The sequence below is a fragment of the Microbacterium sp. LjRoot45 genome (assembly GCF_964253325.1).
In the GTDB taxonomy this organism is placed as follows: Bacteria; Actinomycetota; Actinomycetes; order Actinomycetales; family Microbacteriaceae; genus Microbacterium.
In genome coordinates this window covers 2,154,439-2,266,282 of the sequence record NZ_CAXUQM020000001.1, presented here as the reverse complement: position 1 = coordinate 2,266,282, position 111,844 = coordinate 2,154,439, and the positions used below count along the sequence as shown (strand labels likewise).

Genomic DNA, 111,844 nt, shown 5'->3' with positions numbered 1-111,844 from the left:
AGGCGGCGGGCGCAGCCGACCTCGCCGACGACCACGACCGCACCGAACCGGAGCGCGCGACCACCTTCACGACGCGCGCGCTGCGCCTGGCGACCTACGCGGACGAGCTCTCCGCGGCGGCCGCGCTGTGGCGCCGCGACTCGCTCACCTGAGCGGCCTCGCTGAGTTCGCCCCCCCTGGGGGAGTTCCTGCCCGCCCGGGCGACGTTCCCACCTGGTTGAGATCACGACGGGCTGAGGCGCCGCCGCGGCGGGTCTTCCTACGCCCGGGTACGAAAGTGCCGGGCCGCAGAACGCCTCTCGGCGCGGTGCCGCTCGAAGCGGCAAAAGTTGGAGCCCGGGGTTACTGCGGCCCGGCTGTACCAGTGTAACCGGACTCCGTCGGCGGCTATTCCCGTGCCGCCTACAGGGCGAATCGACACTTACTTGGCCTCCAGCGGTGGAAGGCACCGGTTTTGCCTGTATCCGGCACCGCAGCGGCGGAGAGCGGGCCGCGTCTGCCTGTGGGCGAGGGCCGCCGCGGGCGAGGCCGCATCTCTGTGGTCGGCGGTTGCGCCCCCCGGCCCAGCCGGCCTCTGTGCCCGATATCCACTCTCCCCGTGCCGCATACAGGGCGGACTGGCGATGTCGTGCCCGGTGGCAGTGGCGGGAGCCGCTTTTCCCTGTATCCGTCACCGCCCACACCGCTCACGCCGCTCGCTGCGCACCGCCGGGCGGCTGCCGCGGCGGACCCGCATCGCGGCCGTAGGCTCTCCCCATGGCCTGGCGTTACGCACTCCTGATCACTCCCGTCGCGGCGGACGACCCGGCGACCGACTTCGCCGGCACCTTCACCGACATCGACCCGGCGGCCCCCGCGCTGCCGGTGGGGGAGCTGAGCGCGCAGCGCGGCGACGGCGTCTTCGAGTCGATCGGTGTCGTCGACGGTCACCCCCAGGAGGTCGAGGCGCACCTGCAGCGGCTCGCCCACTCCGCACGCCTCGCGGACCTTCCGGAGCCGCACGCCGCTCAGTGGCGTCAAGCCGTCGCTCGGGCCGCGGGTCACTGCGGCGAAGGCGAGGCGGTCATCAAACTCATCCTCAGTCGCGGGGTGGAGCACGGTCCTGCCCCGACGGCGTGGGTGACGGTCGCCGACGCCTCCGACTTCGCCGCGTCGCGGACCGACGGCATCCGGGTCGCCACGCTCGACCGCGGCTACGCCCTCGACGTGCCGGCCCGTGCGCCGTGGCTGCTGCTCGGGGCGAAGACCCTGTCGTACGCCGTCAACATGGCCGCGATCCGGGAGGCGAAGCGCCGCGGAGCCGACGACGCCGTCTTCGTCTCGAGCGATGGGTTCGTGCTGGAGGCGCCGACGGCATCCCTCGTTCTCCGTCGCGGCGACACGTTCGTGACGCCCGCTCCGGCCGTCGGCATCCTGCACGGCACGACGCAGCTCAGCCTGTTCGCGCACCTGGAGGCGCAGGGCCACCGCACCGCGTACGAGACGATTCCCGTGGCCGACCTCGCGACGGCGGATGCCGCGTGGCTCGTCTCCAGCGTGCGACTGGCCGCGCCCATCGTCGCCGTCGACGGCGATGCGCTGCCGCTCGATGCGGAGCTGACGGCATCCCTCAACGACTACCTGCTGAGCCCTCGCGACTGACAGGGCACGTTGCGCGGGGGAGCGGAGGCCCGCCCCGCCGGTTCACCCGAAGCGGCCGGAGACGTAGTCCTCGGTGGCCTGCACCGACGGCGTGGTGAAGATCGTGCCGGTCTCGTCGTACTCGATGAGCTTGCCGGGCTTGCCGGTGCCGGCGATGTTGAAGAACGCCGTCTTGTCGCTCACGCGCGACGCCTGCTGCATGTTGTGGGTGACGATGACGATCGTGTAGTCCTTCTTGAGCTCCTGGATGAGCTCCTCGATCGCGAAGGTCGAGATGGGGTCGAGCGCCGAGCAGGGCTCGTCCATGAGGAGCACGTCGGGGGAGACGGCGATGGCGCGGGCGATGCACAGTCGCTGCTGCTGACCGCCCGAGAGGCCCGAGCCGGGCTTGTCGAGCCGGTCCTTGACCTCGTTCCACAGGTTGGCGCCCTGCAGCGACTGCTCCACGAGCGCGTCGGAGTCGCTCTTGGAGAGCTTCTTGTTGTTGAGCTTGACGCCCGCGAGGACGTTCTCCTTGATGCTCATCGTGGGGAACGGGTTGGGGCGCTGGAAGACCATACCCACCTGGCGTCGCACGAGCACCGGGTCGACGCCCGGGCCGTAGAGGTCGTCGCCGTCGAGCAGCACCTCGCCCTCGACGCGCGCGCCGGGGATGACCTCGTGCATGCGGTTGAGGGTGCGCAGGAACGTGGACTTGCCGCAGCCCGAGGGGCCGATGAAGGCGGTCACGCTGCGGGGCTGGATCTCGAGGGAGACGCCCTCCACGGCGAGGAAATCGCCGTAGTAGACGTTGAGGTCGTTGACTTCGATGCTCTTGGACACGTCGGGTTCTTTCTGGAGAAGCGGATGCCGGTCAGCGGCCGAACTTGGGGGCGAAGACCTTCGCGACGATCCGCGCGATGAGGTTCAGCACCATGACGATGAGGATGAGGGTGAGCGCGGCCGCCCAAGCACGGTCGACGTACGCCTCGGGCGGGATGCCCTTGTACGCGTACTGCGAGTAGATGAAGACCGGGAGGGTCTGCATGCGGCCGTCGGCGAGGTTGTAGTTCATGGCGTCGGTGAAGCCCGCCGTGATGAGCAGCGGTGCCGTCTCGCCGATCACGCGCGCGATCGCGAGCATGACGCCCGTCGTGATGCCGGCGATCGAGGTAGGCAGGACGACCTTGACGACCGTGAGCCACTTCGGCACGCCGAGCGCGTAGGAGGCTTCGCGCAGCTCGTTGGGCACGAGGCGCAGCATCTCTTCGCTGGAGCGGACGACGACGGGGATCATGAGCACCGACAGGGCGATCGCGCCGGCGAAGCCCATCCGCACGCCAGGGCCGAAGATGAGCGCGAACAGGGCGTAGGCGAACAGACCCGCGACGATCGAGGGGATGCCGGTCATGACGTCGACGAGGAAGGTGATGGCGCGGGCGAGCCGCTTCCCCTGGCCGTACTCGATCAGGTAGATCGCCGTCATGAGGCCGATGGGCACCGAGATGATCGTGGCCGTCAGGGTGATGGAGACGGTGCCGATGATGGCGTGGAGGGCGCCGCCGCCCTCGCCGAGCACGCCGCGCATCGTCCAGCTGAAGAACTCGGCGTCGAAGCGGGCGATGCCGTTGCTGACGACCGTCCAGGCGACGGAGACCAGCGGGACCATCGCGATGGCGAACGCGCACGTCACGATGCCGGTGATGAGGCGGTCGAGGGCGCGGCGTGCACCCTCGACGACGCGAGAGATGACGTAGATGAGCAGGAGGTAGGCGAGGACGGCCGTCACGATCCACGCGGCGACGTTGAACCCGTCGGGCGAGGCGAGACCGAGCACGCCGAAGATGGCGCCGGAGAGGGCCAGGGTGCCGACGAGGAGCGCCCACGGCGACCACGAGGGGAGGTGTCCCGCCGTGAGGCGCTGCGGAGCGCGGACGACGGGGGCGCGGGTGGGCGCCGGAGCGGGTGCGGTGGTCATCTCAGTTTGCTCCCGAGAATTCCTTGCGCCGGCTGACGATCCAGCGGGCAAGGGCGTTGACGGCGAAGGTGACGACGAACAGGACCAGACCCGTCGCGATCAGGACGTTGATGTTGAGCCGGTAGGCCTCGGGGAACGTGAGGGCGATGTTGGCAGCGATCGTCGAGGGGTTCTGGGAGGTGAGCAGCTGCAGCGTCACCACGTTGGTCGCCGACAGCACCATCGCGACGGCCATCGTCTCTCCGAGGGCGCGGCCGAGGCCGAGCATGGATGCCGAGACGATTCCCGAGCGGCCGAACGGCAGCACGGCCATGCGGATCATCTCCCACCGGGTCGCGCCGAGCGCGAGCGCCGCCTCTTCGTGGAGTCGGGGCGTCTGCAGGAAGATCTCGCGGCAGATGGCGGTGATGATCGGGACGACCATGACGGCGAGCACGAGGGATGCCGTGAGGATCGTGCGGCCGCTGTTGAGGACCTGTCCGGAGAAGAGCGGAATCCAGCCGAGGTTCTCGTTGAGCCACTTGTACGTGGGGACGACCGAGGGGGCGAACACGAGGATGCCCCAGAGGCCGAAGACGACCGACGGCACGGCGGCCAGCAGGTCGACGATGTAGCCGAGGCCCTGGGCGAGACGCCGCGGGGCGTAGTGCGTGATGAACAGCGCGATCCCCAGCGACAGCGGCACCGCCACCAGGAGCGCCAGGAAGGCCGCCCAGATGGTGCCGAACAGGAGGGGGAGGACGTAGTCCCAGAAGTTGGTGCGCAGCAGCGAGGCGTCGTCGGCGGTGAGACCGAACGCCGGCAGTGACTGGACGATCAGGAAGATCGCCACCGCTGCGAGGGTGACGACGATCATCGAGCCGGCGAACACGGCGGTGCCGGAGAACCAGATGTCTCCGGGGCGCTTCTTCGCGGCGATCCGCTGTGCGGGAGCGGCGCTGGTTGCTGTCATCATCGTCTTTCTCGTGAGGACCGGCCGAAGGCGGCTCCCCGGGCTGTGCGCCCGGGGAGCCGCCCCGTGCCTTACTTGATGAGCTCGATCGCGGCGAGCGACTTCTCGCGGAGGTCGTCCGAGATCGGGGCGCTGCCGGCGTTGGTCGCAGCCGACTCCTGGCCCTCGGCGCTGACCGCCGTGGAGAAGAAGGCCTTCGTCAGTGCGGCGACCTCGGCATCCTCGTACTGCTCGCAGCCGATGAGGTAGCTGACGAGGAGGACGGGGTAGGCGCCCTCGGCGGTGGTGGTGCGGTCGATCGAGTAGGCGAGGTCGCCGGCGGAGCGGCCCTCTTCGATCGCCGAGGCGTCGAGCGTGATCGAGGCGCCCTCGGCGCTGTGACCGACGAACGCGTCGCCGACCTTGACGTTGACCGACGAGATGCCGCCGGCCTGCGAGGAGTCCGCGTAGCCGATCGATCCCTCACCGGCCTTGACGGCCTCCACGACGCCCGAGGTCTTCTCCGCGGCTTCGCCGACGACGCCGGCGGGCCACTCCTCGACCGAACCCCAGGTCCAGACGTCCTGCGCGTTGGCGGCGAGGTAGTCGGTGAAGTTGCCCGTGGTGCCCGACTTGTCGGAGCGGTGGACGGGGTTGATCGCCGTGTCGGGCAGGGTCACGCCGTCGTTGGTGGCGGCGATGGCCGGGTCGTTCCACGTGGTGATCGTGCCGGCGAAGATGCCCGCGATGGTCGCCGCGTCGAGGTCGAGCGAGTCGACGCCAGGGACGTTGAAGATGATCGCGATCGGCGAGATGTAGGCCGGGATCTCGACGAGGCCGGAGTCGGGCGCGCACGCGCCGAATCCGCCCGCGGCGATCTCGTCGGTCGTGAACGCGCGGTCCGAGCCGGCGAAGCTGACGGCGCCGGCGAGGAAGGACTCGCGACCGGTTCCGGAGCCGGCCGGGTCGTACTCCACGACCGCGTCGGGGTTGGTGGCGTTGAAGGCCGTCGTCCACGCCTGGATCGCGACCTGCTGCGACGAGGCGCCCTGGCCGACGAGGTTGCCCGTGAGACCGCCGGCCTCGGAGGCGGACGGGTTGCCCGACGCGCCGTTGCCCGAAGGCTCGTTGGCGGCGCAGCCGGTGAGGGCGAGAGCCGCGATGGCGGCGACAGCGCCCAGCTGGGCGATGCGGTTGAGCTTCACTGTGAATCCTTCACATGTCAGGTAGTAGCCCGGTGCAGGGCTCGCCCGTGACGGTAGACATCGACTCTTAAGAGAGTGCGCTGTGTCGGTAAACGGAAGGTGAACAGTGCCGGTGTGACGCGGAGAAACGCCCAGAAACCCGCAGATCTCGCGCAGATCCCGCGCGCGGATCCGTCAGAGCTTGGTCTCGTGGGTCTCGATGGCGACGATGCCGGAGCCGGGGTTGGTGCGGGACAGGTGCACGACGGAGAAGGCGCCGACCTCGAGCGCCGACGCGCTGCCGAGGTACGAACCGCGCAGGGTCCCCGTCGCGAGGGCGAGTTCGCTGAGGATGTCGGGGAGCACGGGGCCGTGGCTGCACAGCACGGCCGGCTTGCGCGACCGGACGCGCTTGCCGACGACGCTGCGGACGTCCGACGTGCCCTCTTCCCAGGCGTCCTGGCCGAGGAGCGCGGTGCGTTCGATCTCCTTGCCGAGTGACGCCGCGAGCGGGGTCACCGTCGTGACGCAGCGGACGGCGTCGCTGGAGACGATCTTGCGCACGCCGAACACCCGCAGCGGCGACACGAGCGCGTTCGCCTGCTTGGCGCCGCGCGCGGTGAGCGGCCGAGCGGCATCCGCACCGGTCCAGTCCTCGCGGGCGGTCGCCTTCGCGTGGCGGAGCACGACGATCGGGAAAGTCGACAGGATGCCGTCGTCGACGAACTTCAGGAAGTTCTCGAGGATCTCGACGTCGACGGGGTAGCTGAGGTGCTTGAGCGCACGCTTCGGGCCCACCCATTCGATGGCTGCGATCTCCTTGTTGGGGACGAAGGCGGAGGCGCGAATGGCATCCTCGGTCGCCTCCGCGGCCCAGTAGTGCACGATCTTCTGCCGCTTGTTGGGCATGCGGTAGCGCGAGACGCCCACCGGGATGCCGAGGGCGACGCGGATGCCGGTCTCCTCGAAGATCTCGCGGGCCGCCGTCTCGGCGAGCATCTCGCCCGGATCGACCTTGCCCTTGGGGAGGGTGACGTCGGCGTAGGCGGTGCGGTGGATCACGAGCACCTTGAGTTTGCCGTCGACGACGCGCCAGACGACCCCTCCCGCCGCGTAGACCGCGGTGTCCGTCATCGCACCGTCCTCGCGCGCCGACGGCGCTGCACCTGCGACATCGTCTTCTCCTGCAGATCGACGAGCGGGGCGCCGTCGTCGTCGGTGCTGTGCCGCGTCCACTCCCCGCCTTCACCCAGGTGCCACGAGCTCGTGCCGTCGGACATCGCGAGGTCGAACAGGTCGACGAGCTCCTTCACGTGCGCCGGGGCGACGACCCGCACGAGGGCTTCGACGCGGCGGTCGAGGTTGCGGTGCATCATGTCGGCGCTGCCGATGAACACCTGCGGGTCGCCGTCGTTGGCGAACGCGAAGATGCGCGAGTGCTCCAGGTAGCGACCGAGGATCGAGCGGACCGTGATGTTGTCGCTGACGCCGTCGAGATCGGTGCGGAGGGAGCAGATGCCGCGCACCCAGACATCCACCCGCACGCCGGCTTGGCTTGCCCGGTACAGCGCGTCGATGATCTGCTCGTCGACCATCGAGTTGACCTTGATGCGGATGTGCGCGGGCTTGCCCGCCTGCGCGTTCCGGCGTTCCTTGTCGATCTGCCGGAGGAGCCCCTTGCGCAGGTGCAGGGGCGCGACGAGGAGACGCTTGAACTTCTTCTCGATCGCGTACCCCGACAGCTCGTTGAACAGGCGCGTGAGGTCGCGACCGACCTGCTCGTCCGACGTGAAGAGGCCGAAATCCTCGTAGAGCCGGCTGGTCTTGGGGTTGTAGTTGCCCGTGCCGATGTGGCTGTAGCTGCGCAGCATGCCGTCTTCCTCGCGGATGACGTGCAGCAGCTTGCAGTGGGTCTTGAGTCCCACGAGGCCGTACACGACGTGCACGCCGGCCTTCTCGAGCTTGCGCGCCCAGACGATGTTCGCCGCTTCGTCGAAGCGCGCCTTCACCTCGACGAGAGCGAGCACCTGCTTGCCGTTCTCGGCCGCGTCGATGAGCGCTTCGACGATGGGGCTGTCGCCCGACGTGCGGTACAGCGTCTGCTTGATGGCCAGCACGTGCGGGTCGCGCGCGGCCTGTTCGAGGAAGGCGACGACGCTCGTGTTGAACGACTCGTACGGGTGGTGCACGAGCACGTCGCCCTTGCGGATGGCGGCGAACAGGTCGGCGCGGCCGTTCTGCTCCGCCGGCTGGAAGGCGGGCGCGGTCGTCGGGACGTGCGCGGGGTAGCGCAGTTCGGGACGGTCGATGCGGCCGAGGTCGAAGAGCCCGCGCAGGTCGAGCGGACCGGGGAGGCGGTAGACCTCCTGCTCGGTGATGTCGAGCTCGTTGACCAGCAGGTCGAGCGTGACGTCGTCCATCGAGTCGGTCACCTCGAGCCGGATGGGCGGACCGAACCGGCGGCGGAGGAGCTCGGCCTCCAGCGCCTGGATGAGGTTCTCGGTCTCGTCCTCCTCGATGACCACGTCTTCGTTGCGGGTGAGGCGGAAGGTGTGGTGCTCCAGCACCTCCATGCCCGGGAAGAGGTCGCCGAGGTTGTTCGAGATGAGCTCTTCGAGCGGCAGGTACCTCGCGGGCGCGTCGGTGCGGGAGCCGGCATCCTCGCGGGGGACCTCGACGAACCGGGGGAGCATGGGCGGCACTTTGAGGCGCGCGAACTCCTGACGCCCGGTGCGGGCGTTGCGGATGCGGATGGCGAGGTTGAGCGAGAGCCCCGAGATGTAGGGGAACGGGTGGGCCGGGTCGACGGCGAGCGGCATGAGCACCGGGAAGACCTGGTTCTGGAAGTAGCCGTAAAGGCTCTCCCGCTCCTGCTCGGTCAGCGCCTCCCACATGACGACTTCGATGCCGCCGTCGGCCAGGGCCGGTCGCACGAGCTCTTCCCACGCCGCCGCGTGACGCAGCTGCAGCGCATGGGCGTCGGCGGAGATGTCGGCGAGCACCTCCTGCGGGGAGCGACCCACGTTGGTGGGGATGGCCAGCCCCGTCATGATGCGGCGTTTGAGTCCGGCCACCCGCACCATGAAGAACTCGTCGAGGTTGCTCGCGAAGATCGCGAGGAAGTTGGCGCGCTCCAGCACGGGAAGCGTGGCATCCTCCGCGAGCTCGAGCACCCGCTGGTTGAAGGCGAGCCAGCTCACCTCGCGGTCGAGGTAGCGGTGGTCGGGCAGAAGCGAATCCGCGACCTCGACGGCGTCGAAGTCGTCGTCGTCGGCGTCACCCAGGCCGGAGTCGGTAACCGCGGTGTCGATCATCCCCTCATCATTGCAGGGCGAGGTGGCCGACGCGTTAACCGGTCACGCGTCGGAGCGCTCCCGCGGAGAGGCGACCTGGTCTTCCTCGTACACGTTGAAGCGGTAGCCGACGTTGCGCACCGTGCCGATGAGCTGCTCCATGTCGCCGAGCTTGGCGCGCAGCCGGCGCACGTGCACGTCGACCGTGCGGGTTCCGCCGAAGTAGTCGTAGCCCCACACTTCGCTCAGCAGCTGCTCGCGCGTGAACACCCGCGACGGGTGCGTGGCGAAGAAGTGCAGGAGCTGGAACTCCTTGTACGTGAGGTCGAGGGGCTTGCCGTGGACCTTCGCGGAGTATGACGACTCGTCGATCGTGACGCCCGAGGTCTGGATGCGCGTCGAGACGGGATCCTTCGTCATGCGGCCGATCGCGAGGCGGATGCGCGCGTCGACCTCGGCGGGGCCGGCGCCGACGAGGATCACGTCGTCGACGCCCCAGTCGGTCGACACGGCGGTCAGGCCGCCCTCGGTCACGACGAGCACGAGCGGCGCGTCGAGCCCCGTCGTGTTGAGGATCTTGCACAGCGACTTCGCGCCGACGAGGTCGATGCGGGCATCGACGAAGATGACGTCGGCGCTCGGCGCGTTGACCAGTTGAGCGGGCTCGGCGGGAATCTGACGCACTCGGTGGCTGAGAAGCTCGAGCGCGGGAAGAACCGCTCCGCCTCCTGGTGTGGATGTGGGGGCGGAGCTCAAGACGAGGAGCTGAGCCAAGGGGGTCCTTCCCGGTCCGGATGCCGGAAACCGTGCCTTCATCTTAGGACCTCCGCGCGGAGGTCGACGCCGCGAGCGCCCCGGGCCACAATGGAGGGGTGAGTGTGCCCGAGATCGCCCCCCGCCGTTCGATGGCCGGAGTGCTCGTCGTGTGGGCCGCCGCGGCCGTGATCGCGGTGCTCGTCGGCATCCTCGCGCCCGACGACTGGCGCGCCGCGTGGATGGGCGTGGGCATGGGGCTCGTCGTGCCGATCGCCTTCGCGGTTCACCTCTGGTCGGCTCGCTCGCAGGGGTTCGTCCAACGCGTCGCGCTGAGCGTGCTGGGGGGTCTGCTGGTGATGGGATTCATCGGCGTCGGCCTCGGTCTCGCGACGCTGTTTTCGGCGTGACGGGCCGATACTCGGCGTAGAGTAGGGCTCATGGACCTCGTCGCTCTCGAACTGTTCTTCGTCGGACTGCTCGGCCTCGCGTCGCTGGCGATCGTGTTCGTCTCGGCCGTAGTGCTCAAGAACCTGTACCGCGGCCAGCGCTGATCCCGTGATCGATCTCCCCACCGATCTCCCGGCGGACATCGTTCCGCTCTCGTGGCTGCTCGGAGTCTGGGAGGGCACGGGCGTCATCGACTACACGTCGGGAGACCGTCACTTCTCGGGCGAGTTCGCGCATCGCGTGAGCTTCAGCCACGACGGCGGCGACTACGTGAACTACGCCGCCAGCGGTTGGTTCCTCGCCGACGACGGCGCGCGGCATCCGCTCGTCGCCGAGCAGGGTTACTGGCGCCTGGGGCGTCCGGCGGGCGACGCCGATGCCGGCCCCGCCCTCCTGCCCGCGCTCGAGGTGCGCGACACGCCTCGCACCGCCGACGACGTGGAGTCGCTCCGCAACGCCGCGGGCGGCTTCGACCTCGAGGTCGCGATCGTCCACTCCGACGGCACGAGCGAGCTCTACGTCGGCCAGGTTCAGGGGCCGCGGATCGATCTGGCCACCGACGCGGTGGTGCGTCCCGCGAGCGCGAAGGACTACGCGGCCGCGACGCGCATGTACGGCTACGTCGACGGACACCTCCTGTGGGCGTGGGACATCGCCGCCCTCGGCGGCTCCCTCGCCTCCCACGCGTCGGCTCGGCTGGCGCGGGCCGACTGATGGTCTCCCCGTTCGCCGCCGTGCCGGCGGCCGTCGTCGACGACGCGGTGCTCCTGCACGTGGGCAACCCGTTGCGAGAGCAGCGCGCCCTGGAAGGCGGGGAGGCCGTCGTCCCCCGCGCCGACCGATCGGTGCTCACCGTGGCGGGCGAGGACCGGCTCACGTGGCTCGACTCGCTCACCTCGCAGGCGCTCGCCGCTCTCGCCCCCGGCGTGAGCACGGAGCTCCTCGTGCTCGATCCGAACGGCCACGTCGAGCACGCGGCCGGTGTCGTCGACGACGGCGAGCGCACGTGGCTCGTCGTCGACCGGGAGGATGCCGAGGGGCTGCTGGCCTGGCTCACGCGGATGCGCTTCCGGCTGCGCGTCGACCCGCAGGACGTTTCCGCCGACTTCGGTGTCGTCGGCGGAACGGCATCCGCTGTCGCCACCCTGGGCGACGGGGTCGTCGCCGTCTGGCGCGACCCGTGGCCCGACGTCGCGATCGGCGGGTGGGGGTATGCCGCCGTCGATCCGCACCCCGCCGCAGCGCGCGACTGGTCGGAGGCGATCGTGACGACCTCGACGCTCGACCGGCTCGCGAGCGAGGCCGAGCGCGGCGAGCGTCGTCTCGCCGGTGTGCTCGCCGCGGAAGCGCTCCGGGTCGCGGCCTGGCGTCCGCGGGTCGCCGCCGAAGCCGACGGGCGCACCCTTCCCCACGAGGTCGACTGGCTGCGCACCGCGGTGCACCTCTCCAAGGGCTGCTACCGGGGGCAGGAGACGGTCGCCAAGGTCCACAACCTGGGCCATCCGCCACGCCGCCTGGTCGCGCTGCAGCTCGACGGCAGCGACGCGATGCTGCCGGAGCCGGGTGCGGAGGTGCGCGCCGGCGGGGAGCCCGTGGGGGCGATCACCTCGGTGGCCCGTCATCACGAGGAAGGGCCCATCGCGCTCGCCCTCGTGAAGCGCACGACCGCCGTCGACGCCCCGCTGACCGTCGCGGTCGACGGCGGCGAAGTGACGGCCGCGCAGGAGCAGATCGTGCCGCCCGAGGCAGGTCGCACGGCGGCGGTGCCGCGCCTGCCCCGGCTGTCCCGTCGCCGGTGAGGCCGTGAGCGACCCCCAGACAGCTCCCGTCTCGACGGGAGGCAAGGCGCGCGCCGACCTGCGCGCGGGCGTGGAGCGGCTGCGCGACTCGGCCCCCGCGATCGTGCAGATCGTGGTGGCCGCCACCGGCGCGTACGCGTTCTCCCACTTCGTGCTCGGGCACACCGCGCCGCTCCTCGCGGCGACCGTCACCATCTCCAGCCTCGGGCTCGTGCGCGATGCGCGGCCCCGACGGGTGCTCGAGACGGTGATCGGGATGGTGCTCGGCATCCTCATCGCCGAAGCGATCCTGCTGGTCGCGGGGATCGGCTGGTGGCAGCTCGGGCTGACCCTGGCCGCGAGCCTCGCCGTCGCGCGGTTCTTGTCGCCGCAGCCGGGTTTCGCGATCGCCGCCGCCATCCAATCGGCGATCGTCATGGTGATCCCCGCCAGCGTGCCGTTCCTCCGCCTCGTCGACGGGGTCGTCGGCGGGATCGCCGCGCTCCTGGTGACCGCTCTCGTGCCCCGCAATCCGGTGCGCGCCGTGACGCGTGACGGGCACGAACTCCTCACCGCGTTCGACGCCGCCGTGCTGACCCTCGTGCAGGCGCTGCGCCGCGGCGATCGCGTGCGCGCCGAGCGCGGCCTGCAGAAGGCGCGCGCCCTCCAGCCGCACGTCGATCGGTGGCAGTCGTCACTGGAGTCGGGCCTCGCGATCGCTCGCATCTCGCCGTTCCTGCGCCGGCAGCGCTTCGAGCTGCAACGGCAGGAGCGCGTGCGTGCCCAGCTCGACCTCGCGGTGCGCAACCTGCGCGTGATCGCGCGTCGCGTCGTGTACGTGTGCGACGACGCGCGTCCCCGCCCGATCGCCGCCGATCTGCTGACGGAACTCGCCGCCGGTGCGCGCCTCATCGGCGAGTCGCTCGACGACATCTCGTTCGAGCCGCCCGCCCGCGAGGCCGTGCGCGTGGTCGCCGCACGCCTCGACCCCGTCGCGCTCGCCGCGGGGAGGCAGAGCCTCGATCAGAACCTCGTGGGCGCGCTGCGTCCGCTCGCGGTCGACCTCATGACGGCGGCGGGGATGCCGGCAGCCGACGCCCGCGCCGCGCTCCCGCGCGTCTAGCCGACCGTCGTGTCGCGGGGTCGCGTGGCCGCGTGGTCGCCTTCTCGCGTGGTCGCGCGATCAGCGCGACGCTGTCGCGGGTGCCACGGCATCCCACGGGACCGTCACCTCGCCCAGTCGCCAGCGCGACCTTCCGCCGACGGGCCAGCCGGCATCCGCCATCGCCGTGAGCGCGGTGCGCCACCGCTGGACGGGACCGAACGCGGACGCGGCGACCGCCCGCGTCCACTCCGCGTCGAGGGCGTGCAGCAGCGCATGCACGCGCTCCCCGGGGACGTTGCGGTGGATGAGCGCCTTCGGGAGCCGCTCGGCCGCGATCGCGGGGGAGTCGAGGCCGTTCAGTCGGAGTGAGACGGTGAGAGAGCGCGGTGCGGCGTCAGCGCCGACCTCCACCCACGTGCTGATGCGACCGAGCTCGTCGCACGTCCCCTCGACGATGATGCCGTCCGGCTGCAGGCGCGCGCACATGCGCGACCAGGCCGCTTCCACGTCGGCCTCGTCGTACTGCCGCAGCACGTTGAACGCGCGGATCACCGCGGGGGAGCGCCCCCCGGGCACGGGAACCTCGAAACCACCCCGCGCGAACGACACCCGCGCATCGGGGGCGAACGGCGTGCGCCCCGCCCGCACGTCGGCGAGCTGCCCGCGCGCCCGCTCGACGCGTGCCGGTTCGATCTCGAGCCCGAGCACCTCGACGTCGGGTCGCACCGGCCGCAGCCGCGCCTCCAGCTCGAACGCCGTGACCCCGCTCGCCCCGTAGCCGAGATCGACCACGAGCGGATCGGCGGTGCGGCGCAGTACCGGATGCCGGGCGATCCACCGGTCGACGCGGCGCAGCCGGTTCGTGTTGGTGGTGCCCCGGGTGACCTGGCCGACGACGGTTCCCGACGCCGTACGGAGACCCGTCGCGGGTACTTTCTCCGGCGTCATACCACCCATGATGGCAGTGCCCCGGCCGATAGACTGGCGCCATGACCGCGCCGTACACGCTGATCCTCCTCCGCCACGGGCAGAGCGAGTGGAACAAGACGAACCAGTTCACCGGATGGGTGGACGTCCGCCTCACCGACCAGGGCAAGGCCGAGGCCCAGCGCGGCGGCGAGCTGCTCAAGGAGTCCGGCCTGCTGCCCGACGTGCTGCACACCTCGCTGCTGTCCCGCGCCATCCAGACCGCCAACATCGCCCTCGACGCGGCCGACCGGCTGTGGATCCCCGTGCAGCGGTCGTGGCGCCTGAACGAGCGCCACTACGGTGCGCTCCAGGGCAAGGACAAGGCCGAGACGCTCGAAGAGTTCGGAAACGAGCAGTTCATGCTGTGGCGCCGCTCGTTCGACGTGCCGCCGCCGGACCTCGCCGACGACAGCCCGTACAGCCAGGTCGACGACCCGCGCTACGCCGGGATCGACGGCGACGTGCCCCGCACCGAGTCGCTCAAGATCGTCATCGACCGCCTGCTGCCGTACTGGGACAGCGCCATCGTCCCCGACCTCCGGGCCGGCAAGACCGTGCTGGTCACGGCCCACGGCAACTCGCTGCGCGGGCTCGTGAAGCACCTCGACGGCATCAGCGACGCCGACATCGCCGAGCTCAACATCCCCACCGGCATCCCGCTCGTCTACCGCCTCGGCGATGACCTGCGCCCGCTCGGGCCGGGCGAGTACCTCGACCCCGAAGCCGCTGCCGCGGGTGCCGCGGCCGTCGCCAACCAGGGCAAGAAGTAGCGAGAGTTCCGCTCGGCGTTTCGTCTCGTCGCTGCGCTCCTCGCTCAACGACCGGTGTGTGGTTTTCCCTCGGTCGTTGAGCGAGCGCAGGGAGACGAAACGTCGCTGCGTCTGAGGCCGTTCGCAACGACCGGTTTGTGGTGTTCCCGTCGTTGAGCGAGCGCAGCGAGACGAAACGTCGCTGCGTCTGAGACGTCAGTCGCCGGCGGCGACGATCGAGATCGCGTTGGTGTCGGGGGTCCAGTCGCCGGTCGCGAGGTAGGCGACCTTCTTGGCGACCGACACGGCGTGGTCGGCGAAGCGCTCGTGGTAGCGGCTCGCGAGGGTCGCGTCGACCGTCGCGGCCGCCTCGCCCTTCCACGTCTCACCGAGCACCTTCTCGAAGATCGCGAGGTGCAGATCGTCGAGCTCCTCCTCGAGGGCGCGCAGCTTCTCGACCAGCGCGAGGTCCTCCGTGCGCAGCACCTCGGTGAGGGTGCGTGCGGCCTCCACGTCGAGCTCGCCCATCTTGATGAACGTGCTCTTCAGACCCTTGGGGATGGCGCGCTCGGGGAAGCGCATGCGCGTGAGCTGCGCGATGTGCTCGGCGATGTCGCCCATGCGCTCCAGCGACGCGCTCACCCGGAGCGCCGCGACGACGATCCGCAGGTCGCGGGCCACCGGCTGCTGGCGCGCGAGGATCTCGATGGCCAGCTCGTCGAGCTCGATCGCCTTGTCGTCGATCACCTGATCGTCCTCGATGACCTCCTCGGCCAGGGCGACGTCGCTCGTCCCGAACGCGCGGGTGGCTTTGTCGACGGCGATCGTCACGAGCTCGGAGATCTCGACCAGACGTGCCTGGACGTCTTCGAGCGACTGGTGGAACACTTCGCGCATCAGCGGGAACCTCTCTCTTCGCGGGCGCGGCAGGATGCCGAACCGGCGACGCGGCGATCATCCCCTCCGAAGGTTAACGAACGGTGCCGCGTCGGTGAACACTGCGCGAGGCCGCCCCGCCTTTTGCGGCAGGAGGCATTTCGCGTCGTCGCAGCGACTCTACGCTGGGCTCATGGACTCGACGCAGCTGGCGCTGATCGCGCTCGGCGTGGGTGCCCTCCTGGGGTGCGCCCTGGCGGGCCTCCTGCTGCTCGCCCTGCGTGCGCGGGATGCCGCTCGGCTTCAGGCGTCCACCGACCTGCCCGACGGCACGCGTTCCGTGCTCCAGGGGATGGATGAGGTGGCCGTCGTCGTCGACTCGTCGCTGCACATCGTCGCCGCCTCGTCGCCGGCCGAGCTGTTCGGGATGAGCGAGGGCGAATTGCTGGCGGCGGAGGAGCTGCGCTCCCTCGTGCGCGCCAGCCGCACCACCGACCGCCCCGAGGTGGAGACGCTGCGCCTCCGTCGCGGCGTGGAGTTGCGTTCGGTCGTGGCGCGCGCGAGCGGGATCACCCCGAGGCTCACGCTCCTCGTCATCCGCGATATCACCGAGCGGGAGCGCGTCGAGGAGATGCGACGCGACTTCGTCGCCAACACGAGCCACGAACTGAAGACGCCCGTGGGTGCCGTGACGCTCCTCGCGGAGGCGATCGAGTCGGCCGCCGACGATCCCGACCAGGTGCGTCACTTCGCGAGTCGCCTGGGCGCCGAAGCCGCGCGCCTCGGGCAGCTGACCTCCCGGATCATGAACCTGTCGCGACTGCAGGCCGCCGACGACCTCACCGAGCTGCGCGACGTCTCCGTCGACGAGGTGCTCACGGCCGCCGTCGAGTCGCAGGCCGTCGCCGCAGAGGCGAACCAGATCACGATCGTCCGCGGGGGTGAGCGAGGTGCGTACGTGCGCGGCGACGTGCAGGTGCTGACGGAGGCGATCGCCAACCTCATCGCCAACGCCATCGCTTACTCGCCGGCGGGTTCGCAGGTCGGGGTGGGAGTCAAAGTCGTCGACGCTGCGGTCGAGATCGCCGTCACAGACCGCGGTATCGGCATCCCCGAGGGGGAGCAGGCGCGCGTGTTCGAGCGCTTCTACCGCGCCGATCAGGCACGCTCGCGCCGCACGGGGGGCACCGGCCTCGGGCTCTCGATCGTCAAGCACGCCGTGCAGCGCCACGGCGGCGAGGTCGAGCTGTGGTCGCGTCCCGGCCGGGGGTCGACGTTCACCGTCCGCCTCGCGGCCGTCGCCGCCCCCGAGCAGGCGCCGCGCCGCAAGAAGCGGTCGGCGAAGAAGAACAAGAAGAAGTCCACCCGCGACACCACGCGGGTGAAGGGAGAGAAGAAATGACCCGCGTCCTGATCGTCGAGGACGAGCCCGACCTGGCCGACCCGCTCGCCTACCTCCTGCGACGGGAAGGGTTCGAGGTGGAGATCGCCGAGGACGGCCCCACGGCGCTCGACGCCTTCACCGCACGCGGTGCCGACATCGTGCTCCTCGACCTCATGCTCCCCGGGATGCCGGGCACGGAGGTGTGCCGGGTGATCCGCACGACCTCGGCGGTGCCGATCATCATGCTCACCGCGAAGGACTCCGAAGTCGACATCGTCGTGGGTCTCGAACTCGGTGCCGACGACTACGTGACGAAGCCGTACTCGTCGCGCGAGCTGCTGGCCCGCATGCGGGCCGTCCTCCGCCGTGCGGAGGGTCCGGAGCTCGACGTCGACGACCGGATCGTCGAGGGAGGGCGCGTCCGCATCGACATCGACCGTCACACCGTCGCCGTCGGCGGCGCGGAGATTCCGATGCCGCTCAAGGAGTTCGAGCTGCTCGAGGTGCTCATGCGCAACGCCGGTCGCGTGCTCACGCGCGGCCAGCTCATCGATCGCGTGTGGGGGAGCGACTACTTCGGCGACACGAAGACGCTCGACGTGCACATCAAGCGCATCCGCTCGCGCATCGAGGAGAACCCGAGCGAGCCCGTCATGCTCCTGACGGTGCGCGGCCTCGGCTACCGCTTCGAGGGCTGACCGCGCCGTCGCCGCCTCGGCATCCGGCGGCGTTCTTCGTCCGCGTCATTGTGCGAGTGCGCGCGGTGCACACCCGCAGATTGGCGCGGGCGAGCGCGGCGAAGAGGCCAGGGGTCGCCGGCGCCGGCGAAGCGCGGGTGGTCAGCCGATGACGGGAGCGGCGACCGGGACGAACTCGGCGTACTGCGGGAGCGTGCCGTCGAGCACGGGCACCGCGATCTCGACCCCCGCGCCGTCGCCCGACTGGAACGCCATGTCGACGGTCTCGCCGGGCTTGACGCCGAGCGCGTCGATGAGGAGCGGGTCTTCGTCGACGCCGAGGCTGACCGCGGTGCGCGCGGGGACCTGCACGGTCGCGACGCGGCCGCCGACGCCCACGTTGAGGGTCTGCGGCTCGTCGGTGTCGTTGACGATCGCGGCCACGAGGTTGCCCAGCGTGCCGTCTTCGTTGGCGATGACCATCGCGTTGCGGATCTTGAGCGGCCCGGATGCCGGGACGTTCACGCCGTCGGAGGCGGAGTATTCGATCGTCGTCGCCTGCGGGGAGATCATGGAGCAACCGGTCGCGCCGAGCACGACGGCGACTCCGAGGGCGAGGGGCGCGAGGCGGCGCGAGATCACGGGTCCTCCAGGACTGGATGCGACAGGCTGACGAGTCCATCCTAGATCCGGTTTCGTGCAGACTGAAGCCGTGCGGGAGGCGCCGGGCGGGGTGTCGCCGAGGTCAGGCGGCGAACCTTACCCTATCTGCGCTGTGGTATCCTTGAGGTTGCCGAAAGGACATAACTGCATGCTTTTTGAGGTTGGCGAGACGGTCGTCTATCCGCACCACGGCGCCGCGACGATCATCGAGGTCAAAGACCGGATCATCAAGGGCGAGACCAAGAAATACCTGAAGCTCAACGTCACGCAGGGAGACCTCATCATCGAGGTCCCGGCGGAGAACGTCGATCTGGTCGGTGTTCGCGACGTGATCGGCAAGGACGGTCTGGAGAAGGTGTTCGACGTGCTGCGCGCACCGTTCACCGAGGAGCCCACGAACTGGTCGCGCCGGTACAAGGCGAACCTCGAGAAGCTCGCGTCCGGCGATGTCATCAAGGTGAGCGAGGTCGTTCGCGACCTGTGGCGCCGTGACCAGGACCGCGGTCTGTCTGCCGGTGAGAAGCGCATGCTCGCGAAGGCGCGTCAGATCCTCGTGTCCGAGATCGCTCTCGCGCTGAAGACGGAGGAGGAGAAGGCGTCGAGCGTGCTCGACGACGTCCTCGCCAGCTGACGGTCTCCTGCCGCGGCACCGCGCATTCGCGGTGATTCCGTCGCGCGCCCGCCATGATGGTGCGATGAGCACTCCCGCATCACCGGCGACGCGGCCCGACCTGTCCGATCGTGACCTGACGCTCGATCTCGCACGCGTCCTCTGCGTCGTATTCGTGATCGTCGTCCACCTCCTGATGGTGGGGATCGGTCCGGGGCCCGACGGCCAGTTGGTCACGTCGCGGCCGGCGGAGCAGGAGCCGTGGTTCGACGCGGCGACGTGGGTGGGCCAGATCATGCCGCTCTTCTTCGTCGTCGGCGGCTTCGCCTCGGCGGCGGGCTGGGCGTCGTGGACGCGAAAAGGCGGGGATGCCGTCGGGTTCATCCGCACGCGCACCCTGCGCCTCGCGCAACCGGCGCTGCCCGTGTTCGCGTTCTTCGCGCTCGTGCTGGGCGCGACGACGCTGGCGGGCATCGCGCCCGACCTCGTCGCCGCGGCGGCGGTCGGCGCGGGATCGCCCCTGTGGTTCCTCGCCGCCTACCTCATCTGCCAGGCGCTCGTGCCGCTCATGGTGCGCCTCCACGAGCGCGCACCGGGCGGCACGGTCGCCGTCCTGGCGGCGGGCGTCGTCGCGGTCGATGCCGCGCGGTTCGCGACCGGTGTCACCGAGATCGGGCTGCTGAACCTGCTGTTCGTGTGGCCGCTGATCCAGCAGCTCGGGTTCTGGTACCGCGACGGCTGGTTCGACCGCCGTCCCACCGGCATCCTGCTGCTGATCGCGGCGGCCTGCGGTCTCGCGCTGTGGCCCTTGGTGGCCTGGGGTCCGTACTCGCCGTCGATGCTCGGCAACCTCAATCCGCCCACTCTGCCGCTCGTGCTGCTGGGCCTCGCCCAGGCATGCCTGCTGAGGGTGCTGCGCCCCGCCCTCACCCGGCTCACGCGCGTACGCGCCGTGCAGGGATTCCTGTTCCTGCTGGGCACGCGGCTCATGACCGTGTACCTGTGGCATTTGCCCGTGATCCTCGCGGTCACCGGTCTCACGCTGCTCATTCCCGGCGCGGCACCGACGCCCTCCTCGGCGGCGTGGTGGTGGTCGCGGCCGCTGATGTTCGTCGTCGTGCTGGCGGCCGTGCTCGCGCTCTCGCTCCTCATCGCCCGGTGGGAGGCGCTGGGCACGCTCGGTGCGACGCCGAGCCCGGTGGTCGTGGGCATCGCGTGGCTGTGCGCCGTCGCGCCGCCCTTCGCGGTGATGCAGTGGTTCCTCGACCTCCCGCTCGCCGTCGGCGGCACCGTGCTGCTGACGGTGTCGGTCGTGCTGCTGCGGCATCCGCTCCTCGCCGCGCGGACGCGCGCCGCCTCGGTAGTGTCGAGGGCATGAGCAGCGCGCCGATCGCCCGTCCCCGCACCGCGATCGTCGTCGTCGCCGCCGGCTCGGGCACGCGCCTGGGCGCCGACGCCCCGAAGGCGTTCGTGGGAATCGACGCGCACACGATCCTCCGACACGCGCTGCGCGGGGTGCTGGCCGCCTCACCCGCGCAGATCGTCATCGTCGTGCCGGGCGACCGGGTGGGCGATGCGCGCACCGAGGTGGACGAGGCGGTGACGGAGTCGGCGACGGCCGACGGCGCGTCGCGGCGCGACCTCGTGTCGGTCGTCGCCGGCGGTGACACCCGGCAGCAGTCCGTCGCCGCGGGACTGGACGCCGTCTGGCCCGACGTGGAGTTCGTGCTCGTGCACGACGCCGCGCGCGCCCTCACCCCGCCCGAGGTGTTCGCCCGCGTGCAGTCCGCGCTCGAGGCGGGACGCGATGCGGTGCTGCCGGTGCTCCCCGTCGTCGACACCGTCAAACGTGTCGCGGGCGAGGAGGTCATCGCGCCTGTCGACCGCTCCGAACTCGCCGCCGCCCAGACTCCGCAGGGCTTCCGGCGCGACGTCCTCTTCGCGGCGATGGCCGAAGCCGACGGCGATCACACCGACGACGCCGCCCTCGTGCAGGCCGCCGGACATGCCGTCGTCACCGTGCCCGGCGACGAACGCGGCTTCAAGATCACGACGCCCGCCGACCTCGAGCGCGCCCGCGGCATCCTGCGGGGGGATCACGCGCCCGCGAGCGCCGCCGGCCCCCGGCGCGCCGGTGCATCGGCCGGCGTGGCGGTGCCGCGCGTCGGCATCGGGACCGACGTTCACGCGTTCGGCGGCGAGGGCGACCTGTGGCTCGCGGGGCTGCACTGGCCGGGCGAGACGGCGCTGCACGGACACTCCGACGGGGATGCCGTGGCGCACGCGATCGTCGATGCGCTGCTGGCCGCGGCGGGTCTCGGCGACATCGGTCTGCACTTCGGCACCGATCAGCCCCAGTACGCGGGGGCGCACGCGGCGGCGTTCCTCGAACGCACGCGGGTGCTCGTGGCCGAGGCGGGATTCGCGATCAGCAACGTGTCGGTGCAGGTGCAGGCGCGGCGTCCCCGGTTCGCCGACCGCCGGGTCGAGGCGGAGCGGGTACTCTCGCAGGCGCTCGGGGCTCCCGTCTCCGTGTCGGCGACGACGACCGACGGGCTGGGCTTCACGGGCACCGGCGAGGGTGTCGCCGCGTTCGCCGTGGCCGTCGTGATTCCGGCCGCCGTCAGAGGACGCGCGTCATGAACACCGACAGCGGGTCGGGCCGGTAGTCGGCGAACGGGCCGCAGAGCGAGAAGCCCTCGCTCTCGTAGAGCCGCCGCGCAGGGAGGAACCCCTCGTCGGCGCCGGTCTCGAGCCAGAGCGAGCGGATGCCGCGCTGCCGCGCCGCATCGACGATGTGGCGCAGGAGCGCGCGACCCGCCCCCGTCCCGCGGAAGCGGTCGTCGACCCGCATCGACTTCAGCTCGCCCCGCTGCGCATCGAGCTGCTTCAGCGCTCCGATGCCGACGAGCTGCTCGCCGTGCCAGGCCGACCAGACCGTCACCGCCGGGTCGGCCAGCGCTCCCGCGTCGAGCGCGTGCACGCTCTCGGCCGGGGTGAGGTCGTGCATGCCCGCGAGGTGCGCGGCGATGAGGCGGAGGGTCGCGTCGCCGGTGAGGTCGTCGACGACGATGCGGAGAGTCACGGTCGTCAGGATGCCAGGGGCAGGTTTCGCCCGCGTTACCCGTCAGCCCTCGTCAGCCCTCGACGGCGAACGGCGCGGGGTCGCGCCGGCGTGCGCCCCACGCGAGGAGCACGAGGCCCGCGGCGAGGATGACGAGACCGCCGATCGCCAGCGAGCTCAGACGTTCGCCGAGCACCGCGATGCCGAGGATGCTGGCCGTCAGCGGTTCGGCGAGGGTGAGCGTCGCCGCCGTGGCGGCGGTGAGGCGCTCGAGGCCCCAGGTGAAGAGCGTGTACGCGACGGCGATCGTGGCGAGACCCAGCCACAGTGTCAAGGCGAGACCGCGCGGGTCGGCCACCCAGCCGACGTCGATGAACGGCAGCGCGAGCAGCGCGAATCCCGCCGACCACGCGCCCATCGCGCCGGCGACCGTGAACGGGTCCCAGCCGGCATCCATGAGGCGGCGCTGCGCATTGGCGAACACGGCGAACGAGGCGCCCGCGCCGACCGAGCCCAGGATGCCGAGCAGATCGGCGCCGCCCGTGCCCCCTCCCGCGGCGCCTGCCGTGCCGCCGACGCCGAGCACGACGACGCCCACGGTGGCCAGGAGAGTGGCCCCCAGCCAGGTGGCCGAGGGGAGACGGCGCGTGAGCACCCACTCCAGGAGACCCGCGAGCACCGGCGCCGACCCGAGTGCGATGACCGTGCCGACGGCGACCCCGCCGCGCGCGGTGCCCAGGAAGAAGAGCGGTTGGTAGGCGGCCAGGCACAGCCCCGTCAGCGCCATCAAGGCCATGGCGCGCCACGTGGGGAGCGGGTTGCGCCGCTCCCGCGTGCGCCGACGTGCGAGGGCGAAGCCCACCGCCGCGAGGGCGGTGCCGCCCACGACGAGGCGCATCACGCCGATCGACAGCGGGGTCGTGTCGCCCGGGCCCAGCGCCTGCGACGTGCCCGTCGTGCCGAACAGGACGGCAGCGGCGAGGACGGCGAGAACGGCGAGCACCCTACAGTTCTACCGGGTGCGCGCCGGTAGGCTGGTGCGGTGACGGTCCGGCTCTACGACTCCCAGGCTCAGGCGTTGCGCGACTTCGCGCCGCTCGACCCGACGAACGTCACCGTCTACGTCTGCGGACCCACCGTGCAATCCGGCCCGCACATCGGGCACGTCCGCGCCGCGCTGAGCTTCGACATCCTCCGCCGCTGGCTCGCCCACCGGTTCGGGCGCGTGACGTTCGTGCGCAACGTCACCGACATCGACGACAAGGTGCTGACGAACGCCTCGGCCGAGGAGCCGTGGTGGGCGCTGGCCTACCGCATGGAGCAGGAGTTCACGCGCGCGTATGCCGCCGTCGGCATCCTTCCTCCCACCTACGAGCCGCGGGCGACGGCATCCGTGCCGCAGATGATCGAACTCATCGAGCGACTTATCGCTGCCGGGCACGCCTATCCCGCGTCGACATCTGAGGCGGGCGGCGACGTGTACTTCGACGTGCGGTCGTGGCCTTCGTACGGTTCGCTCACGCGTCAGTCGATCGACGCGATGGAGTCGGCGGCCGATGCCGACCCTCGCGGAAAGCGCGACCCCCGCGACTTCGCCCTCTGGAAGGGCGCCAAGGCCGACGAGCCAGCGTCGGCCGTGTGGGCCTCGCCCTGGGGGCCGGGGCGTCCCGGGTGGCACATCGAGTGCTCGGCGATGAGCCGCCGCTACCTCGGTCCCGAGTTCGACATCCACGGCGGCGGTCTCGACCTCCGCTTCCCCCACCACGAGAACGAGCTGGCCCAGTCGTCGGCCGCCGGCGACCCGTTCGCCCGCTACTGGGTGCACAACGGCCTGGTCACCGTCGGCGACCAGAAGATGTCGAAATCGCTCGGCAACTTCCTGCTCGCCGACGACGTTCTCCGCGATCACGATCCGCTCGTCGTGCGCTACGCGCTCGCCGCCGCCCACTACCGCTCGAGCCTCGACATCACGTCCTCGTCGTTCGACGAGGCCGAGGCCGCCCTCGACCGCATCCGCACGTTCCAGCAGCGTGCGGCCCGCGTGCTCGGCACGCCGCACCCCCTCACCGCGGCCGACGTGCCGGCGGAGTTCGCCGCGGCGCTCGACGACGACCTGGGCGTGCCGCAGGCGCTCGCCGTCGTCCACGAGCGGGTGCGCGCGGGCAACAGCGCCTTGGATGCCGGTGACCGCGCCGGTGCGGCGACCGCACTCGTGCAGGTGGGCCGCATGACCGGGCTGCTCGGGCTGAATCCGGTCGATCCGCAGTGGCGCACCGACACCGACGACGACCAGGCGGCGGCGCTCGACGCCCTGGTGCAGACGATGATCACCCAGCGTGCCCAGGCGCGCGAGAACAAGGACTGGGCGACGGCCGACCGCATCCGCGACGCGATCGCGGCGGCTGGCATCGCCCTCGAAGACGGTCCCGACGGGACCCATTGGAGTCTGAACGATGGCTAAGCCGGGAAACCCGTCCGCGGGCAAGGGTAAGAAGAAGGGCCCCACGAAGGGCACCGGCGGGAAGAACCGCCGCTCGCTGGAGGGGCGCGGACCGACCCCGAGGGCCGAGGACCGCGCCTGGCATCCGGCCGGGAAGCGGAAGGCCGCTGCGGAGCGGTATGCCGCTGCCGGAGGCAAGGGCAAGCCCGGCAGCACGACCCGCTCCTCTGCGCCGCGCGCCAAGAAGGAGGACGACACCGAGTTCGTGACGGGGCGCAACTCCGTGCTCGAGGCGCTGCGCGCCCGCATCCCGGCGACGGCGTTCTACATCGCCCAGCGGGTGGAGATGGACGACCGCGTCAAGGAGATGCTCTCCACCGTCACCCAGCGCGGCATCCCCGTGCTGGAGGTCACCCGCCCCGAGCTCGACCGGATGGCCGGGTTCGACGGCGTGCACCAGGGTGTCGCCCTCAAGGTGCCGCCCTACGAGTACGCCCACCCGCAAGACCTGCTGGAGGAGATCATCGACCGCGGCGACCTGCCGCTCCTCGTGGCGCTCGACGGCATCACCGACCCCCGCAACCTCGGTGCGATCATCCGCTCCACCGCCGCCTTCGGCGGTCAGGGGCTCATCGTGCCGCAGCGTCGATCGGCGAGCGTCAACTCGGCGGCCTGGAAGACCAGTGCCGGTGCCGCCGCGCGGGTGCCCGTCGCCGTCGCCGCCAACCTGACGGCGACCCTCAAGGACTTCAAGAAGCAGGGCGTCTTCGTGCTGGGCCTCGCCGGCAACGGCGACGTGTCGCTTCCCGCGCTCGAACTCGCCGACCGTCCGGTCGTCATCGTCGTGGGCTCCGAGGGCAAGGGGCTGTCGCGGCTCGTCACCGAGACGTGCGACCAGATCGTCTCCATCCCGATCTCCCGGTCGACGGAGTCGCTGAACGCGGGCATCGCGGCATCCGTCGCGCTGTACCAGGTCTCGACGCTGCGCGCCTCGGCCGAGTAGCGGGGCCGCGGACGGCAGGAACCGATCAGACGGCGGCGACGGCGTCGATCTCGATCTCCGCGCCGCCCACGAGCGAGTACACGCCGATGAGCGTGCTCGCGGGGAGGTCGCTTCCGCCCATGATCCGGTCGCGCACCGACCGCCAGACCCGCAGCCGCTCCTCGTCGAGCCGCGCGATGTAGACGCCGACGCGGACGATGTCCTCCGGGGCGGCGCCTCCCGCGCTCAGCGCGCGTCGCAGCTGTGCGTAGGCGAGCTCGACGGCCCGCTCGAACGACGCCGGCGCAGAGCCGTCGTCTTCCAGGCCGACGACGCCCGAGAGGTAGAGCAGGTCTCCCGTGCGCACCCGGACGCTGTCCGAGATGCCCGGGTAGACGGGGGCCGGATGCCGCGAGATCCGTGCCGCGTCGCCGCCGGCCTGCATCCCGCTCCCGTCTCGTTCGGGCGCGGTCACTTCTTGTACTGGTAGGGGTTGTAGAGCACCTCGGACTCGGGGATGTCGGGGTGCTGCCCGGCGATCCAGTCGTCGCCGACCTCGCGCTCGAGGTAGGCGACCGTGTCGTCGAGCTTGGCGCGGACGCCGCGGAGGTCGCCCGCGGTGACCTTGCCCTCCCACTTGACCACCTCGCCGCCGACGAGCACGGTGTGCACATCGCCGCGCTGCGCCTGGTACACGACCTGACCCCACGGATTGATGAGGGGCGCCCAGGTGGGGGAGTCCTCGTTCTTGAGCAGCACGACGTCGCCGAGCTTGCCGACCTCCAGCGAGCCGATCTCGCCGTCCTTGCCGAGCGCCTGGGCGCCGCCACGGGTCGCCATGTGCACGGCGTCTTCGGCCCGCAGCTTCACGTGCGTGACCGTCTCGGCCGGCTCGAGCCGGTGCGCGAGGTAGTGCTCGAGCGCCCGGTCGGCGTTGACGGTGGCCCGCATCGCCGAGAACAGGTCGGCGCTGAACCACACGCTCGTGTCGACGGAGAGGGACGTGGGGATGCCGTACTTCCGCAGCTGGTGGATGGGGGGATACCCCTGCCCGCACGTGTCCTCCGATTCGGTGGCGAGCGAGACGTTGCCTCCTGTCGCAGCGATCTTCTGGTACGACTCCGCGCTCAGCGATGCGGCGTGGACGTACGTGAAGCCCTCCTCCATGACGCCCGCGTCGTAGGCGTTGCGGATGCCCCAGTCGTTGGTGGCGCCCCACACACCGGCGTGAGTGGTCACGCGCAGCCCGAGTTCCTTGGCCACGCGGTAGGCCGCGAGTTCCGGGAACTGCTCGTCCTGATTCGGCACGTCGAAGGCGATCTGGGTGCCGAACATGCGCGAGTCGTCGCGCGAGGCGATGAGCAGCCGCTGGACGGCGGGATCGGCGGTCCACTCCCACGGCGACTGGTGGATGTTCCCGTAGGCGAACACGAAGCGCCCGGGGGAGGTCGCCAGCGCCTCGTACGCGGCTTCGCCGTGTTCGACGGTGCGCAGCCCGTGCGACCAGTCGACGCTCGTCGTGACGCCCGACTCGATGGCGTCGAGGGCCGAGATGAGGTTGCCGGCGGCGTAGTCCTGGGGACGGAACTTGGCCCCGTGCTGCAGGTAGTACCAGACGAAGTACTGCGTGAGGGTCCAGTCGGCGCCGTAGGCGCGCATGGCCGTCTGCCACATGTGCCGGTGGGTGTCGACCATGCCGGGCATGACGATGCCGCCGGTCGCGTCGATGACGAGCGCGTCGTCGGGGGCTTCGACGTCGACCCCCACCTCGGCGATGACGCCGTCTTTGACGAGGACATCACCGCCCGGGATGACGGTGTGCGCGTCGTCCATCGTGAGGACGATGCCGCCGCGGAGCAGGATCGGCTGGCCGGCGCGGGGGGTGGGTGTGTTCGACATGCTTATCTCCTTTGATCAGCAGCGCCCAGGTGGTGGTTCAGAAGAGGGTGTGTTCAGGTGTCGCTCCGCGTTTGTACAGTCGGGTCAAACGCGGTTGTGGCCCTCAGCATGACGCATTCACGCGAATATGGGAAGAGGTCGCTCCGGGCCGCTTGACAAGGCGACGGACCTACCGTTTACATTGAGTTTAGTGAGACTGAACACTCGGCATCCGAGGAGTCTCCCGCCATCGCGAAGACGCGATGGCCGGTCACACGCTCGAGGAGGCAGCGCATGGCGAGATTCGTGGTCCGTCGTGCCGCAGACGCGGACTATCTCGACCCGGGGCATCTCGCGCCCGGTGCCGTCGGCATGACCCGCTGGCGCGGCGTCGGTGAAGACGACGGCGCCGCCCACACCGACTTCGGCATCACCCGGCTGGCCCCGGGCGGACGCACCGACACCCACGTGCACTCCTTCGAGGAGAGTTTCCACGTGATCGAGGGCGAGGTCGTCCTCACGACGCCCGAAGCCACCGTCCACCTCGTGGCGGGCGACTACGGCGTGCTCCCCATCGGCGTGCCGCACGCGTGGCGGGCCGTGGGGGAGACGGATGCCGCGTGGGCCGACCTGTTCACTCCGCCGGCCCGGGCGCGCTACGGCTCCGACACCTACCGTGTACCGGAGCTGCCCGAGCGCGAGCCGATCCGAGTCGACACGCGCGACCCGCGCACGCGCTCCTTCGGCAACATCACGACCGAGCACATGAATCCGGGGCGGCAGTCGCAGGAACTGCTGGCCGTCTCGGCGAGCATGCGCACCGCGCTCCTGGTCTACAGCGGCATCACGCTGAAGATGATGGTCGACTCCGACCTCGGCGCGACCCTCGGCACGCAGTTCATGGTCCGCTACGAGCCCGACGGCAAGGCCGGCCCTCACGACCACCCGCTCGAAGAGGCGTACCTCATCACCGAGGGCGAGGTGCGCGCGAGCTTCGACGGCGAGGAGTTCCTCCTCACGGCGGGCGACATCGCGTGGGCCGGCGTCGGCTGCGTCCACTCGTTCGAGGCCACCGGTGCCGAAGTGCAGTGGCTGGAGACGCAGTCTCCGCAGATGCCCCCCCGACACGCGTACCGATTCGTGCGCGACTGGCAGTACCTGGAAGAACGTCTCGAGGAGGAGATGTGAGCGGACGGACCATACTCGTCGCCGGAGGATCATCCGGCATCGGGCTCGAACTCGCGAAAGACCTCGTCGCCGGCGGCGACAGCGTCGTCGTGACGAGCCGCAGTCGAGAAACGGCGGAGGAGGTGGCATCCTCGCTCGGCTCGGCGGCGACCGGCATCGCACTCGACGTCTCCGAACCGGAGGGCATCGCCGCCCAGCTTGCCGAGGTCGGGCGCCTCGACGGCCTCGTGCTGGCGGCGATCGAGCGCGACGCCAACACGCTGCGGGAGTACGACATCGCCCGAGCCCGGCGGCTGGTCACCCTCAAACTCATCGGGTACACCGAAACGATCCACACGCTGCTCGACCGTCTGGAGCCCTCCGTCGACACCGGCATCGTGCTCTTCGGCGGCCGCGCGAAAGACGCGCCCTACCCCGGATCGACGACGGTCTCCACGATCAACGGCGGCGTCGACGGGCTCATGAACACGCTCGCGCACGAGCTCGCCCCCATCCGGGTGAACGCGCTCCACCCCGGCATCATCGGCGACAGCCCGTTCTGGGCGGCCAAGCCCGAGGGCGTGCTCGCGGGCTACGAGAGCCGCACGCCCGGCGGTGCGCTGGCCACCATGGCCGACATCGTCGATGCCGTGCGGTTCCTGCTCTTCAACCGCGGCGTCTCGGCCCACAGCCTCAACGTCGACCGCGGCTGGCGCATCAGCTGACCGCCATCGTCCACGTCTCGATCCACGCAGGGAGAACACCATGAGCATTGCCACACGCGGAACGATGGGTGTCGACTGGGAGGCGCGCGTGAACTTCGAGCGCCTCCGCGACGAACGTCTCGCCCGGCTCCACGCCGAACTGGAACGGTCGTCGCTCGGCGCCGTGCTCGCCTTCGACTTCTCCAACATCCGCTACGCGTCGGCGACGCACATCGGCACGTGGGCGATGGACAAGCTCATCCGTTTCTGCCTCGTGACGCGCAAGACCGACCCCATCGTGTGGGACTTCGGGTCGGCGGCGAAGCACCATGCCCTGCTGAACCCGTGGCTGCACGAGACCCACATGGAGGCGGATGCCGATCCGCACGCGCCGCATCACGGTGCCACGCGACCGCGGCTGGAGTCCGGCGCCCGCGCCGGCATCTCGACGCTGCGCGGCGCGTTCCCGCCCGATGCGGGCATCGCCGAAGAGGTAGCGCGCAAGATCAAGCGGGAGCTGGAGAGGTTCGGACTCGCGAACGAACCGCTCGGGGTGGATGTCGTCGAGCTGCCGATCCTGTTCGCGCTCCAGCGCGAGGGCATCGACGTCGTCGACGGCCAGCAGGTGTTCATGGAGGCGCGGCGCATCAAGACGGCCGACGAGATCACGCTGCTGACGACCGCGGCATCCATGGTGGACGCCGCCTACGACGAGCTCTACGAGTTCCTGCGTCCCGGCGTTCGTGAGAACCAGTGCGTCGGACTCGTCGCCAAGTCTCTGTACGACCAGGGATCGGAGTACGTCGAAGGCGTCAACGCGATCTCTGGCGAGCGGTGCGCACCGCATCCGCACGTCTACTCCGATCGCGCCGTGCGTCCGGGTGATCCGGCCTTCTTCGACATCCTGCACTCGTACAACGGCTACCGGACGTGCTACTACCGCACCTTCGCGGTGGGCTCGGCGAGCCCGGCCCAGCGGGATGCCTATACCCGCTGCCGCGAGTACATGGACCGGGCGATCGCCGCCGTGAAGCCCGGCGCGACCACGGCGGACATCGTGGAGCTGTGGCCGAAGGCGGAGGAGTTCGGCTTCCCCGACGAGGAGGCCGCCTTCGCGCTGCAGTACGGCCACGGCGTCGGCCTCTCCATCTGGGAGAAGCCGATCTTCTCCCGCCTGACGTCGCTCGATCACCCCGAGGTGCTGGAGGAGGGCATGGTCTTCGCGCTGGAGACGTACTGGCCCGCCGCCGACGGCTGGGGTGCCGCCCGCATCGAGGAAGAGGTCGTCGTGACGGCCGACGGCTGCGAGGTCATCACGAAGTTCCCCGCGGAGGAGCTTCTCGTCGCCGGTGGCGGCCGCTACTTCACGGTGAACGGTCCGCTGTCCGGCATCCGTGATTCGCAGTCGCACCTCAACACGCCCGCGGGGCGCGGCGAGTCCGCCTGACGGCTGCTCACACCGGCGTCTGCGCCGCGCGTGCGGCCTCGTGAGGAGGTCGCGGCGCGGTGCTCGGCGCGCCCGCCTGCCGGATCTCGTTCGGTGCTCCCACGACGTGTGCACTGTTACTTGACCGTTGTGCAGTACCACTTGACATAGTGTTCACAGCTTGCTTCACTGGGTCGCACCCAGGCAACTCCCCGACGATGTGGAAGGTCTGACAGATCGCGTGTTCGAACCCGTATTCCTCGCCCAACAGGTCCTCAACGGCCTGAGCTTCGGCGCCCTGCTGTTCCTCCTGGCCAGCGGCCTCACCCTCGTCTTCGGACTCATGCGCATCGTGAACATGGCGCACGGAGCGTTCTACATGCTCGGCGGCTACATCGGCGTCGTCATCGCCACGCTCACCGGCAACCTCCTGGTCGCCGTGATCGCCTCGATCGCCGCTGTCGCCATCACCGCGTTCCTCGTCGAGGTCGTCCTCCTGCGCTTCGTGCGCGGGCAGGAGATGCCCGAGGTGCTGCTCACGATCGGCGTCTCCTTCGTGATCGCCGATCTCTGCCTGGCCTTCTTCGGCGGAGACCCGCAGAACCTCCCCAACTCGGTCCGCATCCCCGGGGCGCTCATGATCGGCGACTTCGCCTATCCCTGGTACCGCATCTTCGTCATCGGGCTGGCGATCGCGATCGGCGTCGCCCTCGCCCTCGTGCAGACCCGCACCCGCGTCGGCGCTGTCGTGCGGGCCGGCGTCGACGACCGCGAGATCATCAGCGCGATGGGCATCAACATCCGCTGGGTGTTCACTGGGATGTTCGTCGTCGGCGCGGCCCTCGCCGCCATCGGCGGCACGATCGGGGCCGGCATGCAGAGCATCCTCCCCGGTGTGCAGAACGAAGTGCTCCTGTACGCGCTCGTCGTCATCATCATCGGCGGGCTCGGGAGCGTCGCGGGCGCCGCCGTCGGCAGCGTGCTCATCGGCCTCATCGACGCGTTCGCGAAAGCGTGGATCCCCGAACTCGCCTACTTCACGATCTTCCTGCCGATGGCCCTCGTTCTCGTCTTCCGCCCGACGGGCCTGTTCGGAAAGGCTGCCTGATGAGCAACCGCATCGTCGAAACCCGCACCGTCCGCACCTTCGGAGCCCCCCGGCGCGACCGGGTCCAGCTCATGAACCTGGGGCTCCTCGGCGCCCTGCTCGTCGTCGCCGTCGTGCTGCCCTACCTGGGAGTCACGGGCTTTGTCATCTCGCTCGTCTCGACCATCCTCATCGCGGCGACCCTCGCCGCGAGCGTCAACTTCCTCGCCGGCAACGGCGGCATGGTCTCCCTCGGTCACGCCGGTATCGCGGCGGCCTCCGCCTACGGCGCCGGCTGGGCGTCGCGCGAGGGATTCGACCCCGGCATGCAGGTGGTCTTCGCGCTGGGGATGACGCTCGCGGCCTCGCTCGTCTACGGCCTGCTGTCGATGCGCACCAGCGGCATCTACTTCCTGATGGTGACTCTCGCCGTCGGCATGCTCATCTACGGCCTCGCCTTCCGACTGTCGTCGGTGACCGGTGGGGAGAACGGCATCTCGGGCATCGAGCGCCCGGAGTGGATGGGGTCCTACTGGATCTACTACTACGTCGTGCTGGCCGCGTTCGTGGCCGCCACCGCGATCCTCTACGTGGTCGGGAACTCGCCGTTCGGCGCGAGTCTGCGCGGCATCCGCGATAGTGAGAGCCGCATGCGCAGCCTCGGTTACAGCGTGCGCTCGTACAAGCTCGGCGCGTTCATGATCTCCGGCACCATCGCCGGCCTCGCCGGACTCCTCGCCGTCTGGCACACCCACTTCGTGAGCCCCTCCTCGGCCGGAGTCGACCGCTCCGTGCACCTCATCGTCATGGTCATCCTCGGCGGCGTCGGCACGCTGCTCGGTCCGCTCATCGGCGCGGCCATCGTCGTGCTCGTGGAGAACGTCCTCTCCAGCCATGTCGACCGCTGGCCCACGATTCTGGGCCTCATCTTCATCCTCGTGATTCTCTTCGCCCGCGCCGGGATCGCCGGAAGCACGAGGAAGCTCTTCCGTCGCCTGCGCGCGCGACGCGAGTCCGCCGTCTCACCGCCGTCCCCGCCACCGCCGGGCCGGTCGGACACCTCCGTCACACCCGAGAACAACACCGCTGAACAGCACCAAGGAAAGGACCTGCAATGACGTCAATGAAGACACGCGGTCGTCGATCGGCGCTCGTCGCCGCCGGCATCGCGGCGGTCACCGCACTCGCCCTCACCGCCTGCGCCCCTCCCGGGGCAGCCGAGCCCGATCCGACCTCCGGATCGAGCGGCGAAGCCGGCGGGAGCCTCAAGGTCGGCTACATCTCTCCCACGACCGGCAACTTCGCCGTCGCAGGCCAGGAGATGGTCGACGGCTGGAACCTGTACTGGGAGCTCAACGGCGCCGAGGTGAACGGAATCACGATCGAGACGATCGTCGAGGACGACGCGGGCAACCCCGAGACCTCGCTCACCAAGGCCCGCAAGCTGGTCGAACAGGACGAGGTCGACTTCATCGTCGGCCCGCTCATCGCCAACACGGCACTCGCCGTCGCGGAGTACACCTCCAGCGTCGGCATCCCGAACCTCCACCCCGTCGCCGCCTCCGATGACCTCACGCAGCGCAACGCGAACGACCTCACGGTGCGCACCGGGTCGATGGGCGGTTCGCAGGCGAACTACCCCGGTGGCGAGTGGGCGGCGACCGAAGGCGGCTTCGACACCGCCGTGACCCTCTGCGCCGACTACGCGTTCGGCTGGGAGTCGTGCGCCGGGTTCGTCCAGGGCTTCACGCAGAACGGCGGCGAGGTCGTCGAGCAGATCTGGTTCCCGAACACCACGACCGACTTCTCGACGTACGTCTCCCAGATCCAGGCGGCGGGAGCCGACGTGGTCTACGTCGCGACCGCCGGCGGTGCCCCGGGGCCGAACTTCCTCAACGCCTACCAGGGCCTGGGGCTGGACCCCGGCAAGCTCCTCATGAACTGCTGCTCGCTCGACCAGGGCACGCTGCGCGCGATGGGCGACCAGGTCGTCGGCGTCAAGTCGGTCAGCTACTGGGCGGAGGGTCGTGACAGCGACGCCGTCGCCGAGTTCATCGAGGCCTACAAGGAGTTCTCCGACGGGAAGGTCCCCGGCGCCTACGTCGCCGGCGGCTACATGACCGCGTCGCTCGTGGCATCCGTTCTGGCGGAGAAGGGCCTCGTCACCGGGGAGGAGCTCGTGAGCGCCATCACCGAGTACACGTTCGAGGACAGCATCTTCGGCCGCGTCTCGTGGGACGACTACAACAACATGGTCGGCCCGGTGTACGTGCGCGAAGTGACCGCCGGAGACGACGGCAACTTCTACAACACCCCCATCGCCACGTTCGAGGACGTCGATCAGTGGCTGGGCCGCACGCCCGAAGAGGCGCTGGCACAGCCGACGTACTCGCAGACCTTCCAGGGGCTCGAGTGACCGTATCGGCAACGGCGGAGGCTCCGGACCCCCAGGGGTCCGGGGCCCCCGCCCCCGCACTCACCGTCACCGGCCTGGGAAAGCGCTACGGCGGCGTCCAGGCCGTGGACGACATCTCGCTGACGCTCGCGGCGGGCGAGCGGATGGGCGTGATCGGCCCGAACGGCGCCGGGAAGACGACGCTGTTCAAGATGATCGCCGGCGACGTGTCGCCGACGGTCGGAGCGATCGAGCTCTTCGGCCGCGACGTCACCCGTCTGGAGACGGCGCGTCGCGCGCGGCTGGGCGTCGGGCGCACCTTCCAGGTGTCCAACCTCTTCCGCGACATGACGGTGCTCGACAACGTCCGCGTCGCCGCGCGCGGTGGCTCGGGGCAGGCCCGGGTCTTCTGGCGCACGCAGGGACTGCGGGACGACGTGACCACTCGGGCGCTCGAGATGCTCGACTCGGTCGACCTCGTGGGTCGCCGTGACGACACGGTCGCCGACCTCTCGCACGGCGAGCAGCGGCAGCTCGAGATCGCGATGGCGCTCGTGACCGATCCGCGCATCCTGCTGCTGGACGAGCCGGCGGCCGGCCTGTCCGCGGTGGAGCGCACGACCCTGCGCGACCTCATCGAGGCGTTGCCCCGCACCCTCCCGATCCTCCTCATCGAGCACGACATGACGCTCGCGCTCGGTCTCACCGATCGGGTGATGTGCATGGAGAACGGGCGGCACGTCGTCACCGGCACACCGGCGGAGGTGCGCGAGCACCCCACCGTCAAGGAGATCTACCTCGGAAGGCGGGACAAGAAGTGAGTCTGCAGGTCACCGGTCTCCGCGTCGGCTATGCGACGGCGGGCGTGCTCCACGGCGTCGACTTCGAGATCGGCGACGCGCAGAGCGTCGCCCTCCTCGGCCGCAACGGCATGGGCAAGACGACGCTCGTGCGCGCCATCTGCGGACTGCGCCCGCCGACGGTGACGGCCGGCTCGATCGTCTTCAACGGCACCGAGCTCACCAAGCTCCCCGTGCACCGCATCGCGCGGGCCGGGATCGCCCTCGTCCCGCAGGGACGGCGGGTGTTCGGATCGCTCACGACGCTCGAGAATCTGACGGTCGTGCCGCGACGACGCCGCGCCGACGCGGCGGACCCGTGGAGCGTGGAGCGCGTCTTCGACTTCTTCCCGCGTCTGGCGGAGCGGTCCGGATCGATGGCCCGCTCCCTCTCGGGCGGGGAGCAGCAGATGCTCGCCATCGGCCGTGCCCTCATGACGAACCCGTCACTGCTCATCATGGACGAGCCCAGCGAGGGTCTGGCGCCGAGCGTGCTCGACGTCATCCAGGACCGTCTGGAGGGGCTTCGCGCCTCGGGTCTGTCGATCCTCATCGCCGAGCAGAACGTGGATCTCGCGCTGGACATCGCCGAGCGCGTCATCGTGATCGACGACTCGGGCACGATTGCCTGGTCGGGAACGCCCGCCGAACTGCGCGCGGACGACGTCCTGCTCGAGCGGCACCTGAGCATCTGAGTGCCCGACATGCCCACCGCCCCGCGCGCCCTTCCTCTCGTCGACCTCGTCCTCCGCGGGGGACGCATCACGACGTTCGCCGACCCTGATCAGGCCCCCGCCGAAGCCGAAGCGCTCGCCATCGCCGGCGGTCGCATCGTCGCGGTCGGCACCGATCAGCAGCTCGCACCCTACGCCGAGCTGGCCGCGGAAGTGATCGAACTCGGCGGGCGCCGCGTGCTCCCGGGACTCAACGACGCGCACATCCACGCGGTGCGCGGGGGCAACTCCTGGAGCGTGTCGCTCCATTGGGAAGGCATCCGTTCGATCGCCGAGGCGCTGGACACGGTCCGCGGCGCCGCCGAGCGGCTCCCCGCCGGTTCGTGGATCGCGGCCGTCGGCGGATGGCACCGGTCGCAGTTCGCCGAAGGGCGCATCCCCACGCGGGACGAGGTGGATGCCGTCGCGCCCGACCATCCCGTCTACCTCCAGGAGCTGTACGACCTGGGTGTGCTCAACAGCGCGGGCCTGGCCGCCTGCGGCTACACCGCCGAGTCGCCCGAACCTCCGCGGGGCTCGATCGAACGCGACGCCGAGGGGCGCCCGACGGGCCGCCTGCGCGGTGTCGGTGCGTTCGCCGCTCCGCTCGCGCGAGCCCTCGCCGCCGATTCCGCCGAGGCGCAGGAGGGTCTGCGGCAGATGGCCGCGGAGTTCGCCCGGCACGGTTTGACGGGGGTCGTCGACGGCGGCGGACTGCTGATGACGCCGCGCGACTATGACGCGATCCGCGCTGTGCATCGGGCCGGTGACCTCGGCATCCGTGCGCGGCTGTTCGTCTCTGCCTGGAACCGCGGCGGTGAGGTCGCCGACATCGAGGCGCTCACGTCGCTCGTGCCGGCCGACGCCGGCGACGGCATGCTGCGCATCGTCGGGGTGGGGGAGATCCCGCACCTCGGATGCCACGACATGGAGGGTCTCGACCCGTTCACGGTGCCCGACGCCGCCTTCGATGAGCTCGTGGAGATCGTGCGGCTGTGCGCCGTGCGCCGCTGGCGGATGAGCGTGCACGCGGTGCTCGACGCGACGCTCGGGCGCATCCTCGACGCGTGGGAGCAGGTGGAGCAGGAGACCGGACTGGTCGCCGGACGCGGGTGGTCCATCGTCCACGCCGACGAGGCGAGCCGCGACAACCTCGCCCGGATCGCCGCTCTGGGCGCCGGCGTGCTCGTGCAGAACCGTCTCGTGCTCAAGGGGGGCGACTACGTCGACACGTGGGGTGCCGCGGCGACCGCGCAGGCGCCGCCGTTGGCGACGATGCGCGAGCTCGGCATCGTGATCGGCGGGGGCACCGACGCCACGCGTGCGAACGACTTCTCGCCCTGGGCCTCGATCTGGTGGCTCGTCACGGGCGGCACGCTCGACGGCCGAGGCCGCCGAGACGCCGCCCACCTGCTGGACCGCGCCGCGGCGCTCGCGTCGTATACGAGGGATGCCGCGTGGTTCACGGGAGAGCAGGACCACCGCGGGCGCCTCGCCCCGGGCTACGACGCCGACCTGTGCGTGCCGACGCTCGACCCTTTCACGTGCGCGGACGACGAACTCGCCGGCATCCGCAGCGTTCTGACCGTCCTGGGCGGTCGCATCACCCACCGAGCCACCACCGACGTCCCGCGACGGGAGTCAGGAACAGGAGAACCAGATGAGTGAGATCCCCCCGCCGCGCCGTGTCGGCAATGCCGACGTCATTCACCACGAGGGTTTCGACGCCGGCATCGTGAGCCCGTTCGTGCCCGCGATCCGCGTCGTCTCGCCGTCGCGGCTCGTCTTCATCAGCGGTGTGACCGGGGCGCCCGTCTACCACGACCACCCTCACGTTCCCGAGGTGTTCGACGCCATGCCCGCCGACGCGAAGGGGCAGGTCGAGAACGCCTTCGACCATCTCGACCAGGCGCTCGCAGCCGCGGGCTGCGGCCGCGAGGACGTCGTGAACATGATCCGGTTCTTCACCGACGTGGAGGCGGACCAGGACGTCGTGAACGCTCATCAGGCGGCGTGGTTCGGCGGTCACATCCCGACGAGCACGACCGTGCAGGTGGTGCGGCTGGCCACCGACCCGAGGCTCCGGTTCGAGTTCCACGTCGTCGCGGCGGCGCCCGCCGAGGACCCGGCATGAGCGGTCACCACGGTCACGCTCACTCGTCGCGGCGGTTCGAGCGCCCCGTCGATCGTCCCGCCGGCGTGCGCCCCCTGGGGTCGCCCGGCATCATGGGCGTCGATTACGAGCACCGGGTCGACTTCGACCGGCTGCGCCGCTATCGGCTCGAGCGCGCGAAGGCGGCGCTGGAGGCGAGCGAGTGCGGGGCGTTCCTGCTGTTCGACTTCTACAACATCCGGTATACGACGCAGACGTGGATCGGCGGTGCGCTCGGCGACAAGATGATCCGCTACGCCCTGCTGATGCGTGGACACGAGCCGATCCTGTGGGACTTCGGATCGGCCGTGCGTCATCACAAGCTGTACTCGGACTGGGTGCCCGACGAGAACTACCGGGCCGGCTTCCTCGGCTTCAAGGGCGCGGTCGCGCCCGACGGCGGGGCCGACCTGATGAAGACGGCGGTCGACGAGATCGTCTCGCTGCTCGCCGGCGCAGGACTGGCCGACGCGCCCGTGGGTATCGACATCGTCGAACCGCCGTTCCTCTTCGAACTGCAGCGTCGTGGCATCCGCGTCGCCGATGCGCAGCAGCACATGCTCGATGCCCGCGTGATCAAGAACGCCGACGAGATCATGCTTCTCAACCAGGCGGCGGCGATGGTCGACGGGGTCTATCAGGACATCGCGGACACGCTCCGGCCCGGCGTGCGTGAGAACGAGATCGTCGCCCTCGCCAACGCCCGGCTCTACGAGTACGGGAGCGATCAGGTCGAGGCGATCAACGCCATCTCGGGGGAGCGGTGCAACCCGCATCCCCACAACTTCACGGACCGCATCATCCGTCCCGGCGACCAGGCCTTCTTCGACGTCATCCACTCCTACAACGGGTATCGCACGTGCTACTACCGCACGTTCGGCGTCGGGTGGGCGACGCCCAGCCAGCACGACGCGTACAAGCAGGCGCGCGAGTGGATGGATGCCGCACTGGACGCGATCCGGCCGGGCGTCGGGAGCGATCAGGTGGCTGCAGTGCTGCCACGGGCGGAGGACTTCGGGTTCGAGAACGAGCTGGCGGCCTTCGGGCTGCAGTTCGCGCACGGTCTCGGGTTGGGACTGCACGAGCGGCCGATCATCTCGCGGCTGAACTCGATGGCGGACCCCGTCGAGCTGCGCGCGGGCATGGTCTTCGCCATGGAGACGTACTGCCCGGCATCCGATGGTTCCTCCGCGGCGCGCATCGAGGAGGAGGTCGTCGTCACCGACTACGGCATCGAGGTGCTCACGCGGTTCCCGGCCCAGGAGCTGTTCGTGGCGGGACAGTACTGACGCCGAGGCGATGCTGGTCTCGGCGGGACCGTGGTGGTCTCGGCGGGGCGGTGTGGGTCTGCCGAGTTAGCCCGGCGGGTCGCGCCGGAGTGTTCAGTCTCACGGCACAGGGGGGAGTAGGGTCGGACTCGCGAAAGGACGCTCATGACCGCAGAGCTCGGTGACCGCCTTCGGGCGGCGCGTACGGCCCAGGGCCTCAGTCTTCGTGCGACGGCCGCGCAGGCGGCGATCTCGCCGAGCCTGCTGTCGCAGGTGGAGACCGGGAAGGTGCAGCCGTCGGTCAGCACCCTCTACGCCATCGTGAGTTGCCTGGGCCTGTCGGTCGACGACGTGCTCGGGCACCGTCCGCCGACCGCGGCGCCGCCGAAGCCTCGGGTGCGCACCGACCCCGTGTTGCCGTTCGCGCAGGCGCCCGAGATCGTGATGCAGAACGGCGTGACGTGGCGCAGCCTCGCCGTCGGCGGCGACGAGGGGCTGGATGCCGTGCTGGCCACGTATCAGCCGGGGGCGGCGAGTTCGCTGGACGAGACGCACATGCGGCACGTCGGGATCGAGCATGGCTTCATCGTGCGCGGCGAGCTCACGCTCAAGCTCGAATTCGACACGTTCGTCCTGCGGGCCGGCGACTCGCTGTGCTTCGACGCGCAGCGGCCCCACTACTATTTCAATGCCTCCGACGAGGTGGCCGAGGGCGTGTGGTACATCATCGGATCGACGCGCACGGCGGGTGCGGCGGCTCCCGTCGACATCCGCAACGCCGTCGACGTTCTCGACGTGATGGGCCGGCTGCATGGGCGCAGTGACGGCTGAGGCCGACGGAGGAGGCGAGCGCATGAGTGAGCTCGAGACGCCCTGGAACACGGTGGGTGAGCGTGTCCGCGAGTTGCGGTCGACGCGTGGACTCACCGTCCGTGAGCTGGCGCGGCGCATCGGGGTGTCCGCAAGCCACGTGTCGCAGGTCGAGCGGGGGATCGGGTCGTTCAGCGTGCCGGCGTTGTATGCCGTGGCGGCCGAGCTCGACGTGCAGATGCACGAGATTCTCGACCCGAAGACTCCGCTGTCGCGAACTCCCGTGACGGCGTCGGTGCCCGCTCCAGTGGACGCGCCGGGCGATCTGGAGAGCTCGGGCATCGTGCAGCGCGCGGACCGGCATCCGTCGATCAAGCTCAGCTCCGGTCCGCGATGGAGCCGGCTGACCGCCCGAGGCGAGGTGGATGCCGAGTTCCTCGAGGTGATCTACGCTCCGGGCACCGAGGCGCCGGCGGAGCACATCGTTCATGAGGGTCGCGAGTACGGCGTGATCATCTCGGGCACTCTCAGCGTCGAGGTGCAGGGCGAGGCGACCACGCTCGTGCCGGGCGACTCGATCGTGTTCGACTCCGCGATCCCGCATCGGTTCTGGAACGAGGGCGATGTCGAGGTGCGCGCGATCTGGTTCGTGCGCGACCGTCACGCCCACGATCCCGTCCCGCACGCCTGAGGTGGGTGCGATGCCCGGCAGGGACCAACCGCGCGTGTCGGGCGGTGTCGGAGATGTGGCGCGGGCGTGGTGCAGGTCGGAAACGGTGCGGCTGAGGGGTACGTCTGTGATGGCTGGAGATGCGGCCGGGTTGATCGGGCGACGAATGCCCTCCGATGTGCTCTCCTCGACCACAGCGAGCGACCGTCCCCTCGTCGAACTCACCGCCGATCCGACGGTCATCTTCGTGTATCCGAAGACGGGGGATCCGCGGTCGCCGGACTCGGAAGCGTGGGCGGCGGTCCCGGGAGCCAAAGGGTGTACCGCAGAGGCATGTTCGTTCCGCGATCTGCGTCGCGACTTCGCGGCGCTGGGATGGAGCATCGTCGGATGCTCCTCGCAGACGACGGACTACCAAGCGGAGGCGGCTGCACGTCTGCACTTGCCGTACCCCCTCCTGAGTGACACGGAGTTCGTTCTCGCGGACACCCTGGGATTGCCGACGTTCGAGTTCGAAGGCACCAGGCTCTATCGACGCATGACGTTGCTCGCTCGGGATGGCGAGATCGTCGGCGCGATCGATCCTGGCTCCGATGCGACAGGTCACGTCGAGGACGTCCTTCGTGTTGTGCGCGCCGGCGTCGGCGACGGAGACGACGGCACGCCGAACCCTGACGCCGCGCTCTAGCGGACAGTGCCGCGGGCAGTGCGAGCGGCAAGTCGATCGGCAATCTGAGAGCTCGGTCCTCTTGATTCCGTTCAGGTACTTCAGGTCAGAAGTCCGTTGGGTCAGGGGTCGGGCGGGGTTCTGGGCGCGCTTCGGTCCCTCTCGTGGTGAACACGAGGGTGCGGGCGGGGTGGTCGGGGTAGGTGCGTCCGGTGGGGCTGGTCCAGTGGAGGATGCCGTCGGGTGTCTGCCGGACGCGCCACGCGGAGTGGTGTTTCAACGTGTGGTGGCGGCGGCAGAGGTGGGCGAGGTTCGTCAGCTCGGTGGGTCCGTCGTGTTCTCTGGCGGTGGTGTGGTCGATGTCGGACCGATAGGTGGGGGTGCGGCAGCCGGGGAACCGGCAGTGCTCATCTCTCACCCGGAGGGTGCGTTTGAGGTGGTCGGACGGGCGGTACCGGTCGATGGCGAGGACGTTTCCGGTGATGGGGTGGGTGAGTACCCGGTCCCACCCTGTCGCGGTGCCGGCCAGCCGGAGAGCGGTGGCCGTGTCGATCGGGCCTTTGCCGACCAGTTCGGCGGGGGCGTCGTCCGCCCCGACCGCGGTGAGCACCGGGACGGTGACCTGCACGCGGGCGATGATCGCTTCCCCGGCGGGAATCGCGTCGTTGGTGGTTTCGGGGGTGGCGTGTCCGGTGAGGAGGAGGTCGGCGAACACGTCGGCCCGCACCTCGCTGATGCGGCGGGTGTCGGTCGGGTGCGTGTTGTGGGAGTTCGTGTCGGGGTGGGGGAGGAGCGCAGTGCTGGAGGTCGCGTCAGGCGCGCCGCCCTGGCTGGAATCGCCCGTGTTCTCTCCGCCCGGCCCCGCGCCTCGAGCATCCACGACGCGTCTCGCGTATTGGTCGATGCGGTCGCGGATGCCGTGCGCGATCGCCGCGGGAAGGATCGCGATCAACTCCGCCATCCCGTCGTCGAGATCACGCACCCACACCTCCCGCTTGGTAGCGGCAGCCGTGTGACGTTCCTGCAAGGGAATCGGGTGCAACCGCGCGGCTAACAGCCGTGCGGCGGGCTTCAGGCGCCCCGGAGTCTCCCGCCGCGCGACCCCTAGCGCCGCGTCCTCGAACACGGCCCGCGCGGCATCGTCCTCGATCGCCGCGCCCGTCTCGACGAGAACCCGCACATGCCCGCGTGACACGTCCCCGGAGGCCCACGCGGCGAACGTCGCGGGCAACTTCTCCACCAAGACGACGGCATCGGACATGTGCTTCTGCACCGTCCGGTCCGACACCCGCGCGGCGGCCCCGATCTGCGCCGCAAGAGACCGCATCGGGATGTCCGCCACGGACGTCGGGCCACCGGCATCCTGTGCCATCGCCTGGGCGATCTCGACTGCCTCGGCCAGCAGCGCGACCTCACGGGCTTGGGCGGCGGCGGCGTCGCGGCGGGCGTCGGCGAGCGCGTGCAGCAGCGTGTCGATGCGCTGTTGCCATGCGGTCGGCGTGGTCCCTGTCATGCTCCGATTCTTCTCGGGGGCACCGACATTGCCTCCGACAAAACCCAGATCACGGGTGCTTCCTGTGGATAACTTCCGACACGCCGGGGGTGTGGAGGAGGGTGCGGCGTTTCGTCTCGCTGCGCTCGCTCAACGACCGGGGGTGACGGGCGAGGGTTCGGTCGTTGAGCGAGGAGCGCAGCGACGAGACGAAACGTCGATCCGGGCGGGTGCGGCGTTTCGTCTCGCTTCGCTCGCTCAACGACCGGGGGCGACGGTGTGGTTCGGGCGTTGAGCGAGGAGCGCAGCGACGAGACGAAACGTCGATCCGACCGACGGCGTTTCGTCTCGCTGCGCTCGCTCAACGACCGGGGGCGACGGCGATTCGTCTCGCTGCGCTCGCTCAACCACCGAGTGCGCACCCCCGAGAACTCAGCCCTTCCAGACCGACTTGAGGTTGCAGAACTCGCGGATGCCCTCGGCGGACAGCTCCCGACCGACGCCGGAGTCCTTGATGCCGCCGAACGGCAGCTCGGGGTACGAGATCGACATGCCGTTGACGAAGACGGCACCCGCGTCGAGCCCGGCCACGATCCGCGCTTCCTCGTCGGCATCCTGCGTCCACACGGCGGAGCTGAGGCCGAAGGTCGTGTCGTTGGCGACCCGGAGCGCTTCGTTGGCGTCGGCGACCGAGTACACGGATGCCACGGGGCCGAACGCTTCTTCGCGGTACAGCCGCATGGTCTCGGTGATGCCCGTGAGCACGGTCGGCGGGTAGAACCAGCCGTCGCCGTCGGGCGTCGCTCCGCCGACGACCGCGGTCGCCCCGGCGGCGACGGCGTCGTCGACCAGTTCGGCGAGCTCGTCGCGGCCGGAGCGGGTGGCGAGCGGACCGACGTCGGTCTTCTCGTCACGCGGGTCGCCGACGGTCAGGGCGGCCATGGCGGCGGCGAACTTCTCGACGAAGGCGTCGTGGATGTCGGCGTGGACGATGAATCGCTTCGCATTGATGCACGCCTGGCCGTTGTTCGACGTCCGCGAGGCCACCGCCGTCGCGACGGCGCGGTCGAGGTCGGCGGAGGGCATGACGACGAACGGGTCGGAGCCGCCGAGCTCCAGCACGACGTGCTTGACCTCGGAGCCGGCGATGGCGGCGACGGACCGGCCGGCGGGTTCGGAACCGGTGAGCGTGGCCGCGACGACGCGTCGGTCGCGCAGCACGCGTTCGACCTTCGCCGCGGGAATGAGGAGCGAGCCGAACGAGCCGGTGGGGAAGCCTCCCCGCTCGAACAGCGTGTCGAGGTAGATCGCCGCCTGCGGAACGTTGGACGCATGCTTGAGGAGCCCCGCGTTGCCGGCCATCAGCGCGGGGGCGGCGAAGCGGATCACCTGCCAGATGGGGTAGTTCCACGGCATCACCGCCAGCACCACGCCCAGCGGCTGGTAGGTCGTGTGGGCGTGCGAAGCGCCGACGACACTCGGATCGGGCAGCGTGGTCCCGGTCAGGAACTCCTCGGCGCGGTCGGCGTAGAAGCGCATGGCGTTCGCGGACTTCCGCACCTCGCCGCGCGCCTGCGCGAGCGTCTTGCCCATTTCGAGCGTGATGAGCTCGGCCACCTGCTCGACATCGCCGTCGAGCAGATCGGCGGCGGCGTGCATCCAGCCCCGGCGGGTGGCGAAGTCCGTCGTCCGCAGGGTGCGGTGCGCCGCGTCGGCGGCGGCGATGCGCGCGTCGATCTCGGTGTCGTCGTGCTCGTCGAAGCGGGCGACGGTCTCACCGGTGGCGGGGTTGATGGAGGCGATGGGCATGCGGGGCCTTTCGTCGGCGGATCGCGCACGATCCGGGCGGGCGGTCAGTGCGGGTCGTCGAAGATCTCGGGGGTGCGCGACAGCTGTCGGCGGGTGCGGCGGATATGGGCGCCGAGCACGCGTTCGGCCTCCTCGTGGTCGCCGTCCTTGAGCGCGGCGACCATGAGATGGTGCTCCTCATGGGCGATGCGTCGCGCGTCGCGGTCCCACGAAGACACATACGCTCGACGGTAGGGCGCCGTCGTGTTCCACAGCTTGCGGATGAGCGGCTCGAGTTGCGCGGTCTCGGCCGCCTCGTAGCTGGCGAGATGGAACTCCCGGTCGAGCTGGAGGAACGTCTCGGTGTCGTCACCGGCGTCGCTGATGCGCTGGGCGAGCGCGGCGAGCCGATCGAGGGCGTCGCCGGACAGGGCGGGGGCTGAATAGCGCAGCAGCAGCGGCTCGAGCCGCTCGCGCATCTGGTACACCTCTTCGCACTCGGCGAGCGTGAGGCGAGAGACCCAGGCGCCAGAGTTCGGCACGACGGTCACGAGTCCCTCGTACTCCAGTTGGCGGATCGCCTCGCGCACGGGAACGCGACTGGCGCCGTACTCGGCGGCGACGTCCTCCTGCCGGATGCGCGTGCCCGGCGGGTAGGCGCCCGCGAGGATGCCGCTGCGGATGCCGTCGGCGATCCGCGCTCCGGCGTCGCCGTCGCGTGTGCGGGTGATGTCGATCTGGCTCATGGGACCACTCTCGTCCTTGAGGGCCTCATGCGGCGGGATCGGCGGGATGCCACAGCAGCGTGTCGGCATCCGCTTCGTACGCTTTGCCGCCGGGGAAGGAGACCAGCTCGAACTGCATGCCCCAAGGGCTGCGGAAGTACAGCCATCGCTGGCCGGCCGAGGCCCCCGCGCTGACGACGGGCTCGCCCATGATCTCCACGCCGTGCTCGCGCAGGTAGGCGACCGCCGCGTCCATGTCGTCGACGTACAGGGCGAGGTGGTGCCCGCCGATGTCGCTGTTGCGCGGCTGCGGCGCTTGACCGTCGGCGCTGTCGTAGTGGAACACCTCGAGGTTGCTTCCGTTGCCGAGGCGGTAGAAGCGGATCTCGGTGACGACGGTGCGGGGGTGCACCCCGAGCTGGACGGACATGAAGTCGTCGTCGGCGCGCTTGGCACCGAGCGTGTAGACGCGGACGGCGCCCAGCACGTCGACGAGGAAGTGCTCGGCTTCGTCGAGGTCGGGCACGGTGAAGCCGATGTGGTCGGTGCCGCGCATACCGGGGATCGGCATCGTGCCGCTCCTCTCGTCACTCCAATGTGAATGCTCGAATTGTATCCAGATGCGGCGCGAAAGCAACCATTCATCCGAACAAAAGCATGCGAACTCTTGTGATTGGATGCAATCGTAGGTACGGTAGGCCCATCGCATGACATCGATGGAGACGAACATGCCGCGACGACGCAAACTCTCGACCGACGTTCCCTGGATCGAGCTGAGCACGACCTCCGCCGACTGGAAAGCGGCGGACCCCGCGCTCCTGACGACGATGCTCGGCCAGCTGCACCTCATCCGCGCCTTCGAGGAGAGCGTGCTCGACCTCGCCGGCGCCGGACTCGTCCACGGCCCCGCGCACTCCAGCATCGGGCAGGAGGGCGGCGCCGTCGGCTCGATCGTCACGCTGCGCTCCACGGATGCCGTGAACGGCTCGCACCGCGGCCACCACCAGTTCCTCGCGAAGGCGATCGGCCACGTCTCCGGGGGAGTCCTCGATCCCGCCGCCCTCGTCGACGCGGAGATGCAGGCGCTGCTGCAACGCACGCTCGCCGAGATCCTCGGCCTGGCCCAGGGGTTCTCGGGAGGCCGCGGCGGCTCGATGCACCTGCAGTGGCTGGAAGCCGGCGCGCTCGGCACGAACGCCATCGTCGGCGGCGGCGCCCCGATCGCCACCGGCACCGCGTGGGCGCAGAAGCACTCCGGCACGACCGACGTCTCCATTAACTACTTCGGCGACGGGTCGAGTCAGATCGGGTCGGTGCTGGAGTCGATGAACCTCGCCGCCGCGTGGCAGCTCCCGGTCATGTACTTCATCGAGAACAACCTGTACGCCGTCTCGACGCACGCCGACGAGGTCACCGCCGATCCGCGGTTCTCCGTGCGGGGGCAGGGCTTCGGCATCCCTTCGTGGCGGGTCGACGGCATGGACCCGCTCGCCGTGCACCTGGCCACCCAGGAGGCGCTCGAGCGCATGCGCGGGGGTGCGGGGCCGGCGATCATCGAGGCCGAGGTGTACCGCTTCTTCCACCAGAACGGCCCCTACCCCGGCAGCGCCTTCGGCTACCGCACGAAGGACGAGGAGAAGAGCTGGAAGTCGCGCGACCCGATCGCCCGCGTCGAGCGTGAGCTCGCTTCGCTGTCCGTGCTGAGCCCGGACGAGGCCGCCGCCGTGCGCACCCAGGCGCGCGAGGCGATGGCGGATGCCGTCGCGAAGCTCACCGGGGACGACCCCGACAACGCCGGCCGGCGACGGATCGTCCCCGCGCTGTGGCCCGACCCGGCCGTCGTGGACACCGGCATCCGGGGCGACGCGTCCGAGCTCGCGGGGTTGCCCGACGGCGACCCCACCGCCCACGAGGGCGGCTGGACCGAGGTGAAGTTCGTCGACGCGATCGCCGCGGCGATGGAGCGCCGCATGGCGGCCGACCCGCGCATCGTCGTGCTCGGCGAAGACGTCCACCGCCTCGCCGGCGGGACGAACGGCGCCACCAAGGGCCTGCGCGCCGCGTTCGGCGAAGACCGCGTCATCGGCACACCCATCAGCGAGAACGCGTTCTTCGGTCTCGCCGGCGGTATGGCCCTCGACGGGCGGTTCCGGCCGATCGTCGAGTTCATGTATCCCGACTTCATGTGGGTGGCCGCCGACCAGGTGTTCAACCAGGTCGGGAAAGCGCGCCACATGTTCGGCGACAACAACACCGTGCCGCTCGTGCTGCGCACGAAGGTCGCGATGGGGTCCGGCTACGGCTCCCAGCACCTCATGGACCCGGCCGGCATCTTCGCGACCGCCGCCGGCTGGCGGATCGTCGCCCCTTCGTCGGCGGCCGACTACGTCGGACTCCTCAACGCCGCGTTGGCGTTGGAAGACCCGGTGCTCGTCATCGAGCACGTCGACCTCTACGGCACCGCCGACCGCGTGCCCGACGGCGACCTCGACTACGTCATCCCACCCGGCCGCGCGGCCGTGCGGCGGGAGGGGTCGGAGGTCACGGTCCTCACCTACCTCTCGATGGTGGGGCACACGTTGGAGGCGGTCGAGCAGACCGGAGTGGATGCCGAGGTCGTCGATCTGCGGTGGCTGGATCGCGCGTCGCTCGACTGGGAGACGATCGAGACCAGCGTCCGCAAGACCGGCGCGGTGCTGATCGTCGAGCAGGGTGCCCGCGGCACGTCGTACGGCGCCTGGCTCGCCGACGAACTGCAGCGCCGCGTCTTCGACTGGCTCGACCAGCCGATCGAGCGCGTCACCGGCGGCGAGGCCAGCCCCAGCATCTCCAAGGTGCTGGAGCGTGCGGCGATCGCCCGCACCGAAGAGGTCGTCGCGGGCCTGGAGCGCGTGCGCACGAACAGCGGGGTGCGCTGATGGCTGCCGTCGTCCGCATGCCGGCCCTCGCCGCGGGCGCGACCGAAGCCGCCGTGCAGTCCTGGCTCGTCGCGGTCGGCGACCGCGTCGAGGCCGGGCAGGAGATCGTCGAGATCGAGACCGAGAAGGCCGTCGTCGAGTACGAGTCGGAAGAGGCCGGGGTCGTCGCGGCGATCCTCGTGGATGCCGGTGCCGCAGCCGCTGTCGGATCGCCCATCCTCGTGCTCGCCGGCGAGGGTCAGAGCGCTGAGGCGGCGCTCGCCGAAGCCGGCGTCGATGCCGCGCCGCCGGCCCCCACCGCCGCGCCCGCGCCGACCGTCCCCGCGACGGACGAGGCCGCCGCCCCCGACACCACCGCTTCCCCCGAGGCCACCGCGTCCATGCCCGCCGCCACCGAATCGTCGGAAGACGGCCAGGTCGCGCCGCCTCCTCCCGCGGTTCCGCCCACGGATGCCGAGCCTGCATCCGCGCCCGCGAACTCCGAGCGGCGATTCGCCAGTCCCCTCGTGCGCAAGCTCGCGCGCGAGCGGGGACTCGATCTCGCCGCCGTGCCCGGATCGGGGCCGAACGGGCGCATCGTGCGCCGCGACCTCGACGCGCTGCCAGCAGCGGCGCCCGCAGCCGCGGCGACACCCCCGACGGCTCCCGCGGCGCCGCCGACTGCGGCATCCGCTCCGTCGGCATCCCCGGCCGCGTTCACCGACGTGCCCCACACGGGGATGCGGCGCGCGATCGCCCGGCGGCTCACGGAGAGCACGACCACGGTGCCGCACTTCTTCCTCTCGGCAGACTGCCGTGTCGACGAGGTGCTCGCCCTCCGTGCCCGCATCAACGAGCGTGGTGACGTCAAGGTGTCGGTGAACGACTTCGTGCTGAAGGCGGCCGCCGCCGCGATGCTCGACGTCCCCGAAGCCAACGCGATCTGGACCGACGACGCCACGCGGCGCTTCGCGAGCGTCGACATCGGGGTGGCCGTCTCGATTCCGGGCGGTCTCGTCACCCCCGTCGTGCGCGGCGTGGAGGACCTGAGCCTCGGGAGCGTGAGCCGTGCCGTCCGCGACCTCGCGGAGCGTGCGCGCGCGGGACGCATCAAGCAGCAGGAGCTGGAGGGCGGGTCGTTCGCCGTGTCCAACCTGGGCATGTACGGCACGTCGCGCTTCTCGGCGATCATCAACCCGCCGCACTCCGGCATCCTTGCCGTGGGCGCCGCGGAACGGCGACCCGTCGTCGGGCACGACGGCGAGCTGACCGTCGCGACCGTCATGACGGTGACGCTCTCGGCCGATCACCGCGTGCTCGACGGTGCGCTCGCCGCGCAGTGGCTCGCGGCGTTCACCGACCGCATCCAGAACCCGCTGTCGCTGCTGGTGTAGCGACGTCCCCCTCTCGACGGCAAAGGCGCACGATCGTGACTTCGACCCCCACCGCTCCGCATCCTCCGCTCGCACGACGGAGGTGGACGTCATACATCGACGGGGCCTTCGTCGACCGCGGAGGTGACGACTCCTTCGCGGTCTACGAGCCCGCCACCGGTACCGTGCTGGCCGAGGTGGTCGCCGCCGATACCGCGACCGTCGACGCCGCCGTCGCCTCTGCGGCCACGGCGCAGCGCGCGTGGGCGCAGCTGCCGCCGCGCGAGCGGGGCGCGATGCTGCGCCGCGTCGCCGACCGCATCCGCGAGCATGCCGACGAACTGGCGACCCTCGAAGCCCGCGAGGTCGGAAAACCGAAGCGGGATGCCGGTCGCTTCGACGTCTCGTTCAGCCACGCGGCCTTCGAGTACTTCGCCGGGCTCGCCGACACGCTCCACGGCGAGCTCCTCGACCAGGGCCCCATCGAGGCGCGCATCATCCCCGAACCGTACGGGGTGGTCGCCGCGATCCTCCCGTTCAACTGGCCCCCCATCCACTTCGCCAAGAAGTGCGCCCCGGCGCTCGCCGCGGGCAACGCGGTCATCATCAAGCCCGGCGAGCAGGCGCCGCTCACCGTCCTGCGGCTCGTGGAGATCGCCGGCGAGGTCCTTCCTCCCGGGCTCCTCAATGCCGTCACCGGCATCCCCGCCGGCGCCGCACTCGCCGGTCACGCCGGTGTGCAGCGCATCACCTTCACGGGGGCCACCGCGACCGGACGCCGCGTGCTGGAGTCCGCCGCCGCCCACCTCACCTACGCGACGATGGAGCTCGGCGGCAAGAACGCCCTGATCGTGCTCGACGACGCCGACATCGCTCAAGCGGTCGACGTCGCGGTCGAGGGCATGTTCTACAACCAGGGCGAGGCGTGCACCTCCACCGCCCGCATCCTCGTGCACGACGCCGTGTACGACGAGTTCGTGACGGCGTTCGCGCGCGCCGCCGAGGCGCTCGTCGTCGGCGACGGGCTCGACCCGCGCACCGACATCGGACCCATGGTCGACGCGCGGCACCGCGATCGCGTCGTCGCGTACCTCGAGACCGCACTCTCGGAGGGTGCGACGATCGTCGCGCAGGGCGCGGTGCCCGACGACGCGGCGCTCGCGGGCGGCTACTGGGTCGCGCCGACGGTGCTCGTCGACGTCACTCCCGAGTCGACCTTCGGTCAGGAGGAGGTGTTCGGTCCCATCGCCGGCATCATGCGGTTCACCGACGTCGATGAGGCGATCGAGATCGCCAACGGCACCGCGTACGGGCTCACGGCGGCGGTCTGCAGCCGCGACGAGCAGCGGGCCTGGCAGATCGCTCAGCGGCTGGAGGCGGGCATGGTGTTCGTCAACAACTACATGCGCCGCGCCTTCCTCGGCTCCCCGTTCGGGGGAGTGAAAGGCAGCGGCTTCGGGCGCGAGAACGCCGCCGAGACCCTGCGAGAGTTCGTCCGCTCGAAGAACGTGCGGTTCCGGTCCGGTCGCGGCGACGTGCCCGTGTGGCCCCCGGTCGAGGGGTGAGTCGGCGGTGAGGGCTCCGCAGGCCGGGCGGGTTCAGCGAGCTGAGCCGCTCGCCCGCGCCAGCAGGTCGTCGACGGCGCTGCGGAGCGCATCGGCATCCTGCCTGCCCTCGCGCAACCGGGCCAGGGTCTCCAGTGGAGCGCGCCGGAGGAGGCCGTCGGCCACCAGGCCGGTCGCGGGCGCGCGGAGGACCTCGAGGTGACGAGCGGCGGCTGCCGGAGAGAGGTCGAGGAGACGTTGCGCGGCGTCGATCACGGATGCCCCGTGCCCGCCGGCGACGATCTCGGCGGACAGCTCCACGACCGCCGACGCCACCGCATCGGCAGCGGCGCGTGCGTCGCCGCTCTCCTCGTCGAGGCGGCACAGCACGGCTCCGAGGTAGTCGCCGAGTTCATCGACGGTCGCGACGAGGCGGCATCCGTCTTCAGCCGCGCGCAGCTCGTTGCCCGCACCGAGGATCGTGACGTCGCAGTCGCCTCGTGCGAGAGCGAGCCTGCGACGCGGCGTCGAGCCGAGGGCGCGGACCTCATCCACCCTCATGTCGTGTCGCGCGAGCAGCGCGCGTGCGGCGAGTGCAAAGCCCGAGACCGGCACATCGACGCCGAGAACGCGGGCTTCATCGGGATCGAGACCCGGCCGCGTCCACAGCGAGAGGCCGAGTCCCCGGTCGAGGGCGGCGGTGATCGTCAGGGGGAGTCGCCTGCCCAGCGGGTTGTCGTCGAAGCCGGTGTACAGCAGGACGTTGTCGGGACTCGTCACCACGAGGTCGAGTCCACCCGCGGCCAGCGCGCGGAACTGGTCGGGCGACGATGCCACGAGGTGATCCTCGACGGCCACGCCGATCGCGTCGAAGCGACCGAGCCCGCGCGCGACTTCCACGACCACCGACGGGGTGAACAGTCCCAGCCTCACGGTTCTCACGGGGCGCTCCTCGTCCTTCGTCGGATGGGCTCCCACCGTATCGCAATCGATTGCGACTTCGTCGACTCCGAGCCCCGTCGCCGGTCGCGCGGTAGCCGTCGCCGAGCGAGGGTGTCATGATGAGCGGCCGCGCCGCGAGACTCGTCACGGCGACCCTGATGGGCGCCGCCTTCCTCGCCTTCTTCGACCGTGCGCTGCTGGCCCCGATGATCACCGCGGCCGCGAAGGAGCTCCGATCGCCTCCCGAGGCGATCGCTCACGCCGTCACCGTCTACGTCCTCACCTACGCCCTCGCCCAGCTGCCGTGGGCGGCGGTCTCCGGGCGCTTCGGGCAGCTTCGCACCCTCGCCGTCGCATCGGGCTTGGCCGCCGCGGGCGCCGTCCTGTCGGCGTGCGCGTGGGATGCCGGCTCGCTCACGGTGGCGCGGGCCGTCAGCGGGGCGGCGCTGGCCGCCATCGTGCCGACGATCCTGGTGCACATCGGCGACTCGATGGACCTCTCTCGCCGAGCGGTGGCCGCCGTGAATCTCGCCACCGCGCTCTCGTTGGGGATGACGGCGGGGTCGGCAGCCGCGGCATCCCTCGCCGAGTGGTGGACGTGGCGCGCCGCGTTCGCCTCGAGCGCCGTCATCGGCGCCGTCGTGTGTCTCGTGTTCGCGTGGAACGGTCGCGGGGGAGGCGGCGCCGTCGTGGGCTTCTGGCGCTCCGTGCCGTACCTCGTCCGCAACGTGTGGGTCTGGGCCGTGCTCGTCCTGGCCGTCGTGGAAGGCGCCGTCCTCGTCGGAGTCATCAATTTCATCCCCGTCGCGCTCGAGGCCGACGGGGTCGCCGTCGCGGTGGCCGGATTCGCGCTGGCCGCGTTCGGGATCGCCGTCGTGGTCTGGAGCGTCGTCGTGCGTGCCCTGGTGCGGCGCTTGACCCCCTGGGTGCTGCTGGCGGTGGGAGGCGCGACAGCGGTGGTCGCGTTCGCGCTCCTGTGGGGTGTGCGCGGCGTGGTCACCGCAACCGTGGCCGTCGTGCTTCTGGGTTTCGCGTGGGCGTGCGCGCACACGCAACTGCAGACGTGGGCGACCGACGTCATGACCGGCGCTCGCCCCTTGGGGATGGCCCTTTTCGCCCTCGCCCTGTTCGGCGGCGGCGTGATCGGGTCGGCGCTGGGCGCGGATGCCGTCGCCCGAGGCTCCTACGACGGGCTCTTCGCCGCGGCCGGGCTCATCTCCGTCGCGTTCGCGGTGGGGTCGGCGCTGCTGCGCCGGGTCTACCGTCCCGTCGAGCAGGGCTGAAGCGATCTGCGCCCGTCGCCGGGACGGATGGAGCGGATATGGTCGCTTCATGGCGAAGCGCGTCACCCTCGACGATGTGGCCGAGCGTGCCGGTGTCCACAAGGCAACGGCGTCTCGTGCGCTCAACGAGCGCACCCAGCATCAGGTGAATCCCGAGACCCTGCGTCGGGTGCGTCGTGCAGCGCGCGAGCTGGACTACCAGCCGGATGCCGTGGCGCGCAGTCTGCGCACGAGTTCGACGCAGACGATCGGGATCATCATCCCCGACCTCATGAACCCGATCTTCCCGCCGCTCGTGCGGGGGATCGAGCACTTCCTCCAGCCTCGCGGATACAGTGCGCTGATCGCCAACACGGACGGCTACTCCCAGGCGGAGTCCGCCGCGTTCGACTCGCTGCTCCAGCGCCGCGTCGACGGCTTCATCCTCGCCACGGGACGGATGGCCGATCAGGAGTTCCTGGCCGATGCGCGCCGCCGCGGCATCCGCGTGGTCCTGGCCAACCGCGAGGCGAGCACCGACTACCCCGTCGTCATGGCCGACAACGCGTCGGGTATCGCGGCGGCGGTCCAGCATCTCGCCGGCCTCGGCCACCGCGATGTGGTCCACCTCGCGGGTCCCGACGACTTCTCGACCACACGGACGCGCGCCGTCGCGTTCACGCAGGCGACCGCCGCCGCAGGGATGAGGGGCGAGATCGTCTCGGGAGTGGCGTTGACGGCCGAGGCGGGGGAGCAGGCCATGGATGCCGTGATCTCCCGTCCGGGTGCACGACCGACGGCGGTCGTCGCCGGGAACGATCTCGTGGCGCTGGGCGTCATCCACTCCCTGCGGGCGCACGGACTGGACTGCCCGGGCGATGTCAGCGTCGTCGGCTACAACGACATGCCGTTCGCGGGTGACTTCTCGCCCGCTCTGACGACGGTCCGGGTGCCGCTGCGCGAGATCGGCATCGAGGCGGCACGGGCACTGATCGGAGCGGTGGAGGCGGCCGAGTCGACGGTTCAGGATTCCCTGACGATCACGCTCCCGGTCTCCCTCATCGTGCGGGAGTCCACGGGTCCCGCGGCACGCTAAGAGTTCGTTGACATTGGATGCAATTGCTCCTAGGGTGAATGCAATCGATTGCAACGATCGGGCACCGGCGCCCGTCCTCACGAGCGTCAGGCGACTAACAGAGAGGTTAGTTTCATGCAGAGGTCTGCTATCACCCGGGCCATCGCGACGTTCGCCGGCGTCGTCCTGGCCGCAACCGCACTGGCGGCGTGCGCTCCGGATGCTCCGGCGCCCGGCTCGACCGACGGAGGCGACGAGGGGCCGATCAAGTTCGGTGCGTCGCTCCCGCTCACGGGCGAGTTCAGCCAAGGCGGTCTCGACACCCGTCAGGGCTACGAAGTGTGGGTCGAACTCCAGAACGAAGCGGGCGGCCTCCTCGGCCGCGACGTCGAGATCATCGTGAAGGACGACGCCACCAACCAGAACACCGTCGTCACGAACTACAACACCCTCATCGACCAGGACGGCGTCGACCTGCTGCTGGGCAGCCAGTCTTCCCTCCTGAACATCCCGGCATCCGCGGTCGCAGAGCGCGCCGAGATGGTGTTCGTCTGCCCGTCGTGCGGTTCGCCCGACATGTTCAACCGCGGCTTCGAGTTCATCTTCTTCTCGCAGCAGGCCGTCGCCACCGACCAGGCGAAGGTGTTCGCCGAGTGGGTCGCCTCGCTCCCCGAAGACCAGCGTCCCCGGACGGCCGCCTACCCCGCGCTCGACGACCCGTTCGCCGGCCCCGTCGTCAACGGTGCCGAGGCCATCCTCTCCGCCGCCGGCATCGAGACCGTCTATAAGGACGTCTACCCCGCCACGACGAAGAACTTCGACTCGATCGTCAACTCCATCAAGGAAGCTGACGCCGACATCATCGTGCAGGGTGCGCAGTTCGAGGACGGCGTGAACTTCGTGCGGTCGCTGCTGCGCGCCGGTTACAACCCCGACATCCTCTACCAGTCGTCGTCGCCCACCTACGGTCAGCAGTACGTCGACGGTGTCGGTGCCGAGAACGCCCAGGGCGTCTTCTTCTCGTCGAGCTACCACATCGACGCGGAGACCCCCGGAAACCCCGAGTTCGTCGCGAAGTACGCGGAGATGTTCGGCGGCGAGCCGCCGGAGGACGCGGCAGACGGCTTCGCGGCAGCCACTGTGCTGGCCGCCGCCGTCGAAGCGGTTGGGTCGCTCGACGACCAGCGCGCCATCGCCGACTGGATCCGCTCCAACGAGGTGCCCACGGTCCTCGGCACCCTCAGCTGGAACGAGGACGGCAGCCCCAAGGGCGACTTCCTCGTCGGCCAGTGGCAGGACGGGGTCTCCCAGGTGGTCCTGCCCGACGGTGCCGCCACGAGCACGGAGATCCTCCGCTGGAAGGGCACGGCGTTCTGATCGCCGGGAACAGGTGAACCCATGATCCCCCTCGTCCAGACCCTCATCCTCGGTCTGCTGATCGGCGCGGTCTACGCGCTGATGGCATCCGGGCTCACGCTGATCTTCGGAGTGATGCGTGTCATCAACCTCGCGCACGGCGCTCTCGCCATCTTCGCGGCGTTCCTGACCTACACCCTGTGGAACACGTGGGGATGGGACCCGCTGGTGGCGATCCCGCTCCTGGTGGTCGTGATGTTCGGCGTCGGCTGGCTGCTCTACGTCACGATCATCAAGCGGGTGCGCGGGCAGCACGTGAGCATGACGGTCCTCGCGACCTTCGGCATCGCGCTCCTGCTCGAGGGGATCATGGGGTTCATCTGGGGCAACACGTCGCACGCCGTGCGCACGCCCTACACCGACGCGTCGATCGCGTTCGGCCCGTTCTACGCTCCTACGGCGCTCGTCATCGCCGCGGTCGTCGCCGTGGTGGTGCTCGCCGCGCTCGCGCTGCTGCTCAACCGCACCTGGATGGGCCGGGCGATCCGCGCGGCATCGGTCAACGAGAACGGGGCGCTGCTGGTGGGGGTGAGCGTCGCCACCGTCGCGGCGGCCACCTTCGCGATCGGCATCGCCACCCTCGCCGCGAGCGGCGCGATGATCAGCACCATCTACCCGTTCCTGCCCGGTTCGCACTACCAGTGGATCGCCCGGCTCCTCGCGATCGTCGTCCTCGGTGGGCTCGGAAGCCTGCCCGGCGCGATCGCCGGGGCGCTGGTCATCGGGGTCACGGAGCTGCTCGCGACGGCCTACATCGGCGCCGCCTGGCCGATCGCCGTTCCGTTCATCGTCATCTTCGTGGTCCTGCTGGCTCGTCCGCAGGGACTGTTGGGAACCCGACTCCGAGAGGACGCCGTCGCATGAGCTCGCCCGCGACCCCCGTCACGCTGCGCGATCGACTCCTGAGCGAGCGCACGTGGAAGATCGGCTCGCGCGTCCTGTTGGTCGTCGCCGCCGTCGTCCTCCTGCTCTTCCCACTGTCGCCGTCGGCGTCGGCGCAGAACACGATCATCCTCGCCCTCGTTCTGGCGATCGGCGCCTCGGGCCTGAACATCATCACCGGTTACGCGGGCTACCTCTCGCTGAGCCAGGGAGCGTTCCTCGGTATCGGCGCGTACATCACCGCCGTTCTGACCCGCGTCGCGCCGGATGTGAGTCCGTTCGTCTGGATGCCGTTGTCCGGCATCGGCGCCGCCCTCATCGCGATGCTGCTGGCGCTCGTCACTTACCGCTCGCGGGGGCCGTCCTTCGTGATCATCACGATCGCGTTCCTGTTCCTCGTGCAGTTCGTCGCGATCGAGTGGACCGAGGTCACCAACGGCAGCGCGGGCATCACCCTTCCGCTTCCGGACTGGCCGCGCGAGCTGCGCAACTGGCCGTTCCATCTGGTGCTGTGCGTGCTCTTGGCGCTCTCCGTGCTGATGTCGTGGGCCATCCGTCGCACGAAGTTCGGCACGGGCCTCATCGCGATCCGCGAGGACGAGGGAAAGGCCGGCACGATCGGCATCAACGCCCCCATCTACAAGGTGCTGGCGTTCGGCCTCAGCGCCGTCTTCGTCGGCATGGCCGGATCGGTGTACGGCTACTACCTGTCGTTCGTCGACCCGATCGGGATGTTCTCGATCATCATCTGCGTGCAGATGGTGCTCGCGGTGATCCTCGGTGGCCGCGGCACGCTGTTCGGCCCCGTGCTCGGCGCCTTCCTCATCGAGCCGCTCAACGCCCTCGCCAACAACTCGTTCGGCGGCGGTAACGCGCGACTCGTGCTCTTCGGCGGGCTGCTGGTGCTGCTGGTGGTGCTCCTTCCGCAGGGGATCATCCCCGGCATCCGTCGCCTGCTCGAGAAGGCGCGGTCGCGTGACGCGGTGGGACTGTCGGGTGCGCGACTCGATCCGAGGCCCGCGGTCGTCGTCGATCGCACAGCCGTCGCTCCGAGATCTTCCGAGCCGGCTCGTCCGCTCCTGGAGGTCCGTGGCCTGCACAAGAGCTTCGGGGGCAACCATGCCGTCGACGACTGCTCCTTCACGGTGCCGGAGGGGTCGATCACCGCCCTCATCGGGCCCAACGGCTCGGGCAAGACCACCGTCTTCAACCTCATCTCGGGCACGATGGCCGCGGATGCCGGCACGGTGCTGTTCGACGGGACGGAGCTCAGCCGCAACTCGTGGTCGCGCGCGCACCGTGGCATCGGCCGCACCTTCCAGATCACGCGGCTGTTCCGCGAGATGACCGTGCTGGAGAACCTCGTCGCCCCGCTGCGCGACTTCTCGTTCCGCCAGCTCGGTCTAGGGGCGGTGAGCGGCACCGAGGCGGCGAAGGCGGAGGAGCTGCTCGCGTTCGTCGGAATGTCGGCCTACCGCGACGCCCCGGCATCCTCGCTGAGCTACGGGCAGCAGAAGCTCGTCGAGCTCGCGCAGGTGCTCATGCTCGACCCGAAGCTCATCATGCTCGACGAGCCCGCGGGCGGGATCAACCCCACTCTCATCGCCCGCATGGGCGACCTCATCCGCGAGCTCAACGCGGAGGGGACGACGTTCCTCCTCGTCGAGCACAACATGCCGTTCGTGCTCGAACTGTGCGATCCCATCCGGGTGCTCGCGAAGGGCCGGGTCATCGCCGAGGGGCCGCCCGAGCTCATCCAGAAGGACCCGGTCGTGCTCGACGCCTACCTGGGCGATGACTACCTGCTCGATCAGCAGTCCAAGACCGGCGGCGTGGCCGTCGTGAAGGGAGCGCGCCGATGATCCGGCTCGACGGCGTCGTCGCCGGCTACGGCGGCGGGAACGTGCTCCAGGGCGTGACGCTCGAGGTGGCCGCCGGCCAGCTCGGGTGCATCGTCGGCCCGAACGGCGCCGGGAAGTCTACGGTGCTCCGGGTCGTGAGCGGACTCCTCAGCCCGTCGGCGGGCACGGTACACCTCGAGGGCGAGGACATCACGGGTCTCGCCCCTCACGAGGTGCTCGCCCGCGGCGTGACGCAGGTGCCGCAGACCAACGGCCTGTTCTCCAACCTCACCGTGCGCGACAACATCCTGATGGGTGCATACGTCATTCGACGGCAGCGCGCGCTCGTGCGGGAGCGGTACGAGCGGGTGCTCGACCTCTTCCCGCTGGTGAAGGATCGCACCGGCATCAAGTGCGGCAACCTGTCGGGTGGTCAGCGGCGCATGGTCGAGTTCGCCCGCTCCCTCATGCTCGATCCACGACTCGTGCTGCTCGACGAGCCCTCGCTGGGGCTCGACCCCAAGTCGCTCGGTGTCATCGACGAAGCCGTCGCCATCATGCTGCGGGAGGGCAAGGCGGTGCTCATGGTCGAGCAGAACGTGCGCTTCGGCCTCCGGATGGCCAACCTGGGGATCGTGATGGAGAGCGGCCGGGTGCTGATGACCGCGCCGGCCGAACAGGTGCTCGACGACCCTGAGATCGCCGACCTCTACTTCGGTGGGGCGGTGCGCAAAGACCTCGAGGACGACCCCGAGGAAGCGCCGACCCCCGCCTCCGGACCTACTGAGAGATAAGGAACACACATGACCGACACCCTGCCCACCATCGGTTGGATCGGCGCCGGCCGGATGGGCGCGCAGCTCATCCAGAGACTGCTCGACGCCGGCTACGACGTCGCCGTCTACAACCGCACGGCATCCAAGGTCCAGCCGCTCGTCGACGCGGGCGCCCACCACGTCGCGCGGCCCGTCGACCTCGCCGATCGCGACCTCGTCTTCAGCATGGTCTCCGCCGACAAGGACCTCGAATCCGTGCTCCTCGGACCCGACGGCCTGCTCACCGGCGAGACCTCGCCGCGCATCGTCGCCGACGTCTCGACCGTCTCGGTCGCCACGAGCGAGAAGGTGCGCGCCGCCGCGACCGAGCGGGGCACGGCGTTCCTCGCGACGCCGGTCTCCGGAAACCCCGCCGTCATCGCGGCGGGCAAGCTCACCGTCGCCGTCTCGGGCCCTCGCGACGTGTTCGACGAGGTGGAGCCCGTCCTGCAGGTCTTCGGCCGCGGCGTGACCTACGTGGGCGAGGGCGAGGTGGCACGCCTCGTGAAGATCGCGCACAACGTGTTCCTCGGGGTCGTGACGCAGTCGCTCGCCGAGATCACCGTGCTCGCGCAGAAGGGCGGCGTGTCGCGGGAGGCGTTCCTCTCCTTCCTCAACGACTCCGTCATGGGGTCGGTGTTCACCGGCTACAAGACGCCCGCTTTCGTGAACCTGGACTTCACCGCCACGTTCACGATGCCGCTGCTGCAGAAGGACTTCGATCTCGGCCTGGACGCGGCCTACAAGCTCGGTGCCCCGATGCCGATCGCCTCGGCCACGCGCCAGATCGTCGCGCAGGAGGTGGGCGCGGGCAACACCGAGCTCGACTTCGCGACGCTGCTGCTGGCCGTGGCTCGCGGCGCCGGTCTCGAGCTCGAGTCGGAGAACGCCGACGTCACCGACGGCCTCGCGGACTGATCCGGTGACCGCGCAGATCCCGGCGACCATGCGGGCCGCCGTGCTCCACGGTCGCCGGGATCTGCGGTTCGAGGAGGTGCCCACGCCGAGCGCCGGCCCGGGCGAGCTCCTCATCGAGGTCACCGCGGTCGGCGTGTGCGGCACGGATGCCGCGGAATGGGCCCACGGTCCGAAGCTCTTCCCGATCGACGCCGCGCATCCCGTCACGGGACACCACGGTCCGCTCACGATCGGACACGAGTTCGCCGGTCGCGTCGTCGCGGTGGGTGAGGACGTGGATGCCGCGTGGGTCGGACGCCTCGTGGCATCCTGCGGCGCTGCCCCCTGCGGGCGGTGTGCGCTGTGCCGGGAAGGGCGATCGAACGTGTGCCGCCAGTACAGCGCCGTCGGCCTCCACCGGCCGGGTGCGCTCGCCCGCTACGTCGCGGCGCCGGTCGCGAGCTGCGTCGACGCCGACGCGTGGGGCCTCGATCCGCACGAGGCAGCTCTCGTGCAGCCGATGTCGATCGCGGTCCACGCCGCCCGCCGCTCCGGAGCAGCCCCGGGCGACGTCGCGGTCGTGCAGGGCGTGGGTGGGATCGGTGCGTTCCTCATCCACGTGCTCGTCGACCTCGGTGCCCGCGTCGTCGCGGTCGACCTCGACTCCGCGCGCCTCGCCCTGGCGCGGGAGCTCGGCGCGGCAGAGACGATCACCGGCGGCGCAGCGTCGACCGCCGACCTGCTCACTGCCGCATGGGGGGAGGAGCTCCCCGTCTTCTTCGAGGTGACGGGATCGCAGCGCGGCATGGACCTCGCGATCGACACGGTGCCGATGGGAACGACGATCGTCGCCGTCGGAATCGCGAAGACGCCCGCACCCGTCGACCTCGGACGCGTCACCGTGCGGGAGCTCACCCTCGTCGGGACGAACGCCATGGTGCGTGAGACCGACCTCGGCGACGCGGCCCGCCTCGTCGCGGCGCGGACCGGACGATGGGATGCCGTCGCCGCCGCCCCCCTGCCGTTCGAGCAGGTCGTGGACGGCGCCCTGGCGCCCATCGCCGAGGGTCGCCCGCCCGCCGTGAAGTCGCTCGTGCTTCCGCCCGTCTGATCGAGCGGTCACCGCATACACAGCGGATCCTGGGGAGGGCGCGGCATCCTGGGAAGGATCCATCGCGCGGTCGCCTTGATACGGGTGACCCACTTCGAAAGGAACCCCCATGACCACCATCGCCGTCCTCGGAGGCACCGGCTACGCCGGTCGCCACATCGTCGCCGAAGCCGTCCGCCGAGGACACACCGTGCTCTCCGTCGCCCGCACCGCACCGTCGGAGCGCGTCGAGGGCGCGACGTACGTCGAGGGGACGCTGCTGGACGTTCCGGCACTGGCATCCGAGCTCACCGGCGCCGACGTGGTCGTCTCCGCCGTCGCCCCGCGTGGGGACATGGAAGGTCAGGTGCGCGGCAACCTCGAGGCGCTCTTCTCGGTGCTGCCCGACGACGTGCGCGTGGGGGTCATCGGTGGCGCGGGCGGCAGCCTCGTCGCCCCCGGCGGTCCGCGGGTCGTCGACAGCGGCTTCCCCGACGAGTTCAAGGCCGAAGCGCTCGAGGCGATCGGTGTGCTCGAAGACCTCCAGGCCGAGCAGAGCGGCCGCGACTGGTTCTACATCCACCCGGCCGGCGGCTTCGGCGCCTGGAACCCGGGGGAGCGCACCGGTTCCTACCGCGACGGCGGCGACGTCATCGTCACCGACGCCGACGGCGAGTCGTTCATCTCCGGCGCCGACCTGGCCGTCGCCGTGCTCGACGAGATCGAGAACCCGAAGCACTCTCGGGAGCGCTTCACGGTCGGCTACTGACACCGCGCCGTTCCGGCCCGACTCGAGGTCGGCTCAGACGAGATCGCGCCAATCGACGGCGTCGTCTTCGTCGGGGTCGACCTCGATCGCTCCCGTGACGACCGGGAGCGCCATCGTCTCGGTCGGCGGACCCATGACCGTCGCCTCGTCGCGGCGGTGACGCAGCACGTCGTCGATGTAGGACCCCACGGTCTCGGCGATCGGCACCGACGTGCCCCGCGCCTGCGACATGTACCAGCGGTGCTCCAGCACCTGGTGGAACACCTCGGCGGGTTCGAGCTTCGCGCGCAGGTCGAACGGGATCGCCTTGATCACGGGTTCGAACACGCGCGTCAGCCACTCGTGCGCGACCATCTCCTCGTCGGACCCGAGGCGGGAGACGCGCGCGCTGAACTCGTCCATGTCGTTGAGGAGGCGGCGCGCCTGGTTCTCCTCGACGTCGAGGCCCGTGAGACGCAGGAGCCGGCGCTGGTGGTGTCCGGCATCCACGACCTTCGGTTCGATCGTCACACGGGTGCCGTCGGGGGTCGACTGGATCGACATCTCGCCGATGTCGAACCCGAGCTCGTTGAGACGCTGCACGCGCTCGGTGAGACGCCACGACTCGTTGGCCGAGAACGTCTCCTCGTCGTTGAGGGCTCCCCACAGCGACCAGTACGACGACATGATGCGGTCGGCGATCGCCACCGCGTCGATGCCGCGCTCGAGGCGCCCGCCGGCCTCGAGGTCCATGAGCTCGCCGGCGATGTTGGTGCGGGCGACGTCGAGGTCGTGTTCCCGCTGGCCGCGGGTGAGTCCGCGCTCGTGCAGCTCGCCCGTCTCGGCATCCACGAGGTAGGCCGCGAACTCCCCGGCATCCCGGCGGAAGAGCGTGTTCGACAGCGACACGTCGCCCCAGAAGAAGCCGATGTTGTGGAGACGCACGAGCAGCACCGCCAACGCGTCGACGAGGCGGCCGGCGGTGTCGGGGCGCAGCACCTGGGTGAACAGGGCGCGGTAGGGGAGCGAGAAGCGCAGATGCGCCGTGACGAGAGCCGCGGGAAGAGGCTCGCCCTTCGGGGTGCGGCGCCCGTCGATCACGGCGAAGCGGTCGACGCAGGGCACGTCGAGGCGCGCGAGCGAGCCGAGCATCTCGTACTCGCGCCGCGCCATCTCGGCCGTCGTCTCCTTGACGGCGACGACGCGCCCCGAGAGGTTCGCGAAGCGCACGAGGTGCCGGGAGATGCCCTTGGGGAGCGACACGATGGTGTCACTGGTCCACTCCTCCAGCGGCGTCGACCACGGCAGCGAGAGCAGCCCCGCGTCGACGCTGCTGGCTGTGATGGTCAGCGACTCCACCACGGATGCTCCTCTGGGGTCGTGACATGCGGCGCGGCGCGGGGGTCGATGACCCGCCGCGCCGCGTCGCTGTCGTGAGTGGTGTGGCTCAGGAGGCCGAAGCGATCGCCTTGTCGGTGAGGCGCTCGCCCGTCTCGATGTCGAACACGTGCACGTGGCCGGTGACCGGCGCCAGCACGACCTTGTCGCCCGCGTTCGGGTGACGGCGGCCGTCGACGCGCGCGACCAGGTCGGCGCGCTTGCCGTTGATCTCGGTGTGGCCGTACAGGTAGCCGTCGGCGCCGAGCTCCTCGACGAGGTCGACGTCGACCGTGAGGCCCTTGCCGTCGGCCGGGTTGACCGTGATGTCCTCGGGACGCACACCGATCGTGACCTGCGAGCCGTGCGCCTTGCCGAGGATGTCGGCCTCGACACCCACGACGGCGGTGCCGAACGTGACGCCGCCTTCGGCGAGGTCGGCCGGGAACAAGTTCATGGCCGGCGAGCCGATGAAGCCGGCGACGAACACGTTGTTCGGCTTCTCGTACAGGTCACGCGGGGTGCCGACCTGCTGGAGCAGACCGTCCTTGAGCACGGCGATGCGGTCGCCCATGGTGAGCGCCTCGGTCTGGTCGTGCGTGACGTAGACCGTGGTGACGCCGAGGCGGCGCTGCAGCGACGCGATCTGCGTGCGCGTCTGGACGCGGAGCTTGGCGTCGAGGTTCGACAGCGGCTCGTCCATGAGGAACACCTGCGGCTGGCGGACGATGGCGCGACCCATCGCGACACGCTGACGCTGACCACCCGAGAGGGCCTTCGGCTTGCGGGTGAGGTACTGCTCGAGGTCGAGGAGCTTCGCTGCCTCTTCGACGCGCTTGGCGCGCTCTTCCTTGCCGACGCCGGCGATCTTCAGGGCGAAGCCCATGTTCTCGGCGACCGTCATGTGCGGGTAGAGCGCGTAGTTCTGGAACACCATCGCGATGTCGCGGTCCTTCGGCGGGATGTCGGTGACATCGCGGTCGCCGATGAGGATGCGGCCGGAGTTGACCTCTTCGAGGCCGGCGAGCATGCGCAGCGAGGTGGACTTTCCGCAACCGGACGGTCCGACGAGGACCAGGAACTCGCCGTCGGCGACCTCGAGGTTCAGCTTGTCGACCGCGGGGCGGGTGCCGCCGGGGTAGAGGCGGGTTGCGTTGTCAAAGGTGACGGACGCCATTTGTTCTTCTCCTTCACCGGCAGGTACGTGCCGGACGATCCGTAGTGATGGAATGAGCGGGGGCTTGTCCCGCACGTCCTGAGAGGACGCAGGTTCAGTATCGCACGTGAGCGCGTGCCAGATGAAGCGTGTGTCTGGGGTTTTCCCAGGGTGTCTGATTACGATCGGAATGTTCGCAATCCCGTGCGACCCGACGGCCAGCCCACGCCGCCACCTTCGTTTCTGCAAGAGGTTCCATGTCCACCGACGACTCCCGTCCCGAGGTCGCTCCGATCGACCGCCGCGAGGCCGTGCGCGAGAAGGCGCAGCAGGTGCGTGCTCAGCAGTCGCGTGCGCGCCTGGCCCGTCGCTCGGCGCTCGTGGCGGGCGTCGTCGTCGCGGGCGTCGCCGTGATCGGGGTCGTCGCCTGGACCATCTCCGCCACGGCCGGTCGCCCGCAGCTCGAGCCGCTCACCGCCGACGCCGACGGTTTCGCGATCTCGTCCGTCGCGGGTGTCGTCGGGGTCGCTCCCGACGTGCCGGTCGATCCCGACGCGGCCTCCACGCCCGCCGCAGACGCCACGCCCACTCCGACCCCCACGCCTGAGGCGACGGATGCCACGGCCCCTCCCGTCGAGATCCGCGTCTACGTCGACTACCTGTCGCCGGGCGCGCGCGAGTGGCAGCTGGCCAACGTGCAGCAGTTGTCCGCGTGGGTCGAGCAGGGGGCGGCGACGCTCACCTACCACCCGGTGTCGATGCTGGCGGCGAAGTCGAACGGAACCAAGTACTCGCTGCGCGCCGCGAGCGCTGCCGCGTGCATGGCCACCTACTCGGCCGACGACTACTTCAACTTCAACAACGAGCTGCTGTCGCGGCAGCCGGCGGTCGACTCCGACGGCTACACCGACGCGGAGCTCGCCGACCTCGCGATCGCCTCGGGCGCGGACGACCCCAAGAAGGTGCGGTCGTGCATCGAGTCGGGCGACTTCACTACGTGGGTGAAGGATGCCACCGAGCGCGCTGTCGCCGGCATCCCCGACACCGACGATCTCGCCCTCACCGGCATCCCGATGATCCTCGTCAACGGTCAGGCCTATGTCGGGGCGCTCGACGACCCGGCGGAGTTCTCTCAGTTCGTCATGACCAGCGCGAGCGACGCGTTCTACAAGTCGCAGCAGGCGGAAGAGACGCCCAGCCCGACACCGACGCCCACGCCGTAAGGCGGGGCTCGCGCCCCGGATAGACTGGGCGCTCTTGCCGGCTTGGCGCAATTGGTAGCGCACCGTACTTGTAATACGGGGGTTGCAGGTTCAAGTCCTGTAGCCGGCACTCTCGGGCCGTTGGCATTACTGTTCGCAAAACCGCCGAAAAGACAGACGGGCACTCGCATCGCGCGGGTGCCCGTCTGCTGTTTCGGCCTCCGGTGGGCCGGAGAGGGTCACAGGGTCAGTCGTGATCGTGAAGTCGTGGATGAAATGACGAACGCGCCCGGTTTTCGGGCGCGTTCGATCGTCTCGTGTGCGGTGGGTGGCGCCGGTTTCGTCGCCGGCGGGTGGCGCTGTTCGAGTGGTGCTCAGGTTCGTAACGGTGTGGAGATCGGTCGTGCGACCGGTTCGGTGGCCTTCAGCGTGATGGCGGCCGTGCCGCGGGGGATGGTGAGGTCGCCGTTGCCGGTGGTCTTGGTGTACTTGTTCGCCCAGACGCGGTCTCGGCGGCGAAGCAGGGGGATGCGCGGGCTGGTGCGCGCCTTCTCCTTCTCCTTGTCGCTGAGGAATGCGGCGATCTTCCGGATGTTGTGGTTGACCAGGAGCATGGTGATCATCACCTGAGCGGCTGCGATGCCTCGGACCTTGCGGCGGCCGGCGGTCTCGATGTCGTCGTTGCCTGAGGTCTTGAGCTGGCCGTTCTCGGACTCGATGGAGTTGCGGGCGTGGTCGTGGAACTGTTCCCACTCTTCGCTGCCATAGTCGAACGCCTGCGGCGGCGACTGCATCTCGGTGAGGTCGAAGGCCGCGGAGTGCTGGGTGCAGATGGTGTCGAGGAACTCCTCCTCGATCTCCTCCGGCTTGACCTCCGGGCGGGCCTTAATGGCGGCGCCGACCATGAGCTCCCGGAGCGGGCATGTGACCGTCGGTGCCTTGCCGAGCGCCGGGCAGCGGAGCAGGACCTTCCCTGCGGGCGTCTTGGCCTTCTCTTTGACGTGGAGGCGGTAGCTCTTGCGTTCTTCGAGGCGCGCTCGAAGGGTGGGAGCGTCGATCTCCTTGGCGAGGAACATCTTCGATGCGTTCAGGAGGTGCTTCGGCGTGCTGGGGCAGTAGACGTGTCCTTCGACGAAGAGGCCGCCGTGGTCCCCACCCTTCACTCCCATCCGGTCGGTCCGGTAGTCGGTTGACGGGGTGAATCCTGCCTCCAGGGAAGGAACGAGGAGTCGGAACGATTTGCTGTTGGCGTAGTACTGCTTGTCGGCATCGGCGACTCCCGGCTCGAGGGTCGGGTCGATCGCGGCTGCGGTCTGCAGCAGCCGGGTCGCTTCCTCGGCGACTTCCATGTTCGGGATGCTGAGCGACGCGGCCACGACGAGGCCGGGGAAGCGGTTGGAGCCGGGGGCCTCGGAGTCGACGCGGACGGCGAGGTTCGCGACCCAGCCCCATTCGTAGTCGGCGTACTCACCGCGTCCGGGGGCGGTCTCGTCGACCTCGCCCTTCTGGTAGTCGTTGCGTTCGCCTTTGCCGCTCTTGACGTGCCAGCCGGCGAACGCGTCGACGGGTCCGGGAGCGAGCTGCCCGAGGTCCGCACCTTGCTCGGATCTGACGCGACTGTTCAGGTGCTTCTTGGAGTAGCCCTTCGTCGTGGGGGTGCCGACATAGGTCTGGTCGAAGGACACGTCCATCTGCTTTGAGGCGCGCCGGATGTGCCGCGGCTGCTCCATGAACGACATGTTCAGCATGACCCGGGTGAAGTGATCGAGGCGTGCCTTGTATTTGTCAGCACGGTCGGCGTCGTGGTCTTTGAGGATCTGCTGGATCTGAGTGTGCGTCTTCGATGTGTATCGCTCCTGGGGGTAGGGGTCGACGAGTCGGATGATGCGGTGGAACGCGCGGACCGTGTTGTTGTACCAGCGGGCGTTGATCGCCGTGTGCGTGGCGAACGCGGTGGAAGCCTTCGATACACCGAGCAGCGTGCGGGACTGATCGTCGAGGCGGTGCTGCAGGAGTGTCGCCGCGCGACTCATGTGCAGCGGTGCGCCCTCGTGGGTGAGGATGAGCATCGCGGTGAGGAGGGCGCGGAAGGAGATCGCGGCGGGTCTGCCGCCCATCCCGTCAGGGTTGGCGTCTTCGGCGCTCCACCGTTCGAGCTGTTCGAGGACGCCGGACTTCCGGACACGCGATTCGACGAGGGCGACGAGGCCGGGGTCGACGGTCTGCATGTTGCGGCCGCGGCCGATGATCTCCCGTTCGGTGATGCCACCGAACTCGGTGGTGTAGCCGGGGAGGTGGTAGTCGGTGTCGATGGTGCTCATCGGGCCGCCTCCGTCCCGGTGAGCAGCGCGGTGTAGTCGGCGACGTCGAGGTGGGCGGCGTTCTCGTAGTAGCGGACGAGGGTCTGAAGGTGCTGGATGCCGGAGACCTGCTTGAGGACGGTCAACGGGACGTTGTTGTCGATGTGGTGCATCAGCCAGCTGGTGCGGAGCGCCGCCGGTGTCGGGCGCACAGGTGCGGGATTGTCGCTGAGGAAGTGCTGGATGACGCGCGGCGGATACTCATCGTCACGGAAGCCGACGAACAAGTTCTCGTCCGCGCCCTCTCGCCCCTCGATGCTGCGCAGCAGGGCACGGGACCATGACTGTCGGACAGGGACGCGACGGGCACGTTCGCCGTGGACGTCGACGAACGTTAGGTCGCCGTCGCGCAGGATGTCGCCGACCCGGGCGTTGACGATCTCGGCGGAGGTGAGCCCGGCGCCGCCGGCGAGGCCGAGGATCGCCCACGCGTTCTGCCGCTTCAGGAGGGTCGTCCGCGAGTTTGCCCAGCTGTGCATGGTCGCGATCTGCTTCTTCGTGAACGCTTCGCGGACCTTGTCGCCCTGGAACGGCGCCGTGACGAGGTCGAGGTCTGCGAGGACGCGTCCGACGTGGACGATCTGCTGCGAGGTTCCGTAGCGGTGCGGCACGGAGCTGTTCTTGTGTTCCGCCGCGAGGTAGCGATCGATGTGGCTCTGCGTATAGACGGCCTCGATCGTCAGTTCGATACCCGTGCGCGCCCACACCCAGCAGTGGAAGCGGGCGGTCATCGACATCAGTCGCCGGGTGACGTTGAAGGTGTCGGGCAGCATCGAGGCGGCAGTGTCGACCGTGAACGGGCGCACCTTCGCCCACGCTCCTCGGAGGTCGCGGCTGATCGGTTCGTAGCGGGTGATTATCTTCCACGCGTGGTCGCTGACCCGCGGGTGGTGGTCTCGGATGGCCTCGATGTGGGCGGGAATGTCGGAGAGTCGGTCTTTTCGAGAGTCGGTCATGCCGAGCATGTACGCGGCGACGGAAAAGTTTGCGCATGACCTTCTCGAGAGCCAACGACACACGCCGCACCGTCAGCTCTCCCGGCACCCGACGAGTTAGGCCCGCGGGGGCTTCGGAGCTCGCGGCGGTAGGAACCGGTTGATGCGGTCGAGCGACGCCAACTGTTCCAACCCGGCGATCCGAAGCAACTCGTGGGGAGCCGTGCCGAGGGTGAGGTGGGTGACGAGCCATGTCGTCCGCATTCGCACCGGACGCACATCGACCGGCGTGTCGTGTCGGCGATGGAGGAAGTCGGTGACCTGTCCAGGCTGGACACCGCGTCGACGGGGGCGGAACAGCCACTGCTCGACCGTCGCGCTCTCGAGCGCGTCCCTCACCGGCTGCTGCCAGGCGGGGAGCACAGGAACGACCCGGGGTCGCCCCTCCCACACCTGGATCCGAACCCCATCACCACTCGCGTCCACTTCTGAGGTGCGTACGCGCAACAACTCCAGCGTCGTCAACCCGGCGCCGAGTCCCAACGCCAACAACAACTGAGCATCGAGACGTCGCGCCGGCTGCCCTTGCCGGACTGCCCAACTCCGCATCGCGACGATCTCCGCATGCGTGTAGGGCGGAGTCGGCTCCGAACGAGGAATCCGGTACGCCCGCTCGGCCGGCGGCATCAAGGCGTCAGCGACGACAACAAGCGCAGAGCGGTACGTCGCGCGCGTCGTGCGCGTCGTGCCCGGCATCCCACGATGCACGAACTCGTTCACCAGCGGCCGCCGGAAGATCTCCTTCGCATCCGGCGCGATCGCCTTCGTCTGCCACGCCCACAACGCCATCGCCGTCGCCGCCGACTGGAACCCGCGAGGTGACCGACCGGAGACGCGAACCGCCGCAGTCACCGCCACGGTCACGACAGGTTCCAGGACTGCCCAGTAGGGCAACGCGTGGACCGGAAGGAAGCCCGCGATGGTCGCGTCGTCAGTCGCCGACGTCGACCGCTTCGAGTCCTCGCCCATCAGGTATCAAGCCGGTCTAGCTGCGGCGGGCGGAGGAGGCGATCGATCCGCGTCACGGAGGCGGTCTCGCGCCGCGTGAACTCCACGTTCGGTATACCACGATCGACCAGCAGCACCATCGGCTCTCCGATTCGGCACGTGGCGACGACGAGGGGGCGATCGGAGCGAGCCTGCTCCCTCCCGATGAGCACTTCATCGCTCGAGCCAAGCCGGACGGTCAGGCACTCATCCATGTCGACGAGGAAGCGGCATCCGTCGCTCGTCGAGATGGCGTACGCGCCCGCGATCACGCCACAGAGATCGCCGATCGGTGTCGTTGGCATTGCCATCGCAGCCTCCTGATGGGGGTCTGCTCAGGCTAGGAATCGCGAAAGTGCAACTCCACCGACTCACCGACAGCACCGCCGTCACTCTGCGTGTCCACTGACCCACCACACACCGCGCATAGATCCATGGGGCCAACCCCGAACCCATGGAAGGACCGCGCACAACCGTGACCAACGAGGAACTGCACGCGCTCGCCGACGCACTCCGGCAGGCCATCGACGCTCACGATGAAGAGGGCCGGCGGTACTCGGAGGAGGCATCTCGGTTGCTTGCCGACGATCATGTTCTTTACCCTCGCGCGGTGAAGTGGAGCATGTCCCTGCTCGCGTACGAGCAGTTCCATCGGGCGACAGGGAGACGCCCGCGCGAGAACACTCGGGCCCGCCACACCCTGGGCAAGGACGAACGTCATCTGGGCGAATGGGCGCGGTACCAACGGCGGTTCGAGGATCGGCTCAATGCCTACCAGCTGGCGCGCCTGGAGGTGTCGCCCGCATTCGACTGGGACCCGCGCAGTGCGGCATGGGAGCGCAGACTGGCAGCTTGCCTGGAACACCAGCGACGGACAGGCAAACTACCCACTCACGCGGCATCCGACCCCGTCGAGTTCGCACATGCGCGATGGCTCGGCCGACAACTACGCAGCCTGCAGACAGGAAGACTCGATCCTCAACGCGTCGAGGGCCTTGGAACGCTCCTCAACCCGAATCGCCGGTCAATCTGAGGAGGCAGGAGCGTCTGGGCTCGCTCGGAAAGAACGCAGCGGTATCGGAACCATCAACCAAGAGCGCCTAGTCCTCCGGCAAGACTGCCTTGTGTACTCGCTCGCCGAGCCGCCCGCCGATCAGCGCGGCAAGCACCGCCACCCCCAGCAGCGCCGACACTGCCGCGACCAGAGTCCACGCCCCGAGCCAGCCCGCGATCGGATAGCTGATCAGGAAGCAGGCGTGCGAGAGCGAGAACTGGGCGGTGTACACGAGGGCGCGGTTGTCTTCTGTCGACGCGGCCAGCAGCAGCCGCGCCGACGGCGTGTTGATGAGCGACGTACCGGCCCCGAGGACGGCCCAGACGACGAGCAGCACGGCCCACGCGCCATCCCCGTTCGTCGCCACGAGGGTGAACACGAGCGCACCCGTGAGTCCTGCGACGACGACTCCCGCGCCGAGCAGCATCGCGCGGGTGACGCCGACGGCATCCACGATCCGCGGCGTGTTCAGCGCCACCAGGAGCGAGCCGACCCCGTACGCACCGTAGGCGAGGGCGAGCGCGCTGTCGTCGAGCGCGAAGACCCCCTTGATGTAGACGACGCTGTTGACGAGGACGACCGCGGTGCCCGCGGCGACCACGACGTTCATCAGCATGAGGAAGCGCAGACTGCGCGTGCGTACGAAGACACGGACGCCCTCGGTCGTGCGCTCCCAGAAGCTGCGTGTCTGCGCGGGGGCCGAGCGCGCCGGGATCGCCGTCGCGAACACGAGCGCGGCCGAGAGGAGGAAACCGCCGACCGTCGCGGCGAAGAGGTTCGAGTACGAGATGACCGTCAGCAGCGCCGCGGCGACGAGGGGACTCACGATCGCCTCGAGGTCGTAGGCGAGCCGCGACAGCGAGAGCGCCTTGGTGTAGTCCCGCTCGTCGGTGAGGATGCTCGGAATCGTCGATTGGAACGCCGGCGTGAACGTCGCCGACGCGGACTGCAGCAGGAAGATGAGCACGTAGATCTGCCAGACCTCGGTGACGAACGGCAGGCCCAGCGCCATGAGCGCACGCACGAGGTCCGCGCCGATGAGCACGGCTTTGCGGGGGAGTCGGTCGACCGCAGCGGCGACCAGGGGAGCGACCCCCACGTACGCGACCATCTTGATCGTCAGCGCGGTCCCGACGACCGCTCCGGCCTCATCGCTGGCGAGATCGAAAGCCAGGAGTCCGAGCGCCACCGTGAGCATGCCCGTTCCCAGCAGCGCGATCACCTGCGCGCTGAAGAGACGACGATAAGAGCGATCCGCGAGAACGGAGACGAGCCCGGATCCGACAGTGCTCATGCGTGGTGAGCGGGTCGTTCGTCGACGCTGTGCTCTGCCTGCAGCAGCGCCTCCTTGACGACGCGCAGAGCGTGTTCGTCGACGAGCGAGTAGAACGCGCGGTTGCCGTCCTGGCGCGCGTGCACGAGCCGTGCCCAGCGCAGCTTGGCGAGGTGCTGCGAGACGGATGCCGCCGGCCGATCGAGGATGTCGGCCAGGTGGTTCACCGACAGCTCGCCGTCCTTGAGCGCGAGGATGATCCGCACCCGCGTTGCGTCGGACAGAAGCCGGAACACCTCGACCGCGACGTCGACCAGCGGCGTCTCCGGCGACAGTGAATCTTCATGCGTATCTGCGTGCATGCGTAGATACTAACAGGCTAGGTCGCATGCTAGCGGTAGTTCTGGGTGCTTGATGGCAGTTCAGTGAACGATGTATGGTCAGTGCCTGATGACCATTGCCTCTCGCGTTGACGTGATGAATCGGTTGGGGCGAGCGATGGCCGATCCGTCTCGGTCGCGTATTCTGCTGGCGCTGCTGGATGCTCCGGGGTATCCCGCGGAGCTCGCCCGAGAACTCGATCTGACGCGGTCGAACGTGTCGAATCATTTGACCTGTCTGCGGGGATGTGGGCTCGTCGTGGCGAGCCCAGAAGGGCGGCGGACACGGTACGAAATCGCGGACCCCCACCTGACCTTAGGTCTTCGGCACCTGTTGGAGGCGGTCGTGGCGGTCGACGAAGGCGCCCCGTGCGCGGATGAGCACTGCGAGTGCTGCGCATGAGCGAGGAGTGCTGCGGTCCGGATGATGCGCGACCTTCGCCGCTGGTCCGACGCGTCGAGATGACTCGCCCCGCCCGAAGTGGGGATGCGTGCCACGGTCCGGACGTCACCGACGCGCATCGTGATGTCGTGGTGGATGTCGGTGACGCCTGCTGCGGTCCTGATGTCGTCGCGCGCGCGGCGGGTCCGGAGATGCCGGACGAGCTGCGGGGGGCGTGGTGGCGTGACATGGCGCTGCTGCCGTCGCGTTGTCTGGAGTGTTCCTTCTCGTCGGCTACGTGCTCGAGTGGAGCGGGGTGCACGTGACCGCGCTGGTGTTCCAGTGGCTGGCGTTGCTCGCGGGCGCATGCACGTTCGTTCCCGGCGCGCTGCGTCGCCTCATGCGGGGACGGTTGGGTGTCGGGCTGCTGATGACGATCGCCGCCGTCGGGGCGGTGCTGCTCGGACACGTCGGAGAAGCGGCCACGCTGGCGTTCCTCTTCTCGCTCGCCGAGGCGTTGGAAGACCGGGCGATGGATCGGGCGAAAGAGGGTCTGCGCGCATTGCTCTCGCTCATCCCGGACACGGTCCGAGTGGCGCGTCTGGCCGGTGAGGCCACGATTCCCGCGGTCGAGGTCCGCGAGCTCGACATCCTCGTCGTCGGGGCTGGTGAGCGGGTCGCGACGGACGGCGTCGTCGTCGAGGGTCGCTCGAGCGTGGACACCGCCGCGATCACGGGTGAATCGATCCCCGTCGAGGTCGGGCCGGGGGATGCGGTCGCCGCCGGATCCGTGAACGGGTCGGCGACGCTCCGCATCGAGGCGACCGCCGGCGGGCGCGACAACTCGCTGACTCAGATCGTGACGCTCGTCGAGCAAGCTCACGCGCGCAAGGGCGAGCGCGCGCGCCTCGCCGACCGGATCTCGCGTCCGCTCGTGCCCATCGTGCTGATCGCGGCGGCCCTCGTCGCCTTGTTCGGCCTGGTTGTCGGCGATCCGGGGACGTGGATCGAACGGGCCCTCGTGGTCCTCGTCGCCGCGTCACCGTGCGCGCTGGCAATCGCGGTGCCGGTGACAGTCATCAGTGCGATCGGGTCGGCGTCGAAGTTCGGCGCCGTCATCAAGTCTGGTGAGGCCTTTGAACAGCTCGGCACCATCCGGGCGGTCGCGTTCGACAAGACCGGCACACTCACCCGCAACGAACCCGCCGTCGTCGAAGTGCGGACGGCGGATGGCCAGTCCCGCGACGACGTCCTCCGGTGGGCGGGTGCCGTCGAAGCGGCCAGCACCCACCCGCTCGCGGCAGCGATCATCGCTGCCGCTCCGCCCTCGACAGCCGCGACGGACGTCGTCGAGGACGCCGGACACGGCATCCGCGGCATTGTCGACGGTCGGCCGATCCGAGTGGGCAATGTGCAGTGGCTCGATGCCGCGACATCGCGATCAGACGCCGACAGGATGGCCTCGCAGGGCATGACCGTCGTTGTGGTCGAAGCGGACGGCGCGATCGCGGGACTCATCGGCATCCGCGACGAACTGCGCCCCGAGTCAGCGCAGACCGCGCGGATGCTCCATGCCCAGGGCATCGAAACGATCATGCTCACGGGCGACAACAGCGCCACCGCGCACGCTCTCGCCCGCGACGCCGGAATCAGTGATGTCCGCGCGGAGCAACTCCCCGCGGACAAGGCCGCCGCGATCGACACGCTCACCCGCACCCGGCCGACCGCGATGGTCGGCGACGGCATTAACGACGCCCCCGCTCTCGCCACCGCCACCGTCGGCATCGCGATGGGCGTGAAGGGATCGGCCGCGGCCATCGAGTCCGCTGACGTCGCCTTCACCGGACACGACCTCCGCCTCATCCCCGGCGCGCTCGCGCATGCCCGACGCGGCCGGCGCATCATGACCGCCAACATCGTTCTCGCGCTCGCCATCATCGTCGGCCTGTTCCCTCTGGCGCTTTTCGGGGTGCTCGGACTCGCCGGCGTCGTCCTCGTCCACGAAATCGCGGAAGTCATCGTCATTCTCAACGGGGTCCGCGCGGCACGGCGTACGGCGCCGTCGGTTCCTACAGGTGGCGCGAGACCTGTTCTCCAGATGGTGGCGTGACCCGGCGATGCCGGGAGCATCAGCGCGCTGGGTTACCATGGAAGCGATGACTCTCGCATTGCGCACCCGAGCAGCGATGTTGAGTGAGCGACTGCTGATAACGAGAATCGTGACCAGTGTTGCGCTCTCGCTCCTCCTCCTGTTCGGGGTGGTCGGACTCGGTCATAGCGGTCCGGCTGAGGCGGGCGATGCCGCCGCGAGTGTGCTCATGGTCGACGAGGCGCTCGGCAGCACATCGGCCACAGCCACGACGCCTGTTCCCGCCAGCTCCGACGCGGAATCCTCGGGGATACTCTGCGCAATCGGCCTGTTCTGCGGGGTCATCGCGCTGCTGTTCCTGCGCCGACGTCTCAGGCAGCCGCAGCGCGCCCTCGTGACGACCCGCGGGCACGCGCAGCGTGTCATTCCGGTCTCCATCTCTCGACGCGTTCCCACACTTTCACTGACCGGTCTCGGCATCTCCCGCACGTGACACGTGCGGCGACGACCCCGATGGGGCTGTCGCCGCACGTCGTCATGTCCGTCGAATGCCGGGAGTCTCATGTTCCGCCACCCTCATGGTGCGCACGCGCGCACCCCTCTCCATCGCGACCTCGCGGTGCACATCGCAGCCGCGGGCGTCATGTCCCTTCTTTTCGCCGGTTGCGCGTCCGGCGCGGGCGTCGAGCAGGGGTACACCCCGCCGGACGGTGCCGGTGTCGTGTCGGTCGACGGGCGCATCGTCGAGATCGCTGCTGACGAGCGCGGCGAGCCGGTCGCGTTCTCCGGAACGAGTGAACACGGCGATGCGATCGACAGCGAGACGTTCAAAGACCGCGTGTATGTCGTCAACTTCTGGTACGCGGCGTGCGGCCCGTGCCGGGTTGAAGCGCCTCTGCTGGAGGAGGTGTGGCAGAAGTACCAGCGCGAGAAGGTGGGATTCGTCGGAGTCAACATCTACGACCAGCCCGGCACCGCCGTCTCGTTCGCCGAGCAGTACGGCATCACCTACCCGAGCGTGATCGATGTCAACGAGGGGGCTGTGAAGCTGGCGTTTGCCGCCGTAACGCCGATTCAAGCGACGCCGACGACACTGGTGATGGATAGGCAGGGTCGGGTCGCCGCACGCATCATCGGCGAACTGCCTTCGGCATCGATTCTGGACACGCTCGTCCGAGACGCCCTGGCGGAGGGCGAATGAACTCCGCCTTCGTGATCTTCGATGGGGCCCTCGGGGTCGCGGTCCTGATCGCAGCACTGGCAGGGCTCGTGTCGTTCGTCTCACCCTGCGTTCTCCCGCTCGTGCCGGGATATCTCGGCTACATAGGGTCGACCAGCAACGGTCATCCCGCCTCCCGTCCTCGCCTCCTCGTGGGCGTCGGACTGTTCGTGGGTGGCTTCACCCTCGTATTCATGACCGTCACGATCCTCGGAGGCGTGCTGGGGCGATTCTTCCTGGAGTACGCGAACGTGCTGACCCGCGTGCTCGGCGTCATCGTCATCGTGCTGGGGCTACTCTTCGTCGGTGCCTTCCCGAGGGCGCAGCGGACGTTCCGTCTTCGGTCGACCGCGCGCAGCGGTCTGTGGAGTGCTCCGTTGCTCGGTATCGCGCTCGGCATCGGGTGGACGCCCTGCATCGGCCCGACACTTGCCGCGATCATGTCGGTCTCCTGGAACCTCGGCGACCCGGCGCGTGCGGCTGTGCTGGGGCTCGCTTACTCCCTCGGGCTGGGCCTGCCGTTCGTGGTTATCGCGCTGGGGCTGAACTGGGCGATGAAGTCCGTGGAGCGTGTCCGGCGCCACATCCGTCTGATCAACATCGTGGGCGGGGTCCTCCTCATCCTTCTCGGGCTCCTGATGGTCACGGGCATGTGGGGGATGCTGATGTCCGCACTCCAGGGGGTGATGCTCGGTGTCACGCTTCCGCTCTGACCCGCTTCGTCCCGACGATCACGTCGACGAGGCTCCCGAGCCGACCGTGAACGGCCCGCGCCTCGACGCGCCCGGGTGGGCGCGATGGGTATGGCGTCAGATCACGAGCATGCGCACGGCCATCGTGCTCCTGCTCATGCTGGCGCTCGGTGCGATTCCAGGCTCGCTCGTTCCGCAACGGACCGCCGATCCCAACGGCGTCATCCAGTACTACAAGGACAACCCGGAGTGGGCGAGAATCCTCGACCAACTCCAGTTCTTCGACCTGTACGGGTCCTTCTGGTTCTCCGCCATCTACACCCTGCTGTTCGTCTCACTGATCGGCTGTGTGATTCCGCGCGCGCGACACCATTACCAGGCGCTGCGGTCTCAGCCACCGCGGACTCCTGCGCGCTTCACGAGGCTCGAGCAACACCGTGCAGCCGTCATCGACGGTGTCGGCGACCCGGAGACAACGGCCCGGGATGCCGTCGACTTGGCACAGCGTCTGGCGCGGAGTCGTCGCTACCGGGTGGCGCGCTACGACCGGCCGGGTTCGTGGTCGGTGTCCGCAGAACGCGGCTACGGCCGGGAATCCGGAAATCTCGTCTTCCACATCGCGCTCGTCGGCGTCCTGGTCTCGGTGCTCGGTGCCAGCGGGTTCACGTACACGGGGCAGCGCGTCGTCGTCGAAGGCACGACCTTTGTCAACGCGATGAGCGACTACTCCTCTTTCACCCCGGGACGATTCGTGGACGGTAGCCGGCTCCAGCCGTACGCCATGACGCTCGACACCTTCGACGTGCGGTACGAGCTGCCGGGCACCCCGGGTGCCGGTCAGGCGGGCGACTTTTCAGCCAACGTCACGATCCGTGGTCCGGGGATGCCCGCCGAGCGGGTCGAGAGCATCCGAGTCAATCATCCGATCACCGTCGGCGACGAACGCATCTACCTGCTGGGCAACGGATACGCCCCCACGATCACGGTTAGGAACGCGGCGGGCGACGTCGTGTACTCCGATGCGCTTCCCTTCCTGCCACAGGACTCGTTCATGACGTCACTCGGCATCATCAAGGTCCCGGACGGACTGCCGGAACAGATCGGTCTCGTCGGCTTCCTCTACCCGACGCGTGGCGAGCTGGCCAGCGGAGCGCTGACCTCTATCTACCCCGATCTCGTGGATCCCGTCGTGACCTTCAACGTCTATGTCGGTGATCTCGGCATCAATGACGGAACGCCGCGCTCCGTCTACGTGCTCGACACCTCTGGAATGGATCAGCGCACCGGTGCGGACACAGACGTGGAGTCCCTCGAACTGTCACCCGGCGACACCGTGGACCTACCCGATGGGTGGGGCACCGTGACGTTCGAGGATGCGTCGGAGGGGACCGACCCGATGTCGTCGGTGAAGCGCTTCGCGTCTCTGCAGATCCAGCACGATGCCGGCGCCACGTGGGTCCTCGTATTCGCGATCATCGCCACCTTCGGCCTGATCGTTGCACTTCTCTTCCCGCGCCGTCGCATCTGGGTCCGCGCGCGTGTCGAAGGCGATCGCGTCGCCCTCGAGTACGCGGCTTTGGCGCGTGGCGACGACCCCAACCTCGGTGACGCCCTGGACCGCTTCCGCGCCGATCATCTCGCCTCCCTCCCTACCCGCCATTCGAGTTCAGAAGGAACCCCATGAAGACACCCGCTAAGGTGACGATCATCGTCATCGCCGCACTCATCGCCCTCGGTATCGGCGCGATCCTCATCGCGATGATGAACCAGCCCACCGCTGCCGCGCCCGAGAGCAGCAGCGACGGCGCCCTGCCGGGTACGCGCAGCAACACGCATGTCCTCGACGACGCCGGTGCCGATGCGCCGACGCTCGTCGAGTTCCTCGACTTCGAGTGCGAGGCCTGTGGTGGCCTCTATCCCGTGATCGAGCAGGTGCGCGAGCAGTACCGCGGCGACATCAACTTCGCCATCCGCTACTTCCCGATCCCATCGCACCTCAACTCGATGAACGCCGCCATCGCCGTCGAGGCCGCCGCGCAACAGGGCAAGGTCGAGGAGATGTATAGCCGGATGTTCGAAACGCAGACCGAGTGGGGCGAGAAGCAGACCTCAGAGGCTGAGCGCTTCCGCGGCTTCGCGGAGGAGCTCGGGCTCGACATGGACGCCTTCGATGCCGCGGTCGCCGACCCGGAGACGCAAACCCGCGTCGAGATGGACTACGCCGAAGGCCTCGACTGGAACGTTGAGGGCACACCGACCTTCTTCCTCGACGGCGAGAAGCTGGAGCTCACCCAGCTGACCGACCTCACCGATGCTCTCGACCGCGCCATCGCCGGCTGACACAGCCCGCCCGATCACCGCCCGCGGACAGCGGCGCGTACCGCTGGCCGCCGCGGTTCCGATCGCCGCCGTCGGCGGGCTGGCACTCGACGGCGCGTTTCCCGCGCTCGCATGGTGGCCGCTGGCGTTCCTCGGAGTGGCTGCCGGGCTCCTCACCCTCGCGGGGCGGAGAGTGGGCGGCGCGCTCCTCGTGGGAGGCGTGTTCGGCGCGGTCTTCCATCTCACTCAGCTGGTCTGGGTCGGCGGCTTTCTCGGTCCGGTTCCGTGGCTCGCGCTCGCGACGTTGGAGACGGCGCTGTTCGCCGTGGGAGCCGCCGCCATTGCCGTGGTGTATCGCGGTCTGGACCGAGTCTCGATGGGACGCGGACGACCGATCATCGTGGCCGCCGGAGTCGCGACGGTGTGGACTGGTCGTGAAGTCCTGATGGGCGCGTGGCCGTACGGAGGCTTTCCCTGGGCGCGGATCGGGACGAGTCAAGTGAATGGCCCCTTCGCCGAACTCCTGTCGTGGGTCGGCGTGACCGGCCTGACATTCCTCGTCGTGTTGACCAGCGCGCTCGCTGTCGAGCTCGTGCGGCTGCGGAGTCGCTTCCGTGCTCGAACGATCTCGATCACCGTGATGGCGTTGGTGTCGTTCGCCGTCGTCCCGCAGTTCCCGACGACCCCCGCGGGCAGCATCCGCATCGGGTGGGTGCAGGGGAATGGCCCGACGGCATACTTCGATACCGCGAGCGACGGAGAGATTCTCCGTGCTCAGCTCAGCGCAACCGAACGGCTGCGAGGCGAGGATCTCGACCTCGTGGCGTGGCCGGAAGGGAGCGTGGACAGCGACCCCCTCGCAGACGGGGTGACAGCCTCAACGCTCGACACGCTCTCGGACGCTATGGGCGCGCCGCTTCTGATCAACGCCGCAACGCAACGAGGCGAGAACACGTTCAACACCTCCCTCCTCTGGCAGCCCGGCATCCCGCCGCAGCATCATGACAAGGTCAACCCGGTGCCGTTCGGAGAGCGTGTGCCGGACCGCTGGTTCTACGAGCGCATCGCACCCCAGTTCATCGACCTCATCCGCCGCGAGTACACCCCGGGTATGCTCCCGCCCGTCGTCACCGTCGACGCGAGCACCGTCGGACTCGCCATCTGCTTTGACGTCATCTACGACGCCGTCATCTACGACGGCATCCGAGATGGCGCGGAGGTGTTCGTTTTCCAGACGAACAACGCCGATTTCCGCGGGACCGACGAGAATCTTCAGCAAGCCGCGATCGCGCGAATGCGCGCGATCGAGACCGGTCGTGCCGTTGTCAACGTCTCGACTGTCGGCACGAGCCAGGTGTTCGCTCCAGACGGTGCCGTTCTCGACTCGGCAGCGCCCGATACGGTCGATGCCGCTGTCGCCGATGTCGAACTTCGCACCGGGGCAACCCTCGCGGCTCTCATCGGTCCATGGATCTCGCCTGTCGTCGTCGGCCTCGGCGCGTTGACCCTCGTCATCGCCCTCCTGTACTCCGGTCGTACTCCCGACGCCACACCACTTCGAACTCGAGAAAAGAGCTCCCATGTCCATGCCTGAGCCCGATCCTGCGTCGCCCCGCCGATTCCTCGGCGACCGCGCGCGTCTGCGCTTGTTCGCGCTCACCGTGATCATCACCGCCGTCGTCGTTGGCGTCGACCAGATGTCGAAGGCGATCGCACTCGACACCCTCTCCGAGTCGACGCGCCGACCGCTGCTGGGTGACCTGCTCGGGTTGCAGCTCGCGTTCAATCCGGGCACTTTCATGTCCTTCGGTGCAGGCTCCACCTGGATCTTCACGGCCCTCGCCACCGTCGCAATGCCCGTGGCGTTCATCGCCGCGAGCAAGGTGCGCACCACCGGGTGGGCATTGGCGATCGGGCTTCTGTGGGGTGGTGCGATGGGCAACCTCATCGACCGGCTCTTCGCCCCGCCGGGCTTCGGCGTCGGCCACGTGATCGACTTCCTGGCCTACGGCAACCTGTTCATCGGAAACCTTGCTGACGTCGCGCTCGGTGTCGGCCTCGGACTCGTCCTGCTTTTCATCTCGCGCCGGTCGCGCGGAGCCTTAGAGAATCGAAGCGAGCACGTTCAGCCGCAACTGAGCGAGCACCGCGACGATCGCAAGTGACACGATCGCCACCAGCGGCAACCAAGGCCAAGCCGATTCACCGACCTTCTTCGCGCGAGCGCCGTACACCCCGCGGCGCAGGTGCCGCCCCGTGACCGTGAGGAAGAGCGGGATGGTCGTGACCCAGACGACCATGCACCAGGGGCACAGGGTCCCGAGCACGTAAATGCTCTGCGAGATCAACCACACCACGAAGACGACCGCACCCGTGACGCCGACATGGAACGCCACCCAGAACCATCGGGCGAATCCCGGCGTCGCCAGCACGGCGACCCCGACACAGAGGACGAGGGCGAACCCGACGAGCCCAAGGTACGGGTTGGGGAACCCGAACACGGCCCCCTGCGGGCTGTCGAGATTGGCGGAGCACTGCACGAGCACCGAGACGTCGCAGCTCAGCACTCCCCGCGGATTCTGCAGCTTCTCGATCTTCTCGATCGACAGGGCGAGCGAGGCCATCAGCCCCACGAGCCCTGCGGTGATGAGGAACGACGCGAATGCGGTTTCGCGAGAGTCGTTTCTGTCATTGAGCACGGCTGGCCTCCGGAATGACGCGGGGGATGCTGATGAACGAGCCCGCTGCGACGCTGACGATAGCGGCCACGATGTGTGTCACGACCCAGAGGTCGCCCGTGAAGGAGAGGGGGAAGACAGGATTCCAGAGAACGGCAACAGCCGTCATCGGCAGGAGCCACCACCACTGCTTCGCAGGTACTGCGAACCACGCGATGATCACCGCGAGGATCGCCACGATGAAGCGGATGATGGATGCACCTGCCTCGCCGATGTAGATGATTCCGACGAGCAGGGTGGCTCCGAGAATCAGCCCGGGGAGGAGCGCGTTGCGCTGCCGGTCGGACGGGACGGGAGGTCGTTTCGTCATGAGGTGTGTTCGTCCGCTCTCTCAGTGGGTGGAGGATCGGCTGCATTGAGCCGTGCGAGGTAGGTGTTGTAGGCGTCCAACTCGGGATCGCCATCGCGATCCACACGCTGATCTCTGGCCGCGTCGCGTCGCGTGTCGTCTCGGAACCATCGGTGCAGCAGATAGATCAGAATCAGGACAGTCGGTCCTTCTCCGTAGCCCCAGGCGAGTCCGCCGGCGACGCCCTGGTCGGCCAGCGGATCGATGCCCCACGCGCTGGGTGGGTTTGCGAACGTGTCGAGGAGCAGGCGAGTGCTCATCATGATGATGACGCCGAAGAACGCATGGAGAGCGATCTCGATGAAGACGTCGAGGATGCCCGCGACGTGACCGTGGCGCACGGGTAGGGGATCATCCGACAACACCGGTAGGTGGAAGAGCACGCCCGCCGCGAGGAAAGCCGTCTCAAGAGCAACATGTCCGCCCTCCCAGCGGAGCGCGTTGTCGGCGATACCAGTGAAGTACAGCCCGTAGTAGCTCATGAGGAACATCGGGACGGTCACTGCCGGGTGCAGCAGCACGCGGGCCCACCGAGACCGCAGCCCCCCGAGGGCTGCACGCTGCACGAGACCGCCTAGACCCCGATGCGGCACCGCTCGCAGGAGGAGCCGTCCCGGCGACCCCCACACGAGCAGCGGCGGCACGGCGATCATCAGAGTGAGCTGCTGGAACATGAAGACGGAGAACAACTGCTCCCCGTAGGCATCGAGCTCCGTGCCGGTCACGAGCACGATGAGCGCGCATCCGGCGACGAAGAGCAGTGTCCGGGTCATCGACCAGCGCACCCCTTGTCGGCGCACCCGGATCACAGCGGCCACGTACAGCGCTGCCAGGCAGATCGCGAAGACGCTCAGCAACGAGACGCTGTGCACCTCGAGCTGCAGCATCGATGTAAGGGTGGGCGGATCGGAAGGGTGGGGGAGAGCAGCCCGCGTCGCCCACGCGGGCTCAGGCGTCATCCGAGGGTGACTCCGCCTCTTCCTCTCGCATGCGCTTCTTGTGGATGGATCCGAGCCGGAGGACAAGCACGAGTCCGAAGACGAGCACGATGGCCATGCCGAGCGCCGCCAGCAGCGGGAAGGAAGCGGTGCCGTCGACCGCCGGCGGGTGCACGTCCGCGGCGTAGGCGGGGACCGTTCCCATCACCACCGAGCCGATGACGACGGCGATTGAAGCGATGATCCTCGCCAGAAGTGATGGTCGCACGGAGATCCTTTCGTCGTGCGCAGGGGGCGCGGGGTTGTCGGCGGTATGAGTGTCACGGTCGTCCCACGATGTGCTGCGCGATGATCGTCGCGTCGTTCCAGACCCCGGCAATCGTCGCGGACTCGGGGCGACCGAACTTCGGCATGCCCGCGACGAACAGCCCCGGGATGTCGGTGAGCGTGGCGCGGCGGGGCTGTGGCGTAGCGTCGGCGAGCCACTCGTCACCGGGGTGGTATCCAGTAGCGAGCACAACCGATGTCGGCGACGCCACCGAACCGTCGGCGAACCTCACGCGAGCGCCATCCGCGTGGACGACGCCGGACGCCAGGGTCACGCCGCTGCGGCGGAGCGCTGCGAGGTTCGGACCATGGACAGGTTCACGGTGAGCGGCGCGGGGGGCGAACCGGGTTGGACGGCGCGCACGGGGCGCGCGCCCTCGGTCTGCGCGCGTGACGCGCGGTGTACGTGTCGCGAGGGTGACCCGGTGAGTCGCAGACAGTTCATGCGCCAGTTGCACGCCAGTGTTTCCGCCGCCGACGATCAGGACGTCGCCGCGGGGGATCTGGTCGGGCGACCGGTAGTCGTGGCTGTGAAGGACGATTCCGGGCGCGGCCAGGTATGACGCCCATGACGGGCTCGCTGGACGCGAGGTCGCTCCCGTCGCGCAGACGACGTTGCGGGTCTGGACGATGCCCGCCGTTGTCGAGAGGAGCAATGTGGTGCCGCTGCCGGAATGCTCGACGCTGGTGGCCCGCACATTCCATCGCGTCTCTACTCCGAGGGCGGCTTCGACTGCAGAGAGATAGTCCGCCATCTCGTCGGCCTGAATCCGTCGTCGTTGATCGCCGGGTAGCGGACGCCACGGGAACGCACTGTGGCGGGCGTCGCTCAGTAGTTCCAGAGTGGCGCGTCGATCGCGCCAGCTGCGTAGGTGGAGGCTGGGCGCGCCGTCGATGACGATGAAGTCGCGTTGGGGGTCAAGTCCCTCGGCGCGTAGGGCCGCGGCGACGGCGAGTCCCGCCTGACCCGCACCGACGATAATGACGCGACGATGAGAGAGTCCTGGTGGCGCGAGCATCATGAGCCGCCACCGGTCGACACGACGGCGGACGCGAGCCTGGCCGGCCCGTCGTCGTCGGAAGCTGTCGTCAGGCGGCCCTCATCGATCAAGACGATGATGAATGCGATGGCAAGGGCTAGTGAGGCGATCGCTGCGATCAGCACGATCACCATGAGTCGGGTTCTCATTCAGGTTCTCCAAGGACGGGGACGACACGACGGGGCCGGCGACTGCCGGCTTGGACCTGCACGATGGCAGGCGTGTCGAACTCAGGTCCGAGAGAGGTTGAGTTCCGTGAGGGACAGGCACCGCGCGAGCATCTGCACCGGCGGGTCGACGATCGCGACGCGATGGCGCCTCACACGGAGCACACTTTCCACTGAGCGCGTGCGGAGCACACGTCGAACCGCCGCGATGATCACGAGCCCACAAAGGACCCCGAGCAGGCAGAGTGCCGCACCGACGGCATCCGAAGACAGGATGGACGACGTCACGCTCGCTGCGTGCGCCCCGACCTCTTCGTCCCCGATCACGCTTTCCGGCGAGTCCAATGACGCCATAGACACGGTCACATCAGCGTCGGCGCCTAGGCCGTGAAAAGTAGTCGAGATGCCCAGCAAGAGTAGAAGACCGAGCGCCGCGCTGAGAATGGTCCGCATTATCAGTTTGATGGACTCAACCCTGCCGCGATGCGGTGGCCGGATCGGGGAATCCATCAGTCGTAGCCTACTCTGCACCCGCGCTGGGGACCGCCAACAGCGACTGCCGACGGGACTGATCGTGCACTTTTGTCGCTCTTTTCCTTGTTACTGTGACCGGCATCATCACAAGTGAGGAGCCGCGCGTGCGTTCCACCCCTGCCGGGTCGTCCGACGATTGCGGTTGCGCGCCGTCCGAGCGTGAACTCCAATCGCTCGGTGCCGGGCGGCTCTTGTCACGTCGTAGCGCCATGGGAGTAGGAATCGTCGGACTTGCCACCGCGGGTCTCGCCGCGTCAGCTCCGGCGTGGGCGGCGACGTATCCATCGTGGGACGACGTCGAGCGAGCGAAGGCGAGCCAATCAGCCAAGGCACGCGAGGTCTCACGTATCGAATCGCTCATCGACGGTCTCGCTGCCGATGTTGCGGCGAAGCAATCTGAGGCTGAACGGCTCTCCGGTGAGTACATCGCGGCGCAGGAGGCGTTCGAGGAGGCTTCGGACCGCGCCGAGTCCCTTCGGGAGCAGGCGGATGCGGAGCGGGATCGTGCGGCAGTCGCGGCGGACAAGCTGGGCCGGCTCGCCGCGCAGCAGCACCGGATGGGTGGGTCGGACACGACGTTGGAACTGTTCTTCTCGGGATCCGCGGTGGCCGCCGAAGACCTTCTGTCGAAGCTCGGCACGATGGAGAAACTCGTCGATGCGAATCGAAGCGTCTATGCCGACGCCGTGGGCGCGAGAGACAACGCGCAGAACCTCTCGAATCAGGCCGACCTCGCGCGCGCCGAACGCGACCGCCTTCAGCAAGCCGCCGAAGCCACCATGCTCCGTGCCCAGGAGGCAGCCCGCGCAGCCCAGGAAGCGCTCGAGGCGCAGGCCGAGCGACTCGACACCCTCGAGTCTCAACTAGCTGCCCTTCGCGACGTGACCGCCACCACGATCACCGAGTACCGGGACGGTGTCGAAGCACGCCGCAGGGCCCGCGAAGCCCGTTTACGTCGAGAACGTGAGGAGGCCGAACGACGTGCTCGCGAGGAAGAGCGGCGTCGACGCGAACAGGAGGGCGCCGGAGGCGGCGACAGTGGGACGCCCGCCGGCGAGGTACAGCCATCCGGATGGGTGCGCCCGACCTACGGCGGAGTCAGCGGGCATTTCGGTGCGCGAGGGACGATCTGCTCGAACGGATACTGCACCTCCAGCGGTCACAGGGGAACCGACATGTACGCCGGTTGCAGCGCGCCCATGTTTGCGGCTGCGGCCGGCCGTGTCGTCTTCGCGGCGTACAACGGCGCGTGGGGCAACTACCTGAAGATCGATCACGGTGGCGGCATCATGAGCGCCTACGCCCACATCAAACCGTCGGGTTTCGCAGTCCGATGGGGCGCCACCGTTCGCGCGGGCGAAACCGTCGCCTACGCAGGCAACACGGGCGCGTCGACCGGGTGTCACGTCCACTTCGAGATCTACCGCAACGGCACACGCATCGACCCCGCCCCCTTCCTACGCGCGCGGGGCGTGCGTCTGTGACGGGGCTCGGCTCGCCCGACCATGCGGCCGCACATGGGTGAGAATGGGCTCATGACTCTGTCCCGGCCGGCACGCGTAGCGCGCGGCGCTCTCGCGGCGGGCACGGCGACGTTCACCGCGCTGCTGTCTCACCTTGCGGGTGGCGGAGTCATGCCGGGGTGGCTCGGTATCGCTGTGCCGTTCTTGCTCGCCACGATGGTGTGCACACTGTTGACCGGGCGGCGGGTGTCTGTCGTCCGTCTCGGCATCGGCGTCGGGGTCAGTCAGGTCCTCTTTCATTTTCTTTTCGTGCTCGGCACCATTGCCCCCTCCGGACAGGCGGTCGTCGCGCACCACGCGGGCACGCCCTTGATGCCGTCGGTGTCGGAGCCGATGCACGAGCACCTCGCTCCGACCATGTGGGTCGGCCACGCGGTGGCGGCGGTCGTGACCACGCTCGCACTCTGGTCGGGCGAGCGCCTCGCCGCCGTGCTGCGGATGCTCGCGGGGCGCGTCGTCGCATGGCTACGTCGGCTCGTCCACGAGCTGATCCCCAGCGTCCGTGTGCCCCGTCGCGCTGTGTGCGCGGTCGGCCGTCCGTCGCACGCTCCGCTGAGTCGGCACGCATCTTGTCTGTCGCGCCGCGGTCCGCCGTTCCCCGCAGCAGATTTCTGACCTTCACCCCGTCGCGCATCTGAGCCGCGTCGGGGATTTCACCCGCGCGCGCGGCGATTTCTGCGCGCGGCTCTTACTCGAGTGTGCGCGGGGTTCTCGCGCACGGCACGAAAGGTCTGTGACACGTGCACAGAAGAACGAAATCACTGCTTGTACTTGCGACCGCCGCTGCGTTTCTGACCACCCAGACCGCGCCTGCGTTCGCCCATGAAGATCTCCTGTCGAGCTCCCCAACTGAGAATGAAAGGTTCGTCGAGGCTCCTTCCCAGATCGAGCTTGTGTTCACCGACGAAGTTCTCACTGTCGGAGCCGTCATCGTCGTCGTAGACGAGAGTGGGAAGGACTGGGCTGAGGGAGACCCTGTCATCGACGGTGCGACCGTGGTCGTCCCGGTCGCCGCGGACATGCCCGCGGCGGGCTATCAAGTGCGTTGGCGGGTCGTGTCCGGCGACGGGCATCCGATCAGCTCACTCATTCCGTTCACCGTCGGCGACGGCCAACCCTTCACGCAGGTATCGACCGGCTCGCCGCCAGACGCCTCGGCCGAAGTCGCTGGCGACGTCAGCACAGACGCGGCGCCGCTCGCGTTCTGGCAGGTGCTTCTCATGGGGGCAGCAGGAGCCGTCCTCGCGGTGTCGATCTACGTCGCCATCGTCTACACCCGTCGTCGCGGCGCCACGCGCGCGAGCGGCCACCACTCATGAATCTCACGAACTCCACGAATCGAAAGGCTTCTCATCACATGAACGCTCGCAAGCTCACAATGGTCGGTCTCGCGGTTGGCGTCGCCGGCTTGATCCTCTCTGGATGCAGCGCTGGGGCCGCGCCAGCGCCGTCGACAACTTCACTGCCGGCGGGGGACACCGTCACAGTCACCGACGCCTGGGTCAAGAGTGCGGACTCAGGGATGACAGCCGGGTTCGGGCTCATCACGAACCCCGACGCTGACACTGACGCGACTGTCGTCGCGGTCACGACGACGGCGGCACCGGTCGCCGAGCTTCATGAGACCGTCGAGGACGAGACGGGAACGATGGTGATGCGACCCATTGAAGGCGGCTTCACCATCCCGGCGGGAGGCGATTTCCCGCTGTCCCCGGCCGGCAATCACCTGATGCTCATGGAAATCTCGGAGCCGCTCACGGCGGGCGCGGAAGTACCTTTCACGCTCGAGTTCTCCGACGGGTCCACGCTCGACTTCACCGCGGTCGTGAAGGACTACTCCGGCGCGAACGAGAACTACGTCGGAGACGACTCCGGTGAGATGGACACGGGAAACGGCGACGAATGAGTGACACGGATCACGGTCGCACGCCGGGTCCGCCGACGTCGAGCCGGCGACAGTTCCTCCTCGGGGGAGCTGTCGCCGGCATCGGCGCCGCCGCGGCCATCGGCGCCGGCTACGCCATCTCCACCTCAGGGGGCCCAGAGCCCACGCCGGTGGCCGATGTCCCGCGCGAACTCAATGGCACGGCGACGATCCCGTTCTACGGAACCCATCAAGCCGGCATCGCGTCAGCTCCCGCCGCGCACGGACTCTTCGTCGGCCTCGATCTCGCCGAGGACGTCGACCGAACACGTCTCCGGCAGATGATGCGACTCCTGTCCGACGACGCGTCGCGACTGACTCAGGGTGTGCCCGCACTCGCCGACACCGAGGCGGAGCTCGCCGCAACCCCCGCGCGACTCACCGTCACGTTCGGATTCGGACCAGAGTTCGTGCGGCGCGCGGACGGCGACGCACCAAACTGGCTTCGCCCACTTCCAGCATTCTCGATCGACAAACTGCGCGACGAGTTCTCGCACGGCGACCTCCTCATCCAGGTGAGCGGGGACGAGCCCATGAGTGTCGCGCACGCCGCACGCATGCTCTTGAAGGACACACGTGCGTTCGCCACCGTGCGATGGACCCAGACGGGATTCCGACGTGCTTTCGGCTCGGCCTCCGACGGCACCGCCATGAGAAATCTCTTTGGACAAGTCGACGAGACGGTCAACCCCCAGCCAGGCACAGCGGACTTCGACCAACTCGTCTGGGTGGCCGACGGCTGGCTCACTGGTGGAACGGGACTGGTCCTGCGCCGCATCCACATGAATCTCGACACGTGGGACGAGCTCGATCGCCCGGGTCGAGAACTGTCCGTCGGTCGAAACCTCACCAACGGTGCGCCGTTCACCGGCACGAACGAGCGGGACGAACCGGACTTCGACGCGAAAGACGCTCTCGGATTCCCCGTGATTCCGGAGTTCTCCCACATGCGACGCGCACGGTCCGAAGGGGAGGGTGAGCGGATCTTCCGGCGATCGTTCAACTACGACGACGCCCCTGATCCTGGCGAAGTGTCCAACTCCGGTCTCATCTTTGTGAGCTATCAGGCCGACATCGATCGACAGTTCATTCCGATCCAACGCAGACTCGACGAGCTGGACTTGCTCAACCAATGGACAACACCGATCGGCTCCGCCATCTTCGCCATCCCACCGGGATGTCAAGAAGGGGGGTACATCGGCGATACCCTCCTGTCCTAGCTCGACTTTGCGTCGATCTTGCTCGCCCTCGGAGCCACTCGCGACGCCGCCGTGCCTGACCGTGCTCTCTTCGAAGTTCCTCCGTGGGCAGGCGCATGGGCGGCTGCGTCGTTACTGCTCGATGACGTCTTGGGGCCGTTCGGTGACACTCGCGCGAGACTCGGCGGCGTGGCGGACCTCGCGAAGGCTCGGCGTTTCGAGCTTGAGGCTTTGCAGGTCGAGGAACGCGAGGTTCCCTTGTTGGCCGTCGCATCCCACGCTGATGACGCGGCGTCCGTCATCGGTGGTTCCGGCGCCCGGGGTGTGCATGTGCCCGTGCATGAGCAGGTCGGGTTTGACTTCGTCCCAGACTCTGCTGACCCGCTTGCGGGAGACGGCGGACTCCAGACGGGCTGCTTTCGGGAATCCGAGGGGGTTGGTGCGGAGGATCTCGCGGACTTGCCGGACCGGTGTTCCGGCGGGTGATTCATGGGTGAGCATGACATCTGCGGGACCGCCCGCGATGGCCACTTCGACGTGGACGCCGTGGATGTTCTCGTCGGGCCACCAGTCGACACCTTCGGTACGCCATTGCCGGTCGACGGACGCGGCGCCCCCAAGGGACAGGATTGTGCGGCCGCCGATGCGGAGGCGCGCGGGGCGGGGCAGCAACCACGTCACTTCCGAGATGCGGATCGCTTCACCCTGGTGAGCGTGCTGGAGTGGGGCTATCTCCCCCCAGGGTTCGTGGTTGCCGAGGGTGACGTAGGCGCGCTCGATCCCGGCGTCGGTGAAGATACGGTCGCTGGCGTCGGTGTTCATCCACCAGTCCCCGAGCTGCAGGACCGTTCTGACGTCAGGGGCGAGCGAGGTGATCGCCGGCGCCAGGGTGCGGAGCCAGTCGAGGTTGCCGTGCCAGTCCCCGCAGACCGCGACTTGGGTGTCGGGGAGGGAGATGGTGCGGGTGGTCTCGAGTGCCTTCATCGCGATCGTCTCTTCCGGCTCAGGGGAGGTGGTTGAGGTCGGTGATGATCTTCACGACCGTTCGGGCGGGCCGGCCGAGGAGCAGCCAGCGGAGGGGTGTGAGTCCGTCGAGTTGTTCGTCGGGGCGGCGGAGCGCGCGGAACTTGTCGAGATCGGTGTAGTCGGGTGGGAACGCATCGATGACGCGGTGCAGCTCGGGCACGATCAGCAACGCGGAGCGTTCCGTGAGGCTGTCGAGGTGGATGTGGACGGCGTGGTCGCGGAGGGCGGACCACAGCACCCAGTCCTCACCCTGCTGCCGGGCGAACTCCGTGAACGCCTCGACGGGGATCCCGGCGGACACGACGAAGTCGCTCTCTTCCGCGGTCAGCTCGACTTCCTTCTCGCCGCGGTGGGGGCGGGATGCGACGGCATCGATCGCATTCAACAGCTGACGGAGCGCCGCCGGCATCTGCGTCTCCGTCCCGTCCGGAGCCGACTCGGCCCTGTCGGCGACGACGCGCGCGACGCGTAACGCGTGACCGAGCTGCGCTGCACGAAACCGGTCGTTGTCGTCTGGGTCACGCATTCGACATCACCTCACGGGTCACGGGTTGTCCTTGAACCAGTGGTCGATCGCGTCGACGGCGGCGTCCTGGTCGCCGGGGTCGTCGCGCCACCAGTTCTCGATGAGGAAGCGAATCTCGGTGGCGTCCGGTTCGGTGTGGTCGCGCATGTAGTCAGCGAGCTGCGAGTGCAGGTGCGGGCGACCGTCCGGGACGAGCGTCTGCATGAACCTGTGGGCGCGCTTCCAACGGGCCGCGCGCGCGAGGGTGCCGTGACGGTTCCGATCCCACAGTCGCCTCCAGTACTGCCGATTCCTGTGCCGGCGACGACGAAGCTCCCGGTGACCCTCGATCGTGGATGCCAGCTCGAGCCACTCTTCGACCGTCTGGATGTGGTCGGCGCGGATCCCTTCCCGGGCATTCAAGATCAACTGGAAGTATGCGAGCGCGCGATCGTGCGGGGCGCGCATCTCGTCGATCGCGTACTTGTCGGCGGAGACCGGGTTGTCATCGACCCACACGATCGGCCGTCCCGGGAATCGCTCCCGGAGCCGCACGCTCTTCCAGTCCGAGGAGTCCCACCCTTGGACCTCCTTGCCCGTCGTCGCGACCGCCAACTCCGGGATGCCGAGCGCGGGGGCGAAGTACACGTTCGCGTACTCCTGCCACGTCGTCGCCCACACCACCTCCACCCCGCGCGCCAGCAGGGACCGGATCCAGTCCGCACCGGTCCCGGACAACCAGTAGGTCGTCGTCAGAATGCCGTCTCGTCCCCACCGCGGCGGACGATGGTAGGCGTCCGGGTACGCGTCGCGGTGGACCGTGATCTCCACCGGGTATGCCCCCTCGGGGCCAGGACCCTCCGGTGGGACCGCGAGCCGAAGGACACCGTCGATGTCGATCGCGACGACGGGTCGGAACCGATCGTCGGGGCGCCCGTTCATCAGAGTCCCCGTTCATGCTGCGCTGTCGAAGATCGATCGCAGAGGCGAGAGGACGCGACGGTCATGATCGCCACGCGTGGGCGGTGTGTTCGGCGGCAAGGAGCACGGCATGTCCCTCGCCGGCGCGCAGTTGCTCGACTCGAGATGGAGGAGTGAACCCTGGCGTGGGGGAGGAGGGGTGCCCCGTGAGCCAGAGGGCCCAGGCCCAGGGGTCGTCGATGCCGGGGTGGAGGGTGCGGAGTACATCGCCGAGGTGCTCGACGATGACGCCGTGGTCGAGTTGGAACGACGGGTAGACGGTGTGTCCATCGGCGGTGGGGAGGGCGAGTAGGTCCCCGGCCTCCGCCATGCGTTGGACGTCGTCGGTGGTGAGATGGAGCGTTCGTGCAATGCTCGCCGTCGTGTAACACGGGCCGACGATCCTCGGCATCCGCGACGAGGATTGACCGTCCCCGCCTCCACCTGGTGCACTCACCACGCGAACGTAACGGGCGCGGCTCTCGCAAAGCCGCCGACTCATCGACATTCGCCGCACGGTTCCGCCCGCCGCGGTGACTTCTCGATTCGCCGATTCAGCGACGTAAACAGACTCAAAAGCCCGTTCTGCTGACTCATGAGCGCAACATAGGCATTCCAATGATTCATTGGCTCAATACTGCGTTGGGTCTCTAGTCTGCCCTCGTACAGGACAAACATGGAAAACATGACTGGCCACAACGGCCCCATCACCCCCCTGTCCCTGTCCACCCAGAAGGGCGTCGACGCGGTCCTCCCGCGCCGCGCACCCCTCGCTCACGCCCTGGTTCAGCGCGCCGCACGCGTCATCGACCGCTCCGGGGTCGTCGACCTCCTCGACCAGTGGGACCGCGAAGACGGTCGCCGCAGCCGCCGGTCGGTGCTGTCGCACCGCACGGTCCTCATCGGCTGGATCACGGTCGCACTGGAAGGACGCGGCCCGACCGTCGCCGGACTCCACGCCGGGTTCTTCCAGCGGCTGACTCCCGCATCGCGCACGTTCCTCCAGCTCCCCGAAGACTTCGTCAGCGACTACGCCACCGTGGCGCGTGCCGTGGGACGCGTCCTCCGCGCTATCGGGCCGTCTCCGATGTTCACGGCGCCGCGGGCCGGGGTGATCGCCGCCGCGAACGAGGATCCCACGCGTAGCGACGAGGGCGCGGTCACGCGTGCCCGGGCCGCGCAGGTCGCCAACCGGCTGATTGGCGCACACATCGACGGGTTCCTGCCCGTCGTCAGCCCGGACGGCGTTCGCGTCGCCGTCGACTCGCGCAGCCACACACACGCAGCAACCGACCTTCCCCGCCGACGCCGCACGCGACCGGGCCACCGATACACAAGGAACTCCGCCTCGGCCACGCCTGCCGAGCCGTGCGAAGCTCCCCGCGGCCCCAGCAACGCGGGCCGCGAGCACGGGCACGTTGACGAGCTCGCTGTCCTCGTCTCCGGGAGCCGGCGGTCGCACCGCGCTGTCCCGGAGCTCATCATCGGGCTCACCGTCCGCGGCGCTGCGACCCTGCCGGATACCTCGGCCGCTGACGTCCGTGCCCACATCGCGGCTCGCGGTGTCCACCTCCACGCAACGGGACCGGGAGCCGACCGTGGCGTCCTGCCGGACGTGCACACGGCTACCGCCTGGGCGCCGAGGACCCGACAGTTCTCCTTCCACAGCGCGGCGGCTCAGCCCGGCACAATGGTCGCCGGTGCCCTGTACGCACCCCCGGTGCCGCCGCGCTACGCGTCGCTGGCATCGCCTCACCCTGCGCACCGGTGTGCTGGTCACCTCGCAGCCTCCCAGCCTTCGCCTCGCATCGACGGTGTCTGGCGCGTGCCCCCGATTCCGGGAGCGCTGGCAACAGCGGTCGCCGAGCACCGAGCCAAGCTCGAGCGCAACGCGATCGAGGCCGCGTTCACCCGACTGAACCAGCGGCCCACTTACGAACGGCGACGGGCGCGAGGCATCGCCGCCAACGGCATCCTCAGCGTGATGGAGATCCTCCGAGCCAACACGGACACCATCCGGGACTGGGCGACCGCCAACAACCGACCGGCAAGTGAGCGACCTCGCACGCACCTCCTGCGATGCCCGGCCACTCGCTCCGCACCCCGCGAACGATCCGCAGGAACCGAAACTCCCTGACCCACCGACCAGAACGGGCCGCCCCACCGGACGGCCCGTTCGCCGTCACCGCGCCGGCGGCAAACCCCGCACCGGCGACGCCGACGCGCTGGACAAGGACTGATCCCTCGCCCGGTGAACCTGCGCCAGCTCCGCGCTCACCTGCTGCTGCAACCCCGCGACGAATCCCAGGATGTCCGTCAGCCGCTGACGCTCCCGGAACTGCTCCTCCGTTGACACCCACGCCACCGACGCGAACGGGATCCCCGCCGCATCCAATAACAACATCAGATCATCCAGCTGAATCGGCACCTGACCCGTCATGTAGCGGGACAAGCGCTCGCTGCCCCACCCGGTGCGGTCCTTCAACTGCTTCCGGGTGAACCGCTTCGCCTTCAGCCCGGCAAGAATCTGACCCACCGCGGCATCCTGCACCTGCGCCGCACGACTCCGCGCACGCTCCATCGGGTCCTCCGGAAGGGAGTTCCAGAGGCGGCGAGCAGCGTGTTCACCGAACCTGGCCGGCTGAGGTGCGTAGTCCCGGGGAGGATGCTTCGAAGCCATGCCCCCAGCCTCCCACGCTGGACACGAGGCACTGTCGTTCTCTGCTTCTGCGAGCCCAGTCCGCGCTCGGCTCAGGCCCGAGCGCGTTCGCGGAGCCAGTCCGGGTAGATGTCGAATGTCGTCCTCGATCGGAGGTCGTCCCAGCGGGCGCGCCAGGCCAGGCGCATCTCGGTCGGTGGCCAGGGTGACGGCAGGAGCGTGGATGGCAGAAGCGGGTCAAAGCGAACCGCCTTCAGCAGTGAAGTCGCTAAGAGGAGCGCTCGCCGCTCCGGGGATGCAGTTGAGCTCTCCTCACCGTGCTTGATGACGTCAGCGGTGGTGGGGTACCGCGCGAGGATCTGTTCCGATGGCCAGAGCAGCTCTGCGAGTGCCCGCGGTTCGCTCACACCGTGAACGCTCAGATCATCGGACGATGCGCTCGCGAGGTATGGGCGGAAATCATCGGCAACCTCCGAGGTCAGGTCGCGCGTGCAGACGACCAGCCCCATGGAGAGCGGAGCGCCGCCGATTGTGACCAGGTTGCGCACGATGCGGTCTTGTAGAGGTCGCGATTGCCCCGAGACTCGTGCTGCATGCAGGTGCCATCGCCCATCCCACTTGATGTCGCCGGCGTCTTGCGCGAACGCGAGATCGATGCGTTCCCGGTCGCGAGACAGACGCGCCGCCCCCGTCGGCGTGGCTTCGAGGAATCCGCTGCGTCCACGGCCGTGCTGGCTGAGGTCGCCTGCCAGGATGAGTCGGCGGATCGCGAGCCGGACCGGTTGCTCCTCCAGCCCGGCCATCGCGCTCACGCGATACACGTCTGGCAACGCGATCGAGCCCGATGCGGGGAGGAGCGACTCGACGACGGTCCTTGGCGCGACACGGGATGTCACAGGGTGATGCTCCGTTCTCGAGCTGCGTGGCACTCGAGTCAGTCAAACGACACCGAGGCAGTTGCGGTCGCCTCGGTCAGTCTCCGCACCTACCAGTCTCTAACGGTTCCGGTCGGGGGGAGCACGTGCTTGAACGGCGTAGGTGCTACGTTCGCTGATGGTCAGCGACGAAGTCCCCTCCGACAGCACGGCAATGCTGTCCGAGCGGTTGACGGTTGCTTCAGGAACAGTGCCCGCCGGGGCGGGGTAGGGCGTGTCGTGGTGATCGCCCAGGCTGACCGGGACATAGTGAACGAGAGCCAGTTCTGGGGGAGCTATGCAGGTTCACGTCACTCTCGGTGGGGACCGAGTCGAGATCGAACGGGAAGTGCTCGTCGCGCTTCTCGACAACTCGGTCGCTAGCGAACGGGCGGCCTACCGTCACGCGCTCGAGAACGGCGAGATCAAGTTCACCGAACTCGTGGAGGTCGCCCGCGTCGGCAACATTCCACTGCCCCTGTTCTTCGCACCGTTGGCGGTCGTCCATGCGCAGCTCGATCTGAAGTTGCGCAAGCTCCTCGACGGGCTGACGAAGATCTCGTTCTCACTCAACGCGCGCGATCCGGTCAGGCTGAGCGACATCGAGCTGATCCTCAAAGACCTCATCCGTAAGCAGGAGCTGCTGAAGAAGCACGACCCGACCCTCGCGAAGAACACCATCGTCGGCTCGCTCTCCAAACGAGGCAAGAGCGCAAGTGCGGATGCGGAACGCCTCATGGATCTGCTCGGCATCACCGCCGAGACGGTCCGGGCTGCACCGAAGAAGGACACCGCTGTTGATCGGCTGATCCGCCGGCTGGAAGCGAACCAGGTGCTCGTCTCACAGAGCCAGAACCTTTTCATGCCCCAGCGCCTCCACGGCCTTCATTTCAGCGGGATGACCGTCAAGGACGCAAAGGTGCCCTACATCTTCCTCCCAAGCGGAGATGAAGGAGAGCATGTCACTCCCGCCGGGCGGCGCACCTTCACGCTAACCCTGCTCGCCGTGCTGGTCGCGCGTGGCATCTTTGCTCCCGTCAACTACGACAGCACCACCCCAGCGACGACCGGTAGGTACGAGTACGACGTTACCGCCGAGATCCTCATGCCAGCCGGCGAGTTCACGACCTTCCGGCCCCGAACGCTCGCAGACTTCGAAGCAGTGGCGGACGAGTTCAAGGTCACTCCGAGCGCGACCATCGTTCGCGCTCTTCGCCTCAACCTCATCGACGACGCGACCGCAGGTGCTCACCTAGGTGAGCTTCGTGCCGCGTTCGCCAGTATTCCGAAGCAACCACGGCTCACGAGCAAACCAGTCAATGCCGTTCGCAAGTACAACGGCCGGGAACTGTCTCGACGAATGATCCGAGCTCTCGACGAAGGTCGCCTGTCCGCCGGCGACTTCTGCCGCGAGGTGTGCCTCAACAACCTCTCTCCCGGCGACATCGAGGAGTTCCGGCGAGGCCTGCGATGAACGAAACCTTCTACCTCGTCGACAACAACGTGCTCGGCAAGCTCACCCCCGTACAACGCGCGACCCCGTTCTTTACCGAACACTGCCGCGTACCCGATGAGGTGATGGATGAAGCCGGCCCCGCCCGAGCCGCCGCACTCCGAGCAGTCCGCTATCCGACCACCGGCAACGTACTACGGGCCCTTCAGGCGGTGATGGCGACCGTCGAACCCGGCGACATCACACTGGTCAACCTCTACCGAAACAAAGGCGGTGCCGACCCTCTCCTCGTCGCCAGCGCCATCGTCGAACATCAGAAGGTGGCGGACATGCTGATCCGCCCCGAATGGGTCATCGCAACAGACGACGACGCCGTCCGACGAAAAGCCGAAGAGTTTGGCATCCGATGGATGTCCTCAGCAGACCTGGCGGGAGTCCTCTCTCGAGGTTCCGCGTAATCGACCTCGGCCACCCGTCGTGCGAACACCGTCCTCGCGCTCGCCGCTGCCCCAGCATTGGGCTTGCGTGGCCGCACCATTTGACCGTTCTCTGACGTCATCGTCACTCAAGCACCGTGCAGCGAACGCACGTACCTGCTGCTCGCCGAGGAAGACGGCAAGGGGCGTGTCAGGCGACGACGTTCGCGGTCGGGACATCGTCGCCTGGGTCTTCTCGCTGCCTTCGCTCACCGCAGCGCTACGGCGCGGTCGGCCGACCAACGCTTCGGCCGCGTCGCATCCTAGCCTGTCCGTGCGGCGCTTCCGAAGGCACGCGACTACGCCCGCGACTTCAGCCGACGGATCGTCCGGAGTCCCTCCGGAGATAGACGGCCTGACCCGGGAAGCCGGAGGCATGTGCGTCGAGGTACCAGTCGACGCCGTCGCGGTGCATGACAGGCGGGAATGACTTCTGTGGGCCATACGGAATCTGGTGACCATGCGGGGCAAAGCGATGTCCGCTGGCGTCAACTTCGGTGAACAGCGCGAGAAACGTGGGAGAGTCGCTCATGCTGTCAATCGTACGAGCGGGATCATTCGGGCGTCCCGTAGGGGTCTGTCCACGAGTTGCTGGCACGAAGGCCAGCAGTGTCGCTGCCCCGATACGCTGAGGCCGTATCGCCTTCCCGTCCGAACCGGGAGCGCGGCCCATGAGAGGGGCACCTTGGTAAACCTGCGTGTCGAGGTCCGGAAAAGATTGTGGGGCAACGCTGGCAACCGCTGCGCATTCACCGCATGCGAGCAGCGCCTAGTCAGCGACTCGGGATATCCCGACCAACCTGTACGTAGAGACGTCGTCATCGGCGAGGAAGCGCACATTCGGTCCTCGAAAGCTAATGGACCCCGTCACGATCCCCTCTTTCCTTCCGGGCAGCTCAACGAGTACGACAACCTGATCCTGCTCTGCCCCACGCACCATGCCTTCAATCGATAAGGACAAAGGTCGTGCATGGCCCACCGTGGAAGTGGTGAGGATGAAGAGTGTCCACGAGGCGCGGGTGGATGCCGCCATGAGCGGCGCAGCGAGGGACCGGCAGCAGCTGGAGGTTGCGCTTGCAGAACGAGTCGACCGATGGGAGTCCAGCATCGAACTCGATAAGTGGGAAGAACTCACCCGTCGCCTCAACTGGGTCCACCCGTACATCACCAACATTCAACTGCTGTCCCTGACCCAAACCGCAATCTGGCTGGCCGGGATTGAATGGCCGTCGCAGTACCCAAAGCTCTCGGCCGCCTTCGAGACCCACGGGGCAGTGCTCGATGTGTTGATCAAGCACATCACGAGCTCCTTTGTACCTGACGGTGACACGCACTCGATACGACGTCGGCACAAGGAGACCTGGTACGGCGGCAAGGATGGCGAGCAGCAGTACACGAAGGCGATATCCGAGTTCGGCGTAGACGACGCCGTAACTGGAGTGCTGATTAATGAACTCACACGTTCGGTCAATCTCGTCGTTACGGCCGTAAACGACGAGCTTCTCCCTCTGTACAGAATCAACGACGGGAGGGTGCAGATGATTGAGGGCGACCTTCTTTGGGGGCTATGGTCCTCCCACCCTCATTACGAGCCGCTCACCTGGGAGAGTTTTCCGAGGAACTACGACTTGGGCGAGATCAAGAGGCGCGTGAAGATCGAACTACATGGGGGAGACCCTCGTAACGGGAGAACGATGGAAGCCGCTTCGTTCGACCCCAGCCTCCCCTCCGGCACGGGGGACCAAGCCGACGGTCGAACTGCGGGCGCCGCTGGAGAATGTTGACCCGCACGCTCTGCGAACAGCGATGGACACCACATGCAACTAGTAACCGGAGACGGTGCAGTACGCTCCGGCGGCGCCAAACGGTGCCGGGTCGGTCACCAAGCGGTTCTTCTTCGGCCCGGCTCGGGACGGTGACCTACGTCGGTCGCCGCGAGCGCAGAATCTGCTCGATCAGCGACTGTTCCTCCTCGAGCAGGCGCTGTCGCTCCGTGTAAGTGCCGTCGGGGTCGCTCCTCCGGTCAAACCTCTTCCAAAGTGCGTCCAGATTCTGACTACGCGCATGGAGCTCGTCGTCAGTCATCGCCGCTAGCTCTTCCTGCTTCGTCTTGGTCACGTCCCGAGCTTAAGGTGGTTCCCGCTCGCCGCGCGGCACCTGAACGGGCGTGCTTGCCGTGGTCCTGAAGCGGTCAGCGTTGGCCAGCATGTCCGTGCAGTCTGACAGCATTCGAGCATGGGGAACGGTAACGCAGCGAAGCTTCACCACTACGTGCCGCAGGGGTACCTGCGCGGCTTCGCGACTCAGCAAGATCGCATCACGGCTGTGCCCCTTGATCGCTCCCGAGCCCCGTTCACAACGGTGGTGAAAAACGTTGCGGCGCAGACACATTTCCACACGGTCCCGGGCGCTGAGGAGCCGGATGGCTTCGAGCGGATCCTGAGCTCCGTCGAAGGGGCGGCCATTGAAATCGTCCGGCGAATGGAAGGAGGGGAGTTCCCTCCTCGACAGAAGGACCGAGAGTCGTTGTCCTTCTATCTGGCACTTCAGGCGGTACGGGGGCCCGATACCCGGAGGACGATGGAACACCTGCAGGCGAAGATGGTGCGCTTCGAAGTAGGCGCCGGCGGGCGCGCGAATGTCAAACAGTGGATCAAGAGGAATCTCGGCTTTGATCCGACCGAGGAGCAGGCGCAGCGTATCTGGGACGAGGCAACTCAACCGGGTGGCCCGCCACTCACGATCCATGTGGTCGACCACATCAACCACATGATCGATACCGCCGGGCATCTCGCAAAGTATCTGATGACGCGCCCTTGGTCTCTCATTCGCTTCGCGAGGCGTTCGCTGATCACCTGCGATGCTCCGGTGAGCCTGATTAGGAACCCGCGGGACGACGACTTCTGGGCCGGCGTGGGCTTCGGTACCGCGTGGGGCATCTCAGTTCCACTCACTCGCAGGCTTGGTCTCCTCATGAGCGACCCCATGATCATGGTCGAAAGATTCGAGGTTGACGATCCGAGGATCCAGACGATCCGGACTGCGGTCGTCAGCGGGAAGGCTGACAACGTCCAACTGGGTACGACCGCAATGGAGAGATTGTTCAACGAGCACACTGCCGGGAGCGCGCGCGAGTACATCTATCACCATCCGGACGACGGCCAGTTTGTTCCAGATGAACTCCACGAGCCGACACTCATCAACATGGACGTGGGCGGCTTCATGGACACCGAGTTCGATGGCGAACCGTGGTTCGGTCGACGAGACACTCGGCAGACTCCTGTCGACAACTGATAGCCCCTGCGCCAGTCCCGTAAAGATCGATTCCCCGTCTTGTGAGCCACGTCCGGCTGATTGTCGTTCGAGCGGCGCGACAGCGATACTGGGCGTTCAAGCTAGACCCGTTGACGAGGCGATTCTGCGCCAACAGGACGAGACTTTCGATGGGTGGGGGCGGCTACGGTGATAGACAGTTGGGATGTTGGTCGAGAGGAGGTTGGACATGGGGGCTAAATACTGCTGCGGCCAGATCTATGAGGAGGGCGAGAAAGTGTGCGCTAGTTGTGGCGAGGATCTCTGACAATCTCGCACCATGACAAACCGTCCGGTGATGCGGCGACGTCGTGCCTAAGCGGCTTTCCGGAAGCCGGCTTGCTTCTGCCGGTGGCAATCACTGATGGATCACCGACCAGTGGGCAAGTTCGGCTTATGAGCTCGTCGGCGCGACAGACGATCGCAAAAGGGCATCGCGTCCTGTCAAATGGTGCTGAGTAAGCAACTCTTGTACCCGCTGCGCGTTCTTCCACCCATCACCGACACTCACGGCATCAGTAAACGCCTTCACGCGCGTTTTGAGGTCGTCAATACCAGCTGGAGTGAGGATCCGCGTCCCAGGCGGCGGCGTCCCTTCGATCAGATAGATCGATTCAGGGTGAACAAGAATCGGGATCGATGCATCGTTCGCGTTGTAGTTTGCCCGATGCCAGCTCCCGTGCCCTGAAAGCTGATCGAGTTCAGTCTTCTTCACTCGTAGATCTGCCCGCGTCACTCCAGTCTTCAGCTCTATCAGGAGCTGGAGGTCGTCCCGAACGGACCACAAGTTATCGGGACCGGTGCCATACACCTTGTCCGGGCGTTCGGATGCGAACCCGAGGTGAAGCCCCAAGGACTCGAACGCCGCCTCCGCGTCAGGCACCCGAGCAGGATCAGAGGTCATATCGCCCAGCATCAGTTGGAGGCCGAGGGCCAGCTCGACTCCCGTCGCGTACGTGTCGGTCAGGAAGACGCTCGCAGCTTGCGCCTGCTCCGCTGTCGCCCGAAGCCGCTGAACCGGCGGTGTCGACAGCGGAAGGAGCACGTTGATGTTGGCGAGGCGGGCTTCGCGGAGACTTGCCTGGGCGCCATCAGGATTCGTGGCGTGCTGGTAACGAGCGACCTCCTCCCGATACCAGCCAGCTTCATACGCGCTTCCTACAGTGGACAAGGCTCCGGCGACCTGGCTCGATGCCTCGAGCGTCTGGCCGGCTCGCGCAAGGTCAAACGCTTGCCGTCGTGCAACAGCAATCGGGGTGACATGCCCGTCGGAGTCATACTCAATCCCGGAGATGGCTTCGCTACTTACTTTCAACCATCCCGGATCGCGACGAAGGAAGAGCGCGAGCGCCTCGCGAATCGCATCGATTCCCTGGTCCTGCAGCTGGACCGCGACATCCTGACTCAGCCCGATCTGCGCCCGGGTTGCGGGGGAGTAAAGATCGCGATACTTGGGGTTCTTGAGGGTCATAGCCAAGTCAGCTCCCATCAACAAGACCGCGCAATGGTCCTCGGCATCGCGGATCCCACGCCCCATGCCCTGCTCGATCTTCTGAACCTGTCGTGCGGCGAACGTGGCTGTTCCTGCCAGAGCGCTTGCCTCCCTAGCCTCGCTTGGTGCGAGTGGGAACGGGACCCCGTCTATCACCAGTAATCGACAAGCATCCTTCGGAAGATCAACACCGTCGTACTTGTTCACGAGCACAACCACGCCGATTTGCTCGCCTCCCTTCAGGCGCTGCACCACTGCGTCGAGGTCTACTGGTAGCGCCGACTGTTGCTGAGTTGGCTATTCAGCGGCTTCCGACTCTTCTCCCAATGAATGGTGGGGAACTGATCACCAATGATTGATCAGCACTTGCTGTATAGTTCAGTACATGCTGACTATTGCTTCGCGCCTCGACGTCATGAACCGGCTCGGCCGGGCCATGGCGGACCCGACGCGCTCCCGGATCTTGATGACTCTGCTGAACGCCCCGAGCTATCCGGCCGTGCTCTCGCGCGAGCTGGAGCTGACCCGCTCGAACGTCTCGAACCACCTGACGTGCCTGCGTGACTGCGGGATCGTGGTCGCCGAGCCTGAGGGTCGCCAGACGCGCTACGAGATCGCTGACCCGCATCTTGCGGCTGCGCTCGTCGCGCTCGTGGATGTGACGCTGGCGGTCGATGAGCACGCGCCGTGTGTGGACTCGTCGTGCACGGTGCCGGGCTGCTGCGGTACAGGGGCGGACGCGTGAGCGCGGCGTGTAGCTGCGAGCACGAGCCTGCCACTGCGGCGGAGGATGAGACCGAAGAGGTGGAGCGGCCCTGGTGGAGGGACCGTGGGATCATGGTGCCGGTCTTCTCCGGTGTCGCGTTCCTGGCTGGTCTGATCCTTGAATGGTCCGGGCTCGAGATCCCGGCGCTCGTACTGTTCTGGATCGGCCTGCTGCTGGGCGCGTCGACGTTCACTCCTGGCGCGATTCGGAAGCTGTTCAAGGGCAAGCTCGGGATCGGGCTGCTGATGACGATCAGCGCGATCGGCGCGGTCATCCTCGGCTATGTGGAGGAGGCCGCTGCTCTGGCGTTCTTGTACTCGATTGCTGAGGCGCTTGAGGACAAGGCGATGGACCGTGCCCGTGGCGGCCTGCGGGCGCTGCTGAAGCTCGTGCCGGAGATGGCGACCGTGCTGCAGAGCGGCGTCTCTGCGCAGGTGCCGGCGAGGGAGTTGACGGTCGGCCAGGTCATGGTGGTCCGCCCGGGCGAACGGATCGCAACCGACGGGATCGTCCGCTCTGGCCGCTCAAGCCTGGACACCTCGGCGATCACCGGGGAGTCGATCCCCGTCGAGGTCGAGCCCGGGGACGCGGTGTCGGCCGGCGCGATTAACAGCTCCGGCGTGCTGGAGGTCGAGGCGACCGCGGCCGGTACCGATAACTCGCTTACGACGATCGTGGAGTTGGTCGAGAAAGCGCAGACGGAGAAGGGCGAGCGTGCGCGTCTCGCGGACCGGATCGCCCGCCCGCTCGTACCCGGTGTGCTGATTCTCGCAGCGCTCGTCGCGATCATTGGGTCACTGCTGGGCGACCCGGAGGTATGGATCACTCGTGCGCTCGTCGTGCTGGTAGCGGCCTCTCCGTGCGCGCTGGCGATCTCGGTGCCGTTGACGGTCGTTGCCGCGATCGGCGCGGCGAGCAAGTTCGGCGTGATCATCAAGTCCGGCGCGGTCTTCGAGCGCTTCGGCACGGTCCGGCACGTCGCGGTCGACAAGACCGGCACCCTGACCCGTAACGAGCCCGCGGTCACCGCGGTCCTCACTGCGAACGGCATTGCCGAGGAGCAGGCGCTGGCTTGGGCGGCGGCTCTGGAGCAGCACAGCACGCATCCCCTTGCGGCGGCGATCACCGCTGCAGCCCCGGGTGTTCCCGTGGCCGCGGATGTGACCGAGCAGGCCGGGCACGGCATCGACGGCACCGTCGATGGCGCTCGTATCACGGTCGGCAGCCCCCGCTGGCTCGACGCCGGCGAGCTCGGCGACCGGGTTGCAGGGCTTGAGGAGCAGGGCATGACTGTCGTGATCGTGCACCGCGACGAGGCACCGGTCGCGGCGATCGGCGTCCGCGACGAGCTGCGTCCGGAAGTCCCCGAGGTGGTCCGCACGCTTGCGGATCAGGGCGTCGGCATGACGATGCTCACCGGGGACAACGCCCGCACCGCTCGTGCGCTGGCTGCGCAGGCCGGGATCGCTGATGTGCGCGCGGAGCTGCGCCCTGAGGACAAGGCGGCCGCGATCGGCGAGTTGTCGAAGGCGGGATCGGTCGCGATGATCGGTGACGGCATCAACGACGCCCCGGCCCTGGCGTCCGCGGACATCGGCATCGCGATGGGAGCGACCGGCTCCGATGCGGCGATCGAGTCTGCGGACGTGGCCTTCACGGGTCATGATCTGCGGCTCATCCCGCGGGCGTTCGATCACGCGCGGCGGGGCCGGCGGATCATCAACCAGAACATCATCCTGTCCCTGCTGATCATCACCGCACTGCTCCCGCTCGCGCTCTTCGGGGTCCTGGGGCTCGCGGCTGTCGTCCTGGTCCACGAGGTCGCGGAGGTCATCGTGATCCTCAACGGCCTGCGCGCCGCACGCACCCGCACACCACGAATGGAAAGCTGATGCTCGCAACCATCGGGTCGGCGATCGGCCTGTTCGCGGCGACCAACATCGACGACATCGTCGTGCTCACCGTGCTGTTCCTCGCCTCCAGCCGGGGAAAGCCGCGACCGTGGCAGATCGTCGCAGGCCAGTACCTCGGGTTCATCACACTCGTCGTGATCAGCGTGATCGCCGCGCTCGGTCTCACGATCGTCCCGGACGAATGGGTCGGCTTCCTGGGTCTGATCCCGCTCGGCATCGGCATCTGGACGCTCATTCGCGGCCTGCGCCGTAACGGCGACAACGATGATGACGACTCCAAGATCACCGCGGTCGGACTATGGGGGGTCGCCGGGATCACGATCGCCAACGGGGCCGACAACATCTCCCTCTACACGCCGATCTTCCGCACCAGCTCGCCCGGCGACGTCGCGGTCATGATCGTCGTGTTCCTGATCCTCGTCGCCGTCTGGTGCGCTGCCGGGCGACTGATCGGCACCCACAAGGCCGTCACCGAAACGCTCGAACGTGTCGAGCACTGGCTCGTCCCCGTCGTGTTCATCGGCCTGGGCCTGTTCATCCTCATTGAATCCGGCGTTATCGTCCGTCTCTTCGAGGCCCTCGCATGACCCCGGACACGAATACCGACGTTGAGTCGGCATCGGCGTCGGGAGAGCGTCCGCAGAGAGGACGCTGGCGGCTCACTGCCTGGGCGCTTCTGATCGCCGTGGTCGTCGTCGTGATCGATCAGGGAACGAAAGTGTGGGCCGAGGCCACCCTGTCGGAGCACGAGCGCATCCCGCTGATCGGCGACCTGTTGGGCCTGCAGCTCGCGTACAACCCCGGCGCGGCGTTCTCCTTCGGGGAGAGCTTCACCTGGGTGTTCGCTCTCATCGCCGTCGCGGCCACGGCCACCGCGATCGTGTTCGCGTTCCGGGTCCGACGCCCCGGGTGGGCGATCGTGATCGGTGCGCTCGGCGGGGCCGCTGCTTCGCACGCCGGCGACCGGCTTTTCCGCCAACCAGGATTCGCCCGGGGGCACGTCGTCGACTTCCTCGCCTACGGCAACTGGTTCATCGGGAACCTCGCCGACATCGTGATCGTCACCGCTACGATTGCCGGAGCGCTCCTGATGCTCCGCGGCACCGAGAACTGAGAGGGCCAACCATGGAGATCACCCTGCAGTACTTCGACGGCTGCCCGAAGATCACGCTTTGATCCCGTCGGATCGTCCTGGTCAGCGGACTCGTTCCGGACCACAACAGTTCGACTTCCCGCGCGTCATGGCGCCGAGGGTGACTATCTCGTCTTGTCCACCTCGAACGGTTGCTCCGATGATGTCTCGTGGCCCTTCTTGCACCGATAGGTATCACGCACAACCTCCGCACCATCTTCCAGCGTCAACAGTTCGCTTTGCTCCTGGTAGGCGGGCCGTCCGCACGTCGAGCAATCGATGAACGCGCCGGTTGGCTTCTGGCGTCGGCGGGAACGACGCACCTCCCGCCTGCGGGCGCGGGCGTACTTGCGAAAGCTTGCCGCGTCCGCGCGGTTGGTGGCTCGCTGCTGCCCGGCGTTTAGCTCGCCATGCATGTACTCCGTCCACAGCTGTTCACGTCGGACGAGCCACCAGGTGACTAGGCGTAGGCGCCACAACGGCATGCGCCAACTTGCCTGAGCCCACAGTGCGATTGTGCGTTCCATGAGTCGTCCGAGCCTACGCAGTTGTGGCGGCGTGATTGTGCTGTAGATACCATTGCCGCCGAACCACTGGTCAGCGATCTGGCGTTCGGCAGATGCCTGCACGATCACAAGCGTGTACGCATATCGAGCGCCACGAGGGTCAATGACTCTCAGCGCCGGTTTGACTTCGGGTGCTTCCGGACGTGCGTAGATCTTCATCACGACGTCCTCGAGGTTCGCGTCACGGAACGCCATTGCGTCGACGGCCCACTCGGTGCGAGCTTCTCGTAGGGCGCGCATCGACTCCGCGCGACGACCAAACGCATGGTTCAACCCTGCGCCAGCAAGTGCTGCCAGCGCGATAGATACCAATGACCAGGGAAGTTCGGCAGCGTCCACATGCCGCACGCTAGCGCAATCTATCCGAGCGACACCGGACGTCCGGTGATGATCTCGCTAAGTCAGGTCTGCCATTCTCGGTGCACCGCGACTCCCACCAGAGCCTCTCGGTCCTGGGCCTCGTTCGGCAGGGGCCATCACTGTGCCCGCTCTACAGGAAAAGCAGGAACCGTCTACAGGAAACGCAGGAACCCCGGATGCCCGCGATCCGCACCAGGACAGGTTCTGCTAACAGCCCACTCTCGGGCCGTTGGCAATACTGATTGCAAAACCGCCGGAAACGAAGACGGGCACTCGCATCGCGCGGGTGCCCGTTGTCGGTGTGAACGACTCGACACTGTCCCCGCCCCGAGTCCGGACGGCTGATCCGGCGCGAATCTCGGGGATAGTGTCGTATCCGGGCGTTGCCGTTCGTGGTTCCTGTGAGCGTCCCTTTCGGATGCCCACACGGAATGCCGCGATCGATGCGGCTTCGTTCGACGAGAGGAATCCCACCATGCCCCGATATCTCATCGCCTTCAATGACGAGTGGGTGCCAGCCCAGACGCCCGAGGAGCTCACTCGCAAGAGCGAAGCGTCCCACGCGCTGCTCGAGGACATGAAGGCGGCCGGCGTGTTCGTCTTCGCCGACGGCGGCATCGATGCGTCGACCGCGATCTTCAGCGTGGTCAACGACGGCGGGTCGCCCGCCTTCACCGATGGCCCCTTCGTCGAATCGAAGGAGCACTTGGGCGGCTTCACGGTGATCGAGGCGGCCGATGACGATGCCGCGCGTCACTGGGCCGGCCGGATGGCGGTCTCCCTCGACTGGCCGCAAGAGGTGCATCGGTTCCCGTCGGGCGTGGACGAGATCATCGAGCGGCAGTTGCCCGAGCGGGACTGACGCGAGCCGTGTGCACGTGACCGATCCCCGTGTGACGGAGGCGATCACCCGCGCGTACCAGGATGAGTGGGCGCGGGTGGTCGCCGGCCTCGTACGCCGTTTCGGCAGCCTCGACCTTGCTGAGGATGCCGCGGGCGAGGCATTCGTCACGGCGCTGGAGCGATGGACGCTCGACGGCGTCCCGCCCAATCCCGGGGCATGGCTCACCACGACCGCGGCGCGTAAGGCGATCGACCGCCTACGGCGCGAGTCCCATCGCGACGGTAAGCAGCTGGCGGCGCAGCTCATGCGCGACGACACATCTCCCGAACCGACCGGGTCGGTCGACGACGACAGGCTCAGGCTGATCTTCATCTGCTGTCATCCGATGCTCGCCATGCCGGCGCGGGTGGCGCTGACCCTGCGCCTCCTCGGAGGGCTCACCGTCCCTCAGATCGCTCACGCGTTCCTCGTCCCGGAGACGACGATCGCGCGGCGCATCACCCGCGCCAAGGCCAGGATCGCCGCGGCGGACGTGCCCTATCGGATGCCGACGCAGGACGACGTGCGAGAACGGCTTCCGGGGGTGCTCGCGGTGCTGTATCTCGTGTTCAACGAGGGATATCTCGCCACGGGTGGCACGGACCCGGTGCGCGCCGACCTCAGCGACGAGGCGATCCGGCTCTGTCGGCTCCTGCGCGAGCTCCTCCCCGACGAGGGCGAGGTGTCGGGCCTCCTTGCGCTGATGCTGCTCACCGAGGCTCGCCGGACCGCCCGGGTGTCGCGCGCGGGCGAGCTCGTGACTCTCGACGAGCAGGACCGGGCGGCGTGGGACCGGACCATGATCGCGGAGGGGCACCTGCTCGTCCGCGAGCGGATCGCCCGGGTCGCCGCCGGGACGGCCTCACCGGGCCGCTATCAGCTGCTCGCCGCGATCAGCGCTGTGCACACCTACGCGCCCTCTGCGCGCGATACGGACTGGCCTCAGATCGTGACGCTCTACGACCGACTGATGGTTGTCGACTCGTCGGCGATCGTGAGACTCAATCGCGCCATCGCCGTCGCGGAGGTGGATGGAGCGGACCTCGCGCTCGCCGACCTCGCGCGTATCGCCGACGCGCTCGACGATTACCATGCCTTCCACGCGGCGCGGGCCGACCTGCTGCGGCGCGTGGGACGAAGCGTCGAGGCGCGAGCCGCGTACGACGCCGCCATCCGTCTCGCCGGCAACTCGGCCGAGGGCGCGTACCTACGACGCCGGCGCGATCAGCTCGTCGGGGGTGACCCCGCGCCGCCCGCTCGTTGAGACGCCGCCGCATGCGGGGCCGCGCGATCGACGCGGCGACCGTGCTCAGGCGAGAACGACGCGGCGACCGGGCGCCCCGAGCTTCGCTATCGGAAACCTCACGCGGTGGCAAGCCTCTGCCGAACGCGGCGAGACGCGGTGAGACTCGGCGGGTGAACCCCATGCCGAGAGATTCGTCGACGACCCCGCTCCTGAGCGAGGCGCCGTTCGCCCCGGAGCTCAGGTCGGCGCTCGCCGACGCGGATGCCATCGACGGATTCGGCACCGATGTCGACGCCACGCTCGCGTGGGCGGTTGCTGTCGGTGCCGTCCGGGGAGCGGAGCGCTCCCTGGGGGAGGACTGGTCCCTGCTGGCGGCGGTCGCCCGCAGAGACGTCGCGGCGGCCCGCATCCTCGAGCCGCACCTCGATGCCCTCACCATCCTGGAACAGGCGCGACGCGACGGTGCAGCGGTCGACCTGTCGTCGATCGCCGACGGTCCTGACTCATCGTGGGGTGTATTCGCTGCCGAGGGTGCAGGGATGCGGCTGGAAGCGCGGGCGGATGCCGGCGGTTGGCGCCTCGACGGAACCAAGCCGTGGTGCTCGCTCGCGCAGCACGTGAGCCACGCGCTCGTCACAGCGTGGGTCGGCGACGAGCGTCGCCTGTTCGCCGTCGCGCTGCAAGCCCCCGGCGTCCGACCTCGATCGGGGCCGTGGTTCGCGCGGGGACTGAGTCACGTCGTCAGCGCGCCGGTGGACTTCACGTCGGTCCCGGCGGTGCCCGTCGGCGAGCCGGGCTGGTACCTTCGCCGACCCGGCTTCGCCGCGGGCGGCATCGGGGTGGCGGCGTGCTGGTGGGGCGCGGCCCTCCCGCTTCGCGACGCCCTGCTCGACGCGGCGCGGCGTGACGGCGCCGATCAGCTGTCGCGTCTGCACCTCGGGCGCGTCGACACGGCGCTGTGGGCCGCGCGGCTGGCGCTGCAGTCCGCCGCCCGCGAGATGGACGGGATCGACGCGGCATCCGAGGGGCCGGCCTTTCCGGGCACGCTCGCGGCGCGCGTCCGGGCGGTCGTCGCCGACGCGGTCGAGAGGACACTGGCCGAGGCTGCCCGCGCGCTCGGCCCGCTGCCCCTGGTCGCGGACGAGGCGCACGCGCGGCGGGTCGCCGACCTGGAACTGTATCTGCGTCAGCATCACGGCGAGCGGGACGTGGCTCGGATCGGCGTCGACATCAGCGAGGGGCGGGGCGCGTGGTGAGTTTCAGCCACCGCGACCCCGGAACGGCCGAGGGCGTGTGGGCTGCGGCTTTTAGGGCACAGGCGCTGCCGGATCTCCGGCAGGATGCCGATCACGTGATCGTGGTCGCGGCACACCCCGACGATGAGACTCTCGGTGCGGCGGGGCTGATGTCGCTCGCCGCTCGTCGCGGCGCGAGAGTGACGGTGCTCGTCGCGACCGACGGGGAGGGGTCGCATCCCGAATCGCCGTCGCACGCGCCCGCCGAGCTGGCTGCGCTGCGGCGCCGGGAAGCGACTGCGGCCATGGGGCACCTGCATTCCTCGATCGAGCTCCGCTTCCTCGGCATCCCGGACGGCGGCACCGACGGTCACCGGGACGAGATCGCCACTGCGCTTCGCGCCGTCCTGATGGATGCCGGTTCCCGCCTCGTCGTGTCGCCCTGGCAGGGGGATGGGCACCGCGACCACCGCGTCGTCGGCGAAGTGGCCGCCGAGGTGTGCCGGGACCTCGGCATCCCGTGGCGGGGCTATCCGATCTGGCTGTGGCACTGGGGCTCAGCCGAGGACGTGCCGTGGGGTGATCTCGAGGTCGTCCGGCTCGACGCCGCGGCCGTCGACGCCAAGCGCGTCGCGACGCGGCATCACCGCAGC

Annotated in this window: 113 protein-coding genes, 1 tRNA gene and 1 pseudogene (2 of these 115 running past the window's edge); 71 read left to right on the top strand and 44 right to left on the bottom strand. The window is 68.7% G+C overall.

The genetic code is table 11. The features are described 5' to 3' along the window. Both ACSQ18_RS10760 and ACSQ18_RS10755 read left to right on the top strand, forming a co-directional pair. Positions 1-152: the final stretch of a DNA-directed RNA polymerase subunit beta gene (locus ACSQ18_RS10760; protein WP_436037292.1), read on the top strand. 487 nt of this gene lie to the left of the window's left edge; 152 of the gene's 639 nt are visible here — the last part of the coding sequence; the start codon falls outside the window, past its left edge; the stop codon is at positions 150-152. A gap of 604 nt (positions 153-756) precedes the next feature. Continuing rightward, positions 757-1,641: an aminodeoxychorismate lyase gene (locus ACSQ18_RS10755; RefSeq protein WP_436037291.1), complete on the top strand. Its 885-nt coding sequence runs from the start codon at positions 757-759 to the stop codon at positions 1,639-1,641. Positions 1,642-1,683: 42 nt separating this feature from the next. Here the strand turns inward: ACSQ18_RS10755 and pstB are convergent, their stop codons facing one another. From pstB to ACSQ18_RS10720, 7 genes are all read right to left on the bottom strand, one after another. After that, positions 1,684-2,463: a phosphate ABC transporter ATP-binding protein PstB gene (pstB, locus tag ACSQ18_RS10750; protein WP_436037290.1), complete on the bottom strand. Its 780-nt coding sequence runs from the start codon at positions 2,461-2,463 to the stop codon at positions 1,684-1,686. 31 nt (positions 2,464-2,494) lie between these two features. Beyond that, a complete protein-coding gene (pstA, locus tag ACSQ18_RS10745; RefSeq protein ID WP_436037289.1) occupies positions 2,495-3,598 on the bottom strand; it encodes a phosphate ABC transporter permease PstA in 1,104 nt (367 codons plus the stop codon). Position 3,599: 1 nt separating this feature from the next. After that, positions 3,600-4,550: a phosphate ABC transporter permease subunit PstC gene (gene pstC / locus ACSQ18_RS10740; protein WP_144805924.1), complete on the bottom strand. Its 951-nt coding sequence runs from the start codon at positions 4,548-4,550 to the stop codon at positions 3,600-3,602. A 71-nt stretch (positions 4,551-4,621) separates the two neighbouring features. After that, entirely contained in the window at positions 4,622-5,734 is a 1,113-nt protein-coding gene (locus ACSQ18_RS10735; RefSeq protein WP_436037288.1) for a phosphate ABC transporter substrate-binding protein PstS, read from the bottom strand. A gap of 174 nt (positions 5,735-5,908) precedes the next feature. Next, positions 5,909-6,847 carry an NUDIX hydrolase gene (locus tag ACSQ18_RS10730; RefSeq protein ID WP_436037286.1) on the bottom strand — a complete coding sequence of 313 codons (939 nt, stop codon included), beginning with the start codon at positions 6,845-6,847 and terminating at the stop codon, positions 5,909-5,911. After that, the gene (locus ACSQ18_RS10725; protein ID WP_436037285.1) at positions 6,844-9,027 is read right to left on the bottom strand and encodes an RNA degradosome polyphosphate kinase; all 2,184 of its coding nucleotides are present in this window, start codon (positions 9,025-9,027) and stop codon (positions 6,844-6,846) included. Before ACSQ18_RS10725 ends, ACSQ18_RS10730 begins: the two co-directional genes overlap by 4 nt. Positions 9,028-9,069: 42 nt before the next feature. Beyond that, positions 9,070-9,780 carry a response regulator transcription factor gene (locus ACSQ18_RS10720; RefSeq protein WP_144805920.1) on the bottom strand — a complete coding sequence of 237 codons (711 nt, stop codon included), beginning with the start codon at positions 9,778-9,780 and terminating at the stop codon, positions 9,070-9,072. 98 nt (positions 9,781-9,878) lie between these two features. Here ACSQ18_RS10720 and ACSQ18_RS10715 point away from each other — a divergent pair, with 98 nt between their 5' ends. The 4 genes from ACSQ18_RS10715 to ACSQ18_RS10700 all read left to right on the top strand — a co-directional run bounded on the left by ACSQ18_RS10715 (position 9,879) and on the right by ACSQ18_RS10700 (position 13,110). Beyond that, positions 9,879-10,169: a hypothetical protein gene (locus ACSQ18_RS10715; RefSeq protein WP_144805919.1), complete on the top strand. Its 291-nt coding sequence runs from the start codon at positions 9,879-9,881 to the stop codon at positions 10,167-10,169. Between the two features lie 148 nt (positions 10,170-10,317). Then, on the top strand, positions 10,318-10,923 hold the full coding sequence (locus tag ACSQ18_RS10710; protein WP_436037284.1) for an FABP family protein: 606 nt from the start codon (positions 10,318-10,320) through the stop codon (positions 10,921-10,923). Further along, a complete protein-coding gene (ygfZ, locus tag ACSQ18_RS10705; protein ID WP_436037283.1) occupies positions 10,923-12,008 on the top strand; it encodes a CAF17-like 4Fe-4S cluster assembly/insertion protein YgfZ in 1,086 nt (361 codons plus the stop codon). Before ACSQ18_RS10710 ends, ygfZ begins: the two co-directional genes overlap by 1 nt. A 4-nt stretch (positions 12,009-12,012) precedes the next feature. Further along, positions 12,013-13,110, top strand: coding sequence for an FUSC family protein (locus tag ACSQ18_RS10700; RefSeq protein ID WP_436037282.1), 1,098 nt, complete (start codon positions 12,013-12,015; stop codon positions 13,108-13,110). 60 nt (positions 13,111-13,170) lie between these two features. On the opposite strand, the gene ACSQ18_RS10695 is transcribed toward ACSQ18_RS10700, so the two are convergent. Next, a complete protein-coding gene (locus ACSQ18_RS10695) occupies positions 13,171-14,040 on the bottom strand; it encodes a class I SAM-dependent methyltransferase (protein ID WP_436037281.1) in 870 nt (289 codons plus the stop codon). 41 nt (positions 14,041-14,081) lie between these two features. Here ACSQ18_RS10695 and ACSQ18_RS10690 point away from each other — a divergent pair, with 41 nt between their 5' ends. After that, a complete protein-coding gene (locus tag ACSQ18_RS10690; RefSeq protein ID WP_144805914.1) occupies positions 14,082-14,831 on the top strand; it encodes a phosphoglyceromutase in 750 nt (249 codons plus the stop codon). A 195-nt stretch (positions 14,832-15,026) separates the two neighbouring features. Here the strand turns inward: ACSQ18_RS10690 and phoU are convergent, their stop codons facing one another. Next, complete coding sequence (gene phoU / locus ACSQ18_RS10685) at positions 15,027-15,707, bottom strand: phosphate signaling complex protein PhoU (RefSeq protein ID WP_144805913.1); 681 nt, start codon at positions 15,705-15,707, stop codon at positions 15,027-15,029. Between the two features lie 172 nt (positions 15,708-15,879). On the opposite strand from phoU, the gene ACSQ18_RS10680 reads away from it, so the two are divergent. Together ACSQ18_RS10680 and ACSQ18_RS10675 are read left to right on the top strand one after the other, a co-directional pair. Beyond that, positions 15,880-17,088: a sensor histidine kinase gene (locus tag ACSQ18_RS10680; RefSeq protein ID WP_436037280.1), complete on the top strand. Its 1,209-nt coding sequence runs from the start codon at positions 15,880-15,882 to the stop codon at positions 17,086-17,088. Further along, positions 17,085-17,768 carry a response regulator transcription factor gene (locus ACSQ18_RS10675; protein WP_144805911.1) on the top strand — a complete coding sequence of 228 codons (684 nt, stop codon included), beginning with the start codon at positions 17,085-17,087 and terminating at the stop codon, positions 17,766-17,768. Before ACSQ18_RS10680 ends, ACSQ18_RS10675 begins: the two co-directional genes overlap by 4 nt. 141 nt (positions 17,769-17,909) lie before the next feature. On the opposite strand, the gene ACSQ18_RS10670 is transcribed toward ACSQ18_RS10675, so the two are convergent. Continuing rightward, the gene (locus ACSQ18_RS10670) at positions 17,910-18,389 is read right to left on the bottom strand and encodes a DNA modification methylase (protein WP_436037279.1); all 480 of its coding nucleotides are present in this window, start codon (positions 18,387-18,389) and stop codon (positions 17,910-17,912) included. 169 nt (positions 18,390-18,558) lie between these two features. Here ACSQ18_RS10670 and ACSQ18_RS10665 point away from each other — a divergent pair, with 169 nt between their 5' ends. From ACSQ18_RS10665 to ispD, 3 genes are all read left to right on the top strand, one after another. After that, the gene (locus ACSQ18_RS10665) at positions 18,559-19,041 is read left to right on the top strand and encodes a CarD family transcriptional regulator (protein ID WP_144805909.1); all 483 of its coding nucleotides are present in this window, start codon (positions 18,559-18,561) and stop codon (positions 19,039-19,041) included. A gap of 64 nt (positions 19,042-19,105) precedes the next feature. Further along, on the top strand, positions 19,106-20,398 hold the full coding sequence (locus tag ACSQ18_RS10660; RefSeq protein WP_436037278.1) for an acyltransferase family protein: 1,293 nt from the start codon (positions 19,106-19,108) through the stop codon (positions 20,396-20,398). Next, positions 20,395-21,663, top strand: a complete 1,269-nt coding sequence (ispD, locus tag ACSQ18_RS10655) for a 2-C-methyl-D-erythritol 4-phosphate cytidylyltransferase (protein ID WP_436037277.1) — start codon at positions 20,395-20,397, stop codon at positions 21,661-21,663. Before ACSQ18_RS10660 ends, ispD begins: the two co-directional genes overlap by 4 nt. On the opposite strand, the gene ACSQ18_RS10650 is transcribed toward ispD, so the two are convergent. Further along, complete coding sequence (locus tag ACSQ18_RS10650; protein WP_436037276.1) at positions 21,644-22,105, bottom strand: GNAT family N-acetyltransferase; 462 nt, start codon at positions 22,103-22,105, stop codon at positions 21,644-21,646. The two genes, ispD and ACSQ18_RS10650, sit on opposite strands and share 20 nt — an antisense overlap. 52 nt (positions 22,106-22,157) lie before the next feature. After that, the gene (locus ACSQ18_RS10645; protein ID WP_436037275.1) at positions 22,158-23,087 is read right to left on the bottom strand and encodes a DMT family transporter; all 930 of its coding nucleotides are present in this window, start codon (positions 23,085-23,087) and stop codon (positions 22,158-22,160) included. Positions 23,088-23,126: 39 nt separating this feature from the next. On the opposite strand from ACSQ18_RS10645, the gene cysS reads away from it, so the two are divergent. Both cysS and rlmB read left to right on the top strand, forming a co-directional pair. Further along, entirely contained in the window at positions 23,127-24,545 is a 1,419-nt protein-coding gene (gene cysS / locus ACSQ18_RS10640) for a cysteine--tRNA ligase (RefSeq protein WP_436037274.1), read from the top strand. Further along, positions 24,538-25,527 (top strand): 23S rRNA (guanosine(2251)-2'-O)-methyltransferase RlmB, encoded by a 990-nt coding sequence (gene rlmB, locus ACSQ18_RS10635; protein ID WP_144805904.1) that lies wholly within the window; start codon positions 24,538-24,540, stop codon positions 25,525-25,527. The genes cysS and rlmB overlap by 8 nt, the downstream gene beginning before the upstream one ends. Positions 25,528-25,552: 25 nt before the next feature. Here the strand turns inward: rlmB and ACSQ18_RS10630 are convergent, their stop codons facing one another. Then, positions 25,553-25,981: a RidA family protein gene (locus tag ACSQ18_RS10630; protein ID WP_436037273.1), complete on the bottom strand. Its 429-nt coding sequence runs from the start codon at positions 25,979-25,981 to the stop codon at positions 25,553-25,555. Further along, positions 25,978-27,405, bottom strand: coding sequence for an amidohydrolase family protein (locus tag ACSQ18_RS10625; RefSeq protein WP_436037272.1), 1,428 nt, complete (start codon positions 27,403-27,405; stop codon positions 25,978-25,980). The genes ACSQ18_RS10630 and ACSQ18_RS10625 overlap by 4 nt, the downstream gene beginning before the upstream one ends. Positions 27,406-27,678: 273 nt before the next feature. Between ACSQ18_RS10625 and ACSQ18_RS10620 the strand changes: the two genes are divergently transcribed. The 14 genes from ACSQ18_RS10620 to ACSQ18_RS10555 all read left to right on the top strand — a co-directional run bounded on the left by ACSQ18_RS10620 (position 27,679) and on the right by ACSQ18_RS10555 (position 41,303). Then, complete coding sequence (locus tag ACSQ18_RS10620) at positions 27,679-28,572, top strand: cupin domain-containing protein (protein ID WP_144805901.1); 894 nt, start codon at positions 27,679-27,681, stop codon at positions 28,570-28,572. Next, positions 28,569-29,276: an SDR family NAD(P)-dependent oxidoreductase gene (locus ACSQ18_RS10615; protein WP_436037271.1), complete on the top strand. Its 708-nt coding sequence runs from the start codon at positions 28,569-28,571 to the stop codon at positions 29,274-29,276. Before ACSQ18_RS10620 ends, ACSQ18_RS10615 begins: the two co-directional genes overlap by 4 nt. Positions 29,277-29,316: 40 nt before the next feature. Then, positions 29,317-30,702 (top strand): M24 family metallopeptidase, encoded by a 1,386-nt coding sequence (locus tag ACSQ18_RS10610; RefSeq protein WP_144805899.1) that lies wholly within the window; start codon positions 29,317-29,319, stop codon positions 30,700-30,702. Positions 30,703-30,922: 220 nt separating this feature from the next. Continuing rightward, positions 30,923-31,789 carry a branched-chain amino acid ABC transporter permease gene (locus ACSQ18_RS10605; protein ID WP_301037735.1) on the top strand — a complete coding sequence of 289 codons (867 nt, stop codon included), beginning with the start codon at positions 30,923-30,925 and terminating at the stop codon, positions 31,787-31,789. Beyond that, positions 31,789-32,886: a branched-chain amino acid ABC transporter permease gene (locus tag ACSQ18_RS10600; protein WP_436037270.1), complete on the top strand. Its 1,098-nt coding sequence runs from the start codon at positions 31,789-31,791 to the stop codon at positions 32,884-32,886. Before ACSQ18_RS10605 ends, ACSQ18_RS10600 begins: the two co-directional genes overlap by 1 nt. Before the next feature lie 5 nt (positions 32,887-32,891). Beyond that, positions 32,892-34,184 (top strand): ABC transporter substrate-binding protein, encoded by a 1,293-nt coding sequence (locus tag ACSQ18_RS10595; protein ID WP_436037269.1) that lies wholly within the window; start codon positions 32,892-32,894, stop codon positions 34,182-34,184. Then, positions 34,181-34,984, top strand: coding sequence for an ABC transporter ATP-binding protein (locus tag ACSQ18_RS10590; RefSeq protein WP_144805895.1), 804 nt, complete (start codon positions 34,181-34,183; stop codon positions 34,982-34,984). Before ACSQ18_RS10595 ends, ACSQ18_RS10590 begins: the two co-directional genes overlap by 4 nt. After that, the gene (locus ACSQ18_RS10585) at positions 34,981-35,697 is read left to right on the top strand and encodes an ABC transporter ATP-binding protein (protein WP_436037268.1); all 717 of its coding nucleotides are present in this window, start codon (positions 34,981-34,983) and stop codon (positions 35,695-35,697) included. Before ACSQ18_RS10590 ends, ACSQ18_RS10585 begins: the two co-directional genes overlap by 4 nt. 9 nt (positions 35,698-35,706) lie before the next feature. Next, the gene (locus tag ACSQ18_RS10580) at positions 35,707-37,383 is read left to right on the top strand and encodes an amidohydrolase (RefSeq protein ID WP_436037267.1); all 1,677 of its coding nucleotides are present in this window, start codon (positions 35,707-35,709) and stop codon (positions 37,381-37,383) included. After that, positions 37,376-37,849 carry a RidA family protein gene (locus tag ACSQ18_RS10575; RefSeq protein WP_436037266.1) on the top strand — a complete coding sequence of 158 codons (474 nt, stop codon included), beginning with the start codon at positions 37,376-37,378 and terminating at the stop codon, positions 37,847-37,849. The genes ACSQ18_RS10580 and ACSQ18_RS10575 overlap by 8 nt, the downstream gene beginning before the upstream one ends. Then, positions 37,846-39,156: a M24 family metallopeptidase gene (locus ACSQ18_RS10570; RefSeq protein WP_436037265.1), complete on the top strand. Its 1,311-nt coding sequence runs from the start codon at positions 37,846-37,848 to the stop codon at positions 39,154-39,156. The genes ACSQ18_RS10575 and ACSQ18_RS10570 overlap by 4 nt, the downstream gene beginning before the upstream one ends. Positions 39,157-39,300: 144 nt before the next feature. After that, complete coding sequence (locus ACSQ18_RS10565) at positions 39,301-39,966, top strand: cupin domain-containing protein (RefSeq protein WP_436037264.1); 666 nt, start codon at positions 39,301-39,303, stop codon at positions 39,964-39,966. A 22-nt stretch (positions 39,967-39,988) separates the two neighbouring features. Next, positions 39,989-40,636, top strand: a complete 648-nt coding sequence (locus ACSQ18_RS10560; protein WP_436037263.1) for a helix-turn-helix domain-containing protein — start codon at positions 39,989-39,991, stop codon at positions 40,634-40,636. A 34-nt stretch (positions 40,637-40,670) separates the two neighbouring features. Further along, positions 40,671-41,303 (top strand): peroxiredoxin, encoded by a 633-nt coding sequence (locus tag ACSQ18_RS10555; RefSeq protein ID WP_436037262.1) that lies wholly within the window; start codon positions 40,671-40,673, stop codon positions 41,301-41,303. Between the two features lie 85 nt (positions 41,304-41,388). On the opposite strand, the gene ACSQ18_RS10550 is transcribed toward ACSQ18_RS10555, so the two are convergent. From ACSQ18_RS10550 to ACSQ18_RS10535, 4 genes are all read right to left on the bottom strand, one after another. Beyond that, positions 41,389-42,795 (bottom strand): DUF222 domain-containing protein, encoded by a 1,407-nt coding sequence (locus ACSQ18_RS10550; protein ID WP_436037260.1) that lies wholly within the window; start codon positions 42,793-42,795, stop codon positions 41,389-41,391. 411 nt (positions 42,796-43,206) lie between these two features. Continuing rightward, positions 43,207-44,583 (bottom strand): NADP-dependent succinic semialdehyde dehydrogenase, encoded by a 1,377-nt coding sequence (locus ACSQ18_RS10545; RefSeq protein ID WP_436037259.1) that lies wholly within the window; start codon positions 44,581-44,583, stop codon positions 43,207-43,209. A gap of 44 nt (positions 44,584-44,627) precedes the next feature. After that, positions 44,628-45,308, bottom strand: a complete 681-nt coding sequence (locus tag ACSQ18_RS10540; protein ID WP_436037258.1) for a GntR family transcriptional regulator — start codon at positions 45,306-45,308, stop codon at positions 44,628-44,630. Between the two features lie 25 nt (positions 45,309-45,333). Further along, the gene (locus tag ACSQ18_RS10535) at positions 45,334-45,858 is read right to left on the bottom strand and encodes a VOC family protein (RefSeq protein ID WP_436037257.1); all 525 of its coding nucleotides are present in this window, start codon (positions 45,856-45,858) and stop codon (positions 45,334-45,336) included. A 157-nt stretch (positions 45,859-46,015) separates the two neighbouring features. Here ACSQ18_RS10535 and ACSQ18_RS10530 point away from each other — a divergent pair, with 157 nt between their 5' ends. The 3 genes from ACSQ18_RS10530 to ACSQ18_RS10520 are packed head-to-tail and all read left to right on the top strand — an operon-like array spanning position 46,016 to position 51,122. Then, complete coding sequence (locus ACSQ18_RS10530; protein ID WP_436038431.1) at positions 46,016-48,205, top strand: alpha-ketoacid dehydrogenase subunit alpha/beta; 2,190 nt, start codon at positions 46,016-46,018, stop codon at positions 48,203-48,205. Beyond that, a complete protein-coding gene (locus ACSQ18_RS10525; RefSeq protein WP_436037255.1) occupies positions 48,205-49,578 on the top strand; it encodes a 2-oxo acid dehydrogenase subunit E2 in 1,374 nt (457 codons plus the stop codon). Before ACSQ18_RS10530 ends, ACSQ18_RS10525 begins: the two co-directional genes overlap by 1 nt. Before the next feature lie 35 nt (positions 49,579-49,613). Continuing rightward, the gene (locus ACSQ18_RS10520; protein ID WP_436037253.1) at positions 49,614-51,122 is read left to right on the top strand and encodes an aldehyde dehydrogenase family protein; all 1,509 of its coding nucleotides are present in this window, start codon (positions 49,614-49,616) and stop codon (positions 51,120-51,122) included. A 33-nt stretch (positions 51,123-51,155) separates the two neighbouring features. Here ACSQ18_RS10520 and ACSQ18_RS10515 read toward each other — a convergent pair whose 3' ends face one another. Then, entirely contained in the window at positions 51,156-52,043 is an 888-nt protein-coding gene (locus ACSQ18_RS10515; protein ID WP_436037252.1) for a hypothetical protein, read from the bottom strand. A gap of 119 nt (positions 52,044-52,162) precedes the next feature. Between ACSQ18_RS10515 and ACSQ18_RS10510 the strand changes: the two genes are divergently transcribed. The 9 genes from ACSQ18_RS10510 to ACSQ18_RS10470 all read left to right on the top strand — a co-directional run bounded on the left by ACSQ18_RS10510 (position 52,163) and on the right by ACSQ18_RS10470 (position 62,090). Next, positions 52,163-53,326: an MFS transporter gene (locus tag ACSQ18_RS10510; RefSeq protein WP_436037251.1), complete on the top strand. Its 1,164-nt coding sequence runs from the start codon at positions 52,163-52,165 to the stop codon at positions 53,324-53,326. A gap of 49 nt (positions 53,327-53,375) precedes the next feature. Continuing rightward, positions 53,376-54,401, top strand: a complete 1,026-nt coding sequence (locus ACSQ18_RS10505) for a LacI family DNA-binding transcriptional regulator (protein WP_436037250.1) — start codon at positions 53,376-53,378, stop codon at positions 54,399-54,401. 114 nt (positions 54,402-54,515) lie between these two features. Further along, entirely contained in the window at positions 54,516-55,757 is a 1,242-nt protein-coding gene (locus ACSQ18_RS10500) for an amino acid ABC transporter substrate-binding protein (protein ID WP_436037249.1), read from the top strand. A 21-nt stretch (positions 55,758-55,778) separates the two neighbouring features. Beyond that, on the top strand, positions 55,779-56,660 hold the full coding sequence (locus ACSQ18_RS10495; RefSeq protein ID WP_436037248.1) for a branched-chain amino acid ABC transporter permease: 882 nt from the start codon (positions 55,779-55,781) through the stop codon (positions 56,658-56,660). After that, a complete protein-coding gene (locus ACSQ18_RS10490; protein ID WP_436037246.1) occupies positions 56,657-58,540 on the top strand; it encodes a branched-chain amino acid ABC transporter ATP-binding protein/permease in 1,884 nt (627 codons plus the stop codon). Before ACSQ18_RS10495 ends, ACSQ18_RS10490 begins: the two co-directional genes overlap by 4 nt. Beyond that, on the top strand, positions 58,537-59,313 hold the full coding sequence (locus tag ACSQ18_RS10485; protein ID WP_436037244.1) for an ABC transporter ATP-binding protein: 777 nt from the start codon (positions 58,537-58,539) through the stop codon (positions 59,311-59,313). The genes ACSQ18_RS10490 and ACSQ18_RS10485 overlap by 4 nt, the downstream gene beginning before the upstream one ends. A gap of 9 nt (positions 59,314-59,322) precedes the next feature. Further along, complete coding sequence (locus tag ACSQ18_RS10480; RefSeq protein WP_436037243.1) at positions 59,323-60,252, top strand: NAD(P)-dependent oxidoreductase; 930 nt, start codon at positions 59,323-59,325, stop codon at positions 60,250-60,252. A gap of 4 nt (positions 60,253-60,256) precedes the next feature. Further along, complete coding sequence (locus ACSQ18_RS10475) at positions 60,257-61,342, top strand: zinc-dependent alcohol dehydrogenase (protein WP_436037242.1); 1,086 nt, start codon at positions 60,257-60,259, stop codon at positions 61,340-61,342. 109 nt (positions 61,343-61,451) lie between these two features. Next, the gene (locus tag ACSQ18_RS10470; RefSeq protein ID WP_144808764.1) at positions 61,452-62,090 is read left to right on the top strand and encodes an NAD(P)-dependent oxidoreductase; all 639 of its coding nucleotides are present in this window, start codon (positions 61,452-61,454) and stop codon (positions 62,088-62,090) included. 33 nt (positions 62,091-62,123) lie between these two features. Here ACSQ18_RS10470 and ACSQ18_RS10465 read toward each other — a convergent pair whose 3' ends face one another. Beyond that, positions 62,124-63,431 (bottom strand): DUF4032 domain-containing protein, encoded by a 1,308-nt coding sequence (locus tag ACSQ18_RS10465; RefSeq protein ID WP_436037241.1) that lies wholly within the window; start codon positions 63,429-63,431, stop codon positions 62,124-62,126. Between the two features lie 85 nt (positions 63,432-63,516). After that, entirely contained in the window at positions 63,517-64,623 is a 1,107-nt protein-coding gene (locus tag ACSQ18_RS10460) for an ABC transporter ATP-binding protein (RefSeq protein WP_436037240.1), read from the bottom strand. A 236-nt stretch (positions 64,624-64,859) separates the two neighbouring features. On the opposite strand from ACSQ18_RS10460, the gene ACSQ18_RS10455 reads away from it, so the two are divergent. Together ACSQ18_RS10455 and ACSQ18_RS10450 are read left to right on the top strand one after the other, a co-directional pair. Beyond that, positions 64,860-65,825 (top strand): thioredoxin domain-containing protein, encoded by a 966-nt coding sequence (locus ACSQ18_RS10455; protein WP_436037239.1) that lies wholly within the window; start codon positions 64,860-64,862, stop codon positions 65,823-65,825. 36 nt (positions 65,826-65,861) lie between these two features. After that, a tRNA-Thr gene (locus ACSQ18_RS10450) sits at positions 65,862-65,934 on the top strand. A 244-nt stretch (positions 65,935-66,178) separates the two neighbouring features. Here the strand turns inward: ACSQ18_RS10450 and ACSQ18_RS10445 are convergent. From ACSQ18_RS10445 to ACSQ18_RS10430, 4 genes are all read right to left on the bottom strand, one after another. Continuing rightward, entirely contained in the window at positions 66,179-68,125 is a 1,947-nt protein-coding gene (locus ACSQ18_RS10445; protein ID WP_436037238.1) for a hypothetical protein, read from the bottom strand. Then, positions 68,122-69,120, bottom strand: a complete 999-nt coding sequence (locus ACSQ18_RS10440) for a tyrosine-type recombinase/integrase (RefSeq protein WP_436037237.1) — start codon at positions 69,118-69,120, stop codon at positions 68,122-68,124. The genes ACSQ18_RS10445 and ACSQ18_RS10440 overlap by 4 nt, the downstream gene beginning before the upstream one ends. Positions 69,121-69,216: 96 nt before the next feature. Beyond that, entirely contained in the window at positions 69,217-70,128 is a 912-nt protein-coding gene (locus ACSQ18_RS10435) for a hypothetical protein (protein WP_436037236.1), read from the bottom strand. Beyond that, positions 70,128-70,457, bottom strand: coding sequence for a hypothetical protein (locus tag ACSQ18_RS10430; RefSeq protein WP_436037235.1), 330 nt, complete (start codon positions 70,455-70,457; stop codon positions 70,128-70,130). The genes ACSQ18_RS10435 and ACSQ18_RS10430 overlap by 1 nt, the downstream gene beginning before the upstream one ends. 164 nt (positions 70,458-70,621) lie before the next feature. On the opposite strand from ACSQ18_RS10430, the gene ACSQ18_RS10425 reads away from it, so the two are divergent. Then, on the top strand, positions 70,622-71,179 hold the full coding sequence (locus tag ACSQ18_RS10425) for a hypothetical protein (protein ID WP_436037234.1): 558 nt from the start codon (positions 70,622-70,624) through the stop codon (positions 71,177-71,179). Between the two features lie 67 nt (positions 71,180-71,246). Here ACSQ18_RS10425 and ACSQ18_RS10420 read toward each other — a convergent pair whose 3' ends face one another. Together ACSQ18_RS10420 and ACSQ18_RS10415 are read right to left on the bottom strand one after the other, a co-directional pair. Beyond that, on the bottom strand, positions 71,247-72,494 hold the full coding sequence (locus tag ACSQ18_RS10420) for an MFS transporter (protein ID WP_436037233.1): 1,248 nt from the start codon (positions 72,492-72,494) through the stop codon (positions 71,247-71,249). Further along, the gene (locus ACSQ18_RS10415) at positions 72,491-72,835 is read right to left on the bottom strand and encodes an ArsR/SmtB family transcription factor (protein WP_436037232.1); all 345 of its coding nucleotides are present in this window, start codon (positions 72,833-72,835) and stop codon (positions 72,491-72,493) included. Before ACSQ18_RS10415 ends, ACSQ18_RS10420 begins: the two co-directional genes overlap by 4 nt. A gap of 85 nt (positions 72,836-72,920) precedes the next feature. Here ACSQ18_RS10415 and cmtR (ACSQ18_RS10410) point away from each other — a divergent pair, with 85 nt between their 5' ends. The 9 genes and pseudogenes from cmtR (ACSQ18_RS10410) (at position 72,921) to ACSQ18_RS10370 (ending at position 81,719) form a co-directional block, all read left to right on the top strand. Continuing rightward, positions 72,921-73,256 carry a Cd(II)/Pb(II)-sensing metalloregulatory transcriptional regulator CmtR gene (cmtR, locus tag ACSQ18_RS10410; protein ID WP_436038430.1) on the top strand — a complete coding sequence of 112 codons (336 nt, stop codon included), beginning with the start codon at positions 72,921-72,923 and terminating at the stop codon, positions 73,254-73,256. A gap of 191 nt (positions 73,257-73,447) precedes the next feature. Further along, positions 73,448-75,345: pseudogene (locus tag ACSQ18_RS10405) on the top strand (heavy metal translocating P-type ATPase). A gap of 109 nt (positions 75,346-75,454) precedes the next feature. Next, positions 75,455-75,817, top strand: coding sequence for a hypothetical protein (locus ACSQ18_RS10400; protein ID WP_436037231.1), 363 nt, complete (start codon positions 75,455-75,457; stop codon positions 75,815-75,817). Between the two features lie 228 nt (positions 75,818-76,045). Continuing rightward, positions 76,046-76,525, top strand: a complete 480-nt coding sequence (locus tag ACSQ18_RS10395) for a TlpA family protein disulfide reductase (RefSeq protein WP_436037230.1) — start codon at positions 76,046-76,048, stop codon at positions 76,523-76,525. After that, complete coding sequence (locus ACSQ18_RS10390) at positions 76,522-77,256, top strand: cytochrome c biogenesis CcdA family protein (RefSeq protein ID WP_436037229.1); 735 nt, start codon at positions 76,522-76,524, stop codon at positions 77,254-77,256. Before ACSQ18_RS10395 ends, ACSQ18_RS10390 begins: the two co-directional genes overlap by 4 nt. Further along, on the top strand, positions 77,237-78,919 hold the full coding sequence (gene resB, locus ACSQ18_RS10385) for a cytochrome c biogenesis protein ResB (protein WP_436037228.1): 1,683 nt from the start codon (positions 77,237-77,239) through the stop codon (positions 78,917-78,919). Before ACSQ18_RS10390 ends, resB begins: the two co-directional genes overlap by 20 nt. After that, positions 78,916-79,575, top strand: a complete 660-nt coding sequence (locus ACSQ18_RS10380; protein WP_436037226.1) for a DsbA family protein — start codon at positions 78,916-78,918, stop codon at positions 79,573-79,575. Before resB ends, ACSQ18_RS10380 begins: the two co-directional genes overlap by 4 nt. Continuing rightward, positions 79,547-81,148: an apolipoprotein N-acyltransferase gene (lnt, locus tag ACSQ18_RS10375; protein WP_436037225.1), complete on the top strand. Its 1,602-nt coding sequence runs from the start codon at positions 79,547-79,549 to the stop codon at positions 81,146-81,148. Before ACSQ18_RS10380 ends, lnt begins: the two co-directional genes overlap by 29 nt. Next, complete coding sequence (locus ACSQ18_RS10370; RefSeq protein ID WP_436037224.1) at positions 81,135-81,719, top strand: signal peptidase II; 585 nt, start codon at positions 81,135-81,137, stop codon at positions 81,717-81,719. The genes lnt and ACSQ18_RS10370 overlap by 14 nt, the downstream gene beginning before the upstream one ends. On the opposite strand, the gene ACSQ18_RS10365 is transcribed toward ACSQ18_RS10370, so the two are convergent. The 7 genes from ACSQ18_RS10365 to ACSQ18_RS10335 form a co-directional block, all read right to left on the bottom strand. Next, positions 81,657-82,253 (bottom strand): vitamin K epoxide reductase family protein, encoded by a 597-nt coding sequence (locus ACSQ18_RS10365; RefSeq protein WP_436037223.1) that lies wholly within the window; start codon positions 82,251-82,253, stop codon positions 81,657-81,659. The two genes, ACSQ18_RS10370 and ACSQ18_RS10365, sit on opposite strands and share 63 nt — an antisense overlap. Further along, positions 82,243-82,602, bottom strand: coding sequence for a DUF6804 family protein (locus tag ACSQ18_RS10360; protein WP_436037222.1), 360 nt, complete (start codon positions 82,600-82,602; stop codon positions 82,243-82,245). Before ACSQ18_RS10360 ends, ACSQ18_RS10365 begins: the two co-directional genes overlap by 11 nt. Beyond that, positions 82,599-83,528, bottom strand: coding sequence for a cytochrome c oxidase assembly protein (locus ACSQ18_RS10355; protein WP_436037221.1), 930 nt, complete (start codon positions 83,526-83,528; stop codon positions 82,599-82,601). The genes ACSQ18_RS10360 and ACSQ18_RS10355 overlap by 4 nt, the downstream gene beginning before the upstream one ends. 61 nt (positions 83,529-83,589) lie before the next feature. Next, complete coding sequence (locus ACSQ18_RS10350) at positions 83,590-83,847, bottom strand: hypothetical protein (RefSeq protein ID WP_436037219.1); 258 nt, start codon at positions 83,845-83,847, stop codon at positions 83,590-83,592. A 52-nt stretch (positions 83,848-83,899) separates the two neighbouring features. Beyond that, a complete protein-coding gene (locus tag ACSQ18_RS10345) occupies positions 83,900-84,925 on the bottom strand; it encodes a flavin-containing monooxygenase (RefSeq protein WP_436038429.1) in 1,026 nt (341 codons plus the stop codon). Beyond that, on the bottom strand, positions 84,925-85,080 hold the full coding sequence (locus tag ACSQ18_RS10340) for a hypothetical protein (protein WP_436037217.1): 156 nt from the start codon (positions 85,078-85,080) through the stop codon (positions 84,925-84,927). The genes ACSQ18_RS10345 and ACSQ18_RS10340 overlap by 1 nt, the downstream gene beginning before the upstream one ends. 96 nt (positions 85,081-85,176) lie before the next feature. After that, complete coding sequence (locus tag ACSQ18_RS10335; RefSeq protein ID WP_436037216.1) at positions 85,177-85,623, bottom strand: hypothetical protein; 447 nt, start codon at positions 85,621-85,623, stop codon at positions 85,177-85,179. A gap of 233 nt (positions 85,624-85,856) precedes the next feature. Between ACSQ18_RS10335 and ACSQ18_RS10330 the strand changes: the two genes are divergently transcribed. From ACSQ18_RS10330 to ACSQ18_RS10310, 5 genes are all read left to right on the top strand, one after another. After that, positions 85,857-87,131, top strand: coding sequence for a peptidoglycan DD-metalloendopeptidase family protein (locus ACSQ18_RS10330; protein WP_436037214.1), 1,275 nt, complete (start codon positions 85,857-85,859; stop codon positions 87,129-87,131). 51 nt (positions 87,132-87,182) lie between these two features. Beyond that, positions 87,183-87,785, top strand: coding sequence for a hypothetical protein (locus tag ACSQ18_RS10325; RefSeq protein ID WP_436037212.1), 603 nt, complete (start codon positions 87,183-87,185; stop codon positions 87,783-87,785). A 125-nt stretch (positions 87,786-87,910) separates the two neighbouring features. Next, positions 87,911-88,489, top strand: a complete 579-nt coding sequence (locus ACSQ18_RS10320; RefSeq protein ID WP_436037210.1) for a copper resistance CopC family protein — start codon at positions 87,911-87,913, stop codon at positions 88,487-88,489. 38 nt (positions 88,490-88,527) lie between these two features. After that, on the top strand, positions 88,528-89,076 hold the full coding sequence (locus ACSQ18_RS10315; protein WP_436037208.1) for a copper chaperone PCu(A)C: 549 nt from the start codon (positions 88,528-88,530) through the stop codon (positions 89,074-89,076). After that, positions 89,073-90,314, top strand: a complete 1,242-nt coding sequence (locus tag ACSQ18_RS10310; protein ID WP_436037206.1) for a Dyp-type peroxidase — start codon at positions 89,073-89,075, stop codon at positions 90,312-90,314. Before ACSQ18_RS10315 ends, ACSQ18_RS10310 begins: the two co-directional genes overlap by 4 nt. A gap of 111 nt (positions 90,315-90,425) precedes the next feature. On the opposite strand, the gene ACSQ18_RS10305 is transcribed toward ACSQ18_RS10310, so the two are convergent. The 4 genes from ACSQ18_RS10305 to ACSQ18_RS10290 all read right to left on the bottom strand — a co-directional run bounded on the left by ACSQ18_RS10305 (position 90,426) and on the right by ACSQ18_RS10290 (position 93,115). Further along, positions 90,426-91,277, bottom strand: a complete 852-nt coding sequence (locus tag ACSQ18_RS10305; RefSeq protein ID WP_436037205.1) for a metallophosphoesterase family protein — start codon at positions 91,275-91,277, stop codon at positions 90,426-90,428. 19 nt (positions 91,278-91,296) lie between these two features. Next, positions 91,297-91,845 (bottom strand): hypothetical protein, encoded by a 549-nt coding sequence (locus ACSQ18_RS10300; RefSeq protein WP_436037203.1) that lies wholly within the window; start codon positions 91,843-91,845, stop codon positions 91,297-91,299. An 18-nt stretch (positions 91,846-91,863) separates the two neighbouring features. After that, entirely contained in the window at positions 91,864-92,766 is a 903-nt protein-coding gene (locus ACSQ18_RS10295; RefSeq protein WP_436037201.1) for a hypothetical protein, read from the bottom strand. Between the two features lie 61 nt (positions 92,767-92,827). Next, the gene (locus ACSQ18_RS10290; protein WP_436037199.1) at positions 92,828-93,115 is read right to left on the bottom strand and encodes a hypothetical protein; all 288 of its coding nucleotides are present in this window, start codon (positions 93,113-93,115) and stop codon (positions 92,828-92,830) included. Between the two features lie 354 nt (positions 93,116-93,469). Here ACSQ18_RS10290 and ACSQ18_RS10285 point away from each other — a divergent pair, with 354 nt between their 5' ends. Next, the gene (locus ACSQ18_RS10285) at positions 93,470-94,921 is read left to right on the top strand and encodes a hypothetical protein (RefSeq protein ID WP_436037198.1); all 1,452 of its coding nucleotides are present in this window, start codon (positions 93,470-93,472) and stop codon (positions 94,919-94,921) included. A gap of 45 nt (positions 94,922-94,966) precedes the next feature. Here ACSQ18_RS10285 and ACSQ18_RS10280 read toward each other — a convergent pair whose 3' ends face one another. Further along, a complete protein-coding gene (locus tag ACSQ18_RS10280) occupies positions 94,967-95,320 on the bottom strand; it encodes a hypothetical protein (RefSeq protein ID WP_436037196.1) in 354 nt (117 codons plus the stop codon). A 215-nt stretch (positions 95,321-95,535) separates the two neighbouring features. Beyond that, complete coding sequence (locus ACSQ18_RS10275; protein ID WP_436037194.1) at positions 95,536-96,339, bottom strand: PaaX family transcriptional regulator; 804 nt, start codon at positions 96,337-96,339, stop codon at positions 95,536-95,538. Between the two features lie 316 nt (positions 96,340-96,655). Between ACSQ18_RS10275 and ACSQ18_RS10270 the strand changes: the two genes are divergently transcribed. Both ACSQ18_RS10270 and ACSQ18_RS10265 read left to right on the top strand, forming a co-directional pair. Next, positions 96,656-97,831, top strand: a complete 1,176-nt coding sequence (locus ACSQ18_RS10270; protein ID WP_436037193.1) for a hypothetical protein — start codon at positions 96,656-96,658, stop codon at positions 97,829-97,831. Continuing rightward, positions 97,828-98,268, top strand: a complete 441-nt coding sequence (locus tag ACSQ18_RS10265; protein ID WP_436037191.1) for a hypothetical protein — start codon at positions 97,828-97,830, stop codon at positions 98,266-98,268. Before ACSQ18_RS10270 ends, ACSQ18_RS10265 begins: the two co-directional genes overlap by 4 nt. Before the next feature lie 331 nt (positions 98,269-98,599). On the opposite strand, the gene ACSQ18_RS10260 is transcribed toward ACSQ18_RS10265, so the two are convergent. Next, complete coding sequence (locus ACSQ18_RS10260; RefSeq protein ID WP_436038468.1) at positions 98,600-98,818, bottom strand: hypothetical protein; 219 nt, start codon at positions 98,816-98,818, stop codon at positions 98,600-98,602. On the opposite strand from ACSQ18_RS10260, the gene ACSQ18_RS10255 reads away from it, so the two are divergent. Beyond that, on the top strand, positions 98,747-99,241 hold the full coding sequence (locus ACSQ18_RS10255; protein ID WP_436038428.1) for an HNH endonuclease: 495 nt from the start codon (positions 98,747-98,749) through the stop codon (positions 99,239-99,241). The two genes, ACSQ18_RS10260 and ACSQ18_RS10255, sit on opposite strands and share 72 nt — an antisense overlap. 34 nt (positions 99,242-99,275) lie before the next feature. Continuing rightward, entirely contained in the window at positions 99,276-100,070 is a 795-nt protein-coding gene (locus tag ACSQ18_RS10250; protein ID WP_436037190.1) for a hypothetical protein, read from the top strand. A 136-nt stretch (positions 100,071-100,206) separates the two neighbouring features. Here the strand turns inward: ACSQ18_RS10250 and ACSQ18_RS10245 are convergent, their stop codons facing one another. Next, on the bottom strand, positions 100,207-100,404 hold the full coding sequence (locus ACSQ18_RS10245) for a hypothetical protein (RefSeq protein WP_436037189.1): 198 nt from the start codon (positions 100,402-100,404) through the stop codon (positions 100,207-100,209). Positions 100,405-100,521: 117 nt separating this feature from the next. Here ACSQ18_RS10245 and ACSQ18_RS10240 point away from each other — a divergent pair, with 117 nt between their 5' ends. Continuing rightward, complete coding sequence (locus ACSQ18_RS10240; RefSeq protein WP_436037187.1) at positions 100,522-101,580, top strand: DUF4238 domain-containing protein; 1,059 nt, start codon at positions 100,522-100,524, stop codon at positions 101,578-101,580. A 412-nt stretch (positions 101,581-101,992) separates the two neighbouring features. Here the strand turns inward: ACSQ18_RS10240 and ACSQ18_RS10235 are convergent, their stop codons facing one another. Further along, positions 101,993-103,345: a helicase C-terminal domain-containing protein gene (locus ACSQ18_RS10235; RefSeq protein ID WP_436037185.1), complete on the bottom strand. Its 1,353-nt coding sequence runs from the start codon at positions 103,343-103,345 to the stop codon at positions 101,993-101,995. 130 nt (positions 103,346-103,475) lie between these two features. Between ACSQ18_RS10235 and cmtR (ACSQ18_RS10230) the strand changes: the two genes are divergently transcribed. The 4 genes from cmtR (ACSQ18_RS10230) to ACSQ18_RS10215 are packed head-to-tail and all read left to right on the top strand — an operon-like array spanning position 103,476 to position 106,883. Then, positions 103,476-103,835: a Cd(II)/Pb(II)-sensing metalloregulatory transcriptional regulator CmtR gene (gene cmtR / locus ACSQ18_RS10230; protein ID WP_036297877.1), complete on the top strand. Its 360-nt coding sequence runs from the start codon at positions 103,476-103,478 to the stop codon at positions 103,833-103,835. Further along, on the top strand, positions 103,832-105,748 hold the full coding sequence (locus ACSQ18_RS10225; protein WP_436037183.1) for a heavy metal translocating P-type ATPase: 1,917 nt from the start codon (positions 103,832-103,834) through the stop codon (positions 105,746-105,748). The genes cmtR (ACSQ18_RS10230) and ACSQ18_RS10225 overlap by 4 nt, the downstream gene beginning before the upstream one ends. Next, the gene (locus tag ACSQ18_RS10220) at positions 105,748-106,356 is read left to right on the top strand and encodes a cadmium resistance transporter (RefSeq protein WP_436037182.1); all 609 of its coding nucleotides are present in this window, start codon (positions 105,748-105,750) and stop codon (positions 106,354-106,356) included. Before ACSQ18_RS10225 ends, ACSQ18_RS10220 begins: the two co-directional genes overlap by 1 nt. Next, positions 106,353-106,883, top strand: coding sequence for a signal peptidase II (locus ACSQ18_RS10215; protein ID WP_036297873.1), 531 nt, complete (start codon positions 106,353-106,355; stop codon positions 106,881-106,883). Before ACSQ18_RS10220 ends, ACSQ18_RS10215 begins: the two co-directional genes overlap by 4 nt. 143 nt (positions 106,884-107,026) lie before the next feature. Here ACSQ18_RS10215 and ACSQ18_RS10210 read toward each other — a convergent pair whose 3' ends face one another. Then, complete coding sequence (locus ACSQ18_RS10210; RefSeq protein WP_436037180.1) at positions 107,027-107,806, bottom strand: hypothetical protein; 780 nt, start codon at positions 107,804-107,806, stop codon at positions 107,027-107,029. Positions 107,807-108,302: 496 nt separating this feature from the next. Here ACSQ18_RS10210 and ACSQ18_RS10205 point away from each other — a divergent pair, with 496 nt between their 5' ends. The 4 genes from ACSQ18_RS10205 to ACSQ18_RS10190 form a co-directional block, all read left to right on the top strand. Next, on the top strand, positions 108,303-108,689 hold the full coding sequence (locus ACSQ18_RS10205) for a YciI family protein (protein WP_436037178.1): 387 nt from the start codon (positions 108,303-108,305) through the stop codon (positions 108,687-108,689). A gap of 16 nt (positions 108,690-108,705) precedes the next feature. After that, the gene (locus ACSQ18_RS10200; protein WP_436037177.1) at positions 108,706-109,974 is read left to right on the top strand and encodes an RNA polymerase sigma factor; all 1,269 of its coding nucleotides are present in this window, start codon (positions 108,706-108,708) and stop codon (positions 109,972-109,974) included. A gap of 161 nt (positions 109,975-110,135) precedes the next feature. Next, the gene (locus tag ACSQ18_RS10195) at positions 110,136-111,212 is read left to right on the top strand and encodes an acyl-CoA dehydrogenase (protein ID WP_436038427.1); all 1,077 of its coding nucleotides are present in this window, start codon (positions 110,136-110,138) and stop codon (positions 111,210-111,212) included. After that, positions 111,206-111,844, top strand: the beginning of a protein-coding gene (locus ACSQ18_RS10190; RefSeq protein ID WP_436037176.1) for a PIG-L family deacetylase. The gene runs 720 nt beyond the window's last position; 639 of the gene's 1,359 nt are visible here — the first part of the coding sequence; it begins with the start codon at positions 111,206-111,208; its stop codon lies beyond the right edge, outside the window. The genes ACSQ18_RS10195 and ACSQ18_RS10190 overlap by 7 nt, the downstream gene beginning before the upstream one ends.

Coding starts and splice junctions, on each gene's coding strand:
- ACSQ18_RS10755 (WP_436037291.1), top strand. CDS start 757: ATGGCCTGGCGTTACGCACTCCTGATCACTCCCGTCGCGGCGGACGAC.
- pstA (WP_436037289.1), bottom strand. CDS start 3,598: ATGACCACCGCACCCGCTCCGGCGCCCACCCGCGCCCCCGTCGTCCGC.
- pstC (WP_144805924.1), bottom strand. CDS start 4,550: ATGACAGCAACCAGCGCCGCTCCCGCACAGCGGATCGCCGCGAAGAAG.
- ACSQ18_RS10730 (WP_436037286.1), bottom strand. CDS start 6,847: ATGACGGACACCGCGGTCTACGCGGCGGGAGGGGTCGTCTGGCGCGTC.
- ACSQ18_RS10725 (WP_436037285.1), bottom strand. CDS start 9,027: ATGATCGACACCGCGGTTACCGACTCCGGCCTGGGTGACGCCGACGAC.
- ygfZ (WP_436037283.1), top strand. CDS start 10,923: ATGGTCTCCCCGTTCGCCGCCGTGCCGGCGGCCGTCGTCGACGACGCG.
- ACSQ18_RS10695 (WP_436037281.1), bottom strand. CDS start 14,040: ATGACGCCGGAGAAAGTACCCGCGACGGGTCTCCGTACGGCGTCGGGA.
- ACSQ18_RS10690 (WP_144805914.1), top strand. CDS start 14,082: ATGACCGCGCCGTACACGCTGATCCTCCTCCGCCACGGGCAGAGCGAG.
- phoU (WP_144805913.1), bottom strand. CDS start 15,707: ATGCGCGAAGTGTTCCACCAGTCGCTCGAAGACGTCCAGGCACGTCTG.
- ACSQ18_RS10680 (WP_436037280.1), top strand. CDS start 15,880: ATGGACTCGACGCAGCTGGCGCTGATCGCGCTCGGCGTGGGTGCCCTC.
- ACSQ18_RS10675 (WP_144805911.1), top strand. CDS start 17,085: ATGACCCGCGTCCTGATCGTCGAGGACGAGCCCGACCTGGCCGACCCG.
- ACSQ18_RS10665 (WP_144805909.1), top strand. CDS start 18,559: ATGCTTTTTGAGGTTGGCGAGACGGTCGTCTATCCGCACCACGGCGCC.
- ACSQ18_RS10660 (WP_436037278.1), top strand. CDS start 19,106: ATGAGCACTCCCGCATCACCGGCGACGCGGCCCGACCTGTCCGATCGT.
- ispD (WP_436037277.1), top strand. CDS start 20,395: ATGAGCAGCGCGCCGATCGCCCGTCCCCGCACCGCGATCGTCGTCGTC.
- rlmB (WP_144805904.1), top strand. CDS start 24,538: ATGGCTAAGCCGGGAAACCCGTCCGCGGGCAAGGGTAAGAAGAAGGGC.
- ACSQ18_RS10625 (WP_436037272.1), bottom strand. CDS start 27,405: ATGTCGAACACACCCACCCCCCGCGCCGGCCAGCCGATCCTGCTCCGC.
- ACSQ18_RS10620 (WP_144805901.1), top strand. CDS start 27,679: ATGGCGAGATTCGTGGTCCGTCGTGCCGCAGACGCGGACTATCTCGAC.
- ACSQ18_RS10610 (WP_144805899.1), top strand. CDS start 29,317: ATGAGCATTGCCACACGCGGAACGATGGGTGTCGACTGGGAGGCGCGC.
- ACSQ18_RS10600 (WP_436037270.1), top strand. CDS start 31,789: ATGAGCAACCGCATCGTCGAAACCCGCACCGTCCGCACCTTCGGAGCC.
- ACSQ18_RS10595 (WP_436037269.1), top strand. CDS start 32,892: ATGAAGACACGCGGTCGTCGATCGGCGCTCGTCGCCGCCGGCATCGCG.
- ACSQ18_RS10580 (WP_436037267.1), top strand. CDS start 35,707: ATGCCCACCGCCCCGCGCGCCCTTCCTCTCGTCGACCTCGTCCTCCGC.
- ACSQ18_RS10575 (WP_436037266.1), top strand. CDS start 37,376: ATGAGTGAGATCCCCCCGCCGCGCCGTGTCGGCAATGCCGACGTCATT.
- ACSQ18_RS10570 (WP_436037265.1), top strand. CDS start 37,846: ATGAGCGGTCACCACGGTCACGCTCACTCGTCGCGGCGGTTCGAGCGC.
- ACSQ18_RS10565 (WP_436037264.1), top strand. CDS start 39,301: ATGACCGCAGAGCTCGGTGACCGCCTTCGGGCGGCGCGTACGGCCCAG.
- ACSQ18_RS10560 (WP_436037263.1), top strand. CDS start 39,989: ATGAGTGAGCTCGAGACGCCCTGGAACACGGTGGGTGAGCGTGTCCGC.
- ACSQ18_RS10550 (WP_436037260.1), bottom strand. CDS start 42,795: ATGACAGGGACCACGCCGACCGCATGGCAACAGCGCATCGACACGCTG.
- ACSQ18_RS10545 (WP_436037259.1), bottom strand. CDS start 44,583: ATGCCCATCGCCTCCATCAACCCCGCCACCGGTGAGACCGTCGCCCGC.
- ACSQ18_RS10540 (WP_436037258.1), bottom strand. CDS start 45,308: ATGAGCCAGATCGACATCACCCGCACACGCGACGGCGACGCCGGAGCG.
- ACSQ18_RS10535 (WP_436037257.1), bottom strand. CDS start 45,858: ATGCCGATCCCCGGTATGCGCGGCACCGACCACATCGGCTTCACCGTG.
- ACSQ18_RS10530 (WP_436038431.1), top strand. CDS start 46,016: ATGCCGCGACGACGCAAACTCTCGACCGACGTTCCCTGGATCGAGCTG.
- ACSQ18_RS10525 (WP_436037255.1), top strand. CDS start 48,205: ATGGCTGCCGTCGTCCGCATGCCGGCCCTCGCCGCGGGCGCGACCGAA.
- ACSQ18_RS10510 (WP_436037251.1), top strand. CDS start 52,163: ATGAGCGGCCGCGCCGCGAGACTCGTCACGGCGACCCTGATGGGCGCC.
- ACSQ18_RS10505 (WP_436037250.1), top strand. CDS start 53,376: ATGGCGAAGCGCGTCACCCTCGACGATGTGGCCGAGCGTGCCGGTGTC.
- ACSQ18_RS10500 (WP_436037249.1), top strand. CDS start 54,516: ATGCAGAGGTCTGCTATCACCCGGGCCATCGCGACGTTCGCCGGCGTC.
- ACSQ18_RS10495 (WP_436037248.1), top strand. CDS start 55,779: ATGATCCCCCTCGTCCAGACCCTCATCCTCGGTCTGCTGATCGGCGCG.
- ACSQ18_RS10490 (WP_436037246.1), top strand. CDS start 56,657: ATGAGCTCGCCCGCGACCCCCGTCACGCTGCGCGATCGACTCCTGAGC.
- ACSQ18_RS10485 (WP_436037244.1), top strand. CDS start 58,537: ATGATCCGGCTCGACGGCGTCGTCGCCGGCTACGGCGGCGGGAACGTG.
- ACSQ18_RS10480 (WP_436037243.1), top strand. CDS start 59,323: ATGACCGACACCCTGCCCACCATCGGTTGGATCGGCGCCGGCCGGATG.
- ACSQ18_RS10470 (WP_144808764.1), top strand. CDS start 61,452: ATGACCACCATCGCCGTCCTCGGAGGCACCGGCTACGCCGGTCGCCAC.
- ACSQ18_RS10460 (WP_436037240.1), bottom strand. CDS start 64,623: ATGGCGTCCGTCACCTTTGACAACGCAACCCGCCTCTACCCCGGCGGC.
- ACSQ18_RS10455 (WP_436037239.1), top strand. CDS start 64,860: ATGTCCACCGACGACTCCCGTCCCGAGGTCGCTCCGATCGACCGCCGC.
- ACSQ18_RS10445 (WP_436037238.1), bottom strand. CDS start 68,125: ATGAGCACCATCGACACCGACTACCACCTCCCCGGCTACACCACCGAG.
- ACSQ18_RS10440 (WP_436037237.1), bottom strand. CDS start 69,120: ATGACCGACTCTCGAAAAGACCGACTCTCCGACATTCCCGCCCACATC.
- ACSQ18_RS10435 (WP_436037236.1), bottom strand. CDS start 70,128: ATGGGCGAGGACTCGAAGCGGTCGACGTCGGCGACTGACGACGCGACC.
- ACSQ18_RS10430 (WP_436037235.1), bottom strand. CDS start 70,457: ATGGCAATGCCAACGACACCGATCGGCGATCTCTGTGGCGTGATCGCG.
- ACSQ18_RS10420 (WP_436037233.1), bottom strand. CDS start 72,494: ATGAGCACTGTCGGATCCGGGCTCGTCTCCGTTCTCGCGGATCGCTCT.
- ACSQ18_RS10415 (WP_436037232.1), bottom strand. CDS start 72,835: ATGCACGCAGATACGCATGAAGATTCACTGTCGCCGGAGACGCCGCTG.
- ACSQ18_RS10390 (WP_436037229.1), top strand. CDS start 76,522: ATGAACTCCGCCTTCGTGATCTTCGATGGGGCCCTCGGGGTCGCGGTC.
- ACSQ18_RS10380 (WP_436037226.1), top strand. CDS start 78,916: ATGAAGACACCCGCTAAGGTGACGATCATCGTCATCGCCGCACTCATC.
- lnt (WP_436037225.1), top strand. CDS start 79,547: ATGCTCTCGACCGCGCCATCGCCGGCTGACACAGCCCGCCCGATCACC.
- ACSQ18_RS10370 (WP_436037224.1), top strand. CDS start 81,135: ATGTCCATGCCTGAGCCCGATCCTGCGTCGCCCCGCCGATTCCTCGGC.
- ACSQ18_RS10360 (WP_436037222.1), bottom strand. CDS start 82,602: ATGACGAAACGACCTCCCGTCCCGTCCGACCGGCAGCGCAACGCGCTC.
- ACSQ18_RS10355 (WP_436037221.1), bottom strand. CDS start 83,528: ATGCTGCAGCTCGAGGTGCACAGCGTCTCGTTGCTGAGCGTCTTCGCG.
- ACSQ18_RS10345 (WP_436038429.1), bottom strand. CDS start 84,925: ATGCTCGCGCCACCAGGACTCTCTCATCGTCGCGTCATTATCGTCGGT.
- ACSQ18_RS10340 (WP_436037217.1), bottom strand. CDS start 85,080: ATGGTGATCGTGCTGATCGCAGCGATCGCCTCACTAGCCCTTGCCATC.
- ACSQ18_RS10335 (WP_436037216.1), bottom strand. CDS start 85,623: ATGGATTCCCCGATCCGGCCACCGCATCGCGGCAGGGTTGAGTCCATC.
- ACSQ18_RS10330 (WP_436037214.1), top strand. CDS start 85,857: ATGGGAGTAGGAATCGTCGGACTTGCCACCGCGGGTCTCGCCGCGTCA.
- ACSQ18_RS10325 (WP_436037212.1), top strand. CDS start 87,183: ATGACTCTGTCCCGGCCGGCACGCGTAGCGCGCGGCGCTCTCGCGGCG.
- ACSQ18_RS10315 (WP_436037208.1), top strand. CDS start 88,528: ATGAACGCTCGCAAGCTCACAATGGTCGGTCTCGCGGTTGGCGTCGCC.
- ACSQ18_RS10310 (WP_436037206.1), top strand. CDS start 89,073: ATGAGTGACACGGATCACGGTCGCACGCCGGGTCCGCCGACGTCGAGC.
- ACSQ18_RS10305 (WP_436037205.1), bottom strand. CDS start 91,277: ATGAAGGCACTCGAGACCACCCGCACCATCTCCCTCCCCGACACCCAA.
- ACSQ18_RS10300 (WP_436037203.1), bottom strand. CDS start 91,845: ATGCGTGACCCAGACGACAACGACCGGTTTCGTGCAGCGCAGCTCGGT.
- ACSQ18_RS10295 (WP_436037201.1), bottom strand. CDS start 92,766: ATGAACGGGCGCCCCGACGATCGGTTCCGACCCGTCGTCGCGATCGAC.
- ACSQ18_RS10290 (WP_436037199.1), bottom strand. CDS start 93,115: ATGGCGGAGGCCGGGGACCTACTCGCCCTCCCCACCGCCGATGGACAC.
- ACSQ18_RS10285 (WP_436037198.1), top strand. CDS start 93,470: ATGACTGGCCACAACGGCCCCATCACCCCCCTGTCCCTGTCCACCCAG.
- ACSQ18_RS10270 (WP_436037193.1), top strand. CDS start 96,656: ATGCAGGTTCACGTCACTCTCGGTGGGGACCGAGTCGAGATCGAACGG.
- ACSQ18_RS10265 (WP_436037191.1), top strand. CDS start 97,828: ATGAACGAAACCTTCTACCTCGTCGACAACAACGTGCTCGGCAAGCTC.
- ACSQ18_RS10255 (WP_436038428.1), top strand. CDS start 98,747: ATGCGGGGCAAAGCGATGTCCGCTGGCGTCAACTTCGGTGAACAGCGC.
- ACSQ18_RS10260 (WP_436038468.1), bottom strand. CDS start 98,818: ATGAGCGACTCTCCCACGTTTCTCGCGCTGTTCACCGAAGTTGACGCC.
- ACSQ18_RS10240 (WP_436037187.1), top strand. CDS start 100,522: ATGGGGAACGGTAACGCAGCGAAGCTTCACCACTACGTGCCGCAGGGG.
- cmtR (WP_036297877.1), top strand. CDS start 103,476: ATGCTGACTATTGCTTCGCGCCTCGACGTCATGAACCGGCTCGGCCGG.
- ACSQ18_RS10220 (WP_436037182.1), top strand. CDS start 105,748: ATGCTCGCAACCATCGGGTCGGCGATCGGCCTGTTCGCGGCGACCAAC.
- ACSQ18_RS10215 (WP_036297873.1), top strand. CDS start 106,353: ATGACCCCGGACACGAATACCGACGTTGAGTCGGCATCGGCGTCGGGA.
- ACSQ18_RS10205 (WP_436037178.1), top strand. CDS start 108,303: ATGCCCCGATATCTCATCGCCTTCAATGACGAGTGGGTGCCAGCCCAG.
- ACSQ18_RS10195 (WP_436038427.1), top strand. CDS start 110,136: ATGCCGAGAGATTCGTCGACGACCCCGCTCCTGAGCGAGGCGCCGTTC.